At 63.9% G+C, this 112,590-nt stretch carries 109 protein-coding genes and 1 tRNA gene (2 of these 110 running past the window's edge); 88 read left to right on the top strand and 22 right to left on the bottom strand.

The window, feature by feature from the left end; all coding sequences use genetic code 11:
• Positions 1 to 333, top strand: partial view of a DMT family transporter gene (locus tag KYC_RS18525; protein WP_008165152.1) — the end only. 648 nt of this gene lie to the left of the window's left edge; the window shows 333 of its 981 coding nt (coding positions 649–981); its start codon lies beyond the left edge, outside the window; it ends in the stop codon at positions 331 to 333.
• A 51-nt stretch (positions 334 to 384) separates the two neighbouring features.
• Entirely contained in the window at positions 385 to 1,374 is a 990-nt protein-coding gene (locus tag KYC_RS18520) for a quinone oxidoreductase family protein (RefSeq protein ID WP_008165151.1), read from the top strand.
• Positions 1,375 to 1,507: 133 nt separating this feature from the next.
• Here KYC_RS18520 and KYC_RS18515 read toward each other — a convergent pair whose 3' ends face one another.
• Both KYC_RS18515 and glnE read right to left on the bottom strand, forming a co-directional pair.
• A complete protein-coding gene (locus tag KYC_RS18515; protein ID WP_008165149.1) occupies positions 1,508 to 2,182 on the bottom strand; it encodes an epoxyqueuosine reductase QueH in 675 nt (224 codons plus the stop codon).
• Positions 2,183 to 2,308: 126 nt separating this feature from the next.
• On the bottom strand, positions 2,309 to 5,086 hold the full coding sequence (gene glnE, locus KYC_RS18510; protein ID WP_008165148.1) for a bifunctional [glutamate--ammonia ligase]-adenylyl-L-tyrosine phosphorylase/[glutamate--ammonia-ligase] adenylyltransferase: 2,778 nt from the start codon (positions 5,084 to 5,086) through the stop codon (positions 2,309 to 2,311).
• Positions 5,087 to 5,188: 102 nt separating this feature from the next.
• Here glnE and KYC_RS18505 point away from each other — a divergent pair, with 102 nt between their 5' ends.
• Positions 5,189 to 8,824: a YhdP family protein gene (locus KYC_RS18505; RefSeq protein ID WP_008165147.1), complete on the top strand. Its 3,636-nt coding sequence runs from the start codon at positions 5,189 to 5,191 to the stop codon at positions 8,822 to 8,824.
• 128 nt (positions 8,825 to 8,952) lie between these two features.
• On the opposite strand, the gene rho is transcribed toward KYC_RS18505, so the two are convergent.
• Together rho and trxA are read right to left on the bottom strand one after the other, a co-directional pair.
• On the bottom strand, positions 8,953 to 10,212 hold the full coding sequence (gene rho, locus KYC_RS18500) for a transcription termination factor Rho (protein ID WP_006218533.1): 1,260 nt from the start codon (positions 10,210 to 10,212) through the stop codon (positions 8,953 to 8,955).
• 117 nt (positions 10,213 to 10,329) lie between these two features.
• Entirely contained in the window at positions 10,330 to 10,656 is a 327-nt protein-coding gene (gene trxA / locus KYC_RS18495; protein ID WP_006218534.1) for a thioredoxin TrxA, read from the bottom strand.
• Positions 10,657 to 10,980: 324 nt separating this feature from the next.
• Between trxA and parE the strand changes: the two genes are divergently transcribed.
• The 4 genes from parE to KYC_RS18475 all read left to right on the top strand — a co-directional run bounded on the left by parE (position 10,981) and on the right by KYC_RS18475 (position 17,196).
• Positions 10,981 to 12,942, top strand: coding sequence for a DNA topoisomerase IV subunit B (gene parE / locus KYC_RS18490; protein ID WP_043518856.1), 1,962 nt, complete (start codon positions 10,981 to 10,983; stop codon positions 12,940 to 12,942).
• Complete coding sequence (locus tag KYC_RS18485; RefSeq protein WP_008165144.1) at positions 12,942 to 13,538, top strand: YcxB family protein; 597 nt, start codon at positions 12,942 to 12,944, stop codon at positions 13,536 to 13,538. Before parE ends, KYC_RS18485 begins: the two co-directional genes overlap by 1 nt.
• 45 nt (positions 13,539 to 13,583) lie before the next feature.
• Positions 13,584 to 15,914, top strand: a complete 2,331-nt coding sequence (gene parC, locus KYC_RS18480; protein WP_008165143.1) for a DNA topoisomerase IV subunit A — start codon at positions 13,584 to 13,586, stop codon at positions 15,912 to 15,914.
• Positions 15,915 to 15,993: 79 nt separating this feature from the next.
• Entirely contained in the window at positions 15,994 to 17,196 is a 1,203-nt protein-coding gene (locus tag KYC_RS18475; RefSeq protein ID WP_008165141.1) for a DUF418 domain-containing protein, read from the top strand.
• On the opposite strand, the gene KYC_RS18470 is transcribed toward KYC_RS18475, so the two are convergent.
• The 4 genes from KYC_RS18470 to KYC_RS18455 all read right to left on the bottom strand — a co-directional run bounded on the left by KYC_RS18470 (position 17,197) and on the right by KYC_RS18455 (position 23,433).
• Complete coding sequence (locus KYC_RS18470; RefSeq protein ID WP_008165139.1) at positions 17,197 to 19,815, bottom strand: TRAP transporter permease; 2,619 nt, start codon at positions 19,813 to 19,815, stop codon at positions 17,197 to 17,199.
• A 141-nt stretch (positions 19,816 to 19,956) separates the two neighbouring features.
• Positions 19,957 to 20,961: a TAXI family TRAP transporter solute-binding subunit gene (locus tag KYC_RS18465; RefSeq protein WP_008165138.1), complete on the bottom strand. Its 1,005-nt coding sequence runs from the start codon at positions 20,959 to 20,961 to the stop codon at positions 19,957 to 19,959.
• Between the two features lie 152 nt (positions 20,962 to 21,113).
• The gene (locus tag KYC_RS18460; protein WP_008165136.1) at positions 21,114 to 22,454 is read right to left on the bottom strand and encodes an aspartate aminotransferase family protein; all 1,341 of its coding nucleotides are present in this window, start codon (positions 22,452 to 22,454) and stop codon (positions 21,114 to 21,116) included.
• A 46-nt stretch (positions 22,455 to 22,500) separates the two neighbouring features.
• The gene (locus KYC_RS18455) at positions 22,501 to 23,433 is read right to left on the bottom strand and encodes a MurR/RpiR family transcriptional regulator (protein WP_008165133.1); all 933 of its coding nucleotides are present in this window, start codon (positions 23,431 to 23,433) and stop codon (positions 22,501 to 22,503) included.
• Positions 23,434 to 23,699: 266 nt separating this feature from the next.
• On the opposite strand from KYC_RS18455, the gene KYC_RS18450 reads away from it, so the two are divergent.
• The 6 genes from KYC_RS18450 (at position 23,700) to KYC_RS18425 (ending at position 28,574) form a co-directional block, all read left to right on the top strand.
• Positions 23,700 to 24,248, top strand: coding sequence for a MarR family winged helix-turn-helix transcriptional regulator (locus KYC_RS18450; RefSeq protein WP_008165131.1), 549 nt, complete (start codon positions 23,700 to 23,702; stop codon positions 24,246 to 24,248).
• A complete protein-coding gene (ectA, locus tag KYC_RS18445) occupies positions 24,245 to 24,805 on the top strand; it encodes a diaminobutyrate acetyltransferase (protein ID WP_008165129.1) in 561 nt (186 codons plus the stop codon). Before KYC_RS18450 ends, ectA begins: the two co-directional genes overlap by 4 nt.
• 125 nt (positions 24,806 to 24,930) lie before the next feature.
• Complete coding sequence (gene ectB, locus KYC_RS18440) at positions 24,931 to 26,238, top strand: diaminobutyrate--2-oxoglutarate transaminase (RefSeq protein ID WP_008165126.1); 1,308 nt, start codon at positions 24,931 to 24,933, stop codon at positions 26,236 to 26,238.
• The gene (locus KYC_RS18435) at positions 26,235 to 26,633 is read left to right on the top strand and encodes an ectoine synthase (protein WP_008165124.1); all 399 of its coding nucleotides are present in this window, start codon (positions 26,235 to 26,237) and stop codon (positions 26,631 to 26,633) included. The genes ectB and KYC_RS18435 overlap by 4 nt, the downstream gene beginning before the upstream one ends.
• 15 nt (positions 26,634 to 26,648) lie before the next feature.
• A complete protein-coding gene (gene thpD / locus KYC_RS18430; protein WP_008165122.1) occupies positions 26,649 to 27,575 on the top strand; it encodes an ectoine hydroxylase in 927 nt (308 codons plus the stop codon).
• A gap of 126 nt (positions 27,576 to 27,701) precedes the next feature.
• The gene (locus KYC_RS18425; RefSeq protein WP_008165120.1) at positions 27,702 to 28,574 is read left to right on the top strand and encodes an MOSC domain-containing protein; all 873 of its coding nucleotides are present in this window, start codon (positions 27,702 to 27,704) and stop codon (positions 28,572 to 28,574) included.
• 17 nt (positions 28,575 to 28,591) lie between these two features.
• Here the strand turns inward: KYC_RS18425 and sugE are convergent, their stop codons facing one another.
• Positions 28,592 to 28,909 (bottom strand): quaternary ammonium compound efflux SMR transporter SugE, encoded by a 318-nt coding sequence (gene sugE / locus KYC_RS18420; protein ID WP_008165118.1) that lies wholly within the window; start codon positions 28,907 to 28,909, stop codon positions 28,592 to 28,594.
• A gap of 211 nt (positions 28,910 to 29,120) precedes the next feature.
• Between sugE and panD the strand changes: the two genes are divergently transcribed.
• The 14 genes from panD to KYC_RS18350 all read left to right on the top strand — a co-directional run bounded on the left by panD (position 29,121) and on the right by KYC_RS18350 (position 45,454).
• On the top strand, positions 29,121 to 29,489 hold the full coding sequence (panD, locus tag KYC_RS18415; protein WP_008165116.1) for an aspartate 1-decarboxylase: 369 nt from the start codon (positions 29,121 to 29,123) through the stop codon (positions 29,487 to 29,489).
• Between the two features lie 69 nt (positions 29,490 to 29,558).
• Entirely contained in the window at positions 29,559 to 30,605 is a 1,047-nt protein-coding gene (locus KYC_RS18410) for a CDP-6-deoxy-delta-3,4-glucoseen reductase (RefSeq protein ID WP_008165114.1), read from the top strand.
• Positions 30,606 to 30,731: 126 nt separating this feature from the next.
• Entirely contained in the window at positions 30,732 to 31,988 is a 1,257-nt protein-coding gene (locus tag KYC_RS18405) for a D-amino acid dehydrogenase (RefSeq protein WP_008165112.1), read from the top strand.
• Between the two features lie 4 nt (positions 31,989 to 31,992).
• A complete protein-coding gene (locus tag KYC_RS18400; protein WP_008165110.1) occupies positions 31,993 to 33,333 on the top strand; it encodes an extracellular solute-binding protein in 1,341 nt (446 codons plus the stop codon).
• A gap of 220 nt (positions 33,334 to 33,553) precedes the next feature.
• Positions 33,554 to 34,444, top strand: a complete 891-nt coding sequence (locus tag KYC_RS18395) for a TrbG/VirB9 family P-type conjugative transfer protein (protein ID WP_008165107.1) — start codon at positions 33,554 to 33,556, stop codon at positions 34,442 to 34,444.
• Positions 34,441 to 36,030 carry a hypothetical protein gene (locus KYC_RS18390; protein ID WP_008165105.1) on the top strand — a complete coding sequence of 530 codons (1,590 nt, stop codon included), beginning with the start codon at positions 34,441 to 34,443 and terminating at the stop codon, positions 36,028 to 36,030. Before KYC_RS18395 ends, KYC_RS18390 begins: the two co-directional genes overlap by 4 nt.
• 53 nt (positions 36,031 to 36,083) lie before the next feature.
• Positions 36,084 to 37,379, top strand: a complete 1,296-nt coding sequence (locus KYC_RS18385) for a hypothetical protein (RefSeq protein ID WP_008165103.1) — start codon at positions 36,084 to 36,086, stop codon at positions 37,377 to 37,379.
• Positions 37,366 to 37,863: a hypothetical protein gene (locus tag KYC_RS18380; protein ID WP_008165102.1), complete on the top strand. Its 498-nt coding sequence runs from the start codon at positions 37,366 to 37,368 to the stop codon at positions 37,861 to 37,863. Before KYC_RS18385 ends, KYC_RS18380 begins: the two co-directional genes overlap by 14 nt.
• Positions 37,864 to 37,916: 53 nt before the next feature.
• Positions 37,917 to 39,602: an ATPase, T2SS/T4P/T4SS family gene (locus KYC_RS18375; RefSeq protein WP_008165100.1), complete on the top strand. Its 1,686-nt coding sequence runs from the start codon at positions 37,917 to 37,919 to the stop codon at positions 39,600 to 39,602.
• A gap of 58 nt (positions 39,603 to 39,660) precedes the next feature.
• Positions 39,661 to 40,731 carry a hypothetical protein gene (locus KYC_RS18370; RefSeq protein WP_008165097.1) on the top strand — a complete coding sequence of 357 codons (1,071 nt, stop codon included), beginning with the start codon at positions 39,661 to 39,663 and terminating at the stop codon, positions 40,729 to 40,731.
• Between the two features lie 63 nt (positions 40,732 to 40,794).
• Complete coding sequence (locus KYC_RS18365) at positions 40,795 to 41,412, top strand: type 4 pilus major pilin (protein WP_043518853.1); 618 nt, start codon at positions 40,795 to 40,797, stop codon at positions 41,410 to 41,412.
• Positions 41,409 to 42,479, top strand: coding sequence for a hypothetical protein (locus tag KYC_RS18360; protein WP_008165091.1), 1,071 nt, complete (start codon positions 41,409 to 41,411; stop codon positions 42,477 to 42,479). The genes KYC_RS18365 and KYC_RS18360 overlap by 4 nt, the downstream gene beginning before the upstream one ends.
• A gap of 81 nt (positions 42,480 to 42,560) precedes the next feature.
• Complete coding sequence (gene alaS / locus KYC_RS18355) at positions 42,561 to 45,185, top strand: alanine--tRNA ligase (RefSeq protein ID WP_008165090.1); 2,625 nt, start codon at positions 42,561 to 42,563, stop codon at positions 45,183 to 45,185.
• Positions 45,185 to 45,454 carry a sulfurtransferase TusA family protein gene (locus KYC_RS18350; protein ID WP_008165087.1) on the top strand — a complete coding sequence of 90 codons (270 nt, stop codon included), beginning with the start codon at positions 45,185 to 45,187 and terminating at the stop codon, positions 45,452 to 45,454. The genes alaS and KYC_RS18350 overlap by 1 nt, the downstream gene beginning before the upstream one ends.
• A gap of 66 nt (positions 45,455 to 45,520) precedes the next feature.
• Here the strand turns inward: KYC_RS18350 and KYC_RS18345 are convergent, their stop codons facing one another.
• Positions 45,521 to 46,102, bottom strand: coding sequence for a hypothetical protein (locus KYC_RS18345; protein ID WP_008165085.1), 582 nt, complete (start codon positions 46,100 to 46,102; stop codon positions 45,521 to 45,523).
• 441 nt (positions 46,103 to 46,543) lie between these two features.
• On the opposite strand from KYC_RS18345, the gene rpsP reads away from it, so the two are divergent.
• From rpsP to KYC_RS18305, 8 genes are all read left to right on the top strand, one after another.
• The gene (rpsP, locus tag KYC_RS18340; protein ID WP_008165084.1) at positions 46,544 to 46,804 is read left to right on the top strand and encodes a 30S ribosomal protein S16; all 261 of its coding nucleotides are present in this window, start codon (positions 46,544 to 46,546) and stop codon (positions 46,802 to 46,804) included.
• A 61-nt stretch (positions 46,805 to 46,865) separates the two neighbouring features.
• Entirely contained in the window at positions 46,866 to 47,483 is a 618-nt protein-coding gene (gene rimM / locus KYC_RS18335; protein ID WP_043518852.1) for a ribosome maturation factor RimM, read from the top strand.
• Complete coding sequence (trmD, locus tag KYC_RS18330; RefSeq protein WP_008165080.1) at positions 47,483 to 48,316, top strand: tRNA (guanosine(37)-N1)-methyltransferase TrmD; 834 nt, start codon at positions 47,483 to 47,485, stop codon at positions 48,314 to 48,316. The genes rimM and trmD overlap by 1 nt, the downstream gene beginning before the upstream one ends.
• 145 nt (positions 48,317 to 48,461) lie before the next feature.
• The gene (locus KYC_RS18325) at positions 48,462 to 49,148 is read left to right on the top strand and encodes a helix-turn-helix domain-containing protein (protein WP_008165078.1); all 687 of its coding nucleotides are present in this window, start codon (positions 48,462 to 48,464) and stop codon (positions 49,146 to 49,148) included.
• Positions 49,149 to 49,232: 84 nt separating this feature from the next.
• Entirely contained in the window at positions 49,233 to 49,988 is a 756-nt protein-coding gene (locus tag KYC_RS18320) for an ABC transporter substrate-binding protein (RefSeq protein WP_043518850.1), read from the top strand.
• Positions 49,989 to 50,103: 115 nt separating this feature from the next.
• Positions 50,104 to 50,757: an amino acid ABC transporter permease gene (locus KYC_RS18315; protein ID WP_008165074.1), complete on the top strand. Its 654-nt coding sequence runs from the start codon at positions 50,104 to 50,106 to the stop codon at positions 50,755 to 50,757.
• Positions 50,754 to 51,485, top strand: a complete 732-nt coding sequence (locus KYC_RS18310) for an amino acid ABC transporter ATP-binding protein (RefSeq protein WP_008165072.1) — start codon at positions 50,754 to 50,756, stop codon at positions 51,483 to 51,485. Before KYC_RS18315 ends, KYC_RS18310 begins: the two co-directional genes overlap by 4 nt.
• Before the next feature lie 9 nt (positions 51,486 to 51,494).
• Entirely contained in the window at positions 51,495 to 52,784 is a 1,290-nt protein-coding gene (locus KYC_RS18305) for an NAD(P)/FAD-dependent oxidoreductase (protein WP_008165070.1), read from the top strand.
• Positions 52,785 to 52,856: 72 nt separating this feature from the next.
• Here the strand turns inward: KYC_RS18305 and KYC_RS18300 are convergent, their stop codons facing one another.
• On the bottom strand, positions 52,857 to 55,751 hold the full coding sequence (locus KYC_RS18300) for a valine--tRNA ligase (RefSeq protein ID WP_008165068.1): 2,895 nt from the start codon (positions 55,749 to 55,751) through the stop codon (positions 52,857 to 52,859).
• A gap of 411 nt (positions 55,752 to 56,162) precedes the next feature.
• Between KYC_RS18300 and ndk the strand changes: the two genes are divergently transcribed.
• The 21 genes from ndk (at position 56,163) to KYC_RS18195 (ending at position 79,618) form a co-directional block, all read left to right on the top strand.
• Positions 56,163 to 56,588, top strand: a complete 426-nt coding sequence (ndk, locus tag KYC_RS18295; protein WP_006393972.1) for a nucleoside-diphosphate kinase — start codon at positions 56,163 to 56,165, stop codon at positions 56,586 to 56,588.
• Between the two features lie 43 nt (positions 56,589 to 56,631).
• Positions 56,632 to 57,786 carry a dual-specificity RNA methyltransferase RlmN gene (gene rlmN, locus KYC_RS18290; protein WP_008165061.1) on the top strand — a complete coding sequence of 385 codons (1,155 nt, stop codon included), beginning with the start codon at positions 56,632 to 56,634 and terminating at the stop codon, positions 57,784 to 57,786.
• On the top strand, positions 57,783 to 58,277 hold the full coding sequence (locus tag KYC_RS18285) for a helix-turn-helix domain-containing protein (RefSeq protein WP_008165059.1): 495 nt from the start codon (positions 57,783 to 57,785) through the stop codon (positions 58,275 to 58,277). The genes rlmN and KYC_RS18285 overlap by 4 nt, the downstream gene beginning before the upstream one ends.
• 14 nt (positions 58,278 to 58,291) lie before the next feature.
• Positions 58,292 to 59,578, top strand: coding sequence for a flavodoxin-dependent (E)-4-hydroxy-3-methylbut-2-enyl-diphosphate synthase (gene ispG / locus KYC_RS18280; RefSeq protein WP_008165056.1), 1,287 nt, complete (start codon positions 58,292 to 58,294; stop codon positions 59,576 to 59,578).
• A gap of 54 nt (positions 59,579 to 59,632) precedes the next feature.
• A complete protein-coding gene (hisS, locus tag KYC_RS18275) occupies positions 59,633 to 60,919 on the top strand; it encodes a histidine--tRNA ligase (RefSeq protein ID WP_085945484.1) in 1,287 nt (428 codons plus the stop codon).
• A gap of 3 nt (positions 60,920 to 60,922) precedes the next feature.
• Entirely contained in the window at positions 60,923 to 61,561 is a 639-nt protein-coding gene (locus KYC_RS18270; protein ID WP_008165052.1) for a YfgM family protein, read from the top strand.
• A gap of 5 nt (positions 61,562 to 61,566) precedes the next feature.
• On the top strand, positions 61,567 to 62,724 hold the full coding sequence (gene bamB, locus KYC_RS18265) for an outer membrane protein assembly factor BamB (RefSeq protein ID WP_008165050.1): 1,158 nt from the start codon (positions 61,567 to 61,569) through the stop codon (positions 62,722 to 62,724).
• A 25-nt stretch (positions 62,725 to 62,749) separates the two neighbouring features.
• A complete protein-coding gene (gene der, locus KYC_RS18260; protein WP_008165049.1) occupies positions 62,750 to 64,102 on the top strand; it encodes a ribosome biogenesis GTPase Der in 1,353 nt (450 codons plus the stop codon).
• A gap of 3 nt (positions 64,103 to 64,105) precedes the next feature.
• Complete coding sequence (gene hisC, locus KYC_RS18255; RefSeq protein ID WP_008165047.1) at positions 64,106 to 65,179, top strand: histidinol-phosphate transaminase; 1,074 nt, start codon at positions 64,106 to 64,108, stop codon at positions 65,177 to 65,179.
• 157 nt (positions 65,180 to 65,336) lie between these two features.
• Positions 65,337 to 65,573: an RNA chaperone Hfq gene (gene hfq / locus KYC_RS18250; protein ID WP_006218585.1), complete on the top strand. Its 237-nt coding sequence runs from the start codon at positions 65,337 to 65,339 to the stop codon at positions 65,571 to 65,573.
• An 84-nt stretch (positions 65,574 to 65,657) separates the two neighbouring features.
• A complete protein-coding gene (gene hflX / locus KYC_RS18245; protein WP_008165042.1) occupies positions 65,658 to 66,764 on the top strand; it encodes a GTPase HflX in 1,107 nt (368 codons plus the stop codon).
• Positions 66,730 to 68,028, top strand: a complete 1,299-nt coding sequence (hflK, locus tag KYC_RS18240) for an FtsH protease activity modulator HflK (RefSeq protein ID WP_043518845.1) — start codon at positions 66,730 to 66,732, stop codon at positions 68,026 to 68,028. The genes hflX and hflK overlap by 35 nt, the downstream gene beginning before the upstream one ends.
• An 18-nt stretch (positions 68,029 to 68,046) precedes the next feature.
• Entirely contained in the window at positions 68,047 to 68,949 is a 903-nt protein-coding gene (gene hflC / locus KYC_RS18235) for a protease modulator HflC (protein ID WP_043518843.1), read from the top strand.
• 260 nt (positions 68,950 to 69,209) lie between these two features.
• Positions 69,210 to 70,367: an ATP phosphoribosyltransferase regulatory subunit gene (locus tag KYC_RS18230; RefSeq protein ID WP_008165038.1), complete on the top strand. Its 1,158-nt coding sequence runs from the start codon at positions 69,210 to 69,212 to the stop codon at positions 70,365 to 70,367.
• Between the two features lie 76 nt (positions 70,368 to 70,443).
• Positions 70,444 to 71,739 carry an adenylosuccinate synthase gene (locus tag KYC_RS18225; RefSeq protein WP_008165035.1) on the top strand — a complete coding sequence of 432 codons (1,296 nt, stop codon included), beginning with the start codon at positions 70,444 to 70,446 and terminating at the stop codon, positions 71,737 to 71,739.
• A gap of 81 nt (positions 71,740 to 71,820) precedes the next feature.
• The gene (locus KYC_RS18220) at positions 71,821 to 72,363 is read left to right on the top strand and encodes a phosphoribosyltransferase (protein WP_008165033.1); all 543 of its coding nucleotides are present in this window, start codon (positions 71,821 to 71,823) and stop codon (positions 72,361 to 72,363) included.
• Positions 72,364 to 72,731: 368 nt separating this feature from the next.
• The gene (gene rpsU, locus KYC_RS18215) at positions 72,732 to 72,944 is read left to right on the top strand and encodes a 30S ribosomal protein S21 (protein WP_006218592.1); all 213 of its coding nucleotides are present in this window, start codon (positions 72,732 to 72,734) and stop codon (positions 72,942 to 72,944) included.
• A 19-nt stretch (positions 72,945 to 72,963) separates the two neighbouring features.
• Positions 72,964 to 75,045, top strand: coding sequence for a DNA primase (dnaG, locus tag KYC_RS18210; RefSeq protein WP_043518842.1), 2,082 nt, complete (start codon positions 72,964 to 72,966; stop codon positions 75,043 to 75,045).
• A gap of 699 nt (positions 75,046 to 75,744) precedes the next feature.
• Positions 75,745 to 78,012 carry an RNA polymerase sigma factor RpoD gene (gene rpoD, locus KYC_RS18205; RefSeq protein WP_008165029.1) on the top strand — a complete coding sequence of 756 codons (2,268 nt, stop codon included), beginning with the start codon at positions 75,745 to 75,747 and terminating at the stop codon, positions 78,010 to 78,012.
• A gap of 8 nt (positions 78,013 to 78,020) precedes the next feature.
• A tRNA-Ile gene (locus tag KYC_RS18200) sits at positions 78,021 to 78,099 on the top strand.
• Positions 78,100 to 78,421: 322 nt separating this feature from the next.
• The gene (locus KYC_RS18195) at positions 78,422 to 79,618 is read left to right on the top strand and encodes a GGDEF domain-containing protein (protein WP_008165028.1); all 1,197 of its coding nucleotides are present in this window, start codon (positions 78,422 to 78,424) and stop codon (positions 79,616 to 79,618) included.
• Between the two features lie 578 nt (positions 79,619 to 80,196).
• Here KYC_RS18195 and KYC_RS18190 read toward each other — a convergent pair.
• The 5 genes from KYC_RS18190 to KYC_RS18175 all read right to left on the bottom strand — a co-directional run bounded on the left by KYC_RS18190 (position 80,197) and on the right by KYC_RS18175 (position 84,022).
• Positions 80,197 to 81,006, bottom strand: coding sequence for a tyrosine-type recombinase/integrase (locus tag KYC_RS18190; protein WP_238531956.1), 810 nt, complete (start codon positions 81,004 to 81,006; stop codon positions 80,197 to 80,199).
• An 85-nt stretch (positions 81,007 to 81,091) separates the two neighbouring features.
• Positions 81,092 to 81,322 carry a DUF4224 domain-containing protein gene (locus tag KYC_RS30140; RefSeq protein WP_100148339.1) on the bottom strand — a complete coding sequence of 77 codons (231 nt, stop codon included), beginning with the start codon at positions 81,320 to 81,322 and terminating at the stop codon, positions 81,092 to 81,094.
• 97 nt (positions 81,323 to 81,419) lie between these two features.
• The gene (locus KYC_RS18185) at positions 81,420 to 82,202 is read right to left on the bottom strand and encodes a hypothetical protein (RefSeq protein WP_043518840.1); all 783 of its coding nucleotides are present in this window, start codon (positions 82,200 to 82,202) and stop codon (positions 81,420 to 81,422) included.
• Positions 82,203 to 82,628: 426 nt separating this feature from the next.
• Entirely contained in the window at positions 82,629 to 83,069 is a 441-nt protein-coding gene (locus KYC_RS18180; protein WP_008165021.1) for a hypothetical protein, read from the bottom strand.
• Positions 83,066 to 84,022, bottom strand: coding sequence for a ParB/RepB/Spo0J family partition protein (locus KYC_RS18175; protein WP_008165020.1), 957 nt, complete (start codon positions 84,020 to 84,022; stop codon positions 83,066 to 83,068). Before KYC_RS18175 ends, KYC_RS18180 begins: the two co-directional genes overlap by 4 nt.
• 57 nt (positions 84,023 to 84,079) lie before the next feature.
• Between KYC_RS18175 and KYC_RS18170 the strand changes: the two genes are divergently transcribed.
• Complete coding sequence (locus tag KYC_RS18170; protein WP_139026529.1) at positions 84,080 to 84,748, top strand: hypothetical protein; 669 nt, start codon at positions 84,080 to 84,082, stop codon at positions 84,746 to 84,748.
• Between the two features lie 224 nt (positions 84,749 to 84,972).
• Here KYC_RS18170 and KYC_RS18165 read toward each other — a convergent pair whose 3' ends face one another.
• On the bottom strand, positions 84,973 to 85,206 hold the full coding sequence (locus KYC_RS18165) for a hypothetical protein (RefSeq protein WP_008165016.1): 234 nt from the start codon (positions 85,204 to 85,206) through the stop codon (positions 84,973 to 84,975).
• A gap of 153 nt (positions 85,207 to 85,359) precedes the next feature.
• On the opposite strand from KYC_RS18165, the gene KYC_RS18160 reads away from it, so the two are divergent.
• Positions 85,360 to 85,998, top strand: a complete 639-nt coding sequence (locus KYC_RS18160) for a hypothetical protein (RefSeq protein WP_008165014.1) — start codon at positions 85,360 to 85,362, stop codon at positions 85,996 to 85,998.
• A gap of 531 nt (positions 85,999 to 86,529) precedes the next feature.
• On the opposite strand, the gene KYC_RS18155 is transcribed toward KYC_RS18160, so the two are convergent.
• Positions 86,530 to 86,718, bottom strand: a complete 189-nt coding sequence (locus KYC_RS18155; RefSeq protein ID WP_008165013.1) for a hypothetical protein — start codon at positions 86,716 to 86,718, stop codon at positions 86,530 to 86,532.
• Positions 86,719 to 87,071: 353 nt separating this feature from the next.
• On the opposite strand from KYC_RS18155, the gene KYC_RS18150 reads away from it, so the two are divergent.
• Positions 87,072 to 87,464 (top strand): response regulator, encoded by a 393-nt coding sequence (locus KYC_RS18150; protein WP_008165011.1) that lies wholly within the window; start codon positions 87,072 to 87,074, stop codon positions 87,462 to 87,464.
• 343 nt (positions 87,465 to 87,807) lie between these two features.
• Here the strand turns inward: KYC_RS18150 and KYC_RS28425 are convergent, their stop codons facing one another.
• Positions 87,808 to 88,539 (bottom strand): XRE family transcriptional regulator, encoded by a 732-nt coding sequence (locus KYC_RS28425; protein WP_008165009.1) that lies wholly within the window; start codon positions 88,537 to 88,539, stop codon positions 87,808 to 87,810.
• A gap of 108 nt (positions 88,540 to 88,647) precedes the next feature.
• Here KYC_RS28425 and KYC_RS18140 point away from each other — a divergent pair, with 108 nt between their 5' ends.
• Entirely contained in the window at positions 88,648 to 88,917 is a 270-nt protein-coding gene (locus KYC_RS18140) for a transcriptional regulator (RefSeq protein ID WP_008165006.1), read from the top strand.
• Positions 88,918 to 88,933: 16 nt separating this feature from the next.
• Here KYC_RS18140 and KYC_RS18135 read toward each other — a convergent pair whose 3' ends face one another.
• On the bottom strand, positions 88,934 to 89,137 hold the full coding sequence (locus tag KYC_RS18135) for a hypothetical protein (protein ID WP_008165004.1): 204 nt from the start codon (positions 89,135 to 89,137) through the stop codon (positions 88,934 to 88,936).
• Here KYC_RS18135 and KYC_RS18130 point away from each other — a divergent pair.
• Positions 89,136 to 89,402 (top strand): hypothetical protein, encoded by a 267-nt coding sequence (locus tag KYC_RS18130; protein ID WP_008165002.1) that lies wholly within the window; start codon positions 89,136 to 89,138, stop codon positions 89,400 to 89,402. The genes KYC_RS18135 and KYC_RS18130 overlap by 2 nt on opposite strands.
• On the opposite strand, the gene KYC_RS18125 is transcribed toward KYC_RS18130, so the two are convergent.
• Complete coding sequence (locus KYC_RS18125; RefSeq protein WP_008165001.1) at positions 89,399 to 89,692, bottom strand: hypothetical protein; 294 nt, start codon at positions 89,690 to 89,692, stop codon at positions 89,399 to 89,401. The genes KYC_RS18130 and KYC_RS18125 overlap by 4 nt on opposite strands.
• 256 nt (positions 89,693 to 89,948) lie before the next feature.
• Here KYC_RS18125 and KYC_RS18120 point away from each other — a divergent pair, with 256 nt between their 5' ends.
• The 7 genes from KYC_RS18120 to KYC_RS18085 all read left to right on the top strand — a co-directional run bounded on the left by KYC_RS18120 (position 89,949) and on the right by KYC_RS18085 (position 94,064).
• Positions 89,949 to 90,392: a phage regulatory CII family protein gene (locus tag KYC_RS18120; RefSeq protein WP_008164998.1), complete on the top strand. Its 444-nt coding sequence runs from the start codon at positions 89,949 to 89,951 to the stop codon at positions 90,390 to 90,392.
• A 294-nt stretch (positions 90,393 to 90,686) separates the two neighbouring features.
• Positions 90,687 to 90,992 carry a hypothetical protein gene (locus KYC_RS18110; protein ID WP_008164996.1) on the top strand — a complete coding sequence of 102 codons (306 nt, stop codon included), beginning with the start codon at positions 90,687 to 90,689 and terminating at the stop codon, positions 90,990 to 90,992.
• Positions 90,983 to 91,459, top strand: a complete 477-nt coding sequence (locus tag KYC_RS18105) for a nuclease domain-containing protein (protein ID WP_008164995.1) — start codon at positions 90,983 to 90,985, stop codon at positions 91,457 to 91,459. The genes KYC_RS18110 and KYC_RS18105 overlap by 10 nt, the downstream gene beginning before the upstream one ends.
• The gene (locus tag KYC_RS18100; protein ID WP_008164993.1) at positions 91,456 to 92,286 is read left to right on the top strand and encodes a YdaU family protein; all 831 of its coding nucleotides are present in this window, start codon (positions 91,456 to 91,458) and stop codon (positions 92,284 to 92,286) included. The genes KYC_RS18105 and KYC_RS18100 overlap by 4 nt, the downstream gene beginning before the upstream one ends.
• Positions 92,270 to 92,974 (top strand): hypothetical protein, encoded by a 705-nt coding sequence (locus KYC_RS18095; protein WP_008164991.1) that lies wholly within the window; start codon positions 92,270 to 92,272, stop codon positions 92,972 to 92,974. The genes KYC_RS18100 and KYC_RS18095 overlap by 17 nt, the downstream gene beginning before the upstream one ends.
• Positions 92,971 to 93,393, top strand: coding sequence for a putative PDDEXK endonuclease (locus KYC_RS18090; protein ID WP_238531955.1), 423 nt, complete (start codon positions 92,971 to 92,973; stop codon positions 93,391 to 93,393). The genes KYC_RS18095 and KYC_RS18090 overlap by 4 nt, the downstream gene beginning before the upstream one ends.
• On the top strand, positions 93,393 to 94,064 hold the full coding sequence (locus tag KYC_RS18085; protein ID WP_008164988.1) for a hypothetical protein: 672 nt from the start codon (positions 93,393 to 93,395) through the stop codon (positions 94,062 to 94,064). Before KYC_RS18090 ends, KYC_RS18085 begins: the two co-directional genes overlap by 1 nt.
• A gap of 136 nt (positions 94,065 to 94,200) precedes the next feature.
• Here KYC_RS18085 and KYC_RS29920 read toward each other — a convergent pair whose 3' ends face one another.
• Positions 94,201 to 94,641, bottom strand: coding sequence for a hypothetical protein (locus KYC_RS29920; protein ID WP_081478062.1), 441 nt, complete (start codon positions 94,639 to 94,641; stop codon positions 94,201 to 94,203).
• Positions 94,642 to 95,078: 437 nt separating this feature from the next.
• On the opposite strand from KYC_RS29920, the gene KYC_RS18080 reads away from it, so the two are divergent.
• From KYC_RS18080 to KYC_RS17985, 20 genes are all read left to right on the top strand, one after another.
• A complete protein-coding gene (locus KYC_RS18080; RefSeq protein ID WP_008164984.1) occupies positions 95,079 to 95,285 on the top strand; it encodes a cold-shock protein in 207 nt (68 codons plus the stop codon).
• 363 nt (positions 95,286 to 95,648) lie between these two features.
• The gene (locus KYC_RS18075) at positions 95,649 to 95,882 is read left to right on the top strand and encodes a hypothetical protein (protein ID WP_043518837.1); all 234 of its coding nucleotides are present in this window, start codon (positions 95,649 to 95,651) and stop codon (positions 95,880 to 95,882) included.
• A 315-nt stretch (positions 95,883 to 96,197) separates the two neighbouring features.
• Positions 96,198 to 96,578, top strand: coding sequence for an HNH endonuclease (locus KYC_RS28950; RefSeq protein ID WP_008164983.1), 381 nt, complete (start codon positions 96,198 to 96,200; stop codon positions 96,576 to 96,578).
• Positions 96,579 to 96,786: 208 nt separating this feature from the next.
• Positions 96,787 to 97,269, top strand: coding sequence for a phage terminase small subunit P27 family (locus KYC_RS18060; protein ID WP_008164982.1), 483 nt, complete (start codon positions 96,787 to 96,789; stop codon positions 97,267 to 97,269).
• A 3-nt stretch (positions 97,270 to 97,272) separates the two neighbouring features.
• Positions 97,273 to 98,997, top strand: a complete 1,725-nt coding sequence (locus KYC_RS18055; protein WP_008164981.1) for a terminase large subunit — start codon at positions 97,273 to 97,275, stop codon at positions 98,995 to 98,997.
• Between the two features lies 1 nt (position 98,998).
• The gene (locus KYC_RS29695) at positions 98,999 to 99,154 is read left to right on the top strand and encodes a hypothetical protein (protein ID WP_167310265.1); all 156 of its coding nucleotides are present in this window, start codon (positions 98,999 to 99,001) and stop codon (positions 99,152 to 99,154) included.
• Entirely contained in the window at positions 99,151 to 100,380 is a 1,230-nt protein-coding gene (locus tag KYC_RS18050) for a phage portal protein (RefSeq protein WP_043518835.1), read from the top strand. Before KYC_RS29695 ends, KYC_RS18050 begins: the two co-directional genes overlap by 4 nt.
• An 8-nt stretch (positions 100,381 to 100,388) precedes the next feature.
• Positions 100,389 to 101,015: an HK97 family phage prohead protease gene (locus tag KYC_RS18045; RefSeq protein WP_043518833.1), complete on the top strand. Its 627-nt coding sequence runs from the start codon at positions 100,389 to 100,391 to the stop codon at positions 101,013 to 101,015.
• A gap of 11 nt (positions 101,016 to 101,026) precedes the next feature.
• A complete protein-coding gene (locus tag KYC_RS18040) occupies positions 101,027 to 102,250 on the top strand; it encodes a phage major capsid protein (protein WP_008164977.1) in 1,224 nt (407 codons plus the stop codon).
• 41 nt (positions 102,251 to 102,291) lie between these two features.
• Complete coding sequence (locus tag KYC_RS18035) at positions 102,292 to 102,612, top strand: head-tail connector protein (protein ID WP_008164975.1); 321 nt, start codon at positions 102,292 to 102,294, stop codon at positions 102,610 to 102,612.
• An 8-nt stretch (positions 102,613 to 102,620) separates the two neighbouring features.
• On the top strand, positions 102,621 to 102,959 hold the full coding sequence (locus KYC_RS18030; RefSeq protein ID WP_008164972.1) for a phage head closure protein: 339 nt from the start codon (positions 102,621 to 102,623) through the stop codon (positions 102,957 to 102,959).
• A 29-nt stretch (positions 102,960 to 102,988) separates the two neighbouring features.
• Positions 102,989 to 103,450 (top strand): HK97 gp10 family phage protein, encoded by a 462-nt coding sequence (locus KYC_RS18025; RefSeq protein ID WP_008164970.1) that lies wholly within the window; start codon positions 102,989 to 102,991, stop codon positions 103,448 to 103,450.
• Positions 103,443 to 103,793, top strand: coding sequence for a DUF3168 domain-containing protein (locus KYC_RS18020; RefSeq protein WP_008164968.1), 351 nt, complete (start codon positions 103,443 to 103,445; stop codon positions 103,791 to 103,793). The genes KYC_RS18025 and KYC_RS18020 overlap by 8 nt, the downstream gene beginning before the upstream one ends.
• Positions 103,790 to 104,230: a hypothetical protein gene (locus KYC_RS18015; RefSeq protein ID WP_008164965.1), complete on the top strand. Its 441-nt coding sequence runs from the start codon at positions 103,790 to 103,792 to the stop codon at positions 104,228 to 104,230. Before KYC_RS18020 ends, KYC_RS18015 begins: the two co-directional genes overlap by 4 nt.
• A gap of 95 nt (positions 104,231 to 104,325) precedes the next feature.
• Complete coding sequence (locus tag KYC_RS18010) at positions 104,326 to 104,973, top strand: phage tail protein (protein WP_008164962.1); 648 nt, start codon at positions 104,326 to 104,328, stop codon at positions 104,971 to 104,973.
• An 87-nt stretch (positions 104,974 to 105,060) separates the two neighbouring features.
• Positions 105,061 to 105,384, top strand: a complete 324-nt coding sequence (locus KYC_RS18005) for a phage tail assembly chaperone (RefSeq protein ID WP_008164959.1) — start codon at positions 105,061 to 105,063, stop codon at positions 105,382 to 105,384.
• Positions 105,385 to 105,446: 62 nt separating this feature from the next.
• Positions 105,447 to 105,692, top strand: coding sequence for a DUF1799 domain-containing protein (locus tag KYC_RS18000; protein WP_008164957.1), 246 nt, complete (start codon positions 105,447 to 105,449; stop codon positions 105,690 to 105,692).
• Positions 105,693 to 105,726: 34 nt separating this feature from the next.
• Positions 105,727 to 111,279: a phage tail length tape measure family protein gene (locus KYC_RS17995; RefSeq protein WP_008164954.1), complete on the top strand. Its 5,553-nt coding sequence runs from the start codon at positions 105,727 to 105,729 to the stop codon at positions 111,277 to 111,279.
• A complete protein-coding gene (locus tag KYC_RS17990) occupies positions 111,276 to 112,166 on the top strand; it encodes a hypothetical protein (RefSeq protein ID WP_008164953.1) in 891 nt (296 codons plus the stop codon). Before KYC_RS17995 ends, KYC_RS17990 begins: the two co-directional genes overlap by 4 nt.
• Positions 112,166 to 112,590, top strand: the 5' portion of a protein-coding gene (locus KYC_RS17985) for a hypothetical protein (RefSeq protein ID WP_008164952.1). 808 nt of this gene lie beyond the right edge of the window; 425 of the gene's 1,233 nt are visible here — the first part of the coding sequence; it begins with the start codon at positions 112,166 to 112,168; the stop codon falls past the right edge of the window. Before KYC_RS17990 ends, KYC_RS17985 begins: the two co-directional genes overlap by 1 nt.

Raw genomic sequence — 112,590 nt, 5'->3', positions numbered from 1 at the left:
ATCCAGTTTTTCCTGGTTCATCCCGCTTCGATGCTGGTTCAGCCTGTCGCGGTATATGGATATTCTGTCATTCACGCCACGCTCAACACGGTGGTGCCGGTGTTCATGCTGATGTGGGCGGTGTCGCTCATTGGCGCGCCCACTGCGTCGCTGCTGGGCATGGTTGGACCGGTATCCGTGCTGTTTTTGGCTGCATGGTTCCTGGACGAGCCCATCACGGTGTGGCAGATGGCGGGAACCATATTGGTGCTGGCGGGCGTGTTCGCGCTGATGGGGGGCGGGGCCCGCCGTGCGCCCGCCGCGCAGGGCGACGGGCAGCAGCCCCCGCGTTGAAGTCTGGGTTTCAGGGTTAATTCGCGTTATTTCCAATGAAAGGAGGCCAGCATGGCCAGCAATCTCGTCAAGGCAATTCGTATCGAGCAGCACGGTGGTCCCGAAGTCCTGAAGCTGGTCGAGGTCGAAGTTCCTCCGCCCGCCGCCAATGAAGTCACGATCGAGCAGCACGCCGCCGGCCTGAACTTCATCGATATCTATTTCCGCACGGGCTTGTATCCGCATCCGCTGCCGCACGGCCTGGGCTTTGAAGCCGCCGGCGTGGTGACCGCCGTGGGCGCCGACGTCAAACACCTGAAGAAGGGCGACCGCGTCGCCTACGGCCAGAGCCCCATCGGCGCCTACGCCAAGGCGCGCAACGTGCCGGCCGCACAGGTCGTGAAGGTGCCCAAGGGCATCGCCTTCGACGAAGCCGCCGCCTTGATGCTCAAGGGCCTGACGGTCCAGTACCTGTTCCGCCAGACCTACCGCCTGCAGGGCGGCGAGACCATCCTGTTCCATGCCGCCGCGGGCGGCGTGGGCCTGATCGCGTGCCAATGGGCCAAGGCCCTGGGCGTGAAGCTGATCGGCACGGTGTCCAGCCCCGAAAAGGCGGAGCTGGCGCGCGCCAACGGCGCATGGGAAACCATCGACTACTCGCGCGAGAACGTGGCCGAGCGCGTGCTGGAACTGACCGGGGGCAAGAAGGTGCCGGTGGTGTATGACGGCGTGGGCAAGGACACCTGGGAAACGTCGCTGGACTGCATCGAGCCGCGCGGCCTGATGGTCAGCTTCGGCAATGCGTCCGGCCCGGTGGCCGGCGTGAACCTGGCCGTGCTGAACCAGAAGGGCAGCCTGTACGTCACGCGTCCGTCGCTGGGCGTGCACGTGAACACGCTGGAGAAGTTGCAGGCCGCGTCCGATGAGCTCTTCGGTCTGGTCCTGAAGAAGAAGATCAAGGTTCGCATCGACCAGCGCTACACGCTGGAGCAGGCCGGCGAAGCGCAGACCGCGCTGGCTTCGCGCAAGACCACCGGCGCCACGGTGCTGATGCTGGATTGATGAAACTATGAGGATCGCGGCCCCCACGGGGCGCCGCGGCTGGCCTGGCGTGACGCGCGCGGCGCGGATCGCCAGGCCTTTTTCTTGCCCGGCGCGCCGCGCGGGGCGGCGATGCGGGCCGGCTAGTCGAGGATCAGAGCTGCTCCTCGTTGATCAGGTCTTCCTTGCCGTAGAACTTGACGCCGATATGAATGCGGTCGCGGCCCTGCGCGCGGCGGTGGCGGTTGGTGTCGCGCAGTGAATAGACGCAGCCGCAGTATTCCTGCTGGTAGAAGTTCTCGCGCTTGCTGATTTCGATCATGCGCGCAGAACCGCCGCCCTTGCGCCAGTTGTAGGTCCAGTAGACCAGGTCGTCGTAGCGCGCGGCCGCGCGTTCGCCGCAGCCGTTGATCTGGTTCATGTCCTTCCAGCGCGAGATCCCCAGCGAGCTGGTGATGGTGTCGAAGCCGTGCTCGTGGGCATAGAGCGCGGTGCGCTCGAAGCGCATGTCGAAGCAGGCCGTGCAGCGTTCGCCGCGCTCTGGCGCGTTTTCCATGCCCTTGACGCGATCGAACCAGTTGTCCATGTCGTAGTCGGCGTCGATGAACTCGATGCCGTGCTGCTCGGCGAAGCGGATGTTTTCCTGCTTGCGGATTTCGTACTCTTTGACCGGATGGATGTTCGGGTTGTAGAAGTAGATCGAGTAGTCGATGCCGGAGGCGGTCATGGCCTCCATGACTTCGCCGGAACAGGGCGCGCAGCACGAATGCATCAGCACCTTGCTGCGGCCGGTGGGCAGGTCGAGTTTGGGGCGGACAAGTTCAGACATGGCGAGCAGACAAAAAGGCGGAAAACCCCTTATTTTACGACGAGTTGGCGCAGGCAAGGCTGGCAAGCCCGGCAAGGCGCCGCCAGGGCTCTCCCGGGCGCCGGAATTCTGCGCTTGTCCGTTGCGTCAACCCAGCACGGTGTCCCAGAGCGCCCTGACGGCGGCCCGCTCGTCCTGCAACTGGTCAGGGGCCACGCGGGCCTTTTCAACCCCCTGCATGCGCAACTGGTGCTGGACTCGGCGCAGCGTGCGGTAGGCGTCGCCGGATCGGGAGGCCAGATCCGGCGGTATCAGGCCGGCTTCGCCCGCCAGGCGCAGCAGCGCAATATTGCCCAGGTTGCGCACCAGCACGGGATGCGTGCCGGCGTGGCAGAGCACCAGGTATTGCGTGACGAACTCTACGTCGACCATGCCGCCGCGGTCGTGCTTGAGGTCGAAGCGGTCGGTGGAGTTCGGGTGGCCCGCATTGATTTTTTCGCGCATGGCCAGGACTTCTTCGCGCAGCGCCGCGGCATCCCGCGGCAGCACCAGGATGTCCTCGCGGATTTTCTCGAAGGCGGCTCCGACGCCGGCGTCTCCAGAGGCAAACCGCGCCCGCGTCAGCGCCTGGTGTTCCCAGGCCCAGGCGTGCTTGTGCTGGTATTGCTCGAAGGCCTCCAGAGAGACGGCGAGCAGCCCCGCATCGCCGTCCGGACGCAGGCGCAGATCGACTTCGTACAGCCGGCCCGATGAGGTCATGGTCGACAGCCAGGACGTCATGCGGCGTCCCAGCTTGGCATAGACTTCCGCGGCGTCCTCGCGCGGGTCGTCGAACAGGAAGACCAGGTCCAGGTCGGACGCGTAGCCCAGCTCTTTGCCGCCCAGCTTGCCGTACGCGATGACGGCAAAGCGCGGCTCGGCACCCTCAATTTTGTTCACCAGCGGCCAGGCGCGGCGGATCGTTTCGGTCAGCAGCAGGTCGGCCAGCGCCGACAACTGGTCGGCCAGTTTCTCCACCGTGAGCTCGCCTTCGAGATCCTGCGCCAGTAACTGGAAGCTGGCCTGGCGCTGCACATCGCGCATCAGGTTCATCTGACGCTCGATGTCGGGAGCGCCGTCGGGCAGGCGGCACGCGTCCAGATCCGCGGTCAGTTGGCGGGCAATCTGGGCAAAGTCCAGCGGTTCGTAGAGCGTGCGCCAATCAATCAGACTGTCGAGCAGCAGGGGGTGCTGCGTGAGGTACTGCGCGGCCCAGGGGCTGGCGGCGACCATGCGCGCAACGCGCGCCAGCGTGTCCGGGTATTCGGCGAGCAGCGCCAGGTAGGCGCTGCGCTGGGCGATCTTCTCGATCAGGTCGAACAGGCGGACCGCCGCTTCGCGCGGGGCGGGCGTCTGCAGGGCCGCGCGCAGGGCCGCCGGAAGCAGGACCTCCATGCGGCGCCGGCTGCTTTCGGGCAGGCTGCGCACGCGGTGGCTGCCCGACAGGGTTTCGGCCCGGCGCAGCAGGTCTTGCGCGTCGTCGCCAAACGCCTGGCGGATCTGATCGCTGAGTTCGCTTTCGCTGTCCGGCTCGTCCTGGCTGGCGGCCGTATCGGCGCTGCCCGTCGCGGGCGCGGCGTCCTCTTCGCCCATGCCCACCATGCGGAAGACATTGCGGAAGGTCTGTGAAACGAATTCGCGGTGTTCCGCCAGCGTGCGCTCGAAGTCGTCGTGGCTAAAGCCCAGGGCGGCGGCCAGTGCGGCTCGCTGGGCCGGATCGCCGGGCAGCAGGTGGGTTTGCTCGTCTTCGCGATACTGCAGGGCATGTTCGGTGCGGCGCAGGAACCGGTACGCGTCTTCCAGGCGGCGCGCGTCGTCGTCGGGCACCAGCCCGGCCAGGCGTTCCGCGTGCAGGGCTTCCAGCAGCCCGCGCTTTTGCAGCGCGGGCATGCGGCCGCCGCGGATCAGCTGGGCCAGTTGCACCACGAACTCGATCTCGCGGATGCCGCCGTCGCCCAGCTTGATGTTGTTGGCGCTGTCGATGCCGCTTCGCGTCATCGCGCGCCGCTGCCAGTCCTGGCGGATGCGCTCGCGCAGGGCGCGCAACGCGGCCAGCGCGTCGAAATCGAAGTACTTGCGGTAGACGAACGGCACGCGCAGGCTTTCCAGCTGCCTGGCTTGCGCGGCGCTGTCGCTGTCTTCGAAGGCTTTGGCGGGCATCAGGCGCGCCTTGAGCCAGGCGTAGCGCTCCCATTCGCGGCCCTGGCCGATGAGGTAATGCTCCAGCGCGTCCAGGCTCCAGGCCAGCGGACCGGAGTCGCCATCAGGACGCAGGCGCAAGTCGGTCCGGAACACCTGGCCGTTGGCGTCGACCTCGGACAGCACGGGCATCATCCGCCGCGTCAGGCGGCCGTAGAACTCGTGATGGCTGATGCGGCGCGGTCCGTCGGTTTCTCCTTCCTCGCCGTACAGCATGATCAGGTCGATGTCCGAGGACACGTTCAATTCGCAGCCGCCCAGCTTGCCCATGCCGACGATGAGCATCTCTTGCGGCTTGCCGGTGGCGGGGTCGCGCGGCATACCATGCACGGACGCCAGGTCGGCGGCGACGCTGCGATAGGCGGCCGCCACCGCCATGTCCGCCAGCGTGGTCATGGCGCCGACGACTTCTTCAAGCTGCGCCTGGCCCGTCAGGTCCCGCACGATAAGCACGCTGAACACGCGCTCGCGCAATTTGCGCAGCACCATGCGGCAGGCGTCCACGGGCAGCACGGCGGGCGCGGAGGGGCCCGCCAGCTCGGCTAGCCATTGGTCCATCACGGCAGGCGTGACCGGATGTTGCACGGCGCCGGCCAGCCAGGCGGCCAGATCCGGGTGGGCGTCCAGGCGGCGGCGCAGGTGGCCGGACCAGGCGAGAGCGGGGGCAAGCAGGGACGGGTTGGTCATGGCGAAATGTGCGAAGACGGATGTGCGTGTTTCAGGTATAAGTGGGGACGATACTGCAAGACATCTCCTCCTGCCCACTGCTCCGTGTCTGTTCCAAAAAAAGTGTTCCGCTGCCTGTTCTGGGCCGCGCTGACCGTATATGGCGTGCTCGCCATCGGGTTTCTGGGCGTGCGCTATTGGGTCCTTCCGCGTGTGGACCAGTGGCGCCCTCAGATCGAAGCCTACGCCAGCCAGGCGTTGGGCGCCCGAGTTACGATCGGCGCGATCAGCGCCAACTGGCAGGGGCTCAATCCCAGGCTCGATCTTGCCTCCGTCCAGGTCTACGACGACGAGGTTGCCCCGGTGCTGACCTTGCCATCCGTCTCGGCGGTGGTGGCCTGGCGCAGCATCCTGGCGCTTTCTCCCACGCTGGTGCGCCTGAAGCTCGACAAGCCGGAACTGACGCTGCGGCGGGATGCGGCCAACCACCTCTGGGTGGCCGGGCAAAACATAGACCTGACCGCCAGCGATCACGGATCGGACCTGAATCATCCCGGGTTGCGTTGGCTGGCCGCCCAGCGCGAACTGCTGGTCCGCAACGCCACGATCCGATGGCAGGACGAATTGCGCCAGGCGCCCGAGCTCACGCTGGACAGCGTCGACTTGCTGGTGCGCAACGGCAACCTCTCGCACCGATTTGTGCTGCAGGCGTCGGCCGGCGCGGCGCTTGCCCACAAGCTGGAGTTGCGCGGCGAATTCAATCGCAGCCTGTTCGCCGCGGATGCGAAGAAGCCCTCCAACTGGAGCGGCCAGCTGTTCGCGCAAATCGAGGACCTGGAACCGCTTGCGTGGTCGCCGTGGATCGACGTGCCCCCGGTCGAGGGCAGGCTGGCCGCGCGCGCGTGGTGGCAACTGGATCATGGCCAGTTCAGGGAATTTGCCGGCGACGTCGCGGTGCGCGGCGTGGCCTGGGCCGCCGCGCCCGATGGCCCGGCGGTGCGCGGCGGCTCCGCGCAGTTGCAGTTTTCGGCGCTGCCCGGCGATTTCATCCACATTGACGGCCTGCCGCTGGCGCGCAGCAAGGGCGCGGCCGACGTGGCGGTCAAGGGGGCGGTGCAGCAGCTGCGCGTGACGCTGCCCGGCATATTCGAAAATCCCACGCTGGAAGCGCGGGATGTGGAGCTGGACGCCAAGGTAAAAGGACCGGACGCGAACAACTGGTTCGTGGACATCGCCAAATTGCATGTGATCAACGATGACCTGGACCTGCGCCTGCAAGGGCAATGGCTGAAGGAAGGCAAGACCGCCGCGGGCAGTGCGGACATGCGCGGCACCATGACGCGCGCGTCCATGCCCGCCATTCATCGCTATCTGCCGCTGGAGGTCAACGCCGACGCCCGCGAATGGCTGGCCGAAGGCCTGCCCGCTGGCGAGATACGTTCCGCCGCCATCACGCTCAAGGGCGACCTGGACGACTTTCCCTACGGCGCGCCGGGCGTTGCGGGCGAGTTCGTCATCGCCGGCGCCTATGCGGGCGCCAAGGTCGACTACGCGCCCGCCCGGCCGCACCGCAAGGGCTGGCCGATGCTGGAGAACCTGTCCGGCAATTTCCGTATCGACAAGGTGAGCCTGAGCCTGGACAGTCCGGGCGGCGCCCTGGCGCACACCGGCCCCGGCCAGACCGTCACGCTGGGCGCGGTGACCGCAGCCATTCCCGACATGGAGCACAACTCGGAACTCCAGCTTTCCGGCGAGACCTCGGGCCCGGTGTCGGCCTATCTTGCGATGGCGGCGAACTCGCCGCTGGGCGGGCTGCTGGACGGCGCGCTGGACGAGGCGCACGGCACCGGGGACTGGCACATGCCGCTCAACCTGAAAGTGCCGCTGCTCAATACCGACGATACGCAGGTGCAGGGGCGTATCCGGTTTGCCGACAACTCGTTCACGTTCATGCCGGAAATCCCGCTGCTCAGCCAGATGCGTGGCGACCTGGAATTCTCGGAAAAAGGCGTGCAGACCAAAGGTATCAAGGCGCAGTTCCTTGGCGGTCCCGTCAACATCCACGGCGCGCTCGCGCAAAGCTCGGACGTTCTGCACTTTGACGGGACGCTGACGGGCCAGGGGCTGACGCAACTGAGCCGGGCGCCGTCGATGTCGCGCTTTTCCGGGCGGGCCGCCTATAAAGGGCGGCTGGGTTACCAGAAGGGCGGCGCGGTCGATGTTTCCGCGGAATCGGATCTGGTTGGCATGGCGATCGACATGCCCGCGCCAGCCGGGAAATCCGCCCAGTCGTCTCAGTTGCTGAAATTGCAGTGGGGGCCGGCGCAGGACCGCGGCGCGAAAAACCGGCGCTGGCTGACGGCCAGCCTGGGCGAAGGCGTCAACGCCATCTTCGAACGGGACCCCGCGGATGCCGCGCCATCGTATTTTGCCCGCGGCGCCCTGGGCATCGGCCGGCCCGCCAGCCTGCCCGAGCGCGGACTGAGCCTGAATGCGAGCCTTCCGGAGCTGGACGTGGACGGCTGGGAAACCGTCTCGGACGGATTCAGCGTTCCGCCCGTCAAGGGCCGGCCCGCACCGAAGCCGCTGCTGCCGCAGCCCGAGCGGGTCAGCCTGGCGGCAGGCGTTTTGCGCACCGGCGGCTACGCCTTGAACGACTTGACCCTGTACGCCACGCGTCCGGCGCCCGCCCAATGGCGCGTGGACCTGCAGTCGCGCCAGGCAACGGGCACGCTGGAATGGCGCGAAGCCTCCGGCGCGATCGCGGGGCAGATCACGGCGCGTCTGAAGCACCTGTCGTTCGGCGGCGAGGGCGATGCAAATGAGGCCGATAAGGCCCTGGCGTCTGGCAACGACCTGTCGGATATTCCGGCGATCGACCTGCAGGCCAAGGAGTTCCTGCTCTATGGCAAGAATCTGGGCGAACTGCAGGTGACGGGCACGAACCTGGAGCGCGGGCGGCAGTGGCGCCTGGACAAGCTGACCATCACGAACGAGTCGGCCGCCCTGAACGCCACGGGCAACTGGCGCCTCGAGGGGGCGGACCGCGGGCTGAGCGTCGACGCCGCCGTCACGTTCGAGAACGTCGGCAATTTCATGAACCGGATCGGCTATGAAAATGTCGTGTCGGGCGGCAAGGGCACGGTCCAGGGCAAGGCCACCTGGCGCAACCTGCCGTGGACGCACAACATTGCCGATATGTCGGGCGACGTGATCGTGAGCCTGGACAACGGCCGCTTCATGCACGTCAATTCGCGCACGGCGCGCCTGCTGGAGCTGCTGTCGCTGCAATCGCTGCAACGGCTGGCGCGGCTGGACGTGAATCCGACGAATCTGCTGCGCGACGGGTTCCCGTTCGACACCATCCGCGGAAAGCTGAAGGCAGCCGACGGAATGGTGAGCACCGAGGGCTACAAGATCAACGGGCCGGTGGCCGCCATTGTCCTGGCGGGGGGCGTGGATCTCATCAAGGAACGCTGGGACCTGAAGGCGGTGGTCATTCCGAACCTGGACGCCAGCGGCGCGGCGATGGTGACCGCACTGGCGGTCAATCCGCTGATCGGCCTGGGCGCGTTCGTCACCCAGTGGCTGCTCAAGCAGCCGCTGGCGCGCGCGATGACCATGGAATATGCCGTGACCGGCAGTTGGGATGATCCGCGCGTCGAGCCCATCGACGGCTCTGGCAAGCAGCCGGACAAGCAGACTCCCCGGCCCGCGGATTCGACGCCGCGCCGCATGCCGGAATTCATCGAACACTGACCCGTCGGCGCAATAAAAGCGCCGTCCACTCCATGGTGGACGGCCCGCCGGCTGGGGCCGCATGCCTAGCGATCGGGCATTAAAAAACCGCCCCGTAGGGCGGTTCCGTGCCAGGTGCGAGACCCTGCTTACTTCTTCTTCATCATGTCGAAGAATTCGGCGTTGGTCTTGGTGGCGCGCATCTTGTCCAGGATGAATTCCATGGACTGGACTTCGTCCATGTCGTGGATGAACTTGCGCAGCACCCAGACCTTCTGGAGCAGGTCGGGGGCGATCAGCAGCTCTTCGCGGCGGGTGCCCGACTTGTTCAGGTTGATCGACGGGTAGACGCGCTTTTCGGCCAGGCGGCGTTCAAGGTGGACTTCGGAGTTGCCCGTACCCTTGAATTCTTCGTAGATGACTTCGTCCATGCGGCTGCCGGTTTCGATCAGCGCGGTGCCCAGGATGGTCAGCGAGCCGCCTTCTTCCAGGTTGCGCGCTGCGCCGAAGAAGCGCTTGGGACGCTGCAGGGCGTTGGCGTCGACGCCGCCGGTCAGCACCTTGCCGGAGGCCGGCACCACGGTGTTGTAGGCGCGGGCCAGGCGCGTGATCGAGTCCAGCAGGATCACGACGTCCTTCTTCATTTCGACCAGGCGCTTGGCCTTTTCGATGACCATTTCGGCCACTTGCACGTGGCGGGTGGCGGGTTCGTCGAAGGTCGACGCCACCACTTCGCCGCGCACCGTGCGCTGCATTTCGGTCACTTCCTCGGGGCGCTCGTCGACCAGCAGGACGATCATGACCGCGTCGGGGTAGTTCGTGGTGATGGCGTGAGCGATGTGCTGCATCATCACCGTCTTGCCCGACTTGGGGCTGGCGACGATCAGGCCGCGCTGGCCCATGCCGATGGGGGCGAAGACGTCCAGGATGCGGCCCGTGAGGTTCTCTTCGCTCTTGATGTCGCGTTCCAGGCGCATCGTGCGATTCGGGTGCAGCGGCGTCAGGTTCTCGAACATGATGCGATGCTTGATCGCTTCAGGCGCCACGCCGTTGACCTTGTCCACCTTCACCAGGGCGAAATAGCGCTCGCCATCCTTGGGGGTGCGCACTTCGCCTTCGATGGAGTCGCCGGTGTGCAGGTTGAAGCGGCGGATCTGGGAGGGCGAAATGTAGATGTCGTCGGTGCTGGCCAGATACGAGGTTTCCGGCGAGCGCAGGAAACCGAAGCCGTCGGGCAGGACTTCCAGGACGCCGTCGCCAAAGATCTGCTCGCCTTGCTTGGCGCGCCGTTTCATGATGGCGAACATCAGTTCCTGCTTGCGCAGGCGGTTGGCGTTCTCGATTTCCAGGCCAGCGGCCATTTCGAGCAGCTGCGAGACGTGCAGCGCCTTCAGTTCGTTGAGGTGCATCGCGGTGAGTGTTGGGGGAAAAGTAGAGGAGGGCTCTGGCGGCGCGCCACGGACGGGCTCGCGCGGTACTGAATGAGCGCCGCCTACGCGGCGGCGCCCTCGTTTACAGCACGCGGTTTACAACGCGCCGTCCAGGAATGCGGTGAGTTGCGACTTCGACAGCGCGCCAACTTTGGTGGCGGCAGCCTGGCCGTCTTTAAAGAGCATAAGGGTGGGGATGCCGCGGATGCCGTACTTGGTGGCGGTGCCCTGGTTTTCGTCGACGTTCAGCTTCGCGATCGTCAGGCGGCCGGCGTATTCGGTGGCGACCTCTTCCAGGATCGGGGCGATCATCTTGCAGGGGCCACACCAGGCAGCCCAGTAGTCCACCAGCACGGGCTGGCCGGATTTCAACACATCGGCATCGAAGCTGGCGTCACTGACGTTCTTGATTTGGTCGCTCATGATGGTGATTCTCGGTTCGGCAGCAAAAGGCGCGTGAAATACGCGCCTTGCCGTTGTTCTTGTTTGTGGAATGGACTAAAGCATACCACTGTCAATAACAACAGGCATACCACTGTTAATAACAACAGGGTTTGCTGGATTTGTGTAGCATGTTGCGGCGCAGTCGTCGTGATCCGGGTTGTCCAACCCGGAGGCGCCGGTTGTGACTGTCATCATCCTACCGAAATCGGACCTGGTCAGGTCGTGCGCATCCTACCCGGAGCCGCGCAGAATCTAGGCTTGTCCGTAAAATGTCGGTTTTTTTCCACAGATGTTGGGGATAACTTGGCCACTCCACGTTACACCGAGGCGTCCATTCGCGTCCTGAAGGGGCTGGAGCCCGTGCGCCAGCGCCCGGGCATGTACACCCGCACCGAAAACCCCCTGCACGTCGTGCAGGAGGTCATAGACAACGCCGCAGACGAGGCCCTGGCCGGCTACGGCAAACAGATACAGGTCACGCTGCACATCGACGGCAGCGTGTCCGTCGAGGATGACGGACGGGGCATCCCCGTCGGCCTGCATCCCGAAGAGAACGCGCCCGTCGTTGAACTGGTGTTCACGCGCCTGCACGCCGGCGGCAAGTTCGACAAGGCCGGCGGCGGCGCCTACGCCTTTTCCGGCGGCCTGCACGGTGTCGGCGTGTCCGTCACCAATGCGCTGGCCACCCGCCTGGAAGTCGTCGTCTGGCGCGACGGGGCGGTAAACCGGCTGGTGTTCAAGGGCGGCGACGTCGCCGAACCCCTGGCGCCCTATGACCAGGGCGGCCGCAAGAAGTCCGGCACCCGCGTGCGCGTCTGGCCGGACGCCAAGTATTTCGACAGTCCCAACATTCCGCTGGGCGAACTGACCCACCTGCTGCGCAGCAAGGCGGTGCTGCTGCCTGGCGTGAAGGTGACGCTCGTCAACGAGAAAACCGGCGACACCAAGACCTGGCAGTACCAGGACGGCCTGCGCGGCTATCTGGCCGAGGCGCTGACCGGCGCCGAACTGATGGTGCCGTTCTTCGAAGGCGAGCAATACGCCGGCGCCGACCACGAGAACTTCGCCGAAGGCGAGGGCGCCCAGTGGGTGGTGGCCTGGACCGAAGATGGCAACGCGGTGCGCGAGTCCTACGTCAACCTCATCCCCACGCCCGCCGGCGGCACCCACGAATCCGGTCTGCGCGAAGGGCTGTTCGGTGCGGTCAAGGGCTTTGCGGAGCTCCACAGCCTGCTGCCCAAGGGCGTCAAGCTGCTGCCCGAGGACGTGTTCGCCCGCGCCAGCTTCGTGCTGTCCGCCAAGGTGCTGGATCCGCAATTCCAGGGCCAGATCAAGGAACGGCTCAACAGCCGCGATGCCGTGCGCCTGGTTGGCGGATTCGCCAAGAGCGCGCTGGACCTCTGGCTGCACAGCAATGTCGAATACGGCAAGAAGCTGGCCGAACTGGCCATCCGCCAGGCCCAGGCGCGCCAGCGTTCCGCCCAGAAGGTCGAAAAACGCAAGAGTTCCGGCGTGGCCGTCCTGCCCGGCAAGCTGACCGACTGCGAATCCAGCGATGCAACGCGCACCGAAGTGTTCCTGGTCGAGGGCGACTCGGCAGGCGGTTCGGCCAAGATGGGCCGCGACAAGGAATTCCAGGCGATCCTGCCGTTGCGCGGCAAGGTGCTCAATTCCTGGGAGGTCGATCGCGACCGCCTCTTCGCCAACAATGAAATCCACGACATCTCGGTTGCCATCGGCGTGGATCCCCATGGCCCCGGCGATACGCCCGACCTGTCCGGCCTGCGCTACGGCCGCATCTGCATCCTGTCGGACGCGGACGTCGACGGCTCGCACATCCAGGTGCTGCTCCTGACGCTGTTCTACAAGCACTTCCCCAAGCTGGTCGAGGCCGGCAATGTGTACGTGGCCAAGCCGCCGCTGTTCCGCCTGGATGTGCCGGCCCAGGGCAAGCGCCCGGCCCGCAAGATCTACTGCCTGGATGAAGGCGAACTGGAGGCCGCGCAGGACAAACTGCGCAAGGAAGGCGTGCGCGAAGGCGCCTGGGCCGTCAGCCGGTTCAAGGGCCTGGGCGAAATGAATCCCGAGCAGCTGTGGGAAACCACCATGAACCCGGACACGCGCCGGCTGCTGCCCGTGGGCTACGGCGACCAGACCCCGGCCGACACCACCCGCATGTTCGACATGCTGATGGGCAAGGGCGAGTCCTCGCAGCGCCGCGCCTGGATCGAAGAAAAGGGCAACCTGGCGGAGCTCGACATCTGATGACGCAGCACGCGCCCGGGCAAGCCCGCATGATCGTCGACCTGACCGCCGACGACTACGCCGACTTTGCCGCCTATGTCTACAAGCGGCCGGAGCTGCGCCGCCGCCGCTACCGGTCTCACCTGCGTTTCGCGATCCTGATGATCGTGGCGTTGTTCGCCTACCTGGTCTGGCAGACGTGGGACGGCAAGGGACCCAATTGGGGCCAGATGCTGCCGGTGTATTTCGAGGGGCTGGCGGTGGGGCTGGGCATCCTGGCCGTGCTGGCCCTGTCCTACGAATACCTGCTGCCCGGGCTCGTGAAAATGAACACGCGGCGCATGCTGGTCAGGCAGCCCGATACGCTCTACCTGGGCCGCCACCAGCTGGACTTCGGGCCCGACGGCGTTACGGATTCCACGGCCACCGCTTCAGGGCGCATGGACTGGGCAGATGTGCGGCGCGTCGAGGAAACCCCGGAACACCTGTACGTCATTCTTGGCACGCTGCAGGGCGTGATCATCCCCAAGCGCGGGCAGGACGCCGCGACGCTGGATGCGGTGCGGACGCAGTTGCGCGCGCATGTCGCCGACACCCAGCTGGCTCCGGCCCCCTGAGGCGCAATGACGCCGTTTCGATGAAATTGTCTACCTGAATACATCATGACCGACAGCAATCAACCCGGCTTGTTCGACTCCACCCCGCCCGACGGCGACGGCGACGGCAATGTCGCCATCACGCTGGCGCGCTACGCGGAGCAGGCCTATCTGGACTACGCGGTTTCCGTCGTGCGCGGCCGCGCGCTGCCCGACGTGGGCGACGGGCAGAAGCCCGTGCAGCGCCGCATCCTGTTCGCCATGCAGGCGATGGGGCTGGCCGCCGGCGCCAAGCCCGTCAAGTCGGCGCGCGTCGTCGGCGACGTGCTGGGCAAATATCACCCGCACGGCGACCAGGCCGCTTACGACGCCATGGTCCGCATGGCGCAGGATTTCTCGCTGCGCTATCCGCTGATCGACGGTCAGGGCAACTTCGGCTCGCGCGATGGCGACAACGCCGCCGCCATGCGGTACACCGAAGCGCGCCTCACGCCCATCGCCAAGCTGCTGCTTGACGAACTGGACGAAGGCACCGTGGATTTCGTCCCCAACTACGACGGCAGCCAGCAAGAGCCGCAGATGCTGCCGGCGCGCTTGCCCGTGATGCTGCTGAACGGCGCATCCGGCATCGCCGTGGGCATGGCCACCGAGATCCCGCCGCACAACCTGCGCGAAGTGGCCCAGGCCTGCGTGGCGCTGATCAAGCAGCCCCAGTTGCCGGATGCCGAGCTGCACGCCATGATCCCGGGGCCGGACTTCGCCGGCGGCGGCCAGATCATCACGCCGGCGGCCGACATCGCCCAGATCTACAGCGTGGGCCGCGGATCGCTGAAGGTGCGCGCGCGCTGGCAGTTCGAGGAAATGGCGCGCGGCCAGTGGCAGCTGGTGGTCAATGAACTGCCGCCCGGCACGTCGTGCCAGAAGGTCCTGGAAGAGATCGAAGAGATCACCAATCCCAAGGTCAAGACGGGCAAGAAGAGCCTGACGCCGGAACAGACCCAATCCAAGGCCGTCATGCTGAACCTGCTCGACGCCGTGCGCGACGAATCCGGCAAGGACGCCGCGGTGCGCCTGGTGTTCGAGCCCAAGACCTCGCGCGTGGACCGAGATGAATTCGTCAATACCCTGCTGGCGCAGACCAGCATGGAAAGCAGCTCGTCCATCAACCTGGTGTGCATCGGCACCGATGGCCGGCCGCGCCAGAAGGGCCTGCGCGACATCCTGGTCGAATGGCTGGCGTTCCGCACCAACACGGTCGTGCGCCGGACCCGCTTCCGCCTGGACAAGGTCATCGACCGCATCCACGTGCTCGAAGGCCGCATGGTGGTCTACCTGAACGTGGACGAGGTCATCCAGACCATCCGCGAATCCGATGAGCCGCGCGCCGCCCTGATGGAACGCTTCAAACTGTCCGAGCGGCAGGCCGAGGACATCCTGGAGATGCGCCTGCGCCAACTGGCCCGCCTGGAAGGATTCAAGATCGAGCAGGAACTGGCCGACAAGCGCAAGGACCAGATCACCCTGCAGGAATTGCTGGACAATCCTACGACGCTCAAGCGCCTGCTGGTCAAGGAAATCGAGGCCGACGCCAAGCAGTATGGCGACGACCGCCGCACCCTGATCGAGACCGCCGAACGCGCCGTGCTGGAAACCAAGGTGCTGGATGAGCCCGTCACCGTGGTGGTGTCGCAAAAGGGCTGGTTGCGCGCCCGCCAGGGCCACGGCCATGACGCCGCCCAATTCGGCTTCAAGCAGGGCGACGACCTGTACGGCGCCTTCGAGTGCCGCACCACCGACACGCTGATCGCGGTTGGCGACAACGGCCGGGTGTACTCGGTGCCGGTTGCCGGCCTGCCGTCGGCGCGCGGCGACGGCCAGCCGGTCACCACCATGATCGACCTGGAATCGGGCACGCGCATCGTCCACACCATCGCGGCGCCGGCCGACAGCCGCTGGCTGCTGGCCACGCGCGGCGGCTACGGTTTCGCGGCCAAGCTTTCCGACATGATCAGCCGCCAGCGCGCGGGCAAGCAGTTCATCACCCTGGAAGCGGGCGATGAGCTGCTGCGCCCGGTGCCGCTGTTCGCCGGCGCCAAGCAACTGGCGTTGCTGTCGCAAAAGGGCAAGTTCCTGGTCTTCGGCCTTGACGAGGTCAAGTCGCTGTCCGGCGGCGGGCGCGGCACGATCCTGATGGGGCTGGACGGCGCGGACAAACTGGACCAGACGGTGCCCGTCGGCCCGCTGGGCCTGCGCGCCGCCGGCATCTACCGCAACAAGGTCACCGAGGACATCCTGGTGGGCGAGTCGCTGGCGATCTACGTGGGCAAGCGCGCGCGCAAGGGCCGTGCGCTGGATGTGCGGCCCAAGCAGCCGCTGCTGTCTCCGGTGCTGGGTTGAGGCCTGCGCGCCGCCTGACGCAAGAGCCCACTGGCGGCGCGCAATTGCCGCGCCGCCGGCCCGCAGCGTCGGGACGGGCATGAGCGCCACGGGCGGCTCGCGGCCGCGGCTCGAGCACGTCGACGCCCTGCGCGGCTTTGCGCTGTTCGGCATCCTGGTCGTCAACATCGGGGTGTTCGCCTTTCCGTTCTATGGCGGGGGCGTGCCCGATCCCGTGTACTCAGGCCCACTGGACCTGACTGTGCGCTGGCTCATCGCCTGGCTGTTCGAGACCAAGTTCTACCTGCTGTTTTCCTTCCTGTTCGGATACAGCTTCACCCTGCAGATGGCGGCTGCCGAACATGGCGGGGCCGCCTTCGCGCCGCGCTTTTTGCGCAGGCTTGCCGGACTGGCCGCGCTGGGGCTGGCCCACGCCATCCTGTTCTATCAGGGCGACATCCTGCTGACCTACGCCGTGCTGGGCCTGGCGCTGCTGCTCTGCCGCCGCATGGATCCGGGCCGCGCGTTGCGCCGCGCCCTGTGGCTGATCGTGCTGGCCTCGGCGGTGTGGGCGCTGCTGGGCGCCCTGAGCTTTCTGGATCCCGTGCCGGCCGGCTACGCGGCCCAATACAAGGCCGACGCGCTGGCGTCCATCGAGGCCTACCGGGGCACCATCGGCACCACCATCGCGCAGCACATCAAAGAGCTGACGGACAACGTCTGGTTCACGGTGCTGTTCGTGCAAGGGCCGTACGTCTTTGCCATGTTCCTGGCCGGCTATGCGCTGGGCCGGCGCAACGCGCTCGCGGACCCGTGGCGCTCGCCGCGCGCGCTGTGGCTGCTGTGCGCACTGGGACTCCTGCCCGGGCTGGCCGGCGCGGCCGTCTACGCAACCAGCGCGCTGCCGCAGGCCAGGGTGGTCTGGGAGCTGCCGGGGCTGGCCGCGGGCCTGCTTACCGCACCGCTATTGAGCCTGTCCTATGGGGCGGCATTCCTGCTTGCTCTGCGCACGGGTCCGGGCAGGCGCCTGGGAAGCTGGCTGGCGCCGGCGGGCCGGATGGCGCTGAGCAATTACCTGATGCAGTCGGTGGTCTGCGCTTTCCTATTCACGGCCTGGGGGCTGCGGTGGTACGCCGCCGTGTCGCCGCTGGCCGCGTTCGCCATCGCGGTGGCCATTTTCGCGGCACAGTTGCCGCTGTCCGCGTGGTGGCTGCGCCGCCATGCCTACGGTCCGGTCGAATGGTTCCTGCGCGCGCTCACCATCGGCGCCTGGCCGGCCTGGCGGCGCGCGCAAACCCGCTGACTACGCGGCGCGGGTGCGCAGCCGGCTTTCCGGCGCGCCGCCGTCGCGGCGGCCCTGCCGGAGCCACATGCCCGCCAGCAACAACAGCGCGGGCACGTAGATCCAGAAGTCGGACCAGCGTTGCGGATTGGGCGCCTTGACGTTCACCACATCCCAGCCTTGTTCCCAGCCCGCCCGCTGTGCGCGGCTGCCAAAGCGCACGCCGCCGATCTGCGTCTGGTCGCCCAGGCTCATCAGCGTCAGCCCGGCCTCGGCCAGTCGCTTGCGGCCGGCATCCGGCGCATTGCCGCCGCCCTCCAGCGCGGGCAGCGCGACCGCGACTGTCTTGGTCAGTTCGTCGCCTTCCAGGTTGATGCCTTTCAGCACGACTGTCAGCCGGCCGTTGTCGGGCAGGGCGGCTGCCGTGGCCAGCATTTCGGAGGCCGGGCGGTTTTCGTGGCTGGGGGCGAAATAGTCCATGAACCAGTCGGGCCGGAACAGCATGAACGTGACCAGCAGCAGCACCCCGACCTCCGCCAGCGTGCAGCGGGTGCGGAACCACCGCATGGTGGCTGCGGCAAAGGCCAGCGACGCCAGCGTGGCGCCCGTCACCACCAGCGCCAGTTCCCAGCCGTAGTTCACGTCTATCAGCAGCAGCATCGGATTGAACACGAACATGAACGGCAGGATGGCCGTGCGCGCGGCGTAGGTGACCCCCTGGACGCCGGTCTTGATCGGATCCTCGCCTGAAATCGCGGCGGCGGCGAAAGTGGCCAGGCCCACGGGCGGCGTGATGTCGGCCATGATGCCGTAATAGAACACGAACATATGCACGGCGATCAGGGGAATGACCAGGCCGTTCTGCGCGCCAAGCTCGACTACGACCGGCGCCATCAGCGTGGCCATCAGGATGTAGTTGGCGGTGGTGGGCATGCCCAGCCCCAGGATCAGGCACACGATGGCGGTGAAGATCAGCATCAGCAGCACATTGCCCATCGACACGAGTTCGACGAAGGCGGTCATGCGCAGTCCCAGCCCGGTCAGGGTGATGGCGCCGACGATCAGGCCTGCCGTGCCGCAGGCGATGGCGATGCCGATCATGTTGCGCGCGCCGTCCTGCAGTCCGCCGATGGCGTCGCGCCAACCCTGGCGCCAGGCCGGGGCGGCCGGCTGCTTGCGGAACCAGGCGATGAGCGGACGCTGCGTGACCATCTGGAACAACATCGCCATGGCTGCCCAGAACGCCGACAGGCCGGCCGAGAGCTCTTCGACACTCAGGCACCAGACCAGGATGCCGATGGGAATCAGGAAGTACAGGCCCGCGCGCACCGTCGGCCAGGGCTGCGGACGCACCGGATGGTTGATGTCGATGTCCTGCGGCAGGTCCGGGTGGCGGGCCGCCACCCGCAGGAGCCACAGGTACAGGCCGCCCAGCAGGGCCAGCAACACCCATATCGCCGCCGCGCCGGCCAGCGCCTGGACGCCGGTGCCGATCCAGTACACCGCGCCCATGACCAGCAGCGTGCCGCTGATGCCCATGCCCCAGCCGGCGAGCTTCTGCAGCGGCGTGCGCGCGGGGCCGGAGGCCATCATGGGCTGGATGCCCAGCTTCAGCGCCTCCAGGTGCACGATATAGAACAGCGCGATGTAGGAAATCGCGGCCGGCAGGATCGCGTGGCGGATGATGTCGGTGTAGGGGATGCCCACGTATTCGATCATCAGGAATGCGGCGGCGCCCATGACGGGCGGCATGATCTGGCCGTTGACCGAAGAAGCCGTCTCGATCGCGCCCGCCCGCACACCGCCATAGCCCGCCTTCTTCATGAGCGGGATCGTGAAGATGCCGCCGGTCACCACGTTGGCGACGGACGACGCGGATACCAGGCCGTTCACGGCCGAGGACACGACCGCGACCTTGGCCGGCCCGCCGCGCAAGTGGCCCAGCAACGCGAACGACACTTGCATCATGTAGTTGCCTGCGCCGCACTTGTCCAGCATCGACCCCAGGAGCACGAAGATGAAGATGTACGAGACGGACACGCCCAGGGCGACGCCGTACACGCCTTCGGTCGTGAGCCACATATGCGACATCAGGCGTTCCAGCGAAGCGCCGCGGTGCGCCAGCACGTCGGGCAGCCACGGACCCGCCAGCGCGTAGGCGACGAAGACCAGGCCCAGCACGGTCATGGGCAGGCCCAGCGCGCGGCGCGTCACTTCAAGCAGCAGGGCCAGGCCGATCACGGCGGTGCCCACGTCCATCGGCGTCGGCTGGCCGGGGCGGCCCGCCAGCTCGTTGTAGAAGACGTACAGATAGCTGCCGCAGAATCCTGCCGTCAGCGCCAGCACCCAGTCATACCAGGGCATGCGGTCGCGGGCCGAGCGCTTGCTGGCCGGGTAGGCCAGGTAGCCCAGGAACATGGCGATGCCCAGATGCAGCGCGCGCGCCTCGGTGTCGTTGAAAATGCCCCAGTTCAGCGCGAACGGTATCGGCGACGCATACCAGAGCTGGAAGAAGGACCAGATCAGCGCGCCTGCGGCCAGCGTGGCGCCGGCGACACCGCGAGCGTCGCGGCCGCCGCGGTCAGCGTCGGCGACGAGCTGTTCCAGGTCCGGGGTCGGCTTATGCGACTCTTTTGTCATGAAATTCCCCTGCGTATCGTGGCGCGCGCCGATGCCATGGCGCGCGATGTGCCCCCGAGCGCGCGAAGCGCACGGGGAGCGGCAGCCTTGCGTGTCTGGGGGCGTAAGCCTCGATCCGCGCAAGGGCCGGTCTGACGGGCCTTAGAGCAAGCCCTTTTCCTTGAAGTACTTCTCGGCGCCGGGATGCAGCGGCGCCGACAGGCCGTTCTTCACCATGTCGGCCGCCTTCAGGTTGGCGAAGGCGGGGTGCAGCTTCTTGAAGTCGTCGAAGTTGTCGAACACGGCCTTGACCACCGTGTAGACCGTGGCCTCGGGCACGTCGGCGGACGTCACGAAGGTGGCGGTGACCCCGTACGTCTTGGTTTCAGCCGGGTTGCCGGGATACAGGCCCGCGGGAATGGTCGCGTGGGCGTAGTAGGGGTACTTTTCGACCAGCTTGTCGACGGCCGGGCCCGTCAGCGGCACGAGCTTGGCGCCGCAACTGGTGGTGGGGTCCTGGATATTGGCGGACGGGTGGCCGACGCCATAGAAGAAGCCGTCGATCTTGCCGTCGCACAGCGCCGACCCGTGTTCATCGGGGCGCAGTTCGGAGGCCAGCGAGAAATCTTTCAGCGTCCAGCCCATCGTGGCCAGCAGTTCCTCCATCGACGCGCGCGTGCCCGAGCCCGGGTTGCCCACGTTGAAGCGCTTGCCCTTCAAGTCTTCGAATCCCTTGACGTTGGATTCCTTGCGCGCCACCACCGTGAACGGCTCAGGGTGGATCGAGAACACCGAACGCAGCTTCGGGAAGGCGCCCGCCTGCTTGAACTGGCCCTCGCCGTTGTAGGCGTTGAAGCCGACGTCGGATTGCACGACGCCCAGGTCCAGCTCGCCGGCCTTGATGGTGTTGGCGTTGAAGACGGAGCCGCCGGTCGATTCGACCGAGCAGCGGATGCCGTGGGTCGCGCGGTCTTTGTTGACCAGGCGGCAGATGGCGCCGCCGGCGGCATAGTAGACGCCGGTGACGCCGCCCGTGCCGATGCTGACGAACTTCTGCTGGGCGGCGGCCGGAGCCGGCGCCGTGGACAGCAATGCCGTCGCCAGTCCCGCCGCGGCGAGCGTCCAGGCATTGCGATGGCCCAAGGTGTGTTTGACGGACGTGGTCATGCAAACTCCTTTTGGGGGTTTTCCCCGTGATTTGCCGGTCTTTGCCGGCGGCTGGCAGCCCCGCGAGCCGCGGTTCGCCCTGTGCTGAATCATCACGTGCCCGTTTATGGCGGGCGGCGCGCGCGGATCCCTGCCGCGCACGAGGGCGGCGTTTAGCCGCCGGCCTGGGCTATCGCGGCGTCGATGGCGCCGGCCAGCCTTTCTGTCAGTTGGTCCAGCTCATCGTCGGAAATGATGAAGGGCGGCGCCAGCAGGACGTGGTCGCCCTGGCGGCCATCAATGGTGCCTCCCATGGGATAGACCATCAGGCCGCGCGCCATGGCCTCGCGCTTGATCCGCGCGTGCAGCGTCAGGGCGGGGTCGAACGTCTGCTTGGTTGTCCGGTCCCGCACGAGCTCGACGCCCATGAACAGGCCGCGTCCGCGGATGTCGCCCACGTGCGGATGTTCGCCCAGCGCCTGCTCCAGGCGCTGGGCCAAACCCGCGCCCTGGACGCGAACGCGCTCCAGCAGGTTGTCGCGCCGGATCACGTTCTGAACGGCCAGCGATGCCGCGCAGGCAATGGCATGGCCAAGGTAGGTGTGGCCATGCTGAAAGAACCCGCTGCCTTGCTGCATGGCGTCCACGATCCGCTGTTGCGCCATCACCGCGCCGATGGGCTGGTAGCCGCCGCCCAGACCCTTGGCGATGGTAATGAGGTCGGGGGCGATGTCTTCCTGTTCCACCGCGTACAGCGTGCCGGTGCGGCCCATCCCGCACATGACTTCGTCGGCGATCAGCAGGACGCCATGGCGGTCGCAGACGTCACGGATGCGGCGGAAATAACCGGGCACCGCCGTCACGGCGCCGGACGTGGCGCCCACCACCGGCTCGGCCACGAAGGCCATGACCGTGTCGGGACCCAGGCGTTCGAACGTCTGTTCCAGCTCCTGCGCCAGGCGTTCGCCGTACTGCTCGGCGCTTTCGCCCTCGCGCTGGTCGCGGTAGGCGTAGCAAGGCGAGACGTGCTCCACCTCGATCAGCAGCGGCGCGAACTGGGCGCGGCGCCAGGCGTTGCCGCCCACTGCCAGCGCACCCAGCGTATTGCCGTGATAGCTCTGCCGGCGCGCGACGATGTGGCGGCGCTGCGGCTGGCCGATTTCCACGAAGTACTGGCGAGCCATCTTCAGGGCCGCTTCCACCGCTTCCGATCCGCCGGACACGAAGTACGCGTGCGACGTGCCCGCCGGCGCGTCGGCCACCAGCCGGTCGGCCAGCTGCTCGGCGACTTCGGTGGTGAAGAAACTGGTGTGGGCATAGGCCAGCGCGTCTATCTGCGCGTGCATGGCGGCCTGGATGTCCGGGTGGTTGTGTCCCAGGCAGGAGACGGCGGCGCCGCCCGATCCGTCCAGGTAGGAGCGGCCGGCGCTGTCGCGGATCCATACCCCCTGGCCGCTTGCGGCGACCAGGGGTGTCTGGCGGAGAGAACGGTGCAGGACGTGTGTCTGGCTCATGCTGCGGTTTCCGTGAGCTAGGGTTGAAGACGGAGGCGCGGCGGCCTCAGCCCGGACGGCGCGAGTTGGCGCCGTTCCAATAGACGTTGTCGGCGCGCAGGCGCTGCTCGACCTCGGTCAGGCGATTGAGCACCTCGTCGCCGCCGCGTGCGGTCAGCCGGGCGATCAGGTGTTCAGCCAGTCCAAGCAGGCCCGCGGTAGTGTGGAAGAACGATCCCGGCCCCTGGCGCGCGGGGCTGGCCTGCACGCCATCGCGGTCAGGCGGGGCAAAGCGCAGCGTGTGGCGGGCGTCGACGGCCAGCGGCGACAGCGGGTCATCGGTCAGCGCGATCAGCGCCACGCCGCGCTGCGCCGCCTGGCGCGCCAACTGGACCGTGGCGGTCGGGTAGGGCGCCTGGGATATCACGATCAGCGCATCGCCCGCGCCCAAGTTGTCCGCCTGCTCGGCGGGGGCGCCGCCCATGCCGTCGATCAGGACGCTGTTGCGGCGGACAAGCTGATAGGCGTAGCGCATCTGGAACGCGATGCCGAAAGCTGAGCGCGTGCCTAGGAAACCAACCTGCCGGGCTTCCAGCAGCGTCTGCACCGCGGCATCGAAGGCGGCGGGTGGATTCAGCTGGCAGACCGAGGACATGGCCTGGATCTGGTATTCGGTCAGCACGTCGTGCCCGGGGGCGGCGGGTTCGCCCGCCGCGGCCTGCAGGGCGGCCGCGCGGTCGCGCAGTCCCGGTTGGCCTTGCCCGGCCAGGGCCTGCTGGAAGGGATGGCGGAAATCCTCGTAGCTTGCGTAGCCGACCGCCCGCGCCAGCCGCAGCATGGTGGCGGGCGCCACGCCCAGCGTCTGCGCCTGGCGCCGCATCGACCACAGGCCGACTTCGGCCGGATGCGCGACCACCCAGTGCGCTGCGCGCTGCAATTCCGGAGGCAATTGCTCCAGTTTTTCCTGCAAGGTCAGCAGAAGGGCGGTAGGCAGCGACATAAGCGGCGAGGGATTTTGAAAAAACACATGATAAATAATTGGCTAATAAAAAAACATGTGTTTTTTTATAGGGAATTCCCCAATGATGTCTGCCTGCTGTGGGCGGTCTCCCTACCGTCTCAGGCTCGAATTCCGGTCATAGTGCTGTCTTCCTCGGCAATTCAGCGTTCATTTAATTACATCGTGCGGGGGATTTTTGTTTGACTCGAATAAATTTGGCACATATCATTCGTGTAGAAATGAATTTCACCGAACCACCCGCAACCATGACTGACGCCGCGAAATCCGATTCCTCACAGCAGTACGACCTGCGCATTTTGCGAGCCCTGCGCCGCATCACGCGTTCGATCGCGCTGCACTCGCGCCAGTTGTCCGCGGTAAGCCATATCACCGCGCCGCAACTGATGTGCCTGCGCACGGTAATCGCCAATGGGCCCATGACGGCCACGGCCATCAGCCGCGAAATGCACGTCAGCCCCAGCACCGTGGTCGGCATTCTGGATCGCCTGGAAGACAAGGGCTTGATCCGGCGCGAGCGCGGCCGGGAAGACCGCCGCATCGTGTTTGTCACCGCGACGGACGTGGGTCGGGAACTGGCGCAAGGCGCGCCGTCGCCGCTGCAGAAGCATCTGGCCGACGCGCTCAACGCCTTGCCTGAATTGGAACAGGCCACCATCACGCTGTCCCTGGAGCGCATCGTGACGCTCATGGAACAAGATGGCCAGGCCGCAGTCGACACGCATGGCGACGTGTCGTCGCCCATCCTTGAAGTGCCCACGGGCGGGGCACCCCCAGAATCGGGAATCGTCGCATGAAGAAAAACGAACTGGACTCCCCAATACTCTCAAGTGCCGTGGCGCCGGCGGTCAGCGCGCAGACCCATACCATGCGTCTGCCCGACCGCAAAGACGGCGCCGCCATCCACCGCCTCATTTCCGAGTGCCCGCCACTCGACCTGAATTCCCTCTACGCGTACCTGCTCCTGTGCGAGCACTTTCGCGACACCTGCGTCCTGGCTGAAAGCGCCGGAGGACGTATCAACGGTTTTATCTCCGCTTATGTGGACCCGTCCCGCCCCGACGTACTGTTCGTCTGGCAGGTCGCGGTGCACGCCCGCGCACGCGGCCATCGACTGGGCCGCGCCATGCTCCGGGAACTCTTGCAGCGCAAGGGCCTGGCGCATGTCCGCTATCTTGAAACCACGGTTGGGCCTGACAACCAGGCTTCGCGCCGCACTTTCGCCGGGCTTGCCGGCGAGATGGGCGCCCACGTCTCCGAACAGCCGTTCTTCGACCGGCAACTCTTCGGCGGCGCGGACCATGACGACGAGATGCTGTTGAGGATAGGCCCGCTTGCCTTGCCGCCCCAGTAGGGGCGGTGCAGGTCCGACGGACTTATCGAAATACCGGGATGGTTCACACGATCCGGATGCGCCTGACGCAACCGGAGGGGAGCTGGCCGTCCGTCAATTTATGAGATGAAAAGGGAGGATTAATCATGGACTTGAAAATCTTTGACCGTATGGAGTCGGAAGTGCGGGGCTACATCCGGTCGTTTCCCGTGATATTCAACCAGGCCCGTGGTTCGACGCTCATCGACGAAGAGGGCACCGAATACATCGACTTTTTCAGCGGCGCAGGCACGCTGAACTATGGCCACAACAATCCTGTTCTCAAGGAAAAGCTGCTGGAGTATGTGCAGGCGGACGGCGTCGTCCATGGCCTGGACATGGCCACCAGCGCGAAGAAGCGTTTCCTGGAGACGGTGGATCGCGTGCTGCTCAAGCCGCGCAACTGGCAGTACACCCTGCAGTTCACCGGCCCCACCGGCACCAACGCCGTCGAGGCCGCGCTGAAAATCGCGCGCCAGGTGAAGGGACGTTCCAACGTGATTTCGTTCACGCACGGCTTCCACGGCGTCAGCGGCGGTTCGCTGGCGGCGACGGCCAACATGAAGTTCCGCGACGCTGCCGGCTACGCGCTCGGCAACACGACGTTCATGCCCTACGACGGATACTTCGGCCCGGATGTGGATACCATGTCCTATCTGGAACGCATGCTGGAGGATCCGAGCAGCGGCATGGACAAGCCGGCCGCCGTCATCGTCGAGACGGTGCAGGGCGAAGGCGGCGTCAACGTCGCGACGCTGCGCTGGCTCAAGGAACTGGAAAAACTGTGCAAGCGCCACGACATGCTGCTGATAGTGGACGACATCCAGGTCGGCTGCGGCCGCACGGGCACGTTCTTCAGCTTCGAGACCGCCGGCATCCGCCCGGACATCATCACGCTGTCCAAGTCGCTATCCGGCTTCGGCCTGCCGATGTCGCTGGTGCTGATGAAGCCCGAACTGGACATCTGGAAGCCCGGCGCCCACAGCGGCACTTTCCGCGGCAACAACCTGGCCTTCGTCACCGCGACCCAGGCGCTGGAAACCTATTGGACCAACGCGGCGTTCACCGCCGACATCCAGCGCAAGGAGCGTCTGGTGGGGGACTGGCTGGAAAACCTGGTCCACAGCTATCCCAACGCCGGCCTGTCGGCGCGCGGCCGCGGCCTGATCCAGGGCCTGGTGTCCAACGGCACCCCGGCGCTGGCCAACCGCATCGCCCAATGCGCGTTCAAGAAGGGCGTCGTGATCGAAACCTCGGGCGCGCATGACGAAGTGCTCAAGCTGCTGCCCGCGCTGACGATCGAGGAAGACCTGCTGGCCAAGGGCCTGGATCTGATCGAGGCCAGCGTGGCCGAAGCGCTGGCCGATGAGGGGCAGTCCGCCCGCATCCTGAAATTTGGAGGAAAACGTCAATGATCGTACGCAATGTCAAAGATGTGATCGGCACCGCCGACGAAGTCCGCACCGACACCTGGGTCAGCCGCCGCGTGCTGCTGAAGAAGGACGGCATGGGCTTCTCGTTCCACGAGACCACCATCTTCCCGGGCGGCCGCACGCACATCCACTACAAGAACCATCTTGAGGCGGTGTGGTGCATCGAGGGCGACGGTTCGATCGAAACGATCGCCGACGGCAAGAAGTACGACCTGGGTCCCGGCGTGGTGTACGCGCTGAACGAACACGACGAGCACTGGCTGTGCGGCGGCAAAGAGCCGCTGCGCGTCATCTGCGTCTTCAACCCGCCGCTGACCGGCCAGGAAGTGCATGACAAGGAAGGTGTCTATGCGCTGCCCGACGCGGTCGCGGCCTGAAAACAGGAGGTTCGCATGATCTCACCCGCGCAGGATCCGTACGCCTCCCGTACGGATCGCAGTTCCGCCATCATTTCCCGCCAGGATCCCGTGGTCTATGAGGACGGCAAGTACGCCAGCGCCTTGACCGCGGATCAGGTAGGCCAATACGACCGCGACGGCTTCCTGCTGCTGGAAGACCTGTTCACGGAAGCCGAGGTCCGTGCGCTGTCGGCCGAGGTCGAGCGCATGACGCGCGACCCGTCCATCGTGCGCCGCGAAGAATCCATCACCGAGCCCGGCAGCAATGCCGTGCGTTCGATCTTCATGGTGCATGTGCTCAATCCCATGCTGGCGCGCCTGGTGCGCGATCCCCGGCTGGTCAACGTGGCGCGCCAGATTCTCGGTTCCGAGGTCTACATCCACCAGTCGCGCGCGAACATGAAGCCTGGCTTCAAGGGCAAGGAGTTCTACTGGCACTCCGACTTCGAGACCTGGCACGTCGAGGACGGCATGCCTTCGATGCGCGCGCTCAGCTGCTCGGTGCTGCTGACCGACAACAACGAGTGCAATGGCCCGCTGATGCTGGTGCCGGGATCGCACCGGCAGTTCATCTCGTGCGTCGGCGAGACGCCCAATGAGCACTACAAGCAGTCGCTGAAGAAGCAGGAGTACGGCGTGCCGGATCCCGTCAGCCTGCAACTGCTGGTGGAGCAGGGCGGCATCCGTTCCATGACGGCCAAAGCCGGCTCGGTGGTGTTCTTCGACTGCAACACCATGCATGGCTCGAACAGCAACATCTCGCCGTGGCCGCGCGCCAACGTCTTCATGGTCTACAACAGCATGGAGAACACCCTGAACCCGCCCAAGTACGGGCTGACGCCGCGTCCCGAGCATATCGCGACGCGCAAGGGCTTCAAGGCGGTCACGCCGCTGGATGCCCTGAAGCTGGTCGGCGGTTGAGCCGGCAGGCTTCAAGACCAGGCCCGGGGCGCGCGCCCCGGGCTTTTTTTGTCTCTTTCGGGCAGGCCCGCGGCGCCAGATTTCTTGTATTCTGCGGCATTCGCAAACCGTTGAGCCATCGCCGCCATGTCCGCCCGTATCCTCAGCCTGCACATCTATCCCGTCAAATCCTGCGCGGGCATCGACCTCGCCGAATCGCCCATCGACCGCGCCGGGCTGGCCTACGACCGCCGCTGGATGGTGGTCGACGCCGACGGCGTGTTCATGACCCAGCGGCAATGGCCGGCCATGGCGCTGATTCGCACGGCGCTCGCCCAGAATGCCCTGCGGCTGTCCGCGCCCGGAATGCCAGACCTGGACGTCGCGCTGGATGGATCCGGGCTGGAATCCGGCGCGCGGACCGTGGGGGTCTGGAGCGACACCATCTCCGCCCGCAGCGAAAGCGCGGCCGCGGCGCAATGGCTGACGGAATTTCTCAAGACGCCGTGCAGGCTGCTCAAGGTGGACATTGCGGCGCGCCGCAATGCCAAGCCCGACTGGGTCTCGCGGTGGGTGGATGCGCATCCCGACCTGGCCGACGCCTTCGTGGGCGAACATTGTTTCGGTTTCGCCGATGGCTTTCCGCTGCTGGTGGCAAACCAGGCCTCGTTGGACGACCTTAACGCCCGCCTGCAGGCCAAGGGGGCGGCGCCGGTGCCGATGGACCGCTTTCGTCCCAACATCGTGATCCAGGGCGAATGGGAACCCTTTGAAGAAGACCATACCGCCATGATCACGGCGGCGGACGTGCGCATGGCGTTCGTCAAGCCTTGCACCCGCTGCTCGATTCCGGACATTGATCAGCAAACCGCCAGGCAGTACGACGAGCCCGGCCGCACACTGGCGGGCTACCGCAACCTGGATATCGGGGTGGTGTTCGGCCAGAACGCCATCCTGGACGCGCCGGCGGGGGCGCGCCTGAAAGTGGGCGACGCGGTCGACATCGAACTGGATTTCTGACGCGCCGCCCGGCGGCGTTAGGCCGAAGACAGCTTCAGGCCTACCAGGCCCAGGACGATGAAGGCGACGCTGGCGATGCGCATCCAGCTGGTCGATTCCCCGAACAGCACGATGCCCGCCACAAAGGCGCCCACCGTGCCGATGCCTACCCACACGGCGTAGGCGGTGCCCAGCGGCAGAGACTTCATGGCCACGGCAAGCAGCCAAAAGCTGATGATCATGCCGCCCACGGTAAGTACAGACGGCCACAGCCGGGTGAACCCGTGGGTGTATTTCAGGCCAACGGCCCAGACGATTTCAAACAGGCCAGCCAATACCAGGATGATCCAGGTCATGCACGACTCCTACGATTGCATTGCCGGCGGGGCGCCGGCATAAATAGGGGTCGTCCCCGGAAAAGGCGGCAGCCATTTGACTGCGCGCAGCAACGGGCCGTCCCGTTGCGGCAAAAATTATAGAATACCGGCTTTCGACGGCAATCCCGGATGCCGGGCATCAACTCTTGCAACACTTCGCGTGCCGGGCCGCGGAACCAGGAATTTTTTTATGCAACGCATCATGCTGCGGGCAAAGCTGCACCGCGTCACGGTCACGGAAGCCGACCTTCACTACGAGGGGTCATGCGGCATCGACGAAGACCTGCTGGACGCTGCCGGCATGCGCGAGTTCGAACGCATCGAACTCTACAACGTCACCAATGGCGAACGTTTCGACACCTATATCATCAAGGCCGCGCGCGGCAGCGGCGCCATCTCCCTGAACGGGGCGGCAGCGCGCCGCGCCCAGGTGGGCGATCTGCTGATCATCTGCACGTACGGCCCCATGTCCGAAGATGATTCGGCCAAGCACAAGCCGCAGGTGGTGCTGGTCGACGACGCAAACCGCGTCAAGGAAATCCGCAAGTTCCCGGCTTGACGCCGGGCCGGGCGGAGCGCCATCCCGGCCAAGCCGGATAGCGCTTCGTCGCCTCTGAACCGTTTCATCATGAGCTTCCAGGTCATCATCCAACCCAGCAAGCATCAATTCCCGGTCGAGCCCGGCCAGACCGTGCTCGACGCCGCGCTGGCCGCGGGCATCGTGCTGCCCTACAGCTGTCGCAACGGCGCGTGCTCTACCTGCAAGGGCAAAGTGGTGTCCGGGGAGTTCGACGCCGGCCAGTATCCCGCGCAGATCCTTTCGCCGGAAGAACTGGCCGACGGCTACACGCTGTTCTGCCAGGCGCGGCCCGAGTCCGACCTGGTGGTCGAATCCACCGAGGTCCGGCTGGCCAGCGACATCCAGATCCGCAAGCTGCCGTCGCGCGTGCAGACGATGGAACGCGTGGCGCCCGACGTCACGGTGCTCAAGCTGCAACTGCCGGCTTCCGAACAGTTCCGCTACTACGCGGGGCAATACATCGAAGTCATCCTGAAAGATGGCCGCCGCCGCAGCTATTCGATGGCGGGCGCGCCCCACACCGGCAGCCCGCTTGAACTGCATATCCGCCACATGCCGGGCGGCCTGTTCACCGACCACGTCTTCGGCGCTGGCGACACGCAGATGAAAGAGCGCGAGATCCTGCGCCTGGAAGGGCCGTTCGGGTCGTTCTTCCTGCGCGAAGACAGCGACAAGCCCATCGTGCTGCTGGCCAGCGGCACGGGCTTCGCGCCGGTCAAGGCCATCGTGGAGCACATGATCCACAAGAACATCTCCCGTCCCGTCACGCTGTATTGGGGCGGCCGCCGTCCGCAGGACCTGTACATGGATGCGCTGGCGCAATCCTGGGCTGGCCTCCTGCCTGGCTTCCGCTATGTCCCCGTGGTGTCCAATGCCCTGCAGGAAGACGGCTGGACCGGCCGGACCGGCTTCGTCCACGAAGCCGTCATGAGCGATATCGCCGATATGTCCGGCCACCAGGTCTACGCCTGCGGCACGCCACTGATGGTGGATGCCGCGCGGCGCGAGTTCAGCGCCCAGAACGGCCTGCCTCCCGAGGAGTTCTACGCGGACGCGTTTACGTCCGAGGCCGATCTGGCCAAGGCCGGGTCTTAAGTAAGATGAAGTTTTATTACTTAGTCGGCGGCAAAGCGGCGGGGTAAACTGCTTTGGCAGCGGCTTGCCAGGGGGCGCGGACATCGGGTCCGCGCACGGAACTGGCTTGCAAGGAGCGATGCGGGCATGAAAGTAGCGGTATTGGGAAGCGGCATTATCGGCATCTCCAGCGCCTGGTGGCTAAGCCAGGCGGGTCATGACGTCGTGGTCATAGACCGCTGCACCGGTCCCGCACAGGAAACCAGCCTGGCCAATGGCGCGCAGATTTCCGTGTCCTACGCCGAGCCCTGGGCCAATCCCCAGGCGCCCCTCAAGCTCCTGAAATGGATGTTCCGCGACGACGCGCCGCTGCTGTTTCGTCCGCAACTGGACTGGCGGCAATGGATGTGGGGCCTGGCGTTCCTGCGCGAATGCCTGCCCAGCCGCCTAGCTCCGAACATCCGCGCCATGGTCCGCATGGCCGAATACAGTCGCTCCACGCTGCGCGGCATGCGCGCTGAACTGGGCATCCAGTACGACCACCTCGAACGCGGCATCCTGAATTTCTACCGCGATCCCCACGAATTTGAAAATTCCCAGCGCGCCGCCGGACTGATGCGCGACTTTGGCGTCGAACGTCGCGTGGTGTCGGCCGACGAGGTCATCGCGATCGAACCCGCGCTGGCGCCGCATCGTAAAACCATCGTCGGCGGCGACTACACCCCCGAGGACGAAAGCGGGGACGTGCACCTGTTTACCGTTGCGCTGGCTGAACACTGCGCCCGCGCCGGTGTCGAGTTCCGCTACAGCACCCGCGTGACGCGTTTGCTGACCACGGGCGGCGCCGTGCAAGGCATCGAACTCATTCAACCCGACGGACAGTACGCCACGCTGGCGGCCGACGCCTACGTCGTGGCGATGGGCAGCTTCAGCCCCATGCTGCTGCGGCCCCTGGGCATTCCGTGCAACGTCTACCCGGCCAAGGGCTATTCCGCGACGTTTCCCGTTCTTAATCCGGGTGCGACCCCCACTGTCAGCCTCACCGACAGCAGCCACAAGATCGTCTTCTCGCGCCTGGGCGACCGCCTGCGTATGGCCGGCACTGCGGAACTGTCCGGCTATTCCCGCGGTCTGAACACGGGTCGTTGCGAAGCGTTGACCGGGTTGGCAAAAGAGTTGTTCCCCGACGCGCTCGATTTCGAGCGCGTCAGCTATTGGTCGGGCCTGCGCCCGTCCACTCCCTCGAACGTGCCCATCATCGGCCGCAGCCGTATTCCGAATTTGTATATCAATACAGGACACGGTACGCTTGGCTGGACGATGGGTGTTGGCTCGGGCCGGGCTCTGGCCGATCTGCTCAGTGGACGGCGGCCGGAACCGGAATTCCCTTTTCTTGGTCTGTGAACCTATGAAGAAACTGCAATTGGCGGGCGTTGCCCGCGCGATGTTCGCCAGCCGGCGCGCATGGGTGTTTGGCGCCGCGATGGCGATGGCCGGCGCGGCAAACGCCGCCGCCGTGGAAATACAGGTCTGGCACACGCTGACAGACGCAAACAAGGCCGAATTCGAAAAGCTGGCCAAGCAGTACAACAAAGAACAGGACGATGTCCGCGTCACGCTGCGCGGCTTTGCTACACCCGCCGCGCTCGAGCAGGAAGCGGTGTCCGCAGTGAAGGCCAAGAAGGGCCCGAACCTGCTGCAGCTCTCCGACAACCACTCTCCCGAAGTCGTCGCCCAGCACAAGGCGGTGCTTCCGCTGTACGAATTGCTGGCCAAGTACCCGATCAAAGACCTGAACTGGTTCATCCCCGCCACCAGCAGCTTCACGCGCGACAGCAAGGGCCGCATCCTGGCGTTCCCCTGGATGGCCGAAGTGCCGGTGATGTTCTACAACACCGCCGCCTACAAGAAGGCCGGCCTCGATCCCAACAAGCCTGCCCGCACCTGGACTGCCCTGCAGGGCGAATTGCTCAAGCTGCGCGACGTGGCTGATATTGATTGCCCCTACGCTTCCAGCGACCAGGTCGCGGTTCACCTCGAGAACCTGGCCCCGATCAACAACCAGTCGTTCACCAGCAACAACAACGGGCTGGACGCGGTCACCAAGAAGTCCGCCGCGCCCGCCATGCAGTTCGATACGCTCTACATGCGCCACATCTCGCTGATGGTTAGCTGGAAGCGTTCGCTGCTGTTCACGGCCTACTCGGGCGACAACGCCAGCGACAAGCTGTTCGCCAAGGGCGAATGCGCAGTGCTGACGGCGAACTCGGGCGCGTTCGGCCAGTTCCTGGCCACCAAGTCGCTCTCCTTCGGCGTGGCTCCGTTGCCTTACTACGAGCAGGCCACCAAGGAAGGCGGCAAGCCGTTCGTCAGCGGTTCCGCGCTGTGGGCGCTGGAAGGCCATCCGCAAGCCCAGGAAAAGGCCACGGCGCAGTTCCTGGCCTGGCTGTCCAAACCGGTCGTCGCCGCCGAATGGCACCAGCGCACCGGCTATCTGCCCCTGACCGAGGCTGCGTTCCGCGCGTCCGACGTGTCGTTCTACAGCAAGATTCCGGGCGCACAGACGCTGATCGCCTCGATGAGCGCCAAGCCCGTGAACACCAGCCGCGGCTTCCGCATGGCTAACTACGAACGCATCGAGCCCGTGCTCAACAAGGAACTCACCGACGCCTTCGAAGGCAAGGTGCCTCCCGTCGCGGCCCTGAACAATGCGGCCTCGCAGGCGCGCAGCATCGCTGCTCAGCGCTGATTCCGCTGGAACGGCGCGGCGCCGCTGACGCGGGCGTCGCGTCCTTGCAGGAAAAGCCCGGTCTACACTGACCGGGTTTTTTTTCGTCCGCTGCCTGGGGAGCGGACAGGATGGATCAATCCATCCATGCGTACATGCCAGTCTGGCGGCGCCCGGAGCGCCCGGCCATCATGCCTCTCATGCGCGTCGCTTCTGATGCGCCTTTTGCTCGCGGTGAGGCATGGTGCGAATCTTCTTCCTGGTGGCCGGGCTGTCCTGTCTCGGCGCGTGCTCTTGGTCGGGTCAGGGCCTGGGCGGCTCTTCCTGGCAACCTGCGGGCCCGTCCGCGCAGGGCTTTCGTTTTGATTGGCAGCTCTCCGGCGATCCCGCCGTTGCGCCCCTGCAGGTCTTCGACGACGGCCGCGAAACCTGGCTGCAATTCCAGCCGGGTCAGCCGCTGCCAGCAATCTTCGGCGTGGGCAGCGACGGCGAACAAGCCTTGCCGTATGTGCGCCGCGATCCCTATGTGGTGGTCGTTGGCGCATGGAAAGGCCTGTCTTTCCGCGGCGGCCGGCTGACGGCCAGAGCGCAACGGGCACAGTCGGCCGAGGCGGCGTCGTCGCTATCGACGGCTTCGGCGCGAAGCGGGGCGGTCGAATCCCGTCCGCCTGAAGCAGCCGCCAGCGGACCGGACCTCGCGCACGGAATGCCCTCCGTTTCGACGCCAGCAGTTTCCCTGGCGCCGTCCGCCCCGAGCGCTGCGGCCGCGCCAACGCCTTTGACACGCAAGCTTCCCGATGACGTGTCGCCCCTCAACACGCCTGCCGCGGCACAGGCCTCCCTGTACCGCGCTGCGCCGCCAGACGCAACATTGCGAGCGGTGCTGGCGCGGTGGGCGATTGCCGCCGGATGGACCTTCCAGCCGCAGCATTGGGCCGTGGACGTAGATATCCCCCTGTCCGCAAGCGCCGAATTCTCGGGCGACTTCAAATCTGCCGTGCGCGAACTGCTGGGCTCGACGGAATTGGCCGACAGGCCCCTGCAACCCTGCTTCTATGGCAATCGCGTGCTGCGTGTCGTGCCTCTTGCCCAATCGTGTTCGCGTGCAGCGGCGCAAGGAGCCGCAGCATGAATTCCAGGCTGGTTGTTTCCATCACGCTTTCCTGCCTCCTTGGCGGGTGCTCGGTATCGCAACAGGTTTCCGACATGCGCCTGGCGGCCACCCGCAGGCATGCGGACGCCGCGGCCCGCCACCAGTCGTTCGCCGACGGCCTGTCCGACCGCCAGGCGCGCATCGCCGCGCAAGAGGTCGCGACGCCATGGCTGGCGGGCAAACCGCAGCCCCTGGCTCGCGAGATCCTGCTGCCGCCGGCGCTGCGCGAGAACGTGCAGACCACGTTGATGCTGGCCGACGACGCTGACCTTTCCACGCTGGCCCAGCGGCTCACCGCCGCGACCGGTATCGCCGTGCGAGTGCGCCCCGAGGCGCTGCTGCCTCAGGATCTGTTCCTGCCGCGGTTGGCCATCAGCGGTTCTCTCGCCGTCGCGGCGCCCGCGCGCATCGAGGTGCGCGCGGATCCCCAGCCCCTGGCGGATCTGCTGGATGCGCTAGCGGCGCGCTTTTCGGTGTATTGGCGTTACGAACACAATGCGCTCGAGTTCTACCGCACCGAAACGCGGGTGTTCGATCTGCGCGCGCTGTCGCTGGCCAGCAAGGTCGACGTGCGGCTCGGCCGTTCGGGCAGCGCGGAAGGCGAGGGCTTTGAAAGCACGTCCAATACGTCCTTGTCGGCGGGCGAGCACAAAGCGCTGGCGGTCCTGCGGGCCAACGTCCTGCCTTTTCTCACCCGATCCGGCGTCATCGCAGAGCAGGTCGAGGGCGCAGCCACGCTGGTCGTGACCGATACGCCGGATGCGCTGGAACGGGTTGCGCGCTACCTCGAACGCGAGAACAAGGCGCTGACGCGCCGGGTCCGCCTGGTCTTCGAAGAAATCACGCTTATTGCGAACAACGAAGCCTCGGCGGGAATCGACTGGACCGCCCTGTATTCCGTGGCGGGCGCGAGCGCGCGGTTTGCCGTGCCTGGCGTGCCGGGAACGGGCGCAGGCCTGCTTCAGGCCGCCGCCGGCAATGGCCCGTTCCGAGGGTCGCAGGCCATCGTTTCCGCCCTAAGCGCCATGGGATCCGTCGTGCGGCACAGCAAGATCCCGGTTCTTACCTTGAATCGCCGGCCCGTCACGCACGCGGTGCGCACCACCTTTTCCTATATCGACCGCGTGCAGAGCACGGCGGTCCCCGGCATGACGTCCAGCGGCGCCAACGGTTCGTTGCCCGCAGTGTCCATCAGCCAGAAAGAAGAAACCGTGGGTTCCTTCCTGACCCTGCTGCCGGACATCCAGGAAGACGGGCAGATCCTGCTTTCCATCGCGTACGACAACGCCGTTGCGCAACCGCTCAAGACCATCACTTTCGGAGAAAGCGCCAACCAGGTTCAGGTGCAGCAGATCACCATCGACGGCAGCGGCACCGTGCAGCAGATCGAACTGCGTCCCGGCCAGCCCATGATCGTCTCGGGCTTTGATCGCAAGCAGGACCAGCATGACCGTCAACGCCTCGCGCCTGGCATGCCGCTGCTGGCCGGCGGCAGGGACAGCGTCGCCTCTGATCGCCTGACGACGCTGATCCTCGTGACGGCCCAGGTCGAGGAAGGGTACTGAACGTGGACCGGGCCCCTCATATCCTGCAGTTTGAATGTCCCGGCTCCGGGCGGATGCTTGCCTTCGGTCTGCGCTGGTTTGCGCTGATCGGGTCCAACGTCCCTAAATTGGCGCGTTCGCGCGGGCGGCGCCTGCGGGCCACGCACTACGTCGTGGGTGGCGCCCCCGCCACAGTGGCCGGCTTTGGACGCGCGCGTCCGGGCCTGCGGCGCAGCCGTCCCGCGTGGTCCTCGCATGGGGCTGGCGTGTCGCCGCCACAGGCGGCCGCGCAGCTGTTTGCGCTGTTGTACCCCGAGGGCGCCCATAGCCTCGTGCGCTTGCCGGACGGTCGCCACTGGCTGGCGGCGGCGCAGGGCGGCGCGGTCCTCTCGCAGGCGGACAAACTGTTCGGATCGCTTGAAGAGGCCCGGCGGGAACAGCAGGCGCTGCTCGCGCTGCGTCCTGGGCTCAGGGAGCAGGACGGCGAACTGGTCTGGGCCGCCATGATGCGGGCGGTGGAACCCGGCGCCGCGCTGGCGGCGCTGCCATCGCGCTGGGCCGAGCTGCCGTTGGCGCTGCGCGTGTTCCTGGTGTGCATCGGCCTTGCCGCCGCCGCGCCGCCCTTATGGAACACGGCATTCATTACGTTCGTTGGGCCAACCGCCGTCAAGCCGGAACCGGCATCGGTGCCGGATCCCCAGGTGGACGCCTATCGGGCCCTGGTGCACGCAACGCTCGCGCACGCGCCGGCCGAACTGGGCCGTCTGCTGGCCGGTGTGGGCAAGCTGCCGATACAGGTCAGCGGGTGGGCGCTGCGCCGCGCGCAATGCGATTCCGATGCGCTGCAATGGAACTGCGCCGCCGTATACGTCCGGGCCCACCCGCAGGCCACCAACCACGGCCTTTACGCCTTGCTGCCAGACGGCTGGCAGGTGTCGTTCAAGCCGCTCGAGGAAGCCACGCTGATGTGGCGCATGGCGTCCGGCGCATTGCGGCTGGCCGATATGACCCTGCCCGCCGCCCTCCATGTCGACACGCAGGTGGTAGGCGGGCTGCAGGGATTGCGGCCGGCATTCGCTTCCGTATCGCTGTCGCCGGCCGCGCCGCTGATGCCGCTGATGCCGCGAATGGCGGCTGCGCCGCAAACGCATACCGGGCAGGCGGCTCCGTCCCTACCGGACATGCCCGTGATCCGGCGCCGGGCGCTGGTCCTGCATGGGCCCTTGCGGTCGATGGCGCTGTTGCCGGGGCCCATCTCCGCAGCCCGATGGTCCCGGCTCGTGGTCAATGTGCAGCCGCAACTGCAGCCCAGTCTGACGTCAAGTGCGCTCGTCGCCGAATTGCAGGGGGATATCTATGAACAGGAATGAGCATTGCATTTTCAGCCGGTCGGTTTTCGGACGGCTTCTTCTCGGCATCGTTGCGGCGGCAAGCTCGGCCTCGGCGTGCGGGGCGCAGGGCGACGACGTGCAGGCGCTGGAGCCGCAGCCCTGGCCCGAGGCGGAAACCGTGCGCGCCCTGTTGCGGGCGGATGCCGCCGCCGCCCTGGCGGATTGCAGGGCGCCTGGCGTTTGCGGGCCGGGCGGGCCGCCGGCCTCAGCCGCCGCGCAGCCTGCTCGCCGGTCGGATGACATCCGCGTCGCCGCGATATTCGGCACCGCAAAGCGCCTGAATGTCGACGTGGTGGTCAACGGCTCTCTGCTGCGCTACCGGGCAGGCAGGGACGATCCCATTGCGGGGGCGGCCGCGATGGACGCATACCGGCTGCTGACCATCGACGGCGCCTGCGTTCGTCTGCACCGCGACGGCCGCGATCACACCGCCTGCCTCGACGCGGGAGGCCCCAGGCCATGACGCCGCAAACCTCTCCTGAGGGGGCATTGGCCGCGCGTGGGCCCGAGCTCGCCATGCCCGAACTCAACACCCCCGAAGACATCGCGCGCCTGCAACCTGCGTTCGTCAGGGCGTTGGGCAGCCAGTTCGACCTGGCCGCCCTGGCCGGACGCCTTTGCCCGGTGCTCTTGCAAGGCGGCGAGGCCGCCGTCTTTGCCGTCAGGGAATACACGGTCGGAGACCAGATCGACGAGATCGAGCGCATGGTGAGGGCGGCGGGATACCGCAAGGCTCAACCTTCCCGTTACGTGCTCCCCGCTCCGCTTCTGTTGATGATCGCCCGCGGCCAATTGACGGCTTCCGGCACGGGGCGCTGGAGCAGGTCAAGGCAGGCGGAAAGGGCTTCGGCGCTGGCGGCGCTGTTTCTCGATATCGTCCGCTGGGGCGTCGCCCAGGGCGCAAGCGACATTCACATCAATGTGGACCAGCGGCGCGACGCGGGCAATGTCCGCTACACCATCCATGGCGAATACGTCGGCACCGACCGCTTTGCGGGGGTGTCCGGTTCCACACTGCTCGAAGTGCTGGCCGTGGCCTGGATGGATGTGCGCGGCGGCAATGGTGCGGTGTTCGATCCGGCGCTCGAACAGCAGGGCCGCATCGCGCTGGATGTGGACGCCGTTCCCATCGTGCTGCGCTGGGCATCGCTTGCCGCCGACGCGGGTCCGTCGGTGTGCCTGCGCATCCTGCGGCTGGATGCTTCCGTGAACGGCGACCTGCTTGCGCTGGGTTATCTCCCGGGGCAGGCCGAAACCCTGCGGCGGGCGCGCGAACGCGAGGGCGGCGCCATCGTGCTGGCGGGCGTGGTCGGCTCGGGCAAGTCCACCACCATCGCCGCGCTGATGCAGGGAATTGCGCCCACGCGCAAGGTCATCACGCTTGAGGATCCGGTGGAATACCACATCGGCAACGCGCTGCAGAATACGCTTGCCGGCGCGCTTGCCGACTCCGCCTGGCCCGCGCTCGACGCCAAGCTCAAGACAATCAAGCGGTCGGCCATGAACGATCTTCTGATCGGCGAGATCCGGGACACCCATACCGGACGCGCCTTCATGGACCTGGCCAGTTCGGGCGTCAGCCTGTACGCCACCACGCACGCCGGCTCGGCCGCAATGATTCCAGAGCGCCTGGCGTCCGACGCAATCGGCGTGTCGCGGGAATTTCTGGCTACGCCCGGCATCCTGAAGCTGCTCATCTATCAGACCCTGTTGCCCCGGCTTTGCGGTGGCTGCGCGCTTCCGGTGGACAGCCTCTGGACCTCCTCCCGACGCCACGAAGGGCCTGGCGCGCAGGACTGGCGGGGCTGGATGCGCGAATTGCAGGCGGCTTTCGATCTGGACGCCCACGCGCTCAGGGTCAGGAACGCGGCGGGTTGTCCGCAGTGCCGGCGCGCGCAACTGCCGGAACTGAACGGCACTGCGGGCCGCAGCGTTGCCGCCGAAATGATCGAACCCGATTACGCAGAGGGTTTCCTGGACCGGGTGCGCAGACGCGACAACCAGGGGCTCCAGCAACAGTTCCAGCCCGTCAGCCGGACGGCTTGGCGCCATGCCAGCGCGCACGATGTACGGGCGCTGGATTGCGCCCTTTACAAGGTCAGCAATGGGGAAATCGACCCCCGGACGCTGCTGCGCCGATTCGAATTGCCCATTGCGCCCAGCGGCGTTCAGGCGGCGGCTGTCGGGGGCGTCCATGGCTGACCATGCCCGAGCTCCATTCATCCGGTTCCGTCTCCTCGGGGGCGGTCATCAGGGCCGCTTGGACGCGCTGAGGTTCCGCTCACAGCGCGCGGATTATTACGAGTATCTGGCCGATGTCGTAGAGGGCACGCAGGGGCGCAAGAGCCTGCGCGACATCTTCGACGACGACGCGCGCCGCTACGGTCAGGCGACCGTGCGCGGCCGATTGTGCCTGCGCTGGGCCGCCGCCTATCTGGACGCCGGCGGCGACCTGGGGGCCGCATGGTCGGGCACGTTGCCGCACGGCGAATGCCAACTGCTGAGTTGCGTGCAGGAAGAGGGCGGCGATCTGGCTGCGGCGCTGCGGGATCTGGCGCGGGCGGTCAGGCTGTCGTCCGACGCCTGGCTCGCCACGCTGTCGGCCGCCGCGACCGGCGTGGTGGCGGCCATGGTCGCGTTCGGATTGATGTGCGCCATTCCATTCTTCAGCGTGCCGCGGCTGCAGCAGGTGTTTCAAGCCGTGCCGCCCGAAGACTACCCGTCGCTGACGCGTGCGCTCTTCGCGCTGGCCGGCGGCCTGCGCCAATGGCTTGCGCTCTGGGTGGTGCTGATCCTGGGCGCCGTCCTGCTTACCCTGTGGTCGCTGGCGAACCTGACCGGCGAGATCAGATCCTTGCTTGACCGCTGGCTGCTGTGGCGGCTCTATCGCGATTTTCAGGCGATCCGCTTTCTTTCCCTGCTGTCCGTGCTTATCAGGCAGCACGGCGCGGCCGATACCCGGCTGAGGCATGCGCTGGCGGTGCAGGCGCGCGAGGCGCCGCCCTGGCTGCACGCGCACCTGCAGGCCATGCTGGACCGTATAGATGGCGGAGCAAGCGGTCCCGAGATCTTCGGCACCGGCCTGCTGGACCCGGAAACCTGGTGGTACATGGCCGACATGATGGACGCCTTGGGCGTGGAGCCCGGGCTCGCCCGCGTACGCCAGCGGGTCGAACACCGCCTCCTGTCGCGGGTGCGGCGGCAGGCGCTCGTGTTGCGCTGGTCGCTGCTGATCTCGTCCCTTGCGGTCGTGTTGGGTATCACGCTCTGGCATTACGCGGTGATCGACGAGCTGCGTCAGGCGCTGACCAATTTCTATGCCAGCCAATAGGCGCTGCAAAGGCTGGCGACAACGGCGCAGCGAGGCTGCGCGCTTCATTCAAAGAGGGTAATCATGAAGAAACCAGGGACATTCCGATCCGGCGCCGCGCGCCAGCAGGGGTTTTCGTTGATGGAGGTCTCCATCGTCACGGCCATCGTCCTGTTGATCGCGATCGTGGGCATTCCGGCCATCGGCGGGTACGTGATTGAAAACAAGGTGCCCAAGGTGGGCGAAGAACTGCAGCGCTTTATCGCCAGCATGAAGATCAACGCCCAGGGCGGCGGCGTGACTCCCTACACGGGACTGGATACGGGCGCACTGGCCAACGCGCTGCGCGATTCGACCGTGCTCGCCGTTGCGGGATCCGGGGCGGGGGCAAGCGTCGCCCACGGCCTGGGCGGCAGCGGGACGGGCGGCAGCGGCGTGGTCGAGGTCGAACCCGCCGCCGTCGATGGCGCGGGCATGGGCTCGGCGTTCACGCTCACCCTGACCAGCGTCAGCCACGCGGCCTGTCCGGCGCTGGCTTCCGTTCTGCAGCGGATGTCGGAAATCATCTCCATCACGGGAAGCGGCGGGGCCAAGGTGGTCAAGGACTCCATCGCCCGGCCCGCCACGCCCTATCGGGCGGCGCAGGCTCAGGCTCAGTGCAGCCAGGGCGACGTGAACACTTTCGTCTTTACCGCAAGATGAGCGCGCCCACTTGCGCCTGGATCGGCAGGCGGCGCGCGGCCGTGCGCCCGCAGCGTCAGTCGGGATTCTCGCTGGTGGCCATGGCGCTCGCCCTGGCCGTTACCACCGCGGTCGCCATCTGGGCGTCGAACGAAGTGGTGCACGCCATCGAATCGGCCGCAGCCCGGTCCACCGGCGTGTGGATGACACAGGTCCGGTTGGCGGTGGATGGGATGCTAGCGCGGCATTTCGACGCTTTGGCAAGGGGCGAGCAGCCCGTGGACAGCAAAGGCTTGCCCCTGTTCGCGGACGCGTTCCGTCCCACGCTGGCCGAACTGCGCAGCCAGGGGCTCCTGCCAGCGGACTTTCCCGACCAGTCGGCCCTGGGCTTCGGCGCCGGTATCAGCCTTGTGCGGGCCGTGGCCTGCCCGGGTGAGCCGTGCCGGATGGACGGCATCGTTTACGCCGACAGACCCTTGTTTAAAAAGGGGACGCAATTTCCCGACCAGGTCGCCATGGCATCCGTCATCGAGGCCGCCGGCGGCTATGGCGGGGCCGTATGGCCGGACGCCCCGGACCGGCTGCGCGGGGCTGCCTACAGCTTTCCCAATCCGCTGGCGGCGGGGGCGCCCACCCATGCGCCGGGCACGCTCGCGCTGTGGGCCGGTTCAGGCGACGGGCAGCCGGACATGAACGGCTACGTCAAGATGCGCGATACCCGCGATCCCGACCTGCAAGCCGGGCTCTCGGTGGCGGGCAACATTGAGGCTGGCGGATATGTGACCATGGGCGCACGCGAGACGCCTGGTCATTACTGCGGGGTCCAGCCGGGGGCGCTGGCCAAGTCGGTCAACGGGGAACTGCTTTCCTGCGAGTCCGGTGTCTGGAGGCAGGCAAACGGGGGCTTCGGCGGCGCCTACAGCATGAACTACCCGCTGGGCTGCTTCCATTACACGGGTGTTTCCACCGCCAACCCGCGCACGGGCCAGTGTTCCTGCCCGGAAGGGTATGCCGGCGTCATCGTATCCGCAGGGGGGAAATGGACCGAAACAGAAGGCTGGACGACCGGTTACGTCTGCGTGCGGTAACCCCTCCCGCCAGCCCCGATCCCGCGTATCCCCGCCAACCCTCTATAATTGGCGATTCGCCTAAATTCTGCTTCATCCACGATGAAATCCTCCGAGATTCGCCAGCAGTTTCTGCAATTCTTCAAGTCCAAGGGACACACCATTGTTCCTTCGTCGTCGCTCGTCCCGGGCAACGACCCGACCTTGCTCTTCACCAATTCGGGCATGGTCCAGTTCAAGGACGTCTTCACGGGCAAGGAAACGCGGTCGTACACGCGTGCCACCTCGTCGCAGCGCAGCGTGCGCGCCGGGGGCAAGCACAATGACCTGGAGAACGTGGGCTACACGGCCCGTCACCACACGTTCTTCGAAATGCTGGGCAATTTCAGCTTCGGCGACTACTTCAAGCGCGACGCCATCCAGTACGCCTGGGAACTGCTGACGCAGGTCTACAAGCTGCCCGCGGAGAAGCTCTGGGTCACCGTCTACCAGGAAGACGACGAGGCCTATGACATCTGGGCCAAGGAAGTTGGCGTGCCGACCGAGCGCATCATCCGCATCGGCGACAACAAGGGCGCGCGCTATGCGTCCGACAACTTCTGGCAGATGGCCGACACCGGCCCCTGCGGTCCTTGCTCGGAGATCTTCTTCGACCACGGCCCCGATGTCTGGGGCGGCCCCCCGGGATCGCCCGAAGAAGACGGCGACCGCTACATCGAAATCTGGAACCTGGTGTTCATGCAGTTCGAACGCGATGCCGCCGGCAACATGCCGCGTCTGCCGCGTCCCTGTGTCGATACCGGCATGGGCCTGGAACGCATCGCCGCCGTGCTGCAGGGCGTGCATTCCAACTACGAAATAGATCTCTTCCAACACCTGATCGCCGCCGCTGCTCGCGAAACGGGCATCAAAGACCTTGAAAACAACTCGCTCAAGGTTATCGCGGACCACATCCGCGCCTGCTCGTTCCTCATCGTCGACGGCGTGATCCCCAGCAACGAAGGCCGCGGCTACGTGCTGCGCCGCATCGTGCGCCGCGCGCTGCGCCATGGCTACAAGCTGGGCCAGACCAAGCCGTTCTTCCATCGCCTGGTGCCTGATCTCGTCGCAGAAATGGGCGACGCCTACCCGGAACTGGCCGCCACCGCCGACCGCGTGGCCCAGGTTCTCAAGCAGGAAGAAGAGCGTTTCGGCGAAACCCTGGAACACGGCATGCGCATTCTGGACGGCGCCCTGGCCAATGTGCCCAAGGGCGGCGTGCTGGACGGCACCACCCTGTTCACGCTGTACGACACCTACGGCTTCCCGGTAGACCTGACCGCCGACATCTGCCGCGAACGCGAAGTCGACGTCGACATGGCCGGTTTCGAGGTCGCCATGGAACGCCAGCGCGATCAGGCTCGCGCCGCCGGCAAATTCAAGATGGCCGAGGGCCTGAGCTACGAAGGCGCCGAGACGCGCTTCGAAGGCTACGAAAAGCTGGAATTGGATGGCGTCAAGGTCACGGCCCTGTACGTGGACGGCACCCAGGTTCAGGACGTCAAGGCCGGTCAAAGCGCCGTGGTCGTGCTCGACGCCACGCCGTTCTATGCGGAATCTGGCGGCCAGGTGGGCGATACCGGCCTGCTTGAGGCCGACGGCGTGCGCTTTGCGGTCGCCGACACCCTGAAGATCCAGGCTGGCGTGTTCGGCCACCACGGCGTGCTGGAATCCGGCTCGCTGTCGGTTGGCGACACTTTGTTGGCCCGCGTAGATGCTGTGCGCCGCGCCCGCACGGTACGCAACCACTCGGCCACCCACCTCATGCACAAGGCCCTGCGCCAGGTGCTCGGCGCGCACGTGCAACAGCGCGGCTCGCTGGTGGATCCCGACAAGACCCGCTTCGACTTCGCCCAGGACGCCCCGCTGACGGCCGAGCAGATCGCACGAGTCGAAGCCATCGTCAACGCTGAAATCCTCGCCAACCAGCCCGCCGTCGCGCAGGTCATGGCCTACGACGACGCAGTGAAGGGCGGCGCCATGGCCCTGTTCGGCGAAAAGTACGGCGATACGGTGCGTGTGCTTGATATCGGCTTCTCGCGCGAGCTCTGCGGCGGCACGCACGTCAGCCGCACCGGCGATATCGGCCTTTTCAAGATCGTTTCCGAAGGCGGCGTGGCCGCCGGCGTGCGCCGCGTCGAAGCCATCACTGGCGACAACGCGCTGGCCTGGGTGCAAAACCAGAATGCCCTGCTGACCCAGGTCGCCGGCATGCTGCGCAGTACGCCCGCCGACCTGCCTGCCCGTATCGCGCAGGTCCAGGATCAGGTCAAGGCGCTCGAGAAAGAGCTTGATCAATCCCGCAACAAGCTGGCCGCCAGCGCTGGCAACGACCTGGCTTCCAGCGCCGCGGTCGACGTCAAGGGCGTCAAGGTCCTGGCCGCCAGCATCGGCGACGTCGATCCCAAGGCTTTGCGCGGCATGGTCGACAACCTGAAGGACCGCCTGAAGCCGGCCGTCGTGCTGCTTGCCACCGGCTCCGCCGATGGCAAGATCAGCGTGGTGGGTGGCGTCACTGCTGACCTGACCGACCGCATCAAGGCCGGCGACCTGGTGGGCTTTGTCGCCAGCCAGGTGGGGGGCAAGGGCGGCGGCCGTCCCGACATGGCCATGGGCGGCGGCACCGACATCGCGGCGCTGCCCGCGGCCATTGCCGGCGTGCAGAAATGGGTGGGCGAGCGTCTCTGATGAGCGCTGCCGATACCAGCCTGGCGGCCGGCGCCGACGCGCCGGCCTTCCAGCAGGAGGTCGACGCCAGCGGCCTGACCTGCCCCTTGCCGATCCTGCGCGCCAAAAAGGCCTTGGCGCAAATGGAAAGCGGGCAGGTGGTGCGCGTCATCACGACGGATCGCAATGCCATCCGCGACTTCCAGGCCTTTGCGCGCCAGACCGGCAATGTGTTGGTCGCGCAACAAGAGGCCGAAGGTTGCTGCGTTCATTTCCTGCGTCGGCGCTAGCCCGTCCGGCGCTCGCAAGAAGGCCCGCTTTCGCGGGCCTTAATTTTTTGTGGGGTTCAGGCAACCCTATCTGTGGATCGCTGCCGCGACGGCCTGGGTGATCGTGAAATCCACCAGATCGCCTTCCTTCAGTTGCTTCAGCTTTTCCCGCAGGGCGGGGTCCTGGACCTGGATGGTGCGCCTGCCGCCTTGCGGCCCCTTCAGGATCACCAGATTCGCGCTGCGGTTGATGTGCCAGATTTCGGCCGTGATCGTGGTCTGGCGGCCAATGGCTCCTCCGGGTTTGGCGCCCTTGTCGGCGCGCGTGGCGGCGGTCTCGGTTACGACTTCCGGCGCTCCGGATCCGGCCGGGCGCACGTCCACCGCGACCGACTCGTAATAATCGAGTGTCAGCGTGTCGCCAGGCTTGATCTGCTGGAAGTTGCGCACGTCTGGTCCTGCGACCACATCAACGGTGTTGCCATTGGCGCCTCGCAGCGTGATGGTGCGGGTGGCCGGATCCACGGCCGTGACCTGGCCAGACGCAGTTGTCAGCGCCGCGCCGACGACGCGGGCGGAAGCGCCCATTGGCAACGCCATGGTTCCCGCCAGCAATCCGGCCAAAGCCAGGCGCGCGACGGGGGCGAAGACTGATTTTTGGTTCTTCATGGTGGAGCACCCTCCAGTAAAAGGAAGTTCTTGGGGAAACGCGGGGAAAAGCAGGGACAAGCTCGCGGAGTCCGATGTATGCGGACTGAGGGCGATGGACGGGAAAGCGGGACGAGATCGGCGCCGCAGTGGAGCGGCGGAGGGGGCGGAGCGTAGCGCATTGCGTAGGTCGACATGAATCCGATCTCTCCAATCGGGTTATTCTTCAGACGCACCAACTGCTCAAACGCATAAAAGAGGGCGGGCGGCAGGCACAAAGGCCGCTGGGCGGCTACACTTTGGACTGCGGCGGGCCAAGGCCCAAGTTTCTAGAATACCCGGATGTGGTGTTTTACGATACAAATCGCGCCGCATCACTGATTTTCAGCACATGCATTTGCCAGTCGGCTGCTTTAAGTGCTAGAATTTCCCGTTTTTCACAACTAATTCAAGGGATTACCTATGGTGGTGATTCGCCTGGCCCGCGGTGGGTCCAAGAAGCGTCCGTTTTACAACCTGGTGGCCACCGATTCGCGTAACCGTCGCGACGGCCGCTTTATCGAGCGCGTGGGTTTCTACAACCCCGTCGCTAGCGAAGGCACGGAAAACCTGCGCATTGCGCTGGACCGCGTGCAGTACTGGACTGGCACCGGCGCCCAACTGTCGCCCGCTGTCGAGCGTCTGGTCAAGGAATACTCGGCTAAGGTTTCCGCCGCCGCCTGATTGCCTGCGTCGCCTTGCGCGACACAGCGCACGATAAAAAGCACGAAAAAGAGCACGATACATGCCTGATGCCGCAACCTCTAACGCGGCGCCTACGGATTTGGTCGAGCTTGGCCGCATTATTGCAGCCTACGGTGTGAAAGGCTGGGTTAAAGTGCAGCCGCATTCGGCCAATGCCGAAGTGCTGCTCTCAGCATCTCAATGGTGGTTGACTCGCCCTGTGCCTGAAATGGCGCGGGGCGCTGTCGCGTCTGCGCCTGTTGCATACAAGGTCCAGCAAGTCCGTTCGCAGGGAGCCACGGTAGTGGCCCAGTTGCAGGGCATTGCGGATCGCGACCAGGCCGAGGCGCTGCGCGGGTTTTCCGTGCAGGCGCCGCGCGGGTCTTTTCCCGCGCCCGAGGAAGACGAATACTACTGGGTCGATCTGATCGGTTGTGCGCTGTACACCAGCGCCAATGGCGAACCCGCGCTGATAGGCGTGGTGGGCGAGGTCCTCGATAACGGCGCCCATGCCGTCTTGAAGGTCTTGCTCCAAAAGGCGGGGGCCGAAGGTCCCGAGTCCATTCTTGACGCCAAAGGCCGACCCGCCGAAATGCTCGTTCCGTTCGTACGCGCACACATCCACGCCGTGGATCTGGCCGCTCGTCGCATCGACAGCGACTGGCCGGTGGAATTCTGATGCGAATCGACGTCGTTACGCTTTTTCCCGAGATGTTCGGGGTGGTGCGTGACCTGGGTGTCACCGGCCGGGCCCATGCCCAGGGCCGGTGGTCCCTGCATGCCTGGAATCCGCGCGACTTCACGCATGACGTCCATCGCACGGTCGATGACCGCCCCTATGGCGGCGGTCCTGGAATGGTGATGATGGCCGCTCCCCTGGAGGCCGCCGTCAATGCCGCACAGCAGTCGCGCGCCGCGCAGGGCCTGGGCCCCGCTCCCGTGGCGCTGCTGGCGCCCGTGGGCCGGCGCTACGATCAGGCCGGCGCGGAAGCGTTGGCCGCCAGCGACGGCCTCATCCTCATTTGCGGTCGCTACGAAGGCGTGGACCAGCGTTTCATCGAGCGCTGCGTCACGCAGGAAATCTCGTTGGGCGATTTTGTCTTGTCCGGTGGGGAAATTGCCGCCCTGGCGGTCATCGACGCCGCCGTGCGTCTTCTGCCAGGCGTGCTCAACGATGGCAATTCCGCCTTGCAGGATTCGTTCAACGATACGCTGTCCGGCCTTCTGGATAGTCCGCACTACACGCGGCCCGAAGTTTACGAAGGCGCTCCCGTGCCGGCTCCCCTGCTGAGCGGGCATCACGCGAACATCGCGAGCTGGCGCCGTGAGCGTTCCCTGACGCTGACCGCCGCGCGGCGGCCCGAGCTCATCGAATCCGCCCGCGCCAAGGGGTGGCTGACCAAGCACGACGAGCGTTACCTGGCGCAGTTGGCCGGCATCGAGCCGCCAGCGGACGCCTCTGCCGCCAAACGCAGGAAGCCCCGCAAGCCGGCTGGCGGCGACGCCTCCTGACGCGTGGCCCACACCCCCAAGCCGTCTGGCGCATCCTGACCCTCCCGCAATTCGTCCGTTCCCGCAAACGCTAGGGATGTTCCTAGATTGTGGGCATTTTTGCTGCTCCTTAGTATTGAAAATTACATGCAAATGAAATTTTCATATGAGCCGCTCCGCTCCTGATCGCCATGCCCATGCGCCGCCTTCGTCTGCTGTCCAGGCGGGGCGACCTGAATCCGCCGTCGACCTGTGGCTGGGCCAGCAACTGCGCCAGTTGCGCAAGCAGCAGGGGCGATCGCTGGCGGACGTGGCCCGGGCCTGCGGCATGTCGGTGGGCCTGCTCAGCCAGATCGAGCGAGGTCTCAGCTCTGCTTCCGTGAAGGTTCTGCACGCGCTGGCCCGGGAGTTCCGCGTGTCGGTCAATTCCCTGCTGCGCAACGCCGAACATACCGGCGGCGAGGAGGACGGGCGGGTGGCTCGTGCCGGCACGCACCGGTATATCGACCTGAAGGAAAAAGGCATCAGCAAAGAGATGTACACGCCTGCGGCGTGCCGCAGCATGGACCTGTGTCGCGCCTCGATTGAGCCGGGCGGCTCGACGGGCAACGAACTTTTTGTCACGGGGCAGGGCGAGCAGATCGGCCTGGTGCTCAAGGGCGTGCTGGAGCTTTGGGTGGGCGACCGCGTCATCCGCCTCCAGGAGGGGGACAGCTTCTGCTATGCCAGCAGCACGCCGCGCCGCTGGCGCAATCCGGGGTCTCAGACGACCGAAGTCATCTGGGCCATATCCAATATCAATCCAGCCTCGGGAGACGACACGCCACAAGCGCCGCAAGCGCGCAGCACCTGAAACGGCGCAACGACGCAGGGGATCGTTCCGCCACCGGGCGCGCAAGCAGCGGCCCGGCTTTCTTTGCCACGATGAGGATATGTCATGAAATTCAAGACTCTTGTTGTCTCTGTATTCGCAGCATTGTCCATGGCCGCGGGCGCTCAAGCTCAGACGGTGCTGAAGGTGGGATCCACGCCCACAGGCAGTCCGTTCACGTTTCTCGATACCAAGACCAATAGCATCGAGGGCGTGATGGTCGATATCGTGAAGGCGGTCGGCAAAGAAGCCGGCTTCGCGGTGCAGATCGAACCCATGGCGTTCTCTGCGCTGATCGGCTCGTTGACCTCCAAGCGCATTGATATCGTTTCCGCAGCGATGTTCATCACCCCGCAGCGTCAGCAGGTCGTGAGCTTTTCGTCGCCGGTCTACCGCTATGGCGAAGGCCTCATGGTGCTCAAGACCGACAACAAGGAATACAAGTCCTTTGCCGACATGAAGGGCATGACGGTCGGCGTGCAGGTCGGCACCGCGTTCGTCGAGCCCATCCAGAAGAGCGGCGTCTTCAAGGAAGTGAAGCTCTACGACAATCCGCCCGACATGATGCGCGACGCCAATGCCGGCCGCATCCAGGGCGGTTTCATGGACTATCCCATCGCAGCCTACATCCTGACGCAGGGGAACTATCCCAACCTCAAGATGGCGCAGTCCTACCAGCCGACCATCATGGGCAGCCTGGGACTTGCCACTCGCAAGGAAGACACGGAACTGCTCGACCGCATCAACAAGGCGCTGACCAAGCTGCAGGCCGATGGCGCCATCGACGCCATCCTGAAGAAGTGGGGCCTGGGCGGCGCGTGACGCCGGCGCATCCGCGCATCAACCAAGCAATCGCATGCATCCAGCCGGCGCGCGCGCCGGCTGGGCGGAACGCATCCGGCGTTCCGGAAGGCAGTCTTGTCGGGGTGGTGGAGTCATGACGGAATTTCTGAAAGATGCGGCAGAGTTCATGCCGATCCTGCTCGAGGGGGCCAAGCTCACGATCCTGGTCACCCTGGGTTCGCTGGCGCTGTCGACGGTGCTGGGGCTGGTCTGGGCGCTGATGCGCGTGTCGGGCAACAAGTACCTGTCCGGCTTCAGCGGGGGTGTGATCAATCTGCTGCGCGGCATACCGATCATCGTGCTGCTGTTCTACATCTATTTTGTGATGCCCGACATGGGGGTATCGCTGAGCGCGGTGCAGGCCGCGATCATCGGCCTGGGCGTGGCGTATTCCGCTTACCAGGCGGAGAACTTTCGTGCGGGCATACAGGCTATCGACCGCGGCCAGATCGAGGCGGCCATGGCCATGGGCATGAGCTGGAGCCTGACCATGCGGCGCGTGGTCCTGCCGCAGGCCGTGAAGATCGTGCTGCCGCCCTACGGCAACATCATGATCATGATGCTCAAGGACTCTTCGCAGGCGTCCACGATTACGGTGGCCGAACTGGCGCTGCAGGGCAAGCTGATCGCCGTGTCCACATTCAAGAACGCCACCGTGTTTTCGCTGGTGGCGCTTATGTATCTGGTGATGTGTGTGCCGCTGATCCTGCTGGTCCGGCATCTGGAAAAAAGGAGCGCAACCAAATGATCCAACTCCAGGGAGTCCGCAAAAGCTTCGGGTCGCTGGAGGTGCTCAAGGGCATCGACGCCGAAGTCGCCCAGGGCGAAGTGGTGTGCGTAGTCGGCCCGTCGGGTTCGGGCAAGTCCACCATCCTGCGCTGCATCAACGGGTTGGAGCGCTACAACGCCGGACGCATCACTGTCGACGGCGAGCTCGTGGATTGCGACTCGCCTTCCATCGTCTCGATCCGCACGCAGGTTGCGATGGTGTTCCAGCGCTTCAACCTGTTTCCCCATCGCACCGCGCTGGAGAACGTGATTGAAGGGCCGATCTTCGTGAAAAAGGAGCCGCGCACCCAGGCGCTGGAACGGGGGCGCGAGCTCCTGGCCAGCGTGGGCCTGGCCGATAAGGAGGATGCGCATCCGAACCAGTTATCCGGCGGCCAGCAGCAGCGCGTGGCCATCGCGCGCGCGCTGGCGATGCAGCCTAAGGCGATCCTGTTCGACGAGCCGACCTCGGCGTTGGATCCGGAGCTGGTTGGCGATGTGCTCGGCGTCATGCGCAAGCTGGCCGAGGCCGGCATGACGATGGTGGTCGTTACCCACGAAATGAGCTTCGCCCGCGAAGTCGCGGACCGCGTGATGTTCTTCGATGGCGGCGTCATGGTCGAGCAGGGCGCCGCGCGTGAAGTGCTGAACCATCCGCAGCATCCGCGCACGCAGGATTTCCTGCGCCGCGTGCTGCATCCCATGTAAGGAATCCTCATGCAGCAAGCGCCGTTTCCTCTTTCCCCTTCATTGTGGGCAGCGACCGCGGCGGCGCCGCCGCCCACCGACCCGCTGCAGGCGTCCGCGCAGGCGGACGTGCTGGTGATCGGCGGCGGCTACGCCGGCCTGAGCACGGCCCTGCATCTGGCGGAGCGCGGCGTCAAGGTCGTGCTGCTGGAGGCGCGCGAGATCGGATTCGGCGGCTCCGGCCGTAACGGCGGCCAGGTCATTCCGGGCCTGAAGTATGACCCGGACGCCATGCTTGCCATGTTCGGACCCGAGCGCGGCGAGCGGCTGCTGCGATTCGCCGGCGCTACCGCGGACGCCGTCTTCGATCTCATCGAGCGCCATGCCATGGATGTGCCGCACGTGCGCAATGGGTGGATACAGGGAGCACACAACCCGGCGGCCCTGCGCACGGCGCACGATCGCGCGGCGCAATGGGCGCGCCATGGCGTGGACGCCCAGCCCCTGGACCGCGCCCAGGTGGCCCGCCTGATCGGTTCGGACAAGTATCTGGGGGGATGGGTGGACAAGCGGGCGGGCGCGATCCAGCCCCTGAGCTACGCGCGCGGCTTGGCCCGCGCCGCGCTGAATGCCGGCGCCGTCCTGCACACCGAAACGCCGGTCACGGGTTTGAAGCGCGTAGACGGAAAATGGACCGCCTCGACCGCGCGCGGTCCATCGGTCGTGGCCGATCGCGTGGTCATGTGCACCAATGCATACGGCGGAGGTCTCTGGCCCGGGCTGAAGCCATCCATCATTGACGCCAACACCTTCCAGGTGGCGACGGCGCCGCTGTCGGAGCGGTTGCGTGCCGGAATTTTCCCCGAAGGGCATGTCACGTCGGATACGCGCAACCTGCTGCTGTACTTCCGCCTCGATCATCAGGGCCGCCTGTTGATGGGCGGCCGCGGTCCGTTCCGCGAGCCCAGGGGCGACGCGGATTGGGCGCACCTGGAGCGCGTGATGGTGAAGATGTTCCCGCAGGTGGCCGGCACGCCCTTTGAGTACCGCTGGTGCGGCCGGGTGGCCATCACGCGGGACTACATGCCGCATCTGCATGAGCCGCAGCCGGGGCTGCTCGTGGATATCGGCTGCCAGGGACGCGGCGTGGGCCTGCAGACCAGCATGGGTCGCGCGATGGCGGAATATGTGGCGACCGGCGACGCCAATGCGTTGCCGGTGCCCTTGTCGCCGATCGTTCCGTTCCCGCTTTACGGGTTGCGCCGGCTGTACGTCAATGCGGTGGTGACCTGGTACCGGATGACCGACGGCGGCGTCTGAGTTTCCGCCAGTGGAAAAGAAAAGCCCCGGAACGAAGCCCGGGGCTCTTCATGCTGCGGTTCGGGGCGGGAGTCAGTCGCCGAGCTTGGCGCGTTGTTCCTGCACCTTCTGGAGGGTCTCGCTGAACTGCGCCATGCGCGCCTTCTCCTGCTCGACGACGGCGGCGGGCGCGCGTTCCACGAAGCTGGCGTTGGACAGCTTGCCCTTGGCCTTGGCGATCTCGCCGGCCAGGCGCGCGATTTCCTTGTCCAGGCGCACGCGTTCGGCGGCCACGTCGATCTCAACGTGCAGCATCAGGCGGCTGGAGCCCACCACCTGGACCGGCGCGCCGGCGTCGGGCAGGGCGTCCAGAACTTCGACTTGGCTCAGCTTGGCCAGCGCGGCGAGGTATGGCGCATTGCGGGTCAGCATGGGCGCGTCGCCCTGGGCGCACAGCGGCACCTTCTGGGCGGGTGACAGGCTCATCTCGCCGCGCAGGGCGCGCACGGCCTCGACCTGAGCCTTGAGTTCCGCCACATCGGCCTCGGCGGCGGCATCCACGGCCGCCGGGTTGGCCTTGGGGTAGGGCTGTACGCTGACGCTGTCCGCGACGCCTTCCTTGCGCTTGCCGGCCACGACGGAAACTTTCTGCCAGAGTTCTTCCGTGATGAACGGAATGATCGGGTGCGCCAGGCGCAGCACGCATTCCAGGACGCGGATCAGCGTACGGCGCGTGCCCAACTGCTGGGCGGGCGTGCCGGTCTGGATCTGCACCTTGGCCAGCTCCAGATACCAATCGCAGTACTCGTCCCACACGTAGCGATACAGCGCATTGGCGACATTGTCGAAGCGGTAGTCGGCAAAGCCGCGCGCGACGTCGTCTTCCAGCGTCTGCATCTGGCTGACGATCCAGCGGTCCACGAAGGAGAGCTCGCCGGCGTCCGGCACGGTCAGGTCATGGCCTTCCGTGTTCATCAGCACGAAGCGCGTGGCGTTCCACAGCTTGTTGCAGAAATTGCGGTAGCCTTCGCAGCGCTTCAGGTCGAAATTGATGTTGCGGCCCAGCGTGGCGTAGGCGGCCATCGTGAAGCGCAGGGCATCCGTGCCGAATGCCGGAATGCCGTCCGGATACTGGCGGCGCGTGGCCTTTTCAATGGCGCCGGCCTGCTTGGGGTTCATCAGGCCGTAGGTGCGCTTGACGACCAGCCCGTCCAGGTCGATGCCGTCGATCAGGTCGACCGGATCCAGGGTGTTGCCCTTGGACTTGCTCATCTTCTGGCCGTCGGCGTCGCGGATGAGGCCGTGCACGTAAACGTGCTTGAACGGAATCTGGCCGGTCAGGTGCGTGGTCAGCATGACCATGCGGGCGACCCAGAAGAAGATGATGTCAAAGCCCGTGACCAGCACGCTCGACGGCAGATAGCGCTGCAGGTCCGGCGTGTTTTCGGGCCAGCCCAGCGTCGTGAAGGGCACCAGGCCCGACGAGAACCAGGTGTCCAGAACGTCCGGGTCGCGCGTGAGCGGCCCGGTGACGCCGGCGGCGCGCGCCTGTTCGATCGCGCCGGCTTCGTCGTGGGCCACGAACACCTGGCCGTCTTCCGAATACCAGGCCGGGATCTGGTGGCCCCACCAGAGTTGGCGCGAGATGCACCAATCCTGGATGTTGTTGAGCCACTGGTTGTAGATGGTGGTCCAGTTGTCGGGGTAGAACTGGATGCGGCCGTCAGCCACCACTTCCAGTGCGACCTCGGTGATGCTCTTGCCGGGATTCAGCGTGCCTTCCGGCGCGGGCTTGCTCATGGCCACGAACCACTGGTCGGTCAGCATGGGCTCCAGCACGACGCCGGTGCGGTCGCCCTTGGGCTGCATCATCTTGTGCGGCTCGACCTTGACGAGGTAGCCCTCTGCCTCCAATTGCGCGACGACGGCCTTGCGGGCCTCGTAGCGTTCCATGCCCTGGAATTGCTTGGGGCCGTTCTCGTTGATGTGCGCGTCCAGCGTGAAGATCACGATCAGCGGCAGATCGTGGCGCATGGCGCAGGCGTAGTCGTTGAAATCGTGGGCGCCGGTGATCTTCACGCAGCCCGTGCCGAACGCCGGGTCGACGAAATCGTCGGCGATGATCGGAATATTGCGGTCGCAAAGCGGCAGCTCGACTTCCTTGCCCACCAGGTGTTTGTAACGGGGGTCGTCAGGGTGCACGCACAGCGCGCCGTCCGCCAGCATGGTTTCCGGGCGGGTGGTGGCGATGGTCAGGCCGCGCAGCGTGACGGTCTGCCCGTCCTTGTCGACGATGGTCTGGGGGCCGTCGACGAAGGGGTAGAGGATGTGCCACATGTGGCCATCGGTCTCTTCGGACAGGACTTCCAGGTCGGACACGGCGGTCAGAAGCTTGGGATCCCAGTTGACCAGGCGCTTGCCGCGGTAGATCAGTCCCTGTTTATGCAGGCGAACGAAGGTTTCCACCACGCCGCGCGACATGCGGTCGTCCATGGTGAAGTATTCGCGCGGCCAGTCGGCCGAGGCGCCCAGGCGGCGGACCTGTCCGGTGATGGCGCTGCCGGACTTTTCCTTCCATTCCCAGACTTTCTCGATGAACTTTTCGCGGCCCAGGTCGTGACGCGAAACCTTTTGGGCGTCGAGTTGTCTTTCAACGACGATCTGCGTGGCGATGCCGGCGTGGTCGGTGCCGGGAATGAATACCGTGTCGTCGCCCGACATGCGGTGGTAGCGCACCAGGCCGTCCATGATGGTCTGGTTGAACGCGTGGCCCATGTGCAGGGTGCCCGTCACGTTTGGAGGCGGGAACTGGATGACGTATGGCTGGCTTTCCGTCCCCGTTTTTACATGCTGGCCGGCCGTGAAATACCCGCGCTTGTCCCACTCGGCATACCAGCGGGATTCCAGTTCGGAGGGTTCGAAGCTCTTGGAGAGTTCCGGGGTTTCGCCAGCGAGGGGAGCGGCGTTCGGGGGAGCAGCTTGAGTCATTACAGGTTTCCGGCAGACAGGGGCGCCCGGCTTGGAGGCGGGCAGCAAACCGCTCATTTTAAGATGTAATGCGGTCTTCTCAGCGTGTTAGAATACCGGGTTACTGTAAACCTTTTAGAAGTCCCTGAATTCATTGAGGATTCCTCCTGAAATGCGCGCAGAATAGTTGCTATTCGCTCGTGTTCGGAATCCCGCAGGCAATCCAGGACGCGTCCGACAGGTCGGCAGTGTCGAATCCCTGTCTTGGTCGGTGGAACAGGACGGCCCGATACACCCATTCGTGTCGGACCGCCTGCGCGCCAACAGCGCGATGACGCTTCCAGGGCGACACCCCCAGGGTGGCGCCGATAAGCGCAGAGCCATGCCAGGCAATTACTAGAAACCCGTCAGAAATCGTTTTTCGGAGTCCTTATGTCCATTCAACGCACCCTCTCGATCATCAAGCCCGACGCCGTCGCCAAGAACGTCATCGGCCAGATCGTCGGCCGTTTCGAGCAAGCCGGCCTGAAGGTCATCGCCGCCCGCCTGGCCCAACTGTCGCGCGCCGACGCCGAGCGCTTCTACGCCGTCCACAAGGAACGCCCCTTCTTCAAGGATCTGGTCGATTTCATGATCTCGGGTCCGGTGTTCGTGCAAGTGCTGGAAGGTGAAGACGCCATCCTGAAGAACCGCGACCTGATGGGCGCCACGGACCCCAAGAAGGCCGCCCCGGGCACCATCCGCGCCGACTTCGCCGACAGCATCGACGCCAACGCCGTCCACGGCTCTGACGCTCCGGAAACGGCTGCTGTCGAAGTGGCTTTCTTCTTCCCCGAAATCAACATCCACAGCCGTTAATTTTCGGCTTTGCTGTTGAACGCGCTTTAAGTTTTACCTGGTTATGGAATCCGTCGAACGAATCAATCTGCTGGGGCTGGACGGCTCCGCCCTGTCCGATCTGGTCGGGCAGTGGGGCGGCAAGCCGTTTCGCGCCCGCCAGCTGCAGCGCTGGATGCATCAGCGCGGCGCCGATTCGTTCGACGCCATGACCGACCTGGCCCGCGAGTTCCGCAGCCAGCTTGCGACGCACTGCCGCATCGAGGCATTGCCCGTCAATATCGAGCAGCGCTCGACCGACGGCACCCGCAAGTGGCTGTTCGACGTGGGGCAGGGCAATGCCATCGAAACCGTCTTCATTCCCGAAGACGACCGCGGCACGCTGTGCATCTCCAGCCAGGCCGGCTGCGTGGTGAACTGCCGCTTCTGCTCGACCGGGCACCAGGGCTTCAACCGCAACCTGAAGACCAGCGAAATCATCGGCCAGCTGTGGTGGGCCAAGCGCGTGCTCGAGGCCGATATCGGCACCGCCCGCCTTGAAAGCGCCCGCGCCACCGAAGATACGCGCGTCATCAGCAATGTGGTCATGATGGGCATGGGCGAACCCCTGCTCAACTACGACCAGGTCTTGCCGGCCCTGCGCCTGATGCTGGACGACAACGCCTACGGCCTGTCGCGCCGCCGCGTCACGGTGTCCACCTCCGGCGTGGTTCCCATGATGGACCGCCTGTCGCAGGACTGTCCCGTGGCGCTGGCCGTTTCACTGCACGCGCCCAACGACGCGCTGCGCGACGAATTGGTGCCCTTGAACAAGAAGTACCCGCTGAAGGAGTTGCTGGCCGCTTGTGAACGCTATCTGGCGTTCGCTCCGCGCGACTTCATCACGTTTGAATACTGCATGCTGGACGGCATCAACGATACCGACCAGCACGCCAAAGAACTGATCCAAATTGCACGCCAGTTGCGCTGCAAGCTCAACCTGATTCCGTTCAACCCGTTCCCCGAGTCCGGCCTGAAGCGCTCGAACTCGGCGCGCGTGAAAGTGTTTGCCCAGCGTCTGATGGACGCCGGCATCATCACAACGGTCCGCAAGACCCGGGGCGACGATATTGATGCGGCTTGTGGCCAATTGGCCGGAGAGGTGCGGGATCGTACTCGGATTACCGAGCGCAATGCCGCACAGCGCCAGACCATACCAATTAAACAGGTGCACGCATGACGCAGGATTTTGCTTCTGCAGTTTCTGACACGTCCGTTGGCGCTGCGGGCAGCGTGGGCTCGGCATTGCGCGTGCTGCGCCAGTCCAAGGGCTGGTCGCTCGACGAAGTGTCCAGCCGCATCAAGTTTTCCACCAAGCAGATCGAAGCCCTTGAAAATGAACAGTGGGACAACCTGCCCACTGGCGTTTCCCTGCGGGGACTGGTCCGGAACTATGCGCGCCTGCTGGGCGCGGACGCCGAGGCCATTGTCGAGTCGCTCGATCCCAAGGCGCGCGTCACCGGCCCGGTGAAGCTCAGCCCCGGTGCGCTGCATTCCGCGCATTCCATCCCGCAATCCAGCGCGGACGACGACCGTTCGTCTTCCACGTCCTGGGGATGGCTCATCGCCATCGTGCTGGTGCTGGCCGCCGGCGTGGCGTATGCCTTCTGGCAAGGCTGGTTGCCGCAGCAATGGCTGCCGTCCGACTGGCTGCCCAAGCCAACCAAGTAACCCGGTTCCAACCGATGCAAGATTCTTCTCTGCCTTGCCAGGATGCGCCGCCTCCCGCCGTGGGAGCCGCGGCGCGCCGCGTCACGCGTTCCGTTGCGGTGAAGTGGGGCGATCGCGTTGTGACGGTGGGCGGAGACGCCCCGGTCGTGGTCCAGTCCATGACCAACACCGACACTGCGGACGCCATCGCTACCGCAATCCAGGTCAAGGAGCTGGCGCAGGCCGGCTCCGAGCTCGTCCGGATCACGGTCAATACGCCCGAGGCGGCCCGCGAAGTCGTCGCCATCCGCGAACAGCTCGACCGCATGGGAGTCAACGTGCCGCTGGTGGGCGACTTCCACTACAACGGCCACAAGCTCCTGACGCAGTTTCCAGAGTGCGCCCAGGCGCTGTCCAAGTACCGCATCAATCCCGGCAACATGGGCGGCGGCAAGCGCCGCGACGACAATTTCGCGCAGATGATCGAAGTGGCCTGCCGCCACGACAAGCCTGTGCGCATCGGCGTCAACTGGGGCAGCCTGGACCATGAACTGATGGCCCGCAAGATGGACGAGAACAGCCGGCGCGCCCAGCCCTGGGAAGCGCAGGCCGTGATGCGCGATGCGCTCGTGGTGTCTGCCATCTCCAATGCGCAGCGCGCCGAAGAACTAGGCCTGCGGCGCGACGCCATCATCCTGTCCTGCAAGGTCAGCCACGTCCAGGACCTGATCGCCGTCTATCGAGATCTGTCCGACCGCTGCGACTATCCCTTGCACCTCGGCCTGACCGAAGCCGGCATGGGCAGCAAGGGCATCGTGGCGTCCACGGCCGCGCTAGCCGTGCTGCTGCAGCAGGGCATCGGCGACACCATCCGTATTTCGCTCACGCCCGAACCGGGCGGTGAGCGCAGCCGCGAGGCCATCGTGGCGCAAGAGATCCTGCAGACGATGGGCCTGCGCGCCTTCACGCCCATGGTTGTCGCCTGCCCCGGCTGTGGCCGCACCAGCAGCACGTTCTTCCAGGAACTGGCTGACAGCATCCAGTCCTTCCTGCGGCGGCAGATGCCCGTCTGGCGGGCGCAGTACCCCGGCGTCGAAAGCATGAACGTCGCGGTCATGGGCTGTGTGGTCAATGGGCCGGGCGAAAGCCGTCATGCCGACATCGGCATCAGCCTGCCGGGCACCGGCGAAGTGCCGGCCGCGCCGGTGTTCGTCGACGGCGAGCGTACGGTGACGCTCAAGGGCGACCATATCGCCGAAGAGTTCCAGGCCATCGTTGAAGAATACGTTGCGCGCCGCTATGGCGCGCCCGCCTCTCACTAAAGTAAGGGTGTAGCCGCAAGCGCGCTCGCCGGCGCGCGGCGCGGCATGATCAAGATGACTCAAGCTTTCCAGAAAGTCGCCGCCATACGCGGCATGAATGACCTGTTGCCGGGGGCAAGCGCCCGCTGGGAGCAATTCGAGGAAATCGTGCGCGGCTGGCTGCGCGGCTACGGCTATCGCAACGTGCGTACGCCCGTGCTTGAGCATACGCGCCTGTTTGCGCGCGGCATCGGCGAAGTCACCGACATCGTTGAAAAAGAGATGTACACGTTCACCGACGCGCTCAACGGCGAGTCGCTGACGATGCGCCCCGAGATGACCGCAGGCATCGTGCGCGCCTCCATCGAGCACAACCTGCTCTATGACCGCCCGCAGCGTGTCTATTCCATCGGTCCGGTGTTCCGTCACGAACGCCCGCAGCGCGGCCGCTACCGCCAGTTCCACCAGATCGACGTCGAGGCGCTGGGCTTTGCCGGCCCGGACGTGGACGCGGAATTGATCGTCATGCTGGCGCGCCTCTGGAAACTGTTGGGCCTTACGGACGTGCGCCTCGAGCTGAACTCGCTCGGGCAGCCGGCCGAGCGCGCCGCGCACCGCGCCGCCCTGATCGAGCATCTGGAAAAGCACCGCGACATCCTGGATGAAGACGGTCAGCGCCGCATGTACAGCAATCCCTTGCGCGTGCTGGACACCAAGAACCCCGCCATGCAGGAAATGGCCGACAGCGCTCCGCGTCTGTTCGACTTCCTGGGCGAGGAGTCGCGCACCCACTTCGAAGGCGTGTGCAAGCGCCTGACCGATGCCGGCATCGAATATCGCTTGAATCCGCGTCTTGTGCGCGGCCTGGACTACTACAACCTGACCGTGTTCGAGTGGGTCACGGATCGCCTGGGCTCGCAGGGCACGGTCTGCGGCGGCGGCCGCTACGACGGCCTGGTCGAACTGCTGGGCGGCAAGCCGGCGCCGGCCGTGGGATTTGCCATCGGCATGGAACGCCTGCTGGACCTCTGGGAACAAAGCGTCGAAGTCGAGGCCCCGGCGGAATGCGAGGTCTACGTCGTGCACCAGGGCGAAGACGCGCAGCGCCTGGCCGCCCGGGTGGGCGAGGACCTGCGCGATGCGGGTCTGTCCGTCATCGTGCATGCGGGTCCGGCCAGCTTCAAGGCCCAATTCAAGCGCGCGGATGCCAGCGGCGCCCGGGTTGCGGTTATCCTTGGCGCCGATGAAGTGGCGTCGCAGACCGCCAGCGTCAAATTCCTGCGCGCGCAAGAGCAGGGCGAGGCCGCGCAGCAGCAGGTTCCGTTGGCAAAGCTGGCCGACGCATTGAACAACAAGGGTTAAGGCATGGCATACGATCTGGAAGAACAGGAAAAACTTGACGCGATCAAGGCCTGGTGGGCCCGGTATGGCACGTTGGTGTTTACGCTGGTGACGGTGGTCCTGCTTGCCTGGGGCGGCTGGTGGGGCTGGAAGGCCTACGAATCGCATCGCGCCAATCAGGCCATGGGTTACTTTGAAGCTCTGGAAGACGCTGCGCGCCTGGGCGGCGCGGATTCGTCGGTGCGCATCAAGACCGCGGCGGCGACGCTGCGCGAAAAGTACCCCGCCACGGGTTATGCCGCCCGCGGCGCGCTGGTCGCGGCCCAGGCGCTGCAGGCTCAGAAAGACGACGCCGGCGCCCGTGAGCAGCTTGAATGGCTGGCCGGCCAGGGCAAGAACCCCTCCATGCAGGCCGTCGCGCGGCTGCGCCTGGCGGGCCTGCTGCTGGACCAGAAGCAATACGATGCCGCCTTGGCGCAACTGACCAACCCGCCGGCCGCGTTCGCGGCCCTGTTCGCGGACCGCCGCGGCGACGTGCTCGCCGCGCAGGGCAAGCGCGAAGAGGCGAGGGCGGCTTGGCAAAGCGCCATTGATGGCCTGGGTACGGCCAATCCCCTGACCCAGGTTGTGCAGCTGAAACTGGATGCCTTGAGCGGAGCATGACTGTAATGCGTAAATTTGCACTGAGCCGCCCGTGGCGCGGCGCCGTTTGCCTCGCCGGCCTGCTTGCGCTGGGCGGTTGCGGCATGTTTTCCAGCGATGACGGCCGTTACGATCCCGCGCCCCTGACCGAATACAAGGCCGGCATGTCCGTGCGCCAGGTATGGTCTGTGTCCATCGGCAGCGGGTCCGGCCTGGGCTTCGCGCCCACCGTGCTGGGCGACGCCATCTATGCGGCCACGCCTGACGGCTCCGTGGGCAAGTTCGACCTGCAAAGCGGACGCGCCATCTGGAAGGCCAAGACCGACGGCAAGTTGTCCGCTGGCGCGGGTAGCGATGGCACGACCACCGCGGTGGCCTCGCCCGACGGCGAAGTGATCGCGTTCGACGACACCGGCAAGGTGAAGTGGAAGGTTCGCGCCACCAGCGAAGTCAACATTCCGCCCGTCGTGGGCTACGGCATTGTCGTGGTCCGCAGCGGCGACTACCGCATCCAGGCGTTCGACGCCAACAGCGGCGAGCGCGTCTGGAATGTGCAGCGCCCCGGCCCCTCGCTGGCCCTGCGCAGCGTCTCGCAGATGGTCCTGGCAGAAGGCCTGGTCATCACCGGCCTGCCTGGCGGAAAGCTGATGGCCATAGCGTCCAACAGCGGCAACGTCCAATGGGAAGGCACCGTGGCGACGCCGCGGGGCGCCAGCGACCTGGAGCGCCTGACCGACGTCGTGGGCGTGCCGCGCATCGCCGGCAACCTGCTGTGCGCGGTTGCTTATCAGGGACGTATCGTCTGCTTTGACGTCACGGCCGGCGGCCGCCCGCTCTGGGCCAAGGACTTCTCGAGCGTCAGCGGCCTGAGCCTGGACGACCGCTTCGCGTTTTCCGCCGACCAGAACAGCGTGGTGAACGCGTTTGCCCTGGATAATGGGGGCAATCTCTGGAAGCAGTCCGCGCTGAAGAACCGCCAGCTCACCGCACCGGCTATGCTGGGGGGTGCGCTGGCTGTGGGCGACCTGGACGGTTATGTGCACTTCCTGTCGCGCAGCGATGGCAGCCTGATGGCGCGGCTGTCGGTAGGCGGCGGCGCGGTCGTTTCGCCGCCTCAGACGACTCCCCAAGGTGTGCTGGTCCAGACGGGCAATGGCAATCTCGTCATGATCGGCACCAACTGAAACCTATAAAGCAAAGCCTTACACCGTGTCTTTCAAGCCTGTCGTTGCCCTGGTCGGCCGCCCCAATGTGGGGAAATCGACCCTTTTCAACCGCCTGACGCGATCGCGCGCCGCGCTGGTGGCCGACTATTCCGGCCTGACCCGCGATCGCCATTACGGCGAGGGCAGGGTAGGCGATATCCCGTTCATCGCTATTGATACGGGCGGCTTCGAGCCCGTCGCCAAGGACGGCATCCTGCTGGAAATGGCCCGCCAGACCCGGCAGGCCATCGCCGAGGCCGACGTCGTGGTGTTCCTGGTGGACGCCCGCGCGGGCATCAACGCCCATGACCACGAGATCGCGCAGTTGCTGCGCAAATCGGGGCAGCAGCGTGTGCTGCTGGCGGTGAACAAGGCCGAAGGCATGGGCCTGGGCCCCGCCATCTCCGAGTTCCACGAACTTGGTCTGGGTCAGCCCTATCCCATTTCGGCGGCGCATGGCGACGGCATCGTCGACCTGATCGAGCTCGCGCTCAAGGATCTGGCCGAACCGCCCGCGGAAGAAGAGCCTGCCGAAGAGGGCGAACACGATCACCGCATCAAGCTGGCGATCGTGGGTCGTCCCAACGTCGGCAAGTCCACGCTCATCAACACCTTCATGGGCGAAGAGCGCGTCATTGCGTTCGACATGCCGGGCACCACGCGCGACGCCATCGAGATTGACTTCGAGCGCGACGGCCGGCGCTATACGCTCATCGACACCGCTGGCCTGCGCAAGCGCGGCAAGGTATTCGAAGCCGTCGAAAAGTTCTCTGTCATCAAGACGCTGCAGGCCATCGAGGCCAGCAATGTCGTCCTGCTGATGCTGGACGCGCAGACCGAGATCTCCGAACAGGACGCGCATATCGCCGGTTTCGTGCTGGAAACCGGGCGCGCGGTGGTGGTGGCCGTCAACAAATGGGATGGCCTGGACGGCGAAGAGAAGGAACGCATCGAGCGCGAATTCAACCGCAAGCTGCGCTTCCTGTCGTTTGCGCGCGTCCACACGATTTCCGCGCTGCGCGGGCAAGGCATCAAGCCGTTGCTCAAGTCGATCAACTCCGCGCACGCGGCCGCATTCGCCAAACTGTCCACGCCCAAGCTCACGCGCGAGCTCCAGGCCGCGGTCGAACAGCAGCCGCCTCCGCGCAAGGGAATTTTCCGTCCCAAGATGCGCTATGCGCACCAGGGCGGCCAGAATCCTCCGCTGGTCGTCATCCACGGCAACGCGCTCGACGCCATCCCCGACTCGTATCGTCGTTACCTTGAGACGCGCTTTCGCAATGCGTTCGATCTGCAGGGCACGCCGCTGCGCATCGAATTCAAGTCTTCGCACAACCCCTACGCGCAGGAAAGCTGATCCATGAGCCGTTTCTGGAGTCCCGTCGTCGGGACGCTCAGTCCCTATGTTCCGGGCGAGCAGCCCAAGCTTCAGAACCTGGTCAAGCTGAACACCAACGAGCACCCCTATGGGCCGTCGCCCAAGGTGCTCGACGCGATCCGCGCGGCTTGCGACGACACGCTCAAGCTCTATCCCGATCCTTCGTCCGACCGTCTGCGCCAGGCGATCGCCTCGGCCGTGGGCGCGCAGCCCGCCCAGGTCTTCGTGGGCAACGGCTCCGACGAGGTGCTGGCGCACGTGTTCCTGGCGCTGCTCAAGCATGAGCTCCCGCTGCGGTTCCCGGACATCACCTACAGCTTCTATCCGGTCTATTGCGGCCTTTACGGCATCGAGCACCAGACGATGCCGCTGACGGCCGATTTCCGCATCGACGTCGAAGACTACCTGCCGCAGCGTCATGGCCAGGCTGGCGCCATCATCTTCCCCAACCCCAATGCGCCCACCGGCCGCGCCCTCAGCGCCGCCGAGATCGAGCGCGTGGTGGCCGGCAACCCTGATACGGTCGTCGTGGTGGACGAGGCCTACGTGGATTTCGGCGCAGAATCGGTCATTCCTCTGGTCGCCCGCTACGACAACCTGCTGGTCGTGCAGACGCTCTCGAAGTCGCGGTCGCTTGCGGGCCTGCGCGTCGGATTCGCCGTGGGCAGCGCTGCGCTGATCGACGGACTCGAACGCGTAAAGAACAGTTTCAACTCCTACCCCATTGATCGTCTGGCATCCGTCGGCGCGGTGGCGGCCCTGGAAGATACGGAGTACTTTGAGAAGACTCGCCAAGCCGTGATTGATACCCGGTCGCGGATGACGGCGGGCCTGGCGTCGCTGGGATTCGAGGTGCTTCCGTCGAGCGCGAATTTCGTGTTCGCGCGGCACCCCTCAAAAGATGCCGCCGGCCTTGCCGCCGCCTTGCGCGAGCGCAGCATCATCGTGCGTCATTTCCGTCATGCGCGCATTGATCAGTTCCTGCGCATTACCGTTGGCACCGAAGGGCAGTGCGACCAGCTTCTGGGCGCACTCGCGGAGGTCCTGCAGGCATGATTTTCAGAGGCTTTTCAGCTGGAAAACTCTGGTGTCATTTTTGCTTCCCGGCCAAGTAGCACGGGCCGGGAAAACCCTGTAGAGTACGTGTTTCGGCGTGCACCACCAGTACAAAAAGCACGCCACCACTCAATAACAAACAAATGGAGCCTGGCCAATGAGCAATAAAGGGCAAACTCTGCAAGATCCGTTCCTCAACACGCTGCGCAAGGATCATGTGCCCGTGTCGATCTATCTCGTGAACGGCATCAAACTTCAAGGGCAAATCGAATCGTTCGACCAGTACGTGGTGCTGCTGCGCAATACCGTCACCCAAATGGTCTACAAGCACGCAATCTCCACGGTGGTTCCCGCGCGTGCCGTGAATTTCCAGGTGGAAGTCCCTGCTGAGTAATCTCGCTCCAGCTTTACCTTTTATTGCCCGCCGGACGGTTGACGTCGGCGGGCATTTTCGCTTTGGGTCCAATATGGTGCATGTATGCGCGCTCTGATCATCAGCGTGGATCTCGGTGATCCGGACTTCACGGCCCATGCCGAGGAATTCGCCATGCTTGCCAAGGGCGCGGGCGCTGAGATCGTCGGCACCCTGACCGCCCGGCGCGATCGCCCCGATGCCAAGTTTTTCATCGGTTCGGGCAAGGCTGACGAAGGCGTCGCCATGGCTCAGGCCTTGCTGGCCGATATCGTCCTGTTTGACCAGCCGCTGTCGCCCGCGCAGCAGCGCAATCTCGAGCGGGCCTTCAACCTTCGGGTGGTCGACCGCGTCGCGCTCATCCTGGACATCTTCGCGCTGCGCGCCAAAAGTCACGAAGGCAAGCTGCAGGTGGAGCTCGCCCAATTGCAGCATCTGGCCACGCGCCTCACTCGGATGTGGAGCCACCTGGAGCGCCAGCGCGGCGGTATCGGGATGCGCGGCCCCGGCGAGTCTCAGCTCGAAATGGACCGCCGCATGATCGGCGCCAAGGTCAAGACGCTGCGCGAGCGGCTGGACAAGGTCGAGCGTCAGCGCGTGACCCAGCGGCGCGCCCGCGCGCGGGGCGGAGCGCTATCGGTGTCGCTGGTGGGCTACACCAACGCCGGCAAGTCCACCTTGTTCAATGCGCTGACCCGGGCGGATGCCTACGCCGCTGATCAGCTTTTCGCGACCCTGGACACGACCACTCGGCGTATCTGGGTCGAAGGGGCGGGCTCCGTGGTGGTCTCCGACACCGTGGGCTTCATCCGCGACCTGCCTCACGGCCTGATCGCCGCCTTCCGGGCCACCCTGGAAGAAACGGTGCACGCCGACCTGCTGCTGCATGTGGTGGATGCCGCCAGTCCGCAGCGGGACGAGCAGATATTCGAGGTCAACAAGGTCCTCGCCGAAATCGGCGCTGCCGCGATTCCCACCATTCTGGTATACAACAAGATAGACTTGGCTGGATTGGAACCCCGGGTGGAGCGCGATGCACATGGTACGATTGCGCGAGTATTTGTAAGCGCCACCGAGCGCGCCGGTCTGGATGCGTTGCGCGGGGCAATTGCGGAGACCGGACAGATTGTGGGAAACAATGCCGCGAATTATCAAACTCTTCAATCTGAATGACCCCGGCTGGGGTCGTGGGAACAACAATGGCTCCGAGCCGCCGCCGAAGCGGCCCCAAGGCAATGGAGACGGCCCTCCTGATCTGGACGAGGTCTGGCGCGATTTCAACAATCGCATCGGGTCCTTGTTCGGGCGCAAGGGTGGCGGCGGCAATAACCGCCCCGGCAACCGCGGCGGCATGACGCCGCCGTCGCCGCGCGGCACGCGCATCGGCCTGGGCGTCATCGCCCTGGTCGCGGCCGGCATCTGGCTGGCCAGCGGCTTCTACATCGTGCAAGAAGGCCAGGTCGCGGTCGTGACCCAGTTCGGCAAATACAAGAGCACGTCGCAAGCCGGTTTCCAGTGGCGCCTGCCGTATCCCATTCAGAGCCACGAGATCGTCAACGTCTCGCAGCTGCGCACCTTCGAAGTCGGCTTCCGCGGCGGCGCCCGCAACAAGGTTCTGCCTGAAGCGCTGATGCTCACGACGGACGAGAACATCGTCGACATGCAGTTCGTCGTCCAGTACCGCCTGCGCGCCGACGGCGCACCCGACTACCTCTTCATGACGCGCGATCCTGACGAATCCGTTCGCCAGGCGTCCGAAACCGCCATGCGGGAAGTCGTGGGCAAGCAGTCCATGGACTTCGTGTTGTACGAAGGCCGTACGACGGTCGCGTCCCAGGTTCAGGCGCTTATGCAGCAGATCCTCGACCGCTACCAGACTGGCGTGCAGGTCAGCACCGTCGCCATCCAGAACGTCCAGCCGCCCGAACAGGTCCAGGCTGCGTTCGATGACGCCGTCAAGGCTGGCCAGGATCGCGAACGCCAGATCAACGAAGGTCAGGCGTACGCCAACCAGGTCGTGCCGCTGGCCAGCGGCCAGGCTTCGCGCATGGTGGAGCAGGCCGAAGGCTACAAGGCCAAGGTCGTGGGCGATGCCCAAGGTAATACGTCGCGCTTCACCAGCATTCTCGGCGAATACGAAAAGTCGCCGCTGGTCATGCGCCAGCGCATGTACCTGGAGAGCATGCAGGACATCTTCACGCGCGCCAGCAAGGTTATGGTCGACACCAAGAGCAACAACAACATGTTGTATCTGCCCTTGGACAAGATCATGCATCTGGCAGCTCAGGACGCAGGTAAGTCCAATGTCGGCAACCCCGGTTCGCCCGCTTTGGTCAATCCGCCTGCCCAGCCTCCGCGCGGCACCGCCGCGCCGGCGCCGCAGCCTTCCGGCAGCAGCACCAGCAACACGCTGCCCCGCGACCGTATGTCGCGCTAACCCGGAGGAGTCCTGATCATGAATCGTCTTATGCCCATCCTGGTCGGCCTGCTCATTGCGCTGGCCGTCCTTTCTTCCAGCGTTTTCGTTGTCCGCGAGCGCGACTATGCCCTGGTGTTCTCGCTGGGTGAAGTGCGCAGGGTCATCAGCGAACCTGGCCTTTATTTCAAGGTGCCGCCGCCGTTCCAGAACGTTGTCACGCTCGACAAGCGCATTCTGACCATTGAAACCAACGAAGCCGAGCGCATCCAGACTTCCGAAAAGAAGAACCTGCTGATCGACTCCTACGTCAAGTGGCGCATCGCGGACCCCCGCCTGTTCTACGTGACGTTCGGCGGCAATGAGCGTGCGGCGCAAGAACGCCTGCAAGCCCAAATCCGCGACGCGCTCAACGCGTCGGTCAACGTGCGTACGGTGCGCGACGTGGTTTCCACCGAACGCGACAAGATCATGGCCGAAATCCTGACCAACGTCGCCAAGCGTGCCGAGCCCCTGGGCGTGCAGATCGTCGACGTGCGTCTGCGCCGAATCGAATTCGCACCCGAGATCTCGGAATCCGTGTATCGCCGTATGGAAGCGGAGCGTACCCGCGTCGCCAACGAACTGCGCTCGATCGGCGCCGCCGAAGGCGAAAAGATCCGCGCCGAAGCCGATCGCCAACGCGAAGTCATTGTGGCCCAGGCGTACGCCAAGGCTCAGGGCATCATGGGCGAGGGCGATGCCGCCGCGGCGTCGATCTACTCGCAGGCCTATGGCAAGAACCCGGATTTCTACACGTACTACAAGAGCCTGGAAGCCTACCGCGCTTCGTTCTCGAAGCCGGGCGACGTGCTGGTGGTCGACCCCAGCTCCAGTTTCTTCCAGTTCATGAAGGATCCGGCGGGCGCCGCCCTGGCGCCGGTCAGCGTGCCGTCCAAGTAACCGGCAGGGCTGGCAGACACAAAGCCTCGCGGCAGCCCCGCGGGGCTTTTCCGCATCTGGGCGGAGCGAATTGATCGCCCGCGCGTATTGGGGACAGGTGGCGGGGCCTGCGTCTGCGGGTGGCGCTGATGGCTGAACCATGTACAATACCGCGTAAGCTAGAAAACATTCCGCAGCGGCTGAGCGGGCTTACGCCCCTCAGCCGCTTTTTCGTTTGGGCGACGCCCACGCATCACTTGGCGTTATTCAGGTAAACATTCATGGGTAACTGGTTGCTGCCCGAGAGCCTCGCCGACGTACTTCCGGCAGAGGCCCGGCGCATCGAGGAATTGCGCCGCGAACTTCTCGATCTATACCGTACTTACGGCTTCGAGCTGGTCGCTCCGCCCCTGGTCGAGTACATTGATTCATTGCTGTCGGGCACCGGTAGCGATCTGGATCTGCGCACCTGCAAGCTGATCGACCAGCTTTCGGGCCGCACGCTGGGCGTGCGCGCGGACATGACGCCTCAGGTGACTCGCATCGACGCGCACTTGCTGAATCGCGCGGGCGTCACCCGGTTGTGCTATTGCGGCAACGTGCTGCATACCCGCCCCGCGGATTTGCTGTCCAGCCGCGAACTGCTGCAGATCGGCGCTGAAATCTACGGCCATGCCGGGTTTGAGGCCGATCTGGAAGTCATCCAGCTGGTGCTGGAAACCGTTGCTATCGCCGGCGTGCGCAATCCGCGCCTGGATTTGTGTCACCCGGGTGTGCTGCGCGCCATCCTGAAGTCGGATCCGGCCGCCGCGGAATTGTCGCAGGACGCCATTCGGCTGATGCGGGACAAAGATGTCCCCGGCCTGGGTGAATTGGCGGCGCGCGCTCCCGGCATCCGTGCCGAAACGCTGAAGGCGCTGCAGTTGCTGCCCAGTCTGTACGGCGGTCCGGAAGTGCTGCACGAAGCGCGCCGCGAACTGCCGTCGCTGCCGGGTGTGGCCGAGGCGCTGGATGCCTTGCAGGCCGTAGTGGACGCCATGCCGAACGTCTCGTTCAGCGTGGACCTTGCCGATGTGGGCGGCTACGCCTACCACTCGGGTGTGAAATTCGCGCTGTACGCTGAAGGCTGGCACGATGCGCTGGTCAGCGGCGGCCGCTATGACGATGTCAGCCGCGCGTTCGGCCGGGCGCGTCCGGCCACCGGCTTCAGTCTGGATTTACGCAAGCTGGCGGCGGGTTTGCCGCCGGCAGAACGGGCGCGGGCAGTGCGCGCGCCCTGGGGGCAGGCCCCCGCCCTGACCGAGGCGGTGCGCCGCCTGCGCCGGTCAGGGGAAATCGTCGTTCAGGTATTGCCCGGTCACGAGCAGGATCAGGACGAATTCGTTTGCGATCGCGAGCTGGCGCTGCAGGATGGCGTCTGGACGGTCAAAACGCTGTGACTAACTCCCTCCTGGAAACGGGAGGGCCGCGGGGAGATTTCCGGATTTCCCGAGAAACTCGATATTGATTCGTAACATGAGCAAGAACGTAGTCGTAATCGGCACCCAGTGGGGTGACGAGGGCAAGGGCAAGATCGTCGACTGGCTGGCGGAATCCGTCCAGGGCGTGGTCCGCTTCCAAGGCGGTCACAATGCCGGCCATACGCTGTGGATCAACGGCAAGAAGACGATTCTTCGCCTGATCCCGTCGGGCATCATGCATCCCGGTGTCACCTGCTTCATCGGCAATGGCGTCGTGCTGTCCCCGGAAGCCCTGCTCAAGGAAATCGAAGAGCTTGAGGCGGCCGGCCTGGACGTGCGCTCGCGCCTGCAGATTTCCGAAATCTGCCCGCTGATCCTGCCCTACCACGTCGCCATCGACAAGGCGCGCGAAGCCCGCAAGGGCGACGGCAAGATCGGCACGACCGGTCGCGGCATCGGCCCTGCCTATGAAGACAAGGTGGCCCGCCGTGCGCTGCGCGTGCAGGATCTGTTCAATCCCTCGCTGTTCGACGAAAAGCTCGCCGAAGTGCTGGATTACCACAACTTCGTGCTGACCAAGTACCTGGGCGCCGAGGCGGTCTCCGCCAACGAAGTGCGCGACCAGGCGATGGCGCTGGCTCCCGCCATCGCTCCCATGGTCAAGGACGTGTCCAGCAACCTGTACGCCATGCAACAGGAAGGCAAGCGCCTGCTGTTCGAAGGCGCGCAAGGCGCGTTGCTGGACGTCGATCACGGCACCTACCCGTTCGTCACCAGCAGCAACTGCGTTGCGGGCGCGGCATCGGCTGGCGCCGGCGTGGGTCCTCAGCAGCTGGACTACGTCCTGGGCATCACCAAGGCCTACACCACGCGCGTCGGTTCGGGTCCGTTCCCCACGGAATTGGTCGACGAAATCGGCACCCGCCTGGCCACGATCGGCAAGGAATTCGGTTCGGTCACCGGCCGTCCGCGTCGCTGCGGCTGGTTTGACGGCGCCGCCCTGAAGCGTTCGGTTCGTCTGAACGGCATTTCCGGTCTGTGCATCACCAAGCTCGACGTGCTGGACGGTCTGGAAACCATCCAGCTGGGCGTCGGCTACCGCGTCAACGGCGAATTCCGCGACGTGCTGCCGTACGGCGCGCATGCCGTGGCCCAGGCGCAGCCGGTGCTGGAAGAGCTGCCGGGCTGGAGCGAATCGACCGTCGGCATCACCGAATACGACAAGCTGCCCGCTGCCGCCCGCCGTTACCTGGAGCGCGTGGCTGAAGTTTGCGGCGTGCCGATCGACCTGGTGTCCACCGGTCCGGACCGCAACGAGACCATTGTCCTGCGTCATCCCCTGAAGGGCTGACATCGGGTTATTATTCCCTAGGCCGCCGCCGGTCATACCGGCGGCGGCCTTTTCGTATTTTTGTGCAGGAGATCCTTGCCTATGAGCACGCCGACCAGTGACGATAGCCATCTGTGGGTAACGTGGGACGATTACAACCGCTTGATCGAGCGCCTTACCTTGCAGGTGCATCAATCGGGCTGGAAGTTCGACAAGATTCTTTGCCTTGCGCGTGGCGGCATGCGCGTGGGCGATGTTATGTCCCGTATTTTTGACGTGCCGTTGGGCATCCTGGCTACCAGCAGCTACCGCGAAGCAGCCGGCACGAAGCAGGGCGACATGGATATCGCCCAGTTCATCACCATCACGCGGGGCACGCTGTCCGGCCGCGTGTTGCTTGTGGACGACATGGTAGATACCGGCAAGACATTCAGCAAAGTCTACGACCACCTGAAAAACCAGTTTGCCGACATCACTGAATTGCGCAGCGCCGTGCTGTGGTGGAAGGGGCATTCCCTGGCGACTCCCGACTACTACGTCGAGAAGCTGCCGACGAACCCCTGGATTCACCAGCCGTTCGAAGACTACGACAGCCTGCGCCCGCACCAGCTGGAAGCCTGGATTCGCAAGGGCTCGCAGAACTGAACGAATTTGCCTGGAAGGGCGGGCCCTGCTGCCGCCTTGCCCTTTCAGTAGTCAAAATGGCCATGACCATGCTAGAATCGCTGGTTATCGCTAAACCGAACTTGGCTTGTTACTCTCTGGGTAGTCTTTGGGTAACGGAAACAGCCAGCGTATAAGCTAAACCCAAGCTGAGCCTGTACTTGAATCCTGGTGATTTTTGTATGGGTTGCGCTTTCAAGGTTCCTAGTTCGCGGTACATGCCTATTGGTGGTTTGCAGGTCTTAGCGCCAAAGGCCGTCTTCGCGTACCTGGATCCGCGTAGCGTTGCTGGTAAAGCAAGCCAGGTTTGTCATCAACTTTTGTTACCCTACAAGCAGGCCAATTACTTTATGCCTATCGTTCGACTGAAGGAAAACGAACCGTTTGAAGCCGCTCTGCGCCGCTTCAAGCGCACCATCGAAAAGACCGGTTTGCTCACCGAGCTGCGTTCGCGCGAGTTCTACGAGAAGCCCACTGCCGAGCGCAAGCGCAAGCATGCCGCCGCCGTGAAGCGCCACTACAAGCGCATCCGTAGCCAACAACTGCCCCCGCGCCTGTATTGATTTTTGATTCCCGAATCTATTGATTCCAGAATCATTCATCCAGGATCTACTCGCCCGAGTCGACGTCGTCGATGTAGTCGGGCGGTATGTGCAGTTGCGAAAGGGTGGGGCCAACTTGCTTGGCCTGTGCCCTTTTCATAACGAAAAAAGTCCGTCTTTCACTGTCAGCCCCACCAAGCAGTTCTATCACTGCTTCGGCTGTGGAGCACATGGCAGCGCCATCACTTTCCTGATGGAACATACGGGCACCAGTTTCCCCGAAGCCGTGCGCACGCTCGCGGCTTCGGCGGGAATGACGGTCCCCGAAGAAAATCGAAGTCCACGCCAGCAGCAGGAATCCGCGCGCCGCAAGGCCGAGGAGTCCCGCCACACGCAGGTGCTGGATGCCGCCCAGGCGCACTACCTGAAGCAATTGCGGGCGTCGCCTGCCGCCGTCCGCTATTTGAAGCAGCGCGGCCTGACCGGCGAGATCGCGGCGCATTTTGGTCTGGGCTGGTCCGGAACCGACCGCCACGGCCTGTCTCAGGTATTTCCCAATTACGACGATCCCACGCTGGTGGAATCGGGACTGGTCATCGAATCGGAAGACGGGCGTCGCTACGACCGCTTCCGCGAACGCATCATGTTCCCGATCCGCAACGTGCGTGGCAGTCTGATCGGATTCGGCGGCCGCATCATCGGCAAGGGCGAGCCCAAATACCTCAATTCGCCCGAAACGCCGCTGTTCTCAAAGGGGCAGGAGCTGTATGGCCTGTGGGAGGGGCGGCAAGCCATACGCCAGGAAGGGCAGGTCATCGTAGTCGAAGGCTACATGGACGTGGTCGGGCTGGCGCAGCAGGGCATCGCCAATGCCGTTGCAACGCTCGGCACCGCCACCACGCCAGACCATGTGAAGAAACTTTTGCGCACAAGCGACAAGGTGATCTTCAGCTTCGACGGAGACGGTGCGGGCAGGCGAGCCGCCTGGCGCGCATTGCAGGCCTGTCTGCCGGTGCTGCGGGACGATATCGCGATTCGCTTCCTGTTTCTTCCGTCCGAGCATGACCCGGATTCCTATGTCCGCGAATTGGGTGCGGAAGCCTTCCGTGCGTGCCTGGGCGATGCGGTGGCCCTGTCGCGATTCCTGCTCGATGAGCTCGCGTCCCGCCACAACATGACCGAGGCCGAGGGGCGTGCCAGTTGCCTGCACGAAGCCAAGCCTTTGCTGGCAGCCATCCCTGAATGCGCCCTGCGCGTGCAGATCGAACGGGAAATGGCCAAGCTGGTGCAGTTGACTCCCGAGGAAATGGCCCTGGTGCTCGCGCAGCAGCCTGCCAAGCCTTTTGCGCCCGGCCCCCGGCCGGCTGCGGGGGCAGGCGATGCCGCGGCAGGAGCGGGCGGCGGCCAGGCGCATGACGGCGGCCCGCCTGACATGGGCTACGACTTCGCGGGTCACGACTTCCATGACATTCCTGCCGACGAGTCCGATTTTGTCGACTACGGCCAATTTGGTTCGCAAGGCGGGGATCCGGCCGGCGCCGAAGGGGGCTGGCAGCAGGGCGGCAAGCAGGAGTGGAAAGGCAAAGGCGACTGGAAGGGCAAGGGCGATTGGAAAGGGAAAAGCGACTGGAAGGGCGGCAAGGGCGGCTGGAAGGGGCGGCGCGACAATGACGTCGGCGGCTTCGAAGGGCGCCGCACCATGCCGTCGCTGGCCAAGCGCCTGCTGGGGCTGCTGCTGGCGCATCCCGAACTGGTGGACTCCATGGGAGACCAGCAGCTTGAAGTCATCGACCATGGCCCCCATCTAGGTCTTGTAAGGGACCTGATCATGCTGGCGCAATCCAGCGGAGCGCGCCATGTGGGCGCATTGCTGGAGGCCGCAGAGCCGGATTCGGACCTGGCGACCGTCCTTAAGGGCTTGCGCGCGGACATTCTTTCCCAGGAAGACCTGCCTGACCCGCAAACGGAATGGGATGACGCGCTGCGCCGGATCGAGTTCGATTCGGCCAGGACGGAAATGGCCAAGCTGGCGGCAGCAGGCCTGGCAACGGAAGAGGCGCGCAAGCGCTATCTGGAGCTGTCCAGCCGCATGACGATCCTGAAAGGTGCTGGGCTGCGCTAAATGCGCTAAAATCAAAGGTTTTCCGCAGTTGGCACAGCCAAAGGTGCAAGGGGTAAGTGTGATGCTGGCCTCTCCTTGCGCCCCGAATTTTTGGCGTAGCTGCGCCGGGCTGCGGATTGTTGCGTGATTGAAGTCAGATTTCGTTTGAATATCGGCCGAATTAGTGGCATTTTTGACGCAGCAGTGCTGGAACTTGAAAAAATGGTGTTAGGCAGCCGGAATCTATCCTGGCTGCCGGAATCTAATAATTGTTGTGCCAATTTGACGCGCGCGTTTTGATTCGACGGGCGGATACTTGCGTCAAAATTGTTACATAGTTAATTAATAAAGCTTAGCGGTGAATTAGGCAGTTCGGCGGCGGTTTTTTCCGCGTGGCGTTAGTGGTTCGGGTGCTGTGTACTTATAGCTGCTTGGGGCAAAGGCCCAATAAGCGAGCAAGGCCTATTTATAGGCAGGCAGCCCCCCCGGCGTCCGGGATCCCCTTCCGAATGAGGTCATGCACGTCAGGCGTCTGAACGGTATTGCACCGTGTTGCCGCCGGACGGGCTCGCAAGAGCTGGCGCTGCGAACAACGCAGCCGCGTGAACTCCGCCGATTCACCAGATTTACCCGTATGCCATGTCGCGCTGGGCCATAGCCTGGCGCGACTTTATGCGGTGCAACATGCCCAAACGGGTTGCGACGACCACGGAAGCGACTATGACCAAATCCACCGGCAAATCCTCCTCTGCAATTGATGCGGCCGAAACCAAGGCTGTGGCGGCCAAGCGCGCCGTCAGCATGGCCGCGGAAAAAGCGCCCGCCAAGACGGCGGTGAAGGTCGCCAAGCCCGCTGCCAAGACGGCTGTCAAAAAGGCGGCCAAGACGGCTGCCGCGGGCGACAAGCCCGAAAAGGTGACGAAGGCTCGCGCCAAGAAGGCCGAGGACAAGCTGGCCGACCTGGTGGGCAGCGCGCGCCCCGCGCCTAGCGGCCGCCGTCCGGGCCGCCCCGCCAAGAATGCCAACAATGATTCCGACGGCTTCGACGATTCGATGGACGGCGAAGGCGAAGTCCTGCCCGACCTGAAGCCGCCCAAGCGCGGCGGCAAGCGCGGCAAGGCCGATCCCAAGGACCTGATCGCCCGCGGTCCCGTCACGCCGGAAGAGTACGAAGCCCGCCGCAACCGCCTGAAGCAGCTGATCAAGCTGGGCAAGGACCGCGGCTACCTGACGTACGGCGAGATCAACGATCATCTGCCCGACGACCTGGTCGACGCCGAAGCCATCGACGGCATCATCAGCACCTTTAGCGACATGGGGATCGCGGTCTACGACCAGGCGCCCGATGCCGAAACGCTGCTGATGAGCGAAAACGCGCCGGTGGCGTCCAACGACGACGACGTCGAGGACGAAGCCGAAGCCGCGCTCACCACCGTGGACTCCGACTTCGGCCGCACCACCGACCCCGTGCGCATGTACATGCGCGAAATGGGCTCGGTCGAGCTGCTGACCCGCGAAGGCGAAATCGAGATCGCCAAGCGCATCGAAGACGGCCTGAAGCACATGGTCATGGCCATCTCGGCCTGCCCGACCACGATCAACGAAATCCTGGCGCACATCATGCGCGTCCGTGAAGGCCAGGCGCAGATCGACGAAGTCGTTGACGGCCTTGTTGATCCGGAAGACGGCGAAGAGTACGCCGGCGCCGGTGTCACCGCCGACGAAGACGAAAGCGACGACGGCCCGGCCGGCGGCATGTCCAGCAAGCAGCTGGAAGACCTGCGCGTCAAGGCCCTGGCCAAGTTCGACGAGGTCGGCAAGCAGTTCGACAAGATGCGCCTGTCGTACGAGAAGGACGGCTACAAGTCGGACATCTACGTGCGTGCGCAGGAATCCATCCAGAACGAACTGATGGGCATCCGCTTCACCGCCAAGATGGTGGAAAAGCTGGCCGACACCCTGCGCAACCAGGTTGAAGAAGTGCGCCAGCTGGAACGCGCCGTCCTGCACACGTGTGTGGACCGCGCAGGCATGCCGCGCCTGCACTTCATCAAGGTCTTCCCGGGCAACGAAACGAATCTGCAGTGGGTCGTCGACGAAGTCGCCGCCGGTCACCCGTACGCCGAGACGCTGGAGCGCCAGATTCCCGCCGTGCAGGAACTGCAGCAGAAGCTGATCGACCTGCAAACGCGCGTCGTGCTGCCGCTCAAGGACCTGAAGGACGTCAATAAGCGCATGGCCACCGGCGAAGCCAAGGCTCGCAAGGCCAAGCGCGAAATGACCGAGGCCAACCTGCGTCTGGTGATCTCGATCGCCAAGAAGTACACGAACCGCGGCCTGCAGTTCCTGGATCTGATCCAGGAAGGCAACATCGGCCTGATGAAGGCCGTGGACAAGTTCGAATACCGTCGCGGCTACAAGTTCTCGACCTACGCCACGTGGTGGATTCGTCAGGCCATCACGCGCTCGATCGCCGACCAGGCGCGCACCATCCGGATTCCGGTTCACATGATCGAAACGATCAACAAGATGAACCGCATCAGCCGCCAGATTCTGCAGGAAACCGGCGCCGAGCCGGATCCCGCGACCCTGGCGCAGAAGATGGACATGCCCGAGGACAAGATCCGCAAGATCCTGAAGATCGCCAAGGAACCGATCTCCATGGAAACGCCCATCGGCGACGACGACGATTCGCACCTGGGCGATTTCATCGAGGACACGTCGACGCTGGCGCCTTCGGACGCGGCTTTGCACGGTTCCATGCGCGATGTGGTCAAGGAAGTGCTAGACTCTCTGACCCCGCGTGAAGCCAAGGTTCTGCGTATGCGTTTCGGCATCGAAATGAGCACCGACCAGACCCTGGAAGAAGTGGGCAAGCAATTCGACGTCACGCGCGAGCGCATCCGCCAAATAGAGGCTAAAGCGCTGCGCAAGCTGCGTCACCCCAGCCGGGCCGACAAGCTGAAGAGCTTCCTGGAAGGGCAGTAAGTTTTCCTGGGCCTCTAGCTCATGCCTGGTTAGAGCAGCGGACTCATAATCCGTTGGTGCCGAGTTCGACTCTCGGGGGGCCTACCAAAGAAATCCTGAGAAATCAGGTGCCTACAGCCGCCAGCAATGGCGGCTGTTTCGTTTTTGGTTCCAACTGCGGCTGAAGCGTGCCCGTTCCGCGCGCGACAAGGCGCAGTGGCGCAAGGCGGGCGCCGCGCCGCCTCGACCCGCCTTGCGGACGAGATCTGGGGCGCCGACCTTGACGGCGGGCGGAGCCAGCGCCTACCATTCGCAGGCCTCAAATGGCCGATATGACGCTAAAGCGGCTGTTTGCGCTTCCAAAATACGCATTCAGGCGCCATCTCCCAGTGATTGCGCTTTTTGCCGCACCATCCTTCCGCGCCTGTCCATGGTTGCCACTGTCATTCTTGGCATGCTCTGCGTGCACTTGTTGTGCTTTTGTGCAATGTTTTTGCTGATCAGCAGGCGGCTGAGCGGCAAGAAGATGGGCACGGATGTGTTCGCCGCAGGTCACTTGCAGCTGGCCGTGGCCTACATACTGCAGTTGCTGGTCGGTCCTTCGGAATGGGGAGCGATGAGCTTCGTCAATCACACGCTGACGCTTTGCGCCCCTATCACCTATGTTTTTGGCGCACTGCGGTTTTTCAATCGGCCCGTACCTGTGCTTCGCCCCATTCTGGCGCTGGCCGTTATCTACACCGTCGCGCAGGTGCTGGTGCAGGCATCGTGGGGCATTGCGGCGCGGCATGCGCTGCTGGCGGCTTCGTGCGCATTGCTGTTCCTGACGATGACGATCGGGTTGCTCTACGGCGCGCGCACTTTCGCCAAGGATTTGCGCTTGGAGATGATTGTCTTCGCCATTCTGGTGGGCGGCATCTGCGCGCTCAACGCCGCGAAGTTTGTATTGATCCTGAACGGAGGAATGCCGGCCCTAGACATGAAGAGTCCGTTCCAGACGGCGTTCTACATCTATATGTCGTTCTTGGGGACCGTGCTGCCGCCAGCCGTGGTCTGGCTGATCCTGCGGCGCTTGACGGATGAGCTGCGCACCATGGCAACGCAGGACCCCCTGACCGGGCTGCTCAACCGGCGAGGCTTGATGGATGGACTGGACGGCCACTTCCGGGGCCGCCATGTCGGGTTTTCGCATCTGCTGATCGTGGACATCGACCGCTTCAAGCAAATCAACGATAACTACGGTCACCAAACAGGTGATCTGATCCTGTGCCGGGTGGCGGAAGTGATTCAGAGCACGGTGCGCCATGGGGATCTGGTGTGCAGGCTGGGCGGGGAAGAGTTCGTGGTGGTGGCGCTCAATAGCGATCGGGAGGGCGCCATGCACCTTGCGGAGCGGCTACGCGAGGCCATTGCCTGCACCCAGGTGCCTGCGGGCCACGGGCATGGGCTGATTCGATGCACGGCAACAATCGGTGTCTCGCGCGGGTTCGTACGTCCACAGGTGTTGGACGAAATCATGCGGCAGGCGGATGCCGCGCTGTACCGAGGCAAGGAGTCCGGACGCAACCGTGTTGAATGGGCGGACGAGTCGCCTGATGTTCAAGTCGCGCAAGCAAGTCCGGCCTGAGATGCTGGCGGGCATTGAATGCGCTGTCGGTCGCCAATATTTTGCGGATCCGCTCGTGGCCAGTTGATCTGCGCGTAGCCGATACGGGCGGCGGAGATTTCCGGCGCCAAATGGAAGAGCGCCCCAGCTCGAGACGAGTCTGAGGCGCTCCTGCCCGGCTTCGCACGCGATGGGTGTCAGACAGCCCGGCAACTCCAATCTACTGCTCGACCAGAGACCCGGCAATAGGGGAAACCCTCGGGAAAAATGGGGTTGGTTTAGCCTGGCTCGGACCATTCGCGCAGCCGCAAATCCCCTGTGAAAGACGGTTTTGTCCGGATACCGGCGTGCGACCGCCAAGTCAACGAGGTGGCGCCGATTTGTCCGCCTCGGCATCCACGAATTGTTGCCGGGCCGGGCGCTGGCGACACTGGACCCCACATTCACTGCACAGGAGAGCAGACATGATGGGGTATCGGAAGCGCCAACTGGGCCAAGGCATGACTGAATACATCTCTAGGCCGGAGACCCGCATAAACAAAGGCTATACATCGGCCCGTCAATTAGATGTCTAAAACGCAGCACGTTGTGCTGGACGCCTATACAGCCTTTCTGGTCGGACCTTTCACGAGTTTGGGCCGCTTGTCGCGCAGATAGATCCGGGTCGTTCGCGGATCCGAATGGCCGAGCAGGGCGCTCGGATCGATTCCTTGCGATTCAGCGTCGGTGCCTGCCATCGCCCGCAAGTCGTGCAGTGTTACGTCAGACACGCTGGCCTTGATCGCCGCATCCTTGAAGGTGCGCCAGACATTGGAGTGGAGCCGGAGATTGCCCCCACGGCCGCCGAGAAGATACGGCGTCCTGGTTGGCGAGACGCGCAGTTCTTGGGCACGGTCGACCGCAACGCGGAGTTGGGGTGTCCATTCGACCACCAGCCGCTTTCCGGTCTTCTGCTGTTCGAAGTACAGCCCCTCGTCACGGAGGTGGCCATCCTCGATTTTCAGCACGTCGCCGATCCTCTGCCCCGTTAGGTAGCAAAGGTCCATGACGCATTGAAGCCAGGGCGGACATCCCTTGTAGACGGCTGCGTATTCTTTAGGCGTGATGAGCCTGTCCCGCGGCTTCTGGACGAAGCGCTTCACGCTAACGCACGGGTTGGCTTCAACGCGTCCGCGATCTAACGCCCACTGAAAAACCAGCTTTAGGACTGTAAGCATCCGGTTCGCCAATGCTTGACGATCCGCGTACCCGTCCAGCAGCTCAACGACATCGCCGTGGCGCACTTGGTTCGGGTAGAAGGCCGCGAACGCCTCTTTGAGCTGTGCCGCGCAGTACTCGTATTGCTTGCGTGTCGAGTCGGCGACATTCTTGATCAGGATGGGAAGGGCATCGTCGATCAGCGCCGGCATGCCATCCTTTGGGGCGGAGACAATGCGGGCGTACTCGGTTAGTGCGCTGTGCAGGTCGGTTCCGATTTTGCGCCACTTCCCGCCCTTAACGTACCAGTACGCGCCGTGCTTCTGGTATACGCACGCGGGGAGGTGTCGGTCCTTGGTTCTTGGTCGCATGGCCTAGTGCAGCCTCCATTGCTGCCCGGAGAACCACTGGGGTTCCGTCGGGGCGGATCTTGAACGGGATGGAAAGGAATCTCAGGGCTTCAATCTGTCCTGACTTTCTGGCCTTCCCTGTGAGTTCGATTAGCTCCTCGTGTGTGAGCGTGAGCATTCCACCTCCACGTAGCCGTGCTGCTGGATTACCGCGTTGACGTGCTCGTCGCTGAGCGGGTTGACGGTGGCCGCGGGGGCGGTGCGGTTCTGGTTGGTCACGCTGTGTACTCCAGTTCGGCCGCCTCGCAGAAGAACGAGCAAGACGGCAGGGATTCGTTGCGGCGCGCCTCGCCTGCGGGCAGGTCGCGCAGGGGAAAGCGCTCATTGATCCGGGGCCCAGACCGGTAGCGTAAGAACCACGACCCAGGGCCGATTTCATCCTGTAGGGCACACACCGCCTCAAAATGCTCGGGAAAGTCCTCTCGGATGGCACGCCAGTAGCCTTCACCACCTTTCGGGCAGCCGATGCAGTTGGCGTTGTCGTAGCCGAGGCGGTACATGTATGGCAGCTCGATGCCGGCGCGCTCGATCATGGCTTTGCAGTCCTCTTTGCCAAGGCCGCGTTCGATAAGCGGCGCCAGCACCGGCCGGTCTGGGTTGCGTTCGCGGAAGTCGTCCAGGCGGTCGGCTTCCTCCATTGTGTAGCCGAAGACCATCACATCGCCGGGTTGTTTCCACTCGTCCAAAAGCTTGCGCTTCAGCTCCAGCGAGCAGGGCGCGCCGCTGGGGCCTTTGATGTACTGCCGGCGGTGCCAGACCTGGATCGCGCTGGCGTTGTATTTCTCGTTGCGCAGCGTGACAATCTCGCGGCTGAACCAGGTCTGGGCATCCTGCGCGAAGCGTCGGTTATCGACGTGCTCCTCCTGCAGGAAGGCGTTGACGATCTGCACGTCGTGCGTCGCGCCGTATTGGGCCAGCGCCAGCTTCGTAGCAACCGCTGAGGCGGCACCGCAGGAGAACTGGCACACGATTCGAGGGGCGATCTGAGCTAAGTGCATGGCGTTCCTTTTACCCTTTCACTCTTGCATTTTTGTAGCGTTCAGTTACCATCACGCCAGTTCAGAATTTGGGCAGCCTCTTCGCCCATACCGTGCAGTCTGGTTCCCCTCCATGAGACTGCTGCTAAAGCAAAATTGGGGAAGGCCTGTCGCTCGGCCCAGACGTTGATGGCCACGAGCACTTTTTAGGAGATGCATATGCATTCCCAAAAAGCAGGCAGCTTGTGTAGTTCGGATGTGCTCAATTACTGCAAAGGCCTTGCGTCCATATTGGTCGCTATCCCCGCAGTAGGGCTCACCGGCCTGCCGGCCGTGCTCGCAGGGGTGATGGTTGTAGTCACCCTGCACTGCATTCTTCGGTCTTAAGCTGAGAGCCGGCGAGGTCAACCCCTCGCCGCTTGCCTTACATTTATGGGCAGCCAAGTTTTATCCCTCCTTCTGCCGATAGGCGGAAAGGGCGGCGATGAATTCTGCCTCGGCCAGCAGCCCGCGAACGGCGTCGAACATCATGTCGCGTTCGACATCGGTTGGGTTGTAGACGCCGTCCCTGCTTTCCTCGTCCTCGCCGCACATCTCGTACTCGGCAACGTATTCCTGCGCGATTTGGTCAGCGCGCGCGAAATCCGGTTTGTGCGCATCGCCGGCGGCGGGAGCGGGGCGCCGATAGAGGGGGACAACGGGCCAGTCCGATTTTGCATGCGTCGGATAGCGGTGTTCGATCACCACCTCAAACCGGCCTTCGTGGTCCATGCGTCCGAATTCGTAGGCGTGAGGCTTGTCCATATCGGGATGACCGCTGGGGGCGGGCTGCGACGTTTCGGGCGTGCCCAGGGCGGCGCCCATGAATTCGCTGATGGGGGCGTTCATGCGGTGGTTTCCTCCGGATCGAGTTCGATAGGGGCCTGGGTATCGGGTGCGCCTTGCCGCGCATCCTTGGCTGCTTTCTCGGCGCGCTTTGCGCGGACCGTTTCGACGGCACCGTGGGCCTGGAACAGATCCAGGAGGGCGGCTGTCGGGATGGTGATCGTTTCGCTTGCTACGCGGCCTTCCTGGACGTCCACGAGGGTTGCGCGCTGGGTCGCGTCCAGGCCTTTCATGAAGGTGTCCACGCTACTGACCAGCGGCGTGACGACCTTGCGGGGGAGGGCGCGGCCGTGGATGGTGCTGGCGGTCACCTTGGTTTTGCCTGCGGCCTTGGCCTGGTCTACTTTCCCGGTGAGGAAGTCGCCCGCGCTGGCGCCCATCTTGCGCACGGCTTCGATTGCCACCTCGGCGGAGACCTGGCAGGACCGCACCAAGTCTTGAACGTCGCGCTCGGCGTCGGCGAGGACAAGGTAGTTTTCAACGTGGGTCCGGCTGCAATGGACCAGGGCGGCGATCTCTTCGCTTTCCAAGCCCATGCCCCGAAAGCGCTTGAAGCCGCGCGCGGCCTCCATGGGACGCAGCTTTACGCCTTCATTGCTGGTGTAGATCCGCGCCTGCCGTTCGATCTCGTTGCCGGTGAATCCAATGACCGAAATCCACTCAATAGGGGCACCGCGGGCGATGGCGCGTCCATAGGCTTCATGGCGCCTGTGGCCGTCCACGATTTCGACGCCGGAGCCGTCAGGCATTGCGACGACTTCGAGCGGTGGCAGAGGCCCGCCGGCCAGGATGTAGTTGGTCAGTGCTTCGATGCCCGCTTCAGAGACAGAATCCGGCTCGCGCAAATTGAACGCGTCCTGAAGCAGGATTTGGGAATAGCGGACTTTCATTGCGTCGGCGCGTTTGATCGTGCCGTCCTTGATCATCGTCTTGAACGATGCGGGGGGATGGGTCATATGACACCTGGGGAGTCGTTGGGATACGATGCCGCTACCAAAACTTGGGGCGGCGTTATGTGGAAAAGCAAAAGACTTTCCGGCGGGGCGATGCTGCTTGTGCTTTGCGGTTTGATCCTGGCAGTCATACTTGCCGTGAAAAAGGCGGGACTGTCAGACTGGGCAGCGTGGGTTCAGGCGCTCGGCTCCATCGGCGCAATCTGGTGGGCATATCACTCAGCAGAAAAGCAGTTCGAGAGGGAGCTGGATCGTCGTCGCGAGGATCAGGACAATCAAAAGGAGGCGGCGCGACAGGAACAATCAGCGCAGTTGGAGGTGATCGTCGCGATTGCGGTGGATTGCATGGAGGCCCTAATCGAGTTCCAGAACTATGCGCATAGCCATATCGACGGCAAGCGCTTTCAACTACGAACTGCTCGGCTGGAGGATGCCCAGTACGCACTTCGCGGTGTCATGGTCCGGCCGATGCTTAGTGGCACTGCCACGCCCATTTTGGATTTGCAGCGCAGCGTAAGCCGCACTTTGCGAGATGCAGACCGCTACTACGGAAAATCGAAGCGGCCCGATGATGATATGCAGGACGTTATCTATGGCCGAGCCTTGCGAGCAATGCGCGACGCGGAGAAGATTTCCGGATTTGAGGACGCGTGGCGAACGAGGCAGCAGGAAAGCATCTGGCCCGCGAAATTGCTATCCCCGCCGTATAGGGGTGACGGCATCAAATAATTGAAGCGATGCACGCCGCCAGATATTGCTGATGGTCTGCGGCGACACCCCGTAGCACTCGCCCAAGTCTTTCGTGGGCGGGCGGCCTATGGCTTCTCGGATGAATGCCAACTCTTTCGGCCACAGGGCTTCTTGCTTCGGATCCACCCAGCGCAAGCGGCGGCGAGGCAACGGACCCGGCGACGTCCAGCCAGCGCAATCCCTCAGCATGAAATCGATGCGGTTCATGCGGCGACCCGCAGCAGCCAGCCTAAGATCTGCGGGCCGAAGAGAAAGAACCCGGCCAGCGCCAGGCTGGCGGGCCATGCCCACAGCGGAATGTCCGCGTCTTTGCTCCAGTTGCCTTTCCTTGCGTGGTCGCGGGGCGCGATGAAATCGCCCAGCCTGCGGGCCATCTGTCGAACGGTCGGGATTCGGGGGCGGCGCACCGGGGGCGCGCTGGCGCTGATGGTGTTCATGTCGGATTCCAGGGATCTGCCGCGGCGTGGCGACGGGCAAAATAATCACCAAGAGGGGCCAGCACCAAACACGCGAGGGCGCAAATGGCCAGCCCCCAAATGAGAGCGGAGACGGATGAAGGCATGCTGACTGGGTGGAAGGGTTGAGCTACGATGCGCCCCATCATCTTGAAAAGGGGCGCTGGCATGAGGGGATTGCTTTTAGGGGCTTCGCTTGCGCTGGGCGGCTTGCTAATCGGCTTCGCGCTTGCGACAAAGGTAGATGTGCTTGCTGAAGCCAAATGGTGGGACTTGATGACGGCGTTTGGCACCGTTGGTTCGGTTGTTGTTGCCTTGGCCTTCGGCCTCATCGCGTTAACTGCTCAAAACCGAAGTAATCGGCATAGAGCTAACGTCGTAGGTTGGTTCGTTGTGCCTTCCCTCGGCGAGATTAGGGCCGGTTGCGAACTGCTTTCGGAATGTTCGGCAGCGCTACAGCAGACGCCGAGTGGCCAAGTTCCCAACGAGAAACTGAGGTTTTCGTGGCGCTTAGCCATTCCGATGTTGGATGCGAAACATCTGTTTGGGCACGTCGGCGAATTGCATCTGTTGTCACATCGGGCAGACCCCATCGCGGAGATCGTCTCGGAATCGGCTCGGCTGCATGCCTTGATGGCGAAAATCGGGGATCTGTCGTCGCCCCTGGGGGAGAAGCGTGCAATCTTCGAATCCCTCGGTGATAGATCAGCCACCCTGAAAAAACTTATTGAAGACACCCTTGCCAGAGATTGGTCCCCTGGCAAAAGTGCTTGAGTACGTCTTTTGGATGGAGCTCTTATTACTTGCTGATGGTGTTGCCGAAGTTGAAGATGTCGATCAATTCTTCGAGGAAGCGTACGAGTGCTTCGAGCATGGCATTGCTCCGAGGATTGGGTTGGGGAAAGGGGCCGGGTTTCCACCGGACTGCCCGCCTGGATTTCTCGGCGGTCTACCCCTCATGCCGAAGCTTCGGGCGAATCGGATGATGGTGGCCGGTGCTGATCCCGGCATGCGGTTTGATCGATTGCTTCGGGGCTGCGCCCATACACCGCCACATGCACTGGAACGATTTCCAGCCACGCTGAAAGTCTGTTGCGCATCAGCACTGCGCATTCACCATCAAGGGAGACGCCCGCAAACTTGGCGGGGGTTATGAGCCCTTCCCAAGACCGTTTGGCGCCGTCGGGCATCTCTCTTGATAGCGCCGCGTTTCGTGCGGCCACGGCTGCTATGCAGCACCAGGGTCGGCCTCCTACTAGGGCGACATGCCCGTTCTCGCCGGTGGTCGTTGCTAATCCAGGGGCGTCACGCACCTTGCGGCTGGATGTTGACGATGATCTGGTTCAAGCGGCGCTTGAGGATGGTGCGCAGGGCCGCATCGAGTGCGGCGCGCATTTCGTCATCGAGCGGGATATCGCCGTAGCCAGTGGTGACTGTGGTGGCGGCGGCGAGTTGCTTGGAAATCGCGTAGCTGAGCGCGAATGTGGTCTCCATTCTGGTCTCCGTGCCCTGATGGGCTAGTTGGCTTCGGTAAGCACTGGCTCGCAGCGCTGGCCGAAACCCGCTTTTCAGCGGAATGGCGAAAGGAGCCTGAGTTATAAAAGCCCAGCCCGCCCGCGAAAGGAACGAGGCGAGTGGCTGCAGGTCCCCAGCGATAAAGGAGCGCTTCCTACCCCTTCGCTGGATGGGAACGCTGTTTGCTGATAGTCTGAACTGATGTAAATGCACCGCCAGTTGCAGTGCAAACGCACGTCTCACGCGCACTTCCAATAAGAAAACGCCAATACCTGCGCGATTCGACGCGATTCGTGACGCCCCATCAACCGCACCAGTTCGGATGAGGACGCATGATGAATGCCGAAAATTTATCCGTCGAACAGACAACAATTCTCATTGTTGAAGACGACGAGACTGCGAGATGGCTCCTAGGGGAGATATTGGCGGGGGAAGGGTACGCCGTATTTGAGGCGAGCAACGCAGACGAGGCAATGCGACGGCTCACGGAGTGCCCCGAAATTCGAATGGTGATCTCTGATATCGAGATGCCCGGGTCTATGGACGGCCTGGAGATGGCCATCCTGATACACCGTAGGTCACCAAATATTGGGATGCTCCTGACATCCGGCCGCCGTGTCCCAGCCGCTTACAACTTGCCGCCAGGGGTCAGGTTCATCCCGAAACCGTGGCTCCCACAAGACTTAATTCGTGAGATAGAAGCGCTGCTTGTCCCAGAGAACTGAGAACGGCTGCGCCTCCACATTTGCAAGGGGGGGGCGACGGCATCGAAGCATCGGCCTGCGTCCCGTCACGGCGCAGGCCGATGGCCGGGGTTATCGTCGCCACGCCCGGCTGGGCGTTGCTTGGCTGTGGAAGCCCAAGCACACAGGGTCCGGGGGCGCGCTGGCGCCTGGTTGTCCTGTTTCGCCCGTCCTCCCTCGCGGGGGGGGCGGGCGGCCTCGGTTGTTAAAGAGCGGTAAACAAACGTTGATGAATAGTAAACATCCGTTCTCGTGAAGTCAACAAGTGTTGGTGTTCGGCGAAAAAAATGCCGCCCGTGGGGCGGCTATCTGCATTGGGGAGTGGCTAGTGCGTCCGGACTTTGCTTGGCGGGACGATGGCGCCGATGGCGTGGATCTTCTCTACTTGCCCGGCGTGAAGGCTCATTCGCACCTCGCCGTTGACAGATAGCACCTCGATGTCTCCGCCCCGGCGTCGAACCAACAGCTCTTTGACCATCTTGCGACCGTCCGCAAGTTGAAGCGCCACGTACTCGCCCGGCTCGACGTCGGCGTTAGGTTCGACAACAACGTACCAGCCATTGCGGATCGCCGGCTTCATGCTGTCTCCCCTAACGCGGAGTACATAAGCGTCTGGATCGGTCGATGCATGCAGGATGTATCCGTCGCCGTGGCCCTCCGGATATGCGAGTTCTTCGTAAAAGCCGTTTTCGCCAAGCTGCGCCATACCTACTACCGGAATTAATCGACCTGGCGAAGCGCGCCCTACGTACTCGGGGGCGGGTTCGGCCACTAAGTGCTTTATGTGATCTGTAGGTGCGGAAATGGAGTTTGCCCGCCTTGCTGCGTCGCCAAGCATATGGTGTGCAGCGTCCAGGCTGTTCAACTCCGCTTCTTGCATTTCCTCGACAGACAAGCCAAAAGCGCGAGCAATCCCCGCCGCGTAGTTTGACTTTTTGCTATCGCGCTTCTCCAGCTGATCGATAGTCTGCCCGCTGGTGCCCGCGAGATCTCCAAGAGCGTCATGCGTGAGGCCCTTTGCGAGTCGGAGAAAGCGGATGTTCTTGCCCATTGCCATGGGGCGCACCTTATCAACATTGGTTTATAAATTCCATCAACTAGAGTTGACCAATCGGTAAACACTCGTTTACCATCGGCCCACTTTCCTAGATCGAATGACGGACATATGACCCTTGTTCAGTTCAAGCACCGCCCGGCATTGGCCGCAGCGATAGAGCTTGCCGGTTCCAAGGCTGCGCTGGCACGAATGATTGACGTGCTACCGCAGCAGATCGGGAACTGGTTGATGCGAGATAAAGAGATCGACCCGGTTTACTGCGCGCGCATCGAAAGCTCGCTCGGTGGGCGCGTCACGCGGCCGCAACTTCGACCGGACGACTGGCAGACCGTATGGCCCGAACTGGCGAGCGCCATCAAGGAGCCCTCCCATGCATAGCCCTCTCGCGCGCGTCCTAGAAGGGCAGATTCGTGTCTTTGGACGGTGCCTTGTCGATGGCAAGCGACACCTTAGTGGCGGAGGAAAACGCATCGCCATTTCCAAAGTTCATTTCGTGGATACGGACTTCAAGGTCCGCGCCGCAAAGCTCTGACAAGGCCTTTGCGATTGCCGCCTGAATATCTTCGGTCGAGTGTTTTTTTAGAGGGAAATCAAACATGGAAGGCTTTCCTTTTCAGAGTGAACTGCCGGTCTACATGCTGCTCAGCTGCGCTGAGATTTTTGGTCGCCCGCAGATGAGCGAGCGTGCCGTCAAAGTGTATTTCCGCGCAGTTGGTGTGGCTGACGTTGATCGCTTGGTCGCCGTGCTACAGGACGCGGCGCGCCACGGTGATCGCTTTCCCACTCCGCATGATCTGCGAGTGGCGATGGGACTGGACCCAATTGGGGCGGCGTTTCCTGTGAAGGGCGGCGGCCATGCCTAGGTGCTGCTTCCTCCGAACCCTATGGGCAGATCTTCTCCGCCGTGTTCGCTCATGGCTGCTATGTGAGCGATCGGAATCCAGAGCTTCTGCTTTGTCACACCCTTTTCTCGAATTTGGCTACCAAGACCCGGAATTCGAACGAGTTTTGCGTGGTAGCCCGACAGATCAGCCTCAGAGCAAAACAGCACTAAGTGATTGTCCCCTGTCACGCCATCGTAGTTGTCAGCGAAGAGTTTTTCGGTCTCTGTGCCGGCGCCAATGATTACGGCGAATCTGACTTTCTCGGTCATGGTCGGCCCCCTCCTTCGTGGGGCGGGTGTCTTGTGTGAGAGCAGCCATTCTAAGGGGCCGACCGCCCACTTTCAGGAGCGAGCGCATGGGTAGCGCAACGACGTCGGCCAAGCCGGCACCGCAGCCGGCGGCACCGGCCAAGCCTGTCGACAAGGTCCAAATCGGGCCGCTGGACGTGTAAGGCGTAGTTCGCTTTTCCATGCAGCGCATCGTACGGCCGCTGCTGAGCAATAGATACGTTCAGGAATTCTAGAAATGAACATCACCACCGCAGCCGATCTGACGGTTCACGACTACAAGGGTGGCAGCGAGGCGTTGGGGGCGGTCATTGGCATGTCGCCGGCTGTCCTGCGCAATAAGGTCAACCCCAACAACACCACGCACCACCTGACCCTGGCTGAGGCGGACCGCATTGTCCGCATGACGGGGGATGTCCGCATCTTGGCCGCGTTTGCCCATGGCAATGGCTACCTGCTGGTCAAGGCGCCCGAATCCTGCGGGGAAAGCGACATGTCCGTGCTGGAGCAGGTTGCGGCGCTGATGATCGCCCATGGGCGGTTCGGTCACGAGGTGTACGACGCGCTGGCTGATGGTGGCGTTGACCAGCAAGAAGTGCAGCGCGTTGACGCTGCGGGCCGCGCCCTCATGGAGGCCGTTGCCGGTGTCGCGCGCCGACTCAGTGGGATGGCCGAGCAATGATCCAGCGCGGAACATCAGGAGCACCCGTGCGGGCACGTGTCCCGTCCACGGAGCGTAAGGGGGCGGCGCTGTCGCGCGCGGCTGCAATGATGTGCAACGGCGCGAAGTTCCAGCGGTGGGTTGTGTCCCGCATCGGCGCCGCCCCTGACGGCGTGAGCGCCAACCAGCACGCGGCGCGGTACGTCCGTGACATGTGCGGAATCACTAGCCGCGCTGAGTTGGACTACAACGCAAGAGCGGCGGCCCTGTTCCATGAGGCCGTGCGCAAGCCCTTCGTTCAGTGGAGCGGCATCTATGGCTGACTGCCTGCACATGTTCCGGGGCTACAGGGTTCCTCCCGAGACGGTGGAGCAGGTCCGCCAGGCCATCATTGACACGCGGGGGCGCGTGGACGTCGCCGCATTGCGGGCCATCGTGCAGCCCGCCATGAAGGCCGTTGATCCTTGGTCCAGCACGTCCAGGGATTTGGCAGCAGCATGCGCGGTCGATTCGTTGGTGTTCGACGCCGCGCGGGCTGGCCTGGTCACGCGCCACGTCAACGCGTGGAAGTTCCCGGCATGGTATCGGGTCAAGAAGCAGGCGGGGGCGGCATGTCGCTGACGCGCAAGACCCCCCTCAAGCAGAAGACGCCGCTGAAGCGTGGCACCCCGATGATGCGCGCCAAGCCCATGCCACCGCCTCGGGCCGCCATGAAGGCGCGCAAGAAGGCCAAGAAGCCGCCGAAGACCGTGTATCGCAATCAAGCGCTGCTGAACCTTGCTGAAGGCGAGGAATGCTTGCTGCGCGTTCCTAGGTACTGCCAGGGCGGCACCGATACCACTGTGGCTTGCCATTCCAACCTGCTGCGCGACGGCAAGGGGAAGGGTATCAAGGCGCACGACTGGGCCATAGCGTTCGGTTGCGGCCCTTGCCACTGGTTCATAGACCAATCGCCAGCACCGCTGGCACAGAAGCTCACCTATTTCATCCCCGGCTTGCGCCTCACGCGATTGCGAATCATCGCCATGGGCAAATGGCCCGACGAGGCCGAGCGCGGCTTTCAAGCGCTCTACGGAGTCACCGAATGAACTACTACAGCCACAACATCGGCGACTACGCCCAGGCCACGATGCACTTGAGCCTGGTTGAAGACGCCATCTACAGCCGCCTGCTGCGCCGGTATTACGCAGAGGAACAGGCCATCAAAGACGATCTGCAGCTGATCTGCCGCTGGGTGGGAGCGCGGACCGAGGAAGAGCGCGCGGCCGTCCCGATGATCCTGGCCGAGTTCTTTGAACTTGTGGATGGTGCTTGGCGGAATAAGCGGGCGGATAGCGAAATCGCCGCTTACCAGCAGAAGGCCAAAACCAACCGGGATAACGGGAAGTCAGGCGGAAGGCCCAAGAAGAAACCCAACGAAACCCAGTCGGTTTCTGGTGGGTTGCCAGAAGAAACCCAGGCGGATGCCACGGGAAACCCAGTCGGGGGCCAGCAGAAACCCAGTCGTAACCCTAACCAAGAACCAAGAACCAATAAATATTCCGTTCCTAACGGAACGGGCGGCACGCCGCCGGAGCCGCCTTCGGCAGTGGATCAGATTTTTGCCCTCGGGTTGCCGTTGCTGATCGCTGCGGGACAGCCCGAGAAACAGGCCCGCTCGATGCTGGGCATGTTCCGCAAAGGCCACGATGACGCCGACATCGTGCGGGCCATCCAGCAGTGCGTGGATGACCAGGCGATCGAGCCGGTGGGCTACCTGCAGCGCGTCTTGCGTTCGGGGGCGGCACGGTCTTCGCGCACGCCGAATGCTTCGCAGCGGCGGACGTCATGGAACGAGGAAATGGGCGCGGCCGTCGGATCGCCCGGCGCGGTCCGCGAAGTCAACATGGGAGTGATTGATGCAACAACGCACTGACGCGCTGGATGTGCGCACCTTGGGCGATCTGGTCGTTTCCGAACTGCGCCTGCTCTACGGCGCGAAGTTCGCCCAGGCGTGGGAAGGGCTGACGCCCCGCGAGGTGAAGGACAGTTTCAACCAGAAGCTGGCGGGCTTCACTGAGGCGGAGGCACGGGTGGGCTTGGTGGCCTGCTTGGGCCGTGACTGGCCGCCGACGTTGCCGGAGTTCATGCGCCTCTGCCGTCCCTGGATGGATCCGGAGACGGCATTCCACGAGGCAATCGCCGGTATGAGCGCCCGCAAGCGCGGTGAGGTGGGGGAGTGGTCCCATCCGGCGATCTTTCACGCTGCCCGCGCCGTCGGCTCCCATGACCTGCTGAATTGCGGCTATGGCGTCATGAAAACCCGGTGGGAGCGTGCATTCCGGGATGAGCTTGCCCGCGGGCAGTGGGAGCCTGTGCCGACGCCGGCCCCGACCTTGCCTGCTCCGGGTGGCACGCTCGCCACGCGCGAAGACGCGGCGAAGGCCATGGCGAAGATGGGGGCGGCGGGCATCGTCAACCCGACAGGCCGTGATCCGCGCCGCTGGGCAAGACGCATCGTGGATGAAGCGCAGCGCGAGGGTGGGCGGCTTCCGTCGCCTGCGGTGCTACGGATGGCTCAGGCTGCTCTCAATGCTCCGGTGGACCTTGGGGGCGCAGCATGAGCGCAATGCAGCGAAACAAGGGCGCAGCCTTTGAACGAAAGGTGGCGATCCTGCTGACCGAGGCGACCGGAACGACCTGGCGCCGCCGTGTGCGCAACCAGGCCGGCGATAGCGACGTGGTGGCCGATGAGCCGGCGTTCGCGCGGATCAGCATTGAATGCAAGCACGCGAACGTGCTGTGTTTGCCGGCCTGGTGGCGCCAGGCCCAGGACCAGGCGGGTGCTGAGGGAGTGCCTGTGCTGATTTACAGGCAGACGGGCGCGCGCGGCGAATCCGTGCTGGTGGACGCCCACCATCTGAGCCCCAATATTTTCCCTGTTCGGGGGCGGCACACCGTCACCCTCGGATGGGAAGCAGCTATGCAATGGATGCGGGAAATGCTGCCCGCGAAAGTGACTTTTTCCCCGGGAATTATCTGATGACGACAATGACTCTTTCCCGCCTGCCCTCGGTGCCGGCCGTGGCAGCTAAGGCGGTGCCGCTGTTTGCAAGCGCGCATGCGGCGCTCACGTTCGCCCTGAACTATTCGATGCAGCAGTATGACCGGCCGCTGATGAACAAGATCGCTTCGGGCGAGTTGACGTCCGGATCAACGCTCGGGGGCGGAAAAGGCCTTTCCGGCTTGGATGGAGCAGGGCAGGCGGGCATGATCCGCGCGGAACTGGCGCGGCTCAGCCCCATCGATCAAGCCGTGCTGGTGGCGCACGCCGCCCCGTCACAAATCTCTTGCGGGTGCGGCATTGCGTGCTGCTCCGGCTGGAAGGTCAATCCGGAATGGCAGGATGCAATGAGCGTGCTGACGAGCGCGGCGGCATCGGGTGCGCTGACCGGTTGCGTGTCCAATGGTCGTTTGCGGTCGGCGCTCATCCAGCGGCTGTTCGGCGCTAAGGTGACTCTGGTCGAGCTGGCAGAGCGGTACGAGGTGGACGAAAAAACCGCGTCGACGCACCATGCCAAGTTGAAGCGCTGGCTCTTCGGGGGCGCGGATCAAAAGGGCGCGGGGATTCACCAGCAGGCATATCGAGCGCTGGGCGATAGGCTCAGGGCGTGCAAGTGGATTCCTGAAGAGGATGCCGCGCAAAAGAATTGACGGAGGGGTTTTTTTCCCCCAAGATACGCACCTAACGGATACGGTGTATCAGTCCGTCGAAAAAAAACCCGCCAGGCGAAAGTCGGCGGGTTTTTTCTTGCTACGCATGCTCGCCGTACCGGCAGGCAGCTAGGGGTCAACGCTGAGTCCTCATGGACACGTCTACATGTGTGCCACGATCCAAATCGGCTCCGGGTGTTTTTTCCCAGTCAGGAAGAGTAAGCAATTCGTCGCCAACTTCGCCTGCTTCGATTCGGCGGGCGACGTCATCGAGCAATTCAGTGCGATTCGCGAATCCCCGACCGCTTAAGTCGCGAATGAAAAGTCGATAGGTGAGGTTGGGCGTTTGCCCTTTCATGACCCCCAGATCGAGCACTTGGCCTTGTTCGTTTCGAATGAGCAGATGGCCAGGGCGAGCGTAGATGCGGTAGATGCGCCATGGAGACGAAATGGCTGCGTGGGTTCGCTTGGTTCCCGCCGTATTCGAGTCTCTTTTTGCACTTTTGGGTGGCGTAGGCGGAAGGAGCTTAACAAATGCATGAGCGAATTTAACAATGGACCTTCTGATCGCGCTCACGTGGCTGTCGCTGATTTTGCGGACGTTTCCCTTCGCCGATTAAGCAGGGCAGATGGATTCTGCTGGTGTTGTACTCGAAGCATGTTTGCACTCCCACATGGCAAGACGGCGAGGTGACGCACGTTCAATCCCCATATGCTCAGGGTACGCGCCTTGTCATTTGCATGCAGGAACAATGGAAGGTCGTTACACAAAACTCGGCTGAGGGTTGTGCTGGACAAGATCGGCTAGCGCGGCCAAGAATCCAACCGTGGTGTTGGTGCTATTTGGAAACGTAGGTTGACTTTCGTAGATTGCGCACCCATAGTGAGTAAGCGGCTTTTCGAGCATCGCGATTTCCGTTCGGTTTTGTGCCCTTCAGGGTGCTTCATTGTTCGCAGTCCTTTCCTTGACTAGCTCCCTTTTCGGGCAATGCCCGCTATGTAAGGAGTAGAAGAATGGAAACCGGAATTGTTAAGTGGTTCAATGACGCAAAGGGTTTTGGGTTCATCATGCCCGAGAACGGCGGAAAAGACCTGTTTGCTCATTTCTCTGAGATAGTCAGCAACGACGGTCACAAGGTATTAGTTGAAAACCAACGCGTCAGCTACGTTTCGGCACCGGGGGAAAAAGGCCCACAGGCGACACAAATTCGCGCGTTGTGAATAAAGCCCTCGGTAAGTGAACAGATAGGAGGGCTCATGTTTCACAACAACATGGTCTACAAAGGATATCGCCTGACGGCGAGCGTCTCCCGCATATCGGTCGGGGGGAGCCGTCGGCCCGCTTTTACAGCCACTGTGGCACTGGGCGTCATTGCGGATCAACATGAGTTGAACGTACCCCAAGAAGTACCGCTGTTTGCGTCAGGAGGGTTTGTTTCAAGCCCTGTAATGGCCGTAGATGCCGCTATAAATCATGGGCGTCATTTGGTCGATGCTCATGTGCGACCTTCCTGAGAAGCATCAGCTAGATTGCCCGCGCGTGAACGTGGATGGCATTTTTCACATGTGTCGAAGGGCGGCGCGATGCTGATTCAGAAAATGAGCAGGTACGATCTGGCAAATCGGCTGCGCGAGATGGCAGATGCGATAGAGCGAAACGTACTCATCAATTGGGCCACGCTTGAGATGAGTGCGATGTCTGCCGGGGATTTTGCATCGGGGGAATGTCCCGGTGCGGAAGGGCAAATGCAAGGTAAAACAACACCAGAAAGCCTTATCGAGCAAACTATTACGATCAGGCTGACACGCGAAAACTGAGCGCTTTTCTTACCTAAACCACACTGCCAGATCTAAGTCCGCCACGCGAAAGCCGGCGGCTTTTTTTTCATTTCTGAGGGCTTGGCCGGGTGGTCGGGCAGGGGCTTCCAAGCCTATAACGCGGGTTCGATTCCCGCAGCCCGCTCCAGACCAACAAAGGCCCCGATACTGGTTACCGGGGCTTTTGCATTGCAGCTATAGATCTCCGCCCTTCGCTATCAAGGGTCGCCCGCTGGGCATGGCGCGCGGGGATTCGGTCATCGCCGCGGGGCGGTGTGCAGTGGATAGCACCCGGCACAAACAACCGAGAGTCACATGGTCCGACGATCACTCTTTCCATGCCGGCATCGCGGCTGTGCCGCGCTGGTCCGCACCCCAGGCTACTGCGAGAAGCACGCAGGTGAAGCGGTGGGATGGAAGCGTGACCATCTGCGGGGCAACAGGCGGCAGCGCGGATATGGCCCTGAGTGGGACCGGCTACGCCTGCTGATTCTGAAGAGGGACCGCTATCTGTGCCAGTGCGACGAGTGCAGGCGCACCGGTCGAGTATTGGCCGCGACGGAAGTGGATCACCGTATTCCGAAAGCCGAGGGTGGAGCCGATGACCCCGGCAACCTCGGCGCGATCAACGTGGATTGCCACAAGCGGAAGACCGCACAGGAGAGCGCCAGGGCGCGAGCGCGGGCGAAGAAGTAGCGAACCCCCTCGCTGCCGCTGATGGTGCCATGGCTGCCTGTTGCAAGGCGATGGCGGCACCGGCGCACGGCGCAAGGGGGGAGGGGGTGGGTCAATCCTTGGCCCATCCGCACGTAGGACGGCCCGTTCCGTCTTTTTTTTACGCCCGCGAAAAATGAAATTTAGCGATCAGCGCGTTTTGCGCAGTTTTTGACCAACGGAGAAGGCTATGGCGGGAGTCGCTGGGCGCTCCGGGCGCAAGCCGAAACCAGCGGAAAAGAAGCTGGCCGCCGGCAATCCCGGGAAACGCACAATCAACAAGGACACGCCTTCGTACGGCGAAATCACCAACGTCTTTGCGCCGGAATGGCTTCAGGGGCACGGGCGCGACCTGTGGGAGCACCTGGCGCCGCTGCTGTGCAAGGAAAAGATCCTGCAGGCCACCGATATCCAGAACTTGGAGGCGTATTGCGCAGCCTACGGACGCTTCCGAAGCGCTGAGGAAGAGATCCAGAAGCATGGAATAGTGGTCGCCGGGTCGCAGGGCGGACCTCTGAAAAATCCCGCGGCGACCGTCGCCAACGAAGCTTTGAAGCAAATGGCGACCTACGGCTCATTCCTGGGGCTGGATCCGTCCAGCCGCCAGCGCATGCAGGGGCCGAAGAAGCCCGGTAAGGGCAATCCTTTTGCCGCGTTGTTGGGCGGAGGCTGATGTATGGCGGCGCCCCAGTACCCTCGGGTGGCGCAGGCGCTGAAATTCGCAAAGGACGTAGTGAAAGGCAAGGTGCCGGCCTGCCGCTACGTTGTGCTGGCATGCCAGCGCCACCTTGATGACCTTGCCGCCAGCAAGTCGGCAAAGTACCCATACCGATTTAACGCCGCGGAGGCGGAAAAGAAGCTCGCGCTTATCGAGCTGATGCCCCACACGAAGGGGGAATGGGCTTTCAAACGCCAGCTTGTGACGCTGGAGCCCTGGCAAAAGTTCGGCCTGGGCGTAACGTTTGGCTGGGTGAAGAAGAAGGGAGGTTTGCGCCGCTTTCGTGAATCGTATTGGGAGGTTCCGCGCAAAAACGGTAAGAGCGTCATCGCCGCCGGCGTAGGTATCGCCATGTTTGTGGCGGATGACGAATTTGGCGCAGAGGTGTACTCCGGCGCCACGACCGAAAAGCAGGCCTGGGAAGTGTTCCGGCCCGCTCGCTTGATGGTCCAACGTTCGCCAATGCTCGTCGAGCACATGGGCATTGAGGTCAACGCCCAAGCGCTCGCACGCCCGGAGGACGGAAGCCGCTTTGAGCCCATCATCGGCAATCCGGGTGACGGAGCATCGCCGTCCTGTTCGATTGTCGACGAATACCACGAGCACGATTCGGCCGCTCTCTACGAAACCATGCTGACGGGCATGGGCGCACGCCGCCATCCCCTGATGTTCATCATCACGACGTCTGGCGCGAACATCGAAGGGCCGTGCTATGACAAGCGCCGCGAAGTGATTGAGATGCTGGAGGGCTTGGTCCCGGACGATGAGCTGTTCGGCTGGATCTGGACCATTGATGAGGGCGATGACTGGACTGACCCGGCGGTGTTGGCGAAGGCCAATCCGAATATGGGCGTCTCCGTCTATGCGGAATACCTCATCAGCCAGCAGCAGCGAGCGATAAAGCAGGCGCGCTTCACGAACACATTCAAGACCAAGCACCTAAACCTTTGGGTGACGGCCAAAGCCGGCTACTTCAACATCCAGAAGTGGGAAGCGTGCAAAGACGAGACGCTCACCCTTGAGCAGTTCGAGGGGCAAAGCGCCTTTCTAGGGTTCGACCTGGCGCGCAAGCTGGACATGAACAGCATGGCGCGCCTTTTCTACCGAGATATTGGCGGGAAGCGGCATTACTACTGCGTCGCGCCTAGGTTTTGGGTGCCGGAAGACACGGCGAACGACACCGACAACCGCCGGATGGCCGAACGCTTCCAAAAGTGGATCAATACCGGCCATCTGTACACGACGGACGGCTCTGAAATCGACTATCGAGACATCCATGCGGAAGCGATTGAGGCGAATCGTCTCAACCCTGTCGAGGAGAGCCCGATAGACCCGAGTGGCGCCACAAACCTGTCTCATCAGCTCGACGATGAGGGCCTGACGCCTATCACTATCGTCCAGAACTACACCAACATGAGCGATCCCATGAAGGAGTTGGAGGCGGCCATTAACGCGGGCCGATTCCATCACGATGGGAATCCGATCATGACCTGGTGTATCGGCAACGTGATAGGCAAGAACCTGCCCGGTAACGACGACGTCGTACGGCCAATCAAACAGGGCAATGACAACAAGATCGACGGCGCCGTGGCGCTGATTATGGCCGTAGGCCGTGCCATGCTGGCCGAGCGAAGCGGCTCTGTCTTGGACAGCCTGACCGATGACGACATTCTGGTGATGTGACATGAAAAATCTGCTTATTGACGCGGCCGGCCTCGCTGGCTTTAGCTGCGTGGTCGCCGGGGTGTACGTGCAGTTTGGTACCGGGCCAGCGCTATTGGCTGCTGGAGCGTTGCTGCTTGGTTTTGCCCTGCGCGCAGCGGCGAGGGGAAAGCGATGATCCTGTCTTCGCTCTTTGAGGGGCGCAGCCTCGAAAGCCCATCCGTGCCGCTTACAGGTCAGAATCTGCAGGAGTACTTGCATGGTGAGGGTAAGCGGATAGCCGTGACGCCGGAAGCGGCGCTTTGCCTCTCGGCGGTGTACGCCTGCCATTACGTGTTGTCCAGCAACGTTGCCCAATTGCCTGCGGTGGTGCTACGCCGCCAAGGGAATCGGATCGAGCCCGCGACCGACCACCCGGCATTTGACCTGATCCATTCCAAGCCGAACGATTGGCAGACCAGCTACAAGTGGCGCGAAACAAAGCAGCACCATGTTCTGGGCTGGGGAAATGGCTACACCCGGATTGATCGGCGCCGCTCCGGCGAGCTGCGGTCGCTGGAGTTTTGCTTGCCGTGGACCACAACGTTGATAAAGCCGGCCGGGCGTTGGATCTACAGCACGACTGACGAAGAAGGCAAGGCGATGGCCGTGGCGCCGGAAGACATGGTGCATGTGCGCGCGTTGGGTTCTTCTGGGCGCGTGGGAAAAAGCATTATTCAGCAGCATGCGGAAATGCTCGGCCTGGGCCTGGCAGCGCAGCGCTATGGGCGCGAATTCTTCGAAGGAGGTGGCCGCCCGACCGGCATCCTGACTGTCAAAGGCGACCTCAACAAGGATACTTGGGGCCGACTGCGGGAGTTCTGGACGAAGGCTGTAGCGCGGCTTATCCAGTCGGAGAACAAGACGCTATTGCTGCCGGCGGACCTGGACTACCGCGCGCTGACGATTCCTCCTGAAGCCGCGCAGTTCCTGGAAACGCGAAAGATGAACCGCACGGAAATTGCGGCTATCTACAACGTGCCGGCGGACATGATCAACGACCTGGAGCGCGCCACCAACTCGAATATCACCGAGCAGAGCATCCGGTTTGTGCGGTACTCGATGATGCCGTGGGGGGTGAACTGGGAGCAGGAACTGAACTGCAAGTTGTTCACTCCAGCAGAGCGGCGCGCCGGCTATTACGTAAAGCTCAACCTGGCTGGGCTGCTTCGCGGAACGCCCAAGGAGCGTGCGGAGTTCTACCACGCCGCCATTACGGATGGCTGGATGGACCGCAACGAAGTCCGGGCCCTGGAAGACCTCAGCCCGCGTGAAGGGTTGTCCGAGTTGCTCATCAGCGTCAACGCCAAGCCGGCCGCCGAGGTCGGAAAGCCGCCGGCAACCCCGCCGGCCGAAAGCCAATAGGGAATCCCATGAAAGACCTTGAAATGCGCACGCTGGGCGGCCAGCCGTGCGAGCTTCGCTCGTCTGGCGACGGCGAGACGCAACGCCCGCAGATCGCAGGCTACGCGGCCGTGTTCAACACGCGCAGCGCGCTGCTCTTCGGCACGTTTGTGGAGGAAATCGCCCCTGGCGCGTTCGATGACGTCATGGGCGACGACGTGCGGGCACTCTTCAACCACGATCCCAACTTCGTGCTGGGCCGTACGCGCAGCAATACGCTGCGGTTGGAGATCGACTCTCGGGGCCTTGCCTACACCATCGACCCGCCAGACACGCAAACAGTTCGGGATCTCGTGCTGACACCGCTTCAGCGCGGCGACGTGACCGGATCGAGTTTCGGGTTTCGGGTAGCACCGGACGGCGACGAGTGGCGCCGCGAAGGGGAAATCATCGTTCGAACGATCCACAAGCTGGCGGAACTGCGCGACGTGTCACCGGTCACGTACCCGGCTTATGGCGACAGCCACGCCGCCCAGCGCTCGCTGGATAGCTGGAAGAAGTTGGCCGAAGGCGCCCAGGAATTGGCCGCCAAGGCTGTAAACGAGCGTCGCGCACGCGAGCGCTTCCTTGAACTGACCTCTCTCACCTCAATTTAATCGGAGTCAATATGACCCTTGCAGAACTGAAGCAAAAACGTGCGCAGATCGCTGCTGAAATGCGCACCTTCCACGAGGCCCAAGGTGAAAACGCCTGGGGCGACGAGCAGCGCTCCAAATGGGACGGCATGAAGACCGACCTGAAGAAGCTGGACGAGCAGATCCAGCGCGAAGAAGAGCTGCGCGATACCGAGCAGCGCTACGTCGACGAAAACGCGGGCCAGTTGGCAGCGCAAGCCGCAGCGGCCGCCGGACAGGGCAATCCCGAGGAGCAACGCGCCCAGGCTTTCATCAAGTTCGTGCGCCAGGGTGCGGCCGATCTGACCTCGGAAGAGCGCAAGTTGCTGCTCGAAGCCCGAGCCCAGGGCGTGACCGGCCCGGAAAAGGGCGGTTACACCGTTCCGACGGCATTCCTGGCGAAGGTTCAGGAATCCATGAAGCAATACGGCGGCATCGCCAGCGTCGCGCAAGTGCTGGTCACTGACGGCGGAAACCCGATCGAGTGGCCGACGAGCGACGGCACGAATGACGAAGGCGAACTGATCGGGGAAAACACCGATGCCGGCGAGAAGGATGTGGAATTCGGTATGGACGCCCTGGGCGCCCACAAGTTGACTTCCAAGGTGATCCGCGTTTCCAACGAACTGCTGGCCGACAGCGGTATCGACATGGAAACGTTCCTGGCGGGACGTATCGCTTCGCGTATCGGTCGCGCCGAATCCCGCCTGATCGTCATGGGAACCGGCACCGGCACGCCCGCGCAGCCCAAGGGCCTGGCCGCTTCTGCTTCCGTCGGTAAGCAAACCGCCGCGGCGGGCGCGTTCACCTGGAAGGAAGTGAACGGCCTGATTCACTCCATCGACCCGGCGTACCGCAACGCGCCCAAGTTCCGCCTGGCGTTCAACGACACCACGCTCCAGGTCCTGGAAGAAATGGAGGACGGCAACGGCCGGCCGCTGTGGATCCCGGGCCTTGACGCCAGCGCACCGGCCCGGCTGTTGAAGTACCAGTACGTGATCGACCAGGCCATTCCGTCTGTGGCTGCTGGTGCGAAGTTCATGTTCGCGGGCGACTTCGATCAATTCATCCTGCGCCGTGTTCGCTACTTGGTACTCAAGCGCCTGGTTGAACGGTATGCCGAGTACGACCAGACGGGCTTCCTGGCATTCCATCGCTTCGGCTGCGTGTTGCAGGACACCGCCGCCATCAAGGCTCTTCAGGGCAAGGCTGCCTAACCACCTCGGGGGCGGGCTGAGCAATCAGCCCGCGTACATCAATGCTCGATCTGGACGAAGTGCGGGAGCAGTTGCGCATTGAGGCCGAGGACACCAGCGACATCTTGCTGGGCCGATACGTAGGCGCAGCGGTGCGTAGATTCCAGGCCCGAACGTTGCGCCAGCTCTATAGGACGACGGAGGACGTTCCCGAACCCGCACCCGCAAACGCGCTGGTCCTTGAGGATGACGTGGTGCTGGCTCTGCTCCTGCTCGTCGGCCACTGGGACAAGAACCGCGAGGCCGCCACGGACCTGCGGCTGGCACCGGTTCCGCAAGGCTTCGAGGAACTGGCTGCGCCCTACCGTTGGTGGCCGGACTAGGAGAATCCATGCAGAAGGCAGGAAGTCGCAATCGCCGCGTGACGATTCTTCGCCGCGAAGAGGGTCGAGACACCGCCAATGAACCGCTGAACGCCTGGGAGATAGTAGGGAAGGCTTGGGCGTCCATCCGCTATGTCTCTGGCGTGGCAGCGATCAAGGCGGGTGCCGAGCAGGAGCTTGCCAAGGCAAGCATCCGAGTCCCGTACCGGCGAGACGTGGTGATGGGAATGCGCATCACGCGGGGGGAGGATACCTATGTCGTTGATGCGGTCCTACCCGATGAAGAGCGTCGGCACCACGTTGATCTGGTTTGCCGAAAGCTGTCCCAGCGGGAGGTTTCCTCGTGAGGTCTACGCGGCAGCATCGCGCGAACTCGATGGCGTTCTCGTTCGAAGGCGATATTGAAAAGCAGGTTTCTTCATTCTTCGACCGAATTAAGCAAGAGGCCATCCGGCCTGCTGCGCATGCGATGGCAATTGTGCTGTACGACGAAATGCGGGCGCGGGTTCCCTTCCGGCTCGGGAAGCTCCAGGCTGCAATCTATCGCTGGTTTGATGAGAAGGTCTCAGGACCGGACAGCAAAACCTACATCGTGGGGGTCAACAAGGCGAAAGCTCCTCATTGGTGGCTGGTGGAGCACGGTCATTGGCGACGATACGCGGTGCGCCAGACTGAAGGCGGCGAGTGGATCACCTTGAAAGATAGACCTTTGAAGGTGCCAGTTTTCGTTCCTGCGCAGCCCTATTTGCGCGTTTCGGTAGATGCGAAGCTGAAAGATGCGGTCCAGGCAGGGCGGAAGCGCCTAGCCGAAAAGATAAAGGAGATCCAGCATGGTTGAGGATTTGCTCGTGCAGACCCTCGGGCCAATCTTTGGAGGGCGGATTTATCCGGACGCGGCTGAGGGCGACACACCGATGCCGTTTGCGACCTTCCAGCAGGTCGGGGGCGATTCGCCGGTGTTCATGGATGGAGCATTGCCCGACAAACAGAACGCTCGGATGCAGGTGACGGTGTGGGCAAGAGGTCGGGCGCAAGCCTCTGCGCTGATCAGCGCGGTGCAGGCGGCGTTATGCGCAGCCCCCGTGTACGCCACGCCCCTGGGCGCTCCCGTGTCTCGCCGTGACGACGAGACCGGATTCAAGGGCGCTGAGCAGGACTTCAGCGTGTGGTACGCCCCATGACAACGCCCTATGTACTGGCCGGCGCCACGGTGGCGCTTTGCCCGGACGTGCCGGCCGCGCTCGATGCCGCTGGATTCGGTGTACTGGCGTTCAGGCATGTTCGGGGCGTTCGCGTTGTCGGCGCTCTCGCATTGCAGTACCAGACCGCTGCCTATCAGCCCATCGGAGCAAAGGTCTCCATCCTCCGGCGCGTCGCCCGAGCGCCGCAATCGCTACAACTGGATCTGTATCGAATCACCGATGCGGGGCAAGTACTTCTGCGTACCGCGGCCTCGGAGGATCGGCAATACAGCTTCCGTATCGACGTGCCTCAGATCGGCCCGCATTACTTCGTGGCAAAGGTCTCCAGCCGTTCGCTTTCGGGCGGGGCAGGCTCGGACCTGGCCTCGCTCAGCGTGACGCTGGAGCTTGAAAGCGCCGTTATCGAGCCCGCGTAGCCCGACAACACAAAACCAAACCTATGCCCTCTCTTGGGCACATCCCACAACCCGCCTCGGCGGGTTTTCTTTCGTCCCTTGATAGGAAAACCACTATGGCTGTCTCTCTCCCTAACGGCGTGATCATGTCGCTCGCCACCGCCTACGGCGTGTCGAAGACGATCACGGGCATTACCAATGCCAATCCCGGCGTTGCCTCCAGCGCTGCGCACGGCCTCGCGAATGGTGCGCTGATCGAAGTCAAGTCCGGCTGGCAGAAGCTGAATGAACGCATTCTGCGCGTTGCGGACTCGGCGGCCGGCACGTTCGCCCTGGAAGGCGCAAACACGCTTTCGCCGATCCAGTTCCCCGCGGGCACGGGCAACGGCTCCTTCCGCGAGATCACTTCGTTTACCCAGATCACTCAGGTTCTCGAAACCTCGACGTCCGGCGGCGAAATGCAGTTCGCCACGTTCAGTTTCATGGAGAACGACTTCGAGTCGCAGATCCCGACCCAGGCCAGCGCGCAATCGCTGGCGATCACCATCGCCGACGACCCGACGCTGGCAGGCTACAAGGCCCTGCAAGCGGCGGCCGAGCAGCGTGAGGTGCGCGCCTTGCGCATCGCGTTCCCGAACGGCTCCGTGCTGCTCTACAACGGCTACGTCTCGTTCAACGAAACGCCGTCCATGACGAAGGGCGAAGTGATGGGAGTGCAAGCCACCTTTTCGCTGCTGTCGCGCCCCGTGCGATACGCCGTCTAAGCACGGCCTGGAATCAGCCCGCCGGGCCGCTCGCTGTGGGCGGCCCCTAAAAGTCCACTATTTCAATCATCAACCTGGAAAGCTCTCATGGCCACCAAATCCAAATTCACCCTCAACCCGAAACCCACTTTTAAGAAGAAGGTTCCACTGCCGGTTCCCGGCGACGGCTTCGAGAACGTGGAATTCACGTTCAAGCATCGTTCCCGGGACGACTACAAGGAGTTTCTCGACGGCCTCAAGGATCGCACCGACGATGTTGAGCTGCTGATGGACGTCGCCAGCGGCTGGGAACTCGAAGACTCGTTCGACGCCGATAACGTCGGGCGCCTGGTGCAGGGTTACGTCGGTTCGGCTCGTGCGGTGCTCGGGGCGTACATCGACGAGCTGTCGAAGGCCCGCGAGGGAAACTAAGGACGCTCGGGGCCGCGCTCTATGCGAAGGGGCCGGATCCTAAGGAACTGGCCGCCTTTGGCTTGACGCCGGAGGATGTGGCGGGCGATCCCGTCGAAATCTGGCCCGAGAATCTGGCGGCGTTCGAACTCTTCGTTGCATTGCGCTCGCAGTGGCGTGTCGGTATGGCCGGCGCGACAGGGCTGGATTACGGCGTGATGTTCCACAAGATGGATCGCATGGATCTCGCGCCCGACCGATACGAAGAGCTGGAAGATCAGATGCGCGTCCTTGAGCATGCCGCGCTTGACGAAATGAGCAAGAAGTAGCCCGCCCAGTGCGGGCCTTTTTATTGGAATTGCCATGACGAATGTGATTGCTGAGGGCGTAGTTGCCGTAACGGGCGATGCGTCCGGCCTGACGGCGACAATGGCCGAGGTGACGGAGGCGACCGGCAAGGCCAAGAAATCCATTTCTACGCTCGGGCGCGAAGCGTCCAATGAGATGGGGAGGGCGGCGGAAGCCGGAACGCAGGCGGGCCGCAAGCAGGAGCGGGCCACGCAGGGGCTCATCAACCAGATTGAGCGCCAGATTGCCATTACCAGCGCAGGCGCTCGCGGCACGGCCTCCTATTACACCGCGTTGGCGAAGCAGCGCGGGATCGACGCCGATCAGCTCAAGCCCTATCTGGCACAGTTGGAGGCCGTTACGGTCAAGCATGGGCAGGCAAAGGCTGCCATGTTGGCGACGGCTCCGGCGGTTGAGCAGTTGGGTATGTCCGCAAAGGCCACCGCCGCGGCCATGCGTGGTGTGCCGGCGCAGTTCACGGACATTATTGTGTCGTTGCAGGGCGGTCAACGGCCGATGTCGGTGCTGATGCAGCAGGGCGGCCAGCTCAAAGATATGTTTGGCGGTATCGGCCCTGCGGCGCGTGCCATGGGAAGCTATATCGCTGGCCTCGCCAGCCCGTTCACGCTCGCCGCGGGGGCGGTGGCTCTGCTGGGGGCGGCGTACTTTAAAGGCGCTGGCGAATCTCAAGCCTTTAACCGTTCGGTCATCGAGACCGGCGCCATCGCTGGAGTGACCGGCGGCCAGTTGCAAGCCATGTCCCGTAGGGTTGGTGATGTGGTCGGTACGCAAGGCAAGGCCGCAGATGCGCTTCAACTGTTCAGCCGTGAGGCGAAGGTTGGCGCAGACAATATGGAACTGTTCTCGGCCGCTTCAGTGCGCTGGGAGAAGGCGACCGGCACAGCTATCAAGGACACGGTTGATAACTTCGTGGAGTTGGGAAAAAGCCCGCTGGAGGCTGCAGTCAAGCTGAATGAGGGCATGAACTTCTTGACTGCTTCCACGTACGAGCAGATTCGTGCCTTGGAGCAGCAGGGGAAGACCGCAGACGCGGCTGCAGTCGCGCAGAAGGCATATGCGGACGCGCTGAATGACCGCGCCCCGAAGTTATCCCAGAACCTCGGATATTTGGAGCGCGCATGGAAGGGCGTGCGCGACATGGCGGGCAAGGCCTGGGATGCAATGGCAGACGTCGGCCGCCCGTCCACCGTCGAAGACGTCATTGCCAAGAAGGAGCGCGAAGTCCGTGCGCGCCAGGACAATATCCGGCTTGCCAGGGAAAGCGGGGCCAAGATTTCCGCCAGCGAACAGAGCGGCCTTGATGCCGCTCAGATGGAACTGGGGGCGATGCAGGCCAAGGCCGCCGCCGCGGTGGCGGAGGTCAATGCTTCCGCTGAGCAAAGGCGTCTTCTTGACCAGGCCAAGTTCCGGGATGATTACCTGACGGACGACACCCGCACTTCGAAATCCCAGCAGCGACAGACCGCAATCGAGAAAGAAGCTGCCGCATTCCGCAAGGCGGTGGACGGCCTCAAGGAAGGGACGGAGGAGTACCGCAAGGTTTACGTAGCCCACAAGACGGCGCTGGCCGAGATCGACAAGCGATTCGAGGAGAAAGGCAGCGATAAGGGGCCGTCCGGCGCGGAGTCTGAAGTGGCGCGCCTGCGTGCTCGCATTGCTGAAGAGCAGGCGTTGGCGGTGGAGCTGGGGCAGCGGGGCTTGCAGACCAGCAAGCTGAATGAGTATGAGCGCCGTTCCGCAGAGATTGGCGAGCTGCTGAAAGGCAACCTCAAGTCTCAGGTGCGTGCCAGTTTGGAGCGAACCAAGGCGCTCACTGACGAAGCTGGGGCGCTGGTCCGGGCCAATGCGGCAACGAAGGGCTTTCAGGAGGAGCGCGAGAAGTACTACACCTCCCTGGAAGAGGGGATCACGAAGATCGGGCAGGAAGCCCAAGCGGTCGAAGATCAGGTTTCCACTTATGGGCTGAGCAAGGCCGCACTTGAGGCGTTGAACATCGCACGCCTGGAAGAACGCAAAGCCGCTTTGCAGGGCTTCGACGGGGCTGAGCGTGAAATTGCCTTGATTGAGCAGGAGATCGAAGCTCGGAAGCGGCTGGGTGAGGCGATCCGCGCCAAAGACGCGAAAGACGCCCAGAAGAAGGCGGCTGACGAGATGGCGCGCGACTGGGAGCGAAGCGTCGACAAATACGGCGATGTGTTCCGCCAGGGCTTCGCCGACATGATGAACAACGGCAAGGACGGGTGGAAATCGTTCACAAAGTCGCTTACGACGACGTTCAAGACGACGGTAGCGGATCAGATCTACCGGATGTTCGCGCAGCCGTTCGTGGTTCAAATTGCCGCGAGCCTGATTGGCAATACCGGGGCAGGGGCAGCCAGCGCGGCCGGCGTTGCCACCGCCCCTGGTGGCATTCTGGGGGCGGCCGGAGGCGCGGCGAACACCATGAGCCTGCTGAGCGCCGGAAAGAATGCGTACAGCATGCTGACGGGCGGGTTTGGCGCGATGGGGCAGTCCATTACCAATTTCGGTGTGGAAATGGGCTCCCAGTGGATCGCCGACTTTGGCTATGGCTTTGGCGGGGGGATCAATGCGGGCGCGACCACGGCCGGGTTGGTGGGCTCGGCTGCAGGAATCGCGGCGGGTGCTGGCATCGGCTTGATGGGAGGGAAGCTGATTTCGGGCGGGTACAGCGCGTGGGGGTCTTCAGGCAATCGAACCGTGAACGCGGGAACCGCTGCCGGCGCCGCAATCGGCTCAATTGTGCCGGGGCTCGGAACGGCGCTTGGAGCAGCCGTAGGTGGGCTGCTGGGGGGGGTCTTCAACAGGGCCTTTGGGCGTGGGCCGAAGAAGTACGACGACACCACGTTCGTGGGGGACTTCGGCTCATTGGGCTTTTCTGGCTACACGTCTACTCCTTGGAAGCAAAAGGGAGGATGGTTCAGTAGCGGCCGAAGCGGCGTTCAAGTTGGCGCGCTCGATGATGGCCTGTTGGACGACCTGAGCGCTGCCTTCGACGTGATGAAGACGAACGCCAAGGACCTGGCCGGCGCCATCGGTGTGTCAGCGGAGTCGCTGGACACGTACAGTGACCAGATCCGAGTCAAGCTGACGAAGGATGAAGAGGAAAACCAACGACTGTTGGAGGAGGCCATTGCCGCAGTCGGCGAGAACATGGTGCGCTCCTTGGTCCCGAATATTGCGGAGTTTTCGAAGGAGAACGAGACCGCATCGGCGACCTTGCAACGCCTGGGCGAGAACCTGAGCGCCGCGAACAGCGGGCTAAAGCTGCTGGATCTGAGCTTGTACGAAGTATCGCTGTCGGGTGCGGCAGTTGCCACCAAGCTGGTCGAGGCGTTTGGCGGCATCGACGCGATGAGCCAGGCCACGGGTCAGTATTACCAGCTCTATTACTCGGAGGCCGAGCGCGCAAAGCTGAGCCTGGCGGCTATGGCGGAGTCGCTGCAGGGGCTGAACATTGCGATGCCGAACACTATGGAAGAGTTGCGCGCCATGGTGTCAGCCCTGGACCTGACAACCGATGCCGGCCGCGGCGCGTATGTTGCCCTGTTGGCAATCGCGCCGGAGTTTGCCGCCGTGATCGAGGCAACGACTCGGCGAGGCCAGGAGGCAGCCGGCAGAATGCTGGAGGCGTTTACAGGCCGCGGTGGGCTGGCGCCTGCGCTGGATGGGGCGGCCGTGAAGGCGCTCCTGCTACGGAGTTCGCTGTCCCAGGTTGGAGAATCGACGGGGCAGATTTCGCTTCTGTTCCTCGATCTCGAATCTGGGCTGTTGGATTTCACCAGCAACAGCGGGAAATTGAGTGACTCGATGACGGGCGCTCAGGAAGCCAGCCTTGCGCTTGTGGAGCAGATGGAGGCCCTGCGCACCGGCGTGGGCGGGACTGTCATTGACTTCGCTGGCCTGGCTGAAGCGCTCAAAGAGGTGGACACGGATGTTTTCGTTGCCACCATGACGGCAGCGTTTGAGCAGCTTGGCGACAGGATGCGGTCGATTCTGGACAGCATTGCCAATGAGCGCGCGGCTGTCCGGGAAGCCGCTCGGCAGATTCTCGATCCGTCGCCAATGTCCCCCGAGGCGGTCAGAAAGGGCATCCAGGGTATCAAAACCGACCTGCCGAGCAATGCGGGCTTGATGGCCGCGGGTGCGCAACTGAACGCAGCCGACGCGCTGAGCGCGCAAAGGATGAGCGATCGCAACGCGGCCGAAAGAGCCTATTACGGTGTGAAGTCCTCGCGCGAGTCGGCGGATAGCAATCTGGCGGCAGCTCAACAGCGAGCTTCGGACGCGCAGGCGTGGCTTGAAAAGCTGAACTGGGACATCTACGCGCCGAAGACGGTTGGATATAAGAAGGACAACTGGAAGGAGCTGGACGCGGCGCGGAGCATTGCACAGGCGCAGCTTCCTGCGGCTCAGGCAGCGTGGGAGGAAGCAGTGACTGCGTTGCGCGCTGCGGAAGCCGCGGGCGCGGCGGCGCCGTCGTTTGAGGAAGTCTCGCGGTTGCAAGCTGAGTACGCGGCGTCCGTGACTGCGGCGGCCAGTGCGCAAGCGGCAGCTACTGAGGCGGCGGTTAACGCCAAGTCTCAGCAGACGGCCTACGCGGACGCACTCCAGCGGTTCGCGCTCGATGCCGGAACGTCGGTCAACAAGCTGAGCGAGCTTCGCGCGGAGACGCTGCGGTACTACGAAGCCCAGAAGGCGCTTGCTGATCTCCTGGCGAATGGCGCGGTTGGCTTGCGCAAGACGGTGAAAGACTACCGGGTCAGCCAGCTTTCGCCGGAAGAGCAGTTCGCTCATATGCAAGGCGAGTACGCCAAGGCATACGCCAAGGCAATGGGGGCAGATGGCGAAGAGTTAGCCGGCTTTGCCGACGACCTCAACGGCTTGATGCTGCCCATGCTGGAGGCCGCTAAAAGCGCGTTCTCGTCCGATGAGCAGTATCAGGCCTTCGTCGCTACGGCGCTGGCGCGTGCGGAGGCGGTAGCGAGTCGAATGGACTCGGTGACGCCGAAGGACTACCAGCAAGACAGTCTGGACCTCCTGGCGGAAATTGACACCAAGCTGTTGGAGTTGGAGAAGTCCGCGCTGTCCGGCGATCAGGTTCTGACGAATGCCATCAATGCGGCGCGAGATGCCACGGTCAACGGCCTGCGGCAAGTCGTCAACGCTTTGACGGGTCGGCCGGTCGCGGCCTTCGCCAAGGGCGGGGACCATGCCGGCGGCTTGCGCCTGGTCGGTGAGAACGGCCCGGAGCTGGAAGTAACTGGCCCGTCTCGGATTTTCAGCGCCGAGCGGACCCGCGCAATTCTGGCGGGTGGTGGCGACGAGCAATCGTTGGCGCTGATGCGTGCATTGCTGGAGGAGCAGAAAGCCTTGCGGGAAGAAGTGAAAAACCTGCGGATTGAAGCGCGTGCAACGGCCAGCAATACTGGCAAGACCGTACGACAACTTGACCGGCTTGAGTCGGATGGCGTGATTGTCAGGCCCGATGCGGCCGAGCCCTTGCGAGTGGAGGTATCGAGCGCATGAAAGTAATCAAGCCGGTTTCCATAGGACGAGATCAATTGATCTCGTCCAGCGTGGCCGAAGATGACTATCCCGCCTACGTCCCGACCACTGATTACCCGGTTGGGGCGCGGGTGGTTTATCAGGCGCAAGTCTTTGAGTGCGTGCAGACCCCGAACGTAGGGAATACGCCGGGGGCGGCGCCCTTGTACTGGGCGCTGGCGGGTCCGACCAACCGCTGGGCAATGTATGACAGCGAGGTCAGCACTCAAACTGTCGGCGATAGTCCGCTGCGGGTGGTTGTTCGCCCTGGGCTGGTCAATAGCTTGGCGCTACTTGAACTCGTCGGCACGAGGGTGAAGGTAATTGGCCGGGACGGCTTGGGCGGTCCGATTCTGTACGAGACCGAACGCGCCTTAGAGGGCTCGATAGTCACCAATTGGTACGAGTATTTTTTCGAGCCGTTTTCTCCGCTTTCAGAGCTTGTCCTGACGGACCTGCCGGCGTATGGAAGCTTGCACCTGGATGTGTCGATCTTGGCGCCAGGAGCTGAGGTCGCTTGCGGCGCCATGATCTGCGGCACCTCGTATTTCATCGGTGACGCGGAATACGGTGGCAGCGTTGGGATTGTCGACTACAGCCGCAAAGACACGTCTGAAACGGGCGTCACAACCTTCCGCCGGCGGCGCTTTTCGCGGCGAATGTCCACCCGCCTGTGGCTGGAGACGGCACGGTTTGCCGCTGTCTATCGGCTGCTATCTGGGCTTCGCGCCACTCCTTGCGTTTGGATTGGTACGGATGCTGAGGCCTACGGTCCGCTCACGATTTACGGGTTCTACAAGGATTTCTCCATCGACGTGGCGTACGAAATGATGAACTTCTGCAATCTTGAAATTGAAGGACTTACCTGATGGCAATCACAAGCTTGCCGACTCCGCCCAGTCGGAGCGACCCGGAGAACTTCGCAGAACGGGCGGACGCATTCATGGCGGCGCTGCCGCGCTTCGCGGACGAGGCCAATGCCTTACAGCTGGATGTGACGGCCTCAGCAGTGGCTGCCGACAATGACGCGACCGCCGCAGCACAGAGTGCATACGCCGCGGGTCTAAGTCGGGCTGCGGCGGCATCGTCGGCAGATGCCGCCGCGTCGTCGCAGCAAGGCGCCAGTCAGAAGGCGGCGGAGTCGGGCGGAAGCGCCGCTCTCGCGCGGCAGTGGGCCACGAAGCTTGGCGAGCCGGTAGATACCGGCGAGTTTTCCGCCAAGCACTACGCGCAACTTGCTGCCCAGGGGATGGGCCTGCCGGTTTTCCCATTGGCCAGTATCCCGAGCACCAA

Origin of the sequence: Achromobacter arsenitoxydans SY8 (assembly GCF_000236785.1) — a bacterium.
Classification (GTDB): domain Bacteria; phylum Pseudomonadota; class Gammaproteobacteria; order Burkholderiales; family Burkholderiaceae_B; genus Achromobacter; species Achromobacter arsenitoxydans.
The sequence above is the reverse complement of the archived record's forward strand: the minus strand, read 5'-3'. Positions and strand labels throughout refer to the sequence as shown.

Bases quoted from the DNA above. Each gene is read 5' to 3' on its own strand.
- sugE (WP_008165118.1), bottom strand. From the start codon at position 28,909: ATGACCTGGATCATCCTGGTATTGGCTGGCCTGTTTGAAATCGTCTGG.
- KYC_RS18055 (WP_008164981.1), top strand. From the start codon at position 97,273: ATGGCGGCGCCCCAGTACCCTCGGGTGGCGCAGGCGCTGAAATTCGCA.
- KYC_RS18005 (WP_008164959.1), top strand. From the start codon at position 105,061: ATGGCCACCAAATCCAAATTCACCCTCAACCCGAAACCCACTTTTAAG.
- hisS (WP_085945484.1), top strand. From the start codon at position 59,633: ATGACTCAAGCTTTCCAGAAAGTCGCCGCCATACGCGGCATGAATGAC.
- hflK (WP_043518845.1), top strand. From the start codon at position 66,730: ATGCCGCGAATTATCAAACTCTTCAATCTGAATGACCCCGGCTGGGGT.
- KYC_RS18460 (WP_008165136.1), bottom strand. From the start codon at position 22,454: ATGAGCCAGACACACGTCCTGCACCGTTCTCTCCGCCAGACACCCCTG.
- KYC_RS18450 (WP_008165131.1), top strand. From the start codon at position 23,700: ATGACTGACGCCGCGAAATCCGATTCCTCACAGCAGTACGACCTGCGC.
- KYC_RS18315 (WP_008165074.1), top strand. From the start codon at position 50,104: ATGACGGAATTTCTGAAAGATGCGGCAGAGTTCATGCCGATCCTGCTC.
- KYC_RS18435 (WP_008165124.1), top strand. From the start codon at position 26,235: ATGATCGTACGCAATGTCAAAGATGTGATCGGCACCGCCGACGAAGTC.
- KYC_RS18270 (WP_008165052.1), top strand. From the start codon at position 60,923: ATGGCATACGATCTGGAAGAACAGGAAAAACTTGACGCGATCAAGGCC.
- KYC_RS18045 (WP_043518833.1), top strand. From the start codon at position 100,389: ATGAAAGACCTTGAAATGCGCACGCTGGGCGGCCAGCCGTGCGAGCTT.
- KYC_RS18050 (WP_043518835.1), top strand. From the start codon at position 99,151: ATGATCCTGTCTTCGCTCTTTGAGGGGCGCAGCCTCGAAAGCCCATCC.
- KYC_RS18285 (WP_008165059.1), top strand. From the start codon at position 57,783: ATGACGCAGGATTTTGCTTCTGCAGTTTCTGACACGTCCGTTGGCGCT.
- KYC_RS28950 (WP_008164983.1), top strand. From the start codon at position 96,198: ATGGTCCGACGATCACTCTTTCCATGCCGGCATCGCGGCTGTGCCGCG.
- KYC_RS18225 (WP_008165035.1), top strand. From the start codon at position 70,444: ATGAGCAAGAACGTAGTCGTAATCGGCACCCAGTGGGGTGACGAGGGC.
- KYC_RS18095 (WP_008164991.1), top strand. From the start codon at position 92,270: ATGCAACAACGCACTGACGCGCTGGATGTGCGCACCTTGGGCGATCTG.
- KYC_RS18325 (WP_008165078.1), top strand. From the start codon at position 48,462: ATGAGCCGCTCCGCTCCTGATCGCCATGCCCATGCGCCGCCTTCGTCT.
- KYC_RS18305 (WP_008165070.1), top strand. From the start codon at position 51,495: ATGCAGCAAGCGCCGTTTCCTCTTTCCCCTTCATTGTGGGCAGCGACC.
- rho (WP_006218533.1), bottom strand. From the start codon at position 10,212: ATGCACCTCAACGAACTGAAGGCGCTGCACGTCTCGCAGCTGCTCGAA.
- hisC (WP_008165047.1), top strand. From the start codon at position 64,106: ATGAGCCGTTTCTGGAGTCCCGTCGTCGGGACGCTCAGTCCCTATGTT.
- trxA (WP_006218534.1), bottom strand. From the start codon at position 10,656: ATGAGCGACCAAATCAAGAACGTCAGTGACGCCAGCTTCGATGCCGAT.
- KYC_RS18300 (WP_008165068.1), bottom strand. From the start codon at position 55,751: ATGACTCAAGCTGCTCCCCCGAACGCCGCTCCCCTCGCTGGCGAAACC.
- KYC_RS18465 (WP_008165138.1), bottom strand. From the start codon at position 20,961: ATGACCACGTCCGTCAAACACACCTTGGGCCATCGCAATGCCTGGACG.
- KYC_RS18390 (WP_008165105.1), top strand. From the start codon at position 34,441: ATGAATTCCAGGCTGGTTGTTTCCATCACGCTTTCCTGCCTCCTTGGC.
- KYC_RS18170 (WP_139026529.1), top strand. From the start codon at position 84,080: ATGTGGAAAAGCAAAAGACTTTCCGGCGGGGCGATGCTGCTTGTGCTT.
- KYC_RS18175 (WP_008165020.1), bottom strand. From the start codon at position 84,022: ATGACCCATCCCCCCGCATCGTTCAAGACGATGATCAAGGACGGCACG.
- KYC_RS18360 (WP_008165091.1), top strand. From the start codon at position 41,409: ATGAGCGCGCCCACTTGCGCCTGGATCGGCAGGCGGCGCGCGGCCGTG.
- KYC_RS18085 (WP_008164988.1), top strand. From the start codon at position 93,393: ATGACGACAATGACTCTTTCCCGCCTGCCCTCGGTGCCGGCCGTGGCA.
- KYC_RS18010 (WP_008164962.1), top strand. From the start codon at position 104,326: ATGGCTGTCTCTCTCCCTAACGGCGTGATCATGTCGCTCGCCACCGCC.
- bamB (WP_008165050.1), top strand. From the start codon at position 61,567: ATGCGTAAATTTGCACTGAGCCGCCCGTGGCGCGGCGCCGTTTGCCTC.
- KYC_RS18060 (WP_008164982.1), top strand. From the start codon at position 96,787: ATGGCGGGAGTCGCTGGGCGCTCCGGGCGCAAGCCGAAACCAGCGGAA.
- KYC_RS18030 (WP_008164972.1), top strand. From the start codon at position 102,621: ATGCAGAAGGCAGGAAGTCGCAATCGCCGCGTGACGATTCTTCGCCGC.
- KYC_RS18130 (WP_008165002.1), top strand. From the start codon at position 89,136: ATGGAAGGCTTTCCTTTTCAGAGTGAACTGCCGGTCTACATGCTGCTC.
- hfq (WP_006218585.1), top strand. From the start codon at position 65,337: ATGAGCAATAAAGGGCAAACTCTGCAAGATCCGTTCCTCAACACGCTG.
- KYC_RS18140 (WP_008165006.1), top strand. From the start codon at position 88,648: ATGACCCTTGTTCAGTTCAAGCACCGCCCGGCATTGGCCGCAGCGATA.
- KYC_RS18110 (WP_008164996.1), top strand. From the start codon at position 90,687: ATGGCTGACTGCCTGCACATGTTCCGGGGCTACAGGGTTCCTCCCGAG.
- KYC_RS18190 (WP_238531956.1), bottom strand. From the start codon at position 81,006: ATGCCGGCGCTGATCGACGATGCCCTTCCCATCCTGATCAAGAATGTC.
- KYC_RS18105 (WP_008164995.1), top strand. From the start codon at position 90,983: ATGTCGCTGACGCGCAAGACCCCCCTCAAGCAGAAGACGCCGCTGAAG.
- KYC_RS18310 (WP_008165072.1), top strand. From the start codon at position 50,754: ATGATCCAACTCCAGGGAGTCCGCAAAAGCTTCGGGTCGCTGGAGGTG.
- rpoD (WP_008165029.1), top strand. From the start codon at position 75,745: ATGACCAAATCCACCGGCAAATCCTCCTCTGCAATTGATGCGGCCGAA.
- hflC (WP_043518843.1), top strand. From the start codon at position 68,047: ATGAATCGTCTTATGCCCATCCTGGTCGGCCTGCTCATTGCGCTGGCC.
- KYC_RS18425 (WP_008165120.1), top strand. From the start codon at position 27,702: ATGTCCGCCCGTATCCTCAGCCTGCACATCTATCCCGTCAAATCCTGC.
- KYC_RS18025 (WP_008164970.1), top strand. From the start codon at position 102,989: ATGGCGTTCTCGTTCGAAGGCGATATTGAAAAGCAGGTTTCTTCATTC.
- ectB (WP_008165126.1), top strand. From the start codon at position 24,931: ATGGACTTGAAAATCTTTGACCGTATGGAGTCGGAAGTGCGGGGCTAC.
- rpsU (WP_006218592.1), top strand. From the start codon at position 72,732: ATGCCTATCGTTCGACTGAAGGAAAACGAACCGTTTGAAGCCGCTCTG.
- KYC_RS18520 (WP_008165151.1), top strand. From the start codon at position 385: ATGGCCAGCAATCTCGTCAAGGCAATTCGTATCGAGCAGCACGGTGGT.
- KYC_RS18405 (WP_008165112.1), top strand. From the start codon at position 30,732: ATGAAAGTAGCGGTATTGGGAAGCGGCATTATCGGCATCTCCAGCGCC.
- KYC_RS18385 (WP_008165103.1), top strand. From the start codon at position 36,084: ATGCTTGCCTTCGGTCTGCGCTGGTTTGCGCTGATCGGGTCCAACGTC.
- ispG (WP_008165056.1), top strand. From the start codon at position 58,292: ATGCAAGATTCTTCTCTGCCTTGCCAGGATGCGCCGCCTCCCGCCGTG.
- KYC_RS29695 (WP_167310265.1), top strand. From the start codon at position 98,999: ATGAAAAATCTGCTTATTGACGCGGCCGGCCTCGCTGGCTTTAGCTGC.
- KYC_RS18515 (WP_008165149.1), bottom strand. From the start codon at position 2,182: ATGTCTGAACTTGTCCGCCCCAAACTCGACCTGCCCACCGGCCGCAGC.
- KYC_RS18410 (WP_008165114.1), top strand. From the start codon at position 29,559: ATGAGCTTCCAGGTCATCATCCAACCCAGCAAGCATCAATTCCCGGTC.
- KYC_RS18040 (WP_008164977.1), top strand. From the start codon at position 101,027: ATGACCCTTGCAGAACTGAAGCAAAAACGTGCGCAGATCGCTGCTGAA.
- KYC_RS18475 (WP_008165141.1), top strand. From the start codon at position 15,994: ATGAGCGCCACGGGCGGCTCGCGGCCGCGGCTCGAGCACGTCGACGCC.
- rpsP (WP_008165084.1), top strand. From the start codon at position 46,544: ATGGTGGTGATTCGCCTGGCCCGCGGTGGGTCCAAGAAGCGTCCGTTT.
- KYC_RS18035 (WP_008164975.1), top strand. From the start codon at position 102,292: ATGCTCGATCTGGACGAAGTGCGGGAGCAGTTGCGCATTGAGGCCGAG.
- KYC_RS18220 (WP_008165033.1), top strand. From the start codon at position 71,821: ATGAGCACGCCGACCAGTGACGATAGCCATCTGTGGGTAACGTGGGAC.
- KYC_RS18120 (WP_008164998.1), top strand. From the start codon at position 89,949: ATGAACATCACCACCGCAGCCGATCTGACGGTTCACGACTACAAGGGT.
- KYC_RS18320 (WP_043518850.1), top strand. From the start codon at position 49,233: ATGAAATTCAAGACTCTTGTTGTCTCTGTATTCGCAGCATTGTCCATG.
- KYC_RS30140 (WP_100148339.1), bottom strand. From the start codon at position 81,322: ATGCTCACGCTCACACACGAGGAGCTAATCGAACTCACAGGGAAGGCC.
- KYC_RS18020 (WP_008164968.1), top strand. From the start codon at position 103,443: ATGGTTGAGGATTTGCTCGTGCAGACCCTCGGGCCAATCTTTGGAGGG.
- KYC_RS17990 (WP_008164953.1), top strand. From the start codon at position 111,276: ATGAAAGTAATCAAGCCGGTTTCCATAGGACGAGATCAATTGATCTCG.
- KYC_RS18015 (WP_008164965.1), top strand. From the start codon at position 103,790: ATGACAACGCCCTATGTACTGGCCGGCGCCACGGTGGCGCTTTGCCCG.
- KYC_RS18455 (WP_008165133.1), bottom strand. From the start codon at position 23,433: ATGTCGCTGCCTACCGCCCTTCTGCTGACCTTGCAGGAAAAACTGGAG.
- KYC_RS18180 (WP_008165021.1), bottom strand. From the start codon at position 83,069: ATGAACGCCCCCATCAGCGAATTCATGGGCGCCGCCCTGGGCACGCCC.
- KYC_RS18155 (WP_008165013.1), bottom strand. From the start codon at position 86,718: ATGGAGACCACATTCGCGCTCAGCTACGCGATTTCCAAGCAACTCGCC.
- thpD (WP_008165122.1), top strand. From the start codon at position 26,649: ATGATCTCACCCGCGCAGGATCCGTACGCCTCCCGTACGGATCGCAGT.
- KYC_RS18400 (WP_008165110.1), top strand. From the start codon at position 31,993: ATGAAGAAACTGCAATTGGCGGGCGTTGCCCGCGCGATGTTCGCCAGC.
- alaS (WP_008165090.1), top strand. From the start codon at position 42,561: ATGAAATCCTCCGAGATTCGCCAGCAGTTTCTGCAATTCTTCAAGTCC.
- KYC_RS18185 (WP_043518840.1), bottom strand. From the start codon at position 82,202: ATGCACTTAGCTCAGATCGCCCCTCGAATCGTGTGCCAGTTCTCCTGC.
- KYC_RS18195 (WP_008165028.1), top strand. From the start codon at position 78,422: ATGGTTGCCACTGTCATTCTTGGCATGCTCTGCGTGCACTTGTTGTGC.
- KYC_RS18075 (WP_043518837.1), top strand. From the start codon at position 95,649: ATGCTGATTCAGAAAATGAGCAGGTACGATCTGGCAAATCGGCTGCGC.
- parC (WP_008165143.1), top strand. From the start codon at position 13,584: ATGACCGACAGCAATCAACCCGGCTTGTTCGACTCCACCCCGCCCGAC.
- glnE (WP_008165148.1), bottom strand. From the start codon at position 5,086: ATGACCAACCCGTCCCTGCTTGCCCCCGCTCTCGCCTGGTCCGGCCAC.
- KYC_RS18100 (WP_008164993.1), top strand. From the start codon at position 91,456: ATGAACTACTACAGCCACAACATCGGCGACTACGCCCAGGCCACGATG.
- KYC_RS18470 (WP_008165139.1), bottom strand. From the start codon at position 19,815: ATGACAAAAGAGTCGCATAAGCCGACCCCGGACCTGGAACAGCTCGTC.
- KYC_RS18350 (WP_008165087.1), top strand. From the start codon at position 45,185: ATGAGCGCTGCCGATACCAGCCTGGCGGCCGGCGCCGACGCGCCGGCC.
- KYC_RS18365 (WP_043518853.1), top strand. From the start codon at position 40,795: ATGAAGAAACCAGGGACATTCCGATCCGGCGCCGCGCGCCAGCAGGGG.
- KYC_RS18125 (WP_008165001.1), bottom strand. From the start codon at position 89,692: ATGACCGAGAAAGTCAGATTCGCCGTAATCATTGGCGCCGGCACAGAG.
- ndk (WP_006393972.1), top strand. From the start codon at position 56,163: ATGTCCATTCAACGCACCCTCTCGATCATCAAGCCCGACGCCGTCGCC.
- KYC_RS28425 (WP_008165009.1), bottom strand. From the start codon at position 88,539: ATGGCAATGGGCAAGAACATCCGCTTTCTCCGACTCGCAAAGGGCCTC.
- KYC_RS17995 (WP_008164954.1), top strand. From the start codon at position 105,727: ATGACGAATGTGATTGCTGAGGGCGTAGTTGCCGTAACGGGCGATGCG.
- KYC_RS18485 (WP_008165144.1), top strand. From the start codon at position 12,942: ATGACGCAGCACGCGCCCGGGCAAGCCCGCATGATCGTCGACCTGACC.
- trmD (WP_008165080.1), top strand. From the start codon at position 47,483: ATGCGAATCGACGTCGTTACGCTTTTTCCCGAGATGTTCGGGGTGGTG.
- ectA (WP_008165129.1), top strand. From the start codon at position 24,245: ATGAAGAAAAACGAACTGGACTCCCCAATACTCTCAAGTGCCGTGGCG.
- KYC_RS18345 (WP_008165085.1), bottom strand. From the start codon at position 46,102: ATGAAGAACCAAAAATCAGTCTTCGCCCCCGTCGCGCGCCTGGCTTTG.
- KYC_RS18380 (WP_008165102.1), top strand. From the start codon at position 37,366: ATGAACAGGAATGAGCATTGCATTTTCAGCCGGTCGGTTTTCGGACGG.
- KYC_RS18165 (WP_008165016.1), bottom strand. From the start codon at position 85,206: ATGAACACCATCAGCGCCAGCGCGCCCCCGGTGCGCCGCCCCCGAATC.
- KYC_RS18135 (WP_008165004.1), bottom strand. From the start codon at position 89,137: ATGTTTGATTTCCCTCTAAAAAAACACTCGACCGAAGATATTCAGGCG.
- KYC_RS18375 (WP_008165100.1), top strand. From the start codon at position 37,917: ATGCCCGAACTCAACACCCCCGAAGACATCGCGCGCCTGCAACCTGCG.
- KYC_RS18395 (WP_008165107.1), top strand. From the start codon at position 33,554: ATGGTGCGAATCTTCTTCCTGGTGGCCGGGCTGTCCTGTCTCGGCGCG.
- rlmN (WP_008165061.1), top strand. From the start codon at position 56,632: ATGGAATCCGTCGAACGAATCAATCTGCTGGGGCTGGACGGCTCCGCC.
- panD (WP_008165116.1), top strand. From the start codon at position 29,121: ATGCAACGCATCATGCTGCGGGCAAAGCTGCACCGCGTCACGGTCACG.
- KYC_RS18090 (WP_238531955.1), top strand. From the start codon at position 92,971: ATGAGCGCAATGCAGCGAAACAAGGGCGCAGCCTTTGAACGAAAGGTG.
- KYC_RS18230 (WP_008165038.1), top strand. From the start codon at position 69,210: ATGGGTAACTGGTTGCTGCCCGAGAGCCTCGCCGACGTACTTCCGGCA.
- KYC_RS18160 (WP_008165014.1), top strand. From the start codon at position 85,360: ATGCGCCCCATCATCTTGAAAAGGGGCGCTGGCATGAGGGGATTGCTT.
- hflX (WP_008165042.1), top strand. From the start codon at position 65,658: ATGCGCGCTCTGATCATCAGCGTGGATCTCGGTGATCCGGACTTCACG.
- KYC_RS18150 (WP_008165011.1), top strand. From the start codon at position 87,072: ATGATGAATGCCGAAAATTTATCCGTCGAACAGACAACAATTCTCATT.
- rimM (WP_043518852.1), top strand. From the start codon at position 46,866: ATGCCTGATGCCGCAACCTCTAACGCGGCGCCTACGGATTTGGTCGAG.
- KYC_RS18080 (WP_008164984.1), top strand. From the start codon at position 95,079: ATGGAAACCGGAATTGTTAAGTGGTTCAATGACGCAAAGGGTTTTGGG.